The sequence below is a fragment of the Streptomyces sp. NBC_01264 genome, from assembly GCF_026340675.1.
GTDB lineage: Bacteria > Actinomycetota > Actinomycetes > Streptomycetales > Streptomycetaceae > Streptomyces.
On the sequence record NZ_JAPEOX010000006.1, the window covers coordinates 56,017 to 140,948 of the forward strand.

The window sequence follows — 84,932 nt, forward strand, 5'->3', positions numbered from 1 at the left end:
CGCCGAGCCGGTACGAATCCGGCTGCGGGCGATCGCGGTGGACGGCAAGTGCCTGCGCGGCGCGAAGCGCCCGGACGGCAGCCGGATCATCGTCCTGTCCGCCGTCCGTCACGGCGACATTCTCACTCTCGCTTCCCGCGAGATCGGCGCGAAGACCAACGAGATCCCCGAGTTCGCACCTCTCCTCGACGGAATCGACGACGCGGACCTCGCAGGGGTGGTCGTTACCGCCGATGCCCTCCACGCCCAACGCGACCACGCCACATACCTGCGCGAACGCGGCGCTCACTACCTGCTGACCATCAAGAACAACCAGCGCGGCCAGGCCCCGTCAGCTCCATGCCCTGCCCTGGAAGGAGATCCCCATGATCCACCGGGATGACGCCCGGGGCCCTGGCCGTCACGAGCAGCGGCTCGTGCAGGTCGTCACCGTCGACGGCTTGCTCTTCCCGCACGCGGCCCAGTTCTTGCCCATCCAGCGCAGACGCCGTCTCTATGGGGCGAAAAGCGGTCCAGCGAGACCGTCTACGCCATCACCGACCTGCCCGCCGAAGAAGCGAACGCAGCCGAGATCGCATCATGGGCCCGTCGGCACTGGACCGTGGAGAACACCGTCCACTGGTGCCGCGATGTCACCTTCAACGAGGACAAGTCCCAGGTCAGGGCCCACAACGCGCCCGCCGTAATCGCCGCCCTCCGCGACCTGATCCGCAGCACGCTCAAGCTCGCCGGCTACGTCAACACCGCCGTCCGCTTAGAGCTTGTAACACGATCATGAGCAGGCCTTCTTGAGGCGTCGCCAGCAGATCAGACTGCAGGCGAGGGAGACGAAGGCGTCGTGGAGCTCGGTGCGGCGTTCCCAGCGGACGGCGAGTCGTTTGAACTGGTGGAGCAGAGCGAAGGTCTGCTCGACGACGTAACGGAGCTCGCCCATGCCCTTGATGTTCGGGGCGCCCCTGCGGGAGATGACAGGCAGGATCCGCCGCTTGCGGAGCTCTTCGCGGCTCGGATCGGAGCCGTAGCCCTTGTCTCCGAGCAGGGCTTCTGGGCGCCTTCGAGGACGACCGGGGCGGCCGGCGACGGGTGGGACGCTGTCGACCAGGGCGAGGGTCTGGGTGACGTCGTTGACGTTCGACGCGGTCGTGATGACCTTGAGCGGGGTGCCGCGTCCGTCGCAGATCAGGTGGTGTTTGCTGCCTGTCTTGCGCCGGTCGACCGGCGACGGACCGGTGTCGGCACCCCCTTTTTCGCGCGGACATGGGAGCCGTCCACGCAGGCCCGCGACCAGTCGAGTCGGCCGGCCGCGTTCAGCCCGGCGAGCAGGATGCGGTGCAGCCGGTCGAAGACTCCTGCCCGCTGCCACCGCTCCAGGCAGCGCCAGCAGGTCTGTCCGGAGCCGAACCCCAGCTCCAGCGGCAGGAGTTGCCAGGCTATGTCGTTGCACAGGACGTAGAGAATGCCCTGGAGACAGAGCCGGTCCGCCACAGGCCGCGGCCCCGGCGCCCGCTCGGGCCAGGGCGGCAGCAACGGTTCGATCAGCGCCCACAAGTCGTCGTCCACGATCTACGGCCGAGTGCTCACAGCATCACAAACGGCCGAATCGTCAGACCGGTCACGCCCGACCAGCGCACCTCAACAAGATCGTGTTACGAGCTCTTAGGTATGTCTTTTTCGGGACAGTGCGATAAGTACCGGATTGGCCTTTCTCTATAGACGCCCGTTTCCATCGCCCCGTGAGAGCCGTGAAGAATATTTCGATCATCTCGACGGTGAGGGTGACCTGAGAGGTCTGCATCTCGTAGTATTCCACATACTCCTACATCGTCAGGCAGCCGTATCCCGTTTCGGAATATGGAGTCAACACATTCTCGAGCAAACTTTCACGCTCGCAAAACTGTAGACCCCTGGCCCGATTATGTGTGATGCGGCACTTCGTGCAAGCGACTTGTATAGTTCATTTTCGGAACTTTCGAGCACTTCCAAAATGAGGCGCGGGAAACTCATTTCCATTGGTGATTCCGTCCGGCTTCTGTTTTCGATGTCTGTGACGCCAGGCTCATTCTTATATTTTGGTAAACCCTTGTATGGCATGGCTTCCTGTTCGTGCACACATCAGGGAACCACCAACCATCCGAACACCCGAAACGGCCCGCCGAAGAAACCGGCGGACCGTCACGAAAGTGAACCGCCCCGGGTCGAATGGAGACTCGAATCCGTGAAAGGATCGAGTCATGGCACGCCCCTCCTCCTATCCCGCTGAGCTGCGTAGACGAGCGGTCCGCATGGTCGCCGAAGTCCGTAGCGACTACCCGAACGAGTCGGCCGCGATCAAGGCCGTGGCCGAGATGCTCGGCATCGGCTCGACCGAGACGCTGCGCAAGTGGGTCCGTCAGGACCAGATCGACTCTGGTGCCCGCTCCGGCGTGACCAGCGAGGAATCCGCGGGCGATGAAGAAAGAGATCGCCGAGCTGAAGCGGGCGAACGACATCCTGAAGGCCGCGGCGAGTTTCTTCGCGGCCGAACTCGACCGGCCACATCTTCGCTCGTAGCGTTCATCGACGAGCACCGGGACCGCTTCGGCGGCGTCGAGCCGGTCTGCGGGACGCTCACCGAGCACGACTGCAAGATCGCCCCCTCCACCTATTACGCCCACCGCAAACGGCTCGCCGAACCCTCCGCGCGGACCGTGCGCGACGAGGAACTCAAGCCCCTGATCCACCAGGGATTCAAGGACAACTCACCGCCGAGCGGCTCATGCGTGAGCTGGACATCAGCGGCGTCGTCCGCGGCAAGAAGGTGATCACCACGATCCCCGACGAGAAGGCCGAGCGGGCGCCGGACCGCGTCGAGCGCGACTTCGTCGCCGATGCCCCGAACCGCACCTGGGTCGCGGACTTCACGCACGTGGCGACCTGGGCCGGCGTCGTCTACGTCGCCTTCGTCGTGGACACCTTCTCCCGCCGCATCGTCGGCTGGTCCGCCGCCACATCGAAGGAAACCCAGCTCGTCCTGGACGCCTTGGAGATGGCCCTGTGGCAGCGCGACCGCGACCAACACTCCTACGTTCGAGGCGAGTTGATCCACCACACGGATGCCGGGTCGCAAGGCGGATTCAACTGGTCGTCGCAACACCTCGTGATCGTGGAGGTGTGGGGTGGTTCGTCGTCAGCAGGCAGCGGACAGGGCGGTGCGTCCGAAGTTGAGGTCTCCGGGGCATCCGAAGTACCAGCGTCATGTCGAGGCGGCGTTCTGGACGGAGATCGCCAAGGGCCTTCTTGCCGAGGAGGCCGCGGCCGTCGTCGGCGTGGCGCCGGCGGTCGCGACGCGCTGGTACCGCCAGTGTGGCGGCATGCGACCGTTCGATCCGAAGCCGCCTTCGGGCAGATACCTGTCGTTTCGCGAGCGGGAAGAAATCGCGCTTCTCAAAGCCCAGGGCAAAGGAGTGCGCGAGATCGCTCGAGATGTCGGTCGTGATCCTGGAACGATTTCCCGGGAACTGAGGCGCAACGCGGCCACGAGAGCCGGCAGGCGTGACTATCGGGCGTCCGTTGCCCAGTGGAAAGCCGACATGGCTGCACGCCGCCCGAAAGCGGCAAAGCTCGTTGCCAACCCGCGGTTGCACGCCTACGTCCAGGAGCGACTGTCCGGTCAGATCAGCACGCCATGCGGCAGGGCTATCGCAGGTCCTGCAACAGGCAACTGGACGGGACGGAACAAGCCGCATCGCGCGGATCGGGCATGGGTCCAGGCTTGGAGTCCGGAGCAGATCGCGAACCGGATCAAGCTGGAATTCCCGGATGATGAGTCCATGCGCATCAGCCACGAGGCGATCTACCAGGCCCTCTACATTCAGGGCCGCGGAGCGCTGAAACGCGAGCTCATTCTGTGTCTTCGAACCGGTCGCGCTCTGCGTGCGCCGCGGGCGCGTTCACGCCGGAAGACCTGGGCGCACGTGACGCCGGAAGCGTTGATCAGCGAGAGGCCCGCCGAGGTCGAGGACCGTGCTGTTCCCGGCCACTGGGAAGGGGACCTGATCATCGGGCTGGAGCGTTCCGCGATCGGCACCGTAGTCGAGCGGTCGACCCGGTTCACGATGCTGGTCGGGACAATCCCCCGAACGAAGAACGGCCCCGCCCTGGCCGGTTACGGAGCGATCTCCATGAAGAACGCACTCGCCAACACGATGTCGACGCTGCCCGAGCAGCTGAGGCGCTCTGTGACATGGGACCGCGGCAAGGAGATGTCGGCACACACGCAGTTCCGCATCGAGACCGGTATCCCTGTGTTCTTCGCCGATCCACACAGCCCATGGCAGCGAGGCACAAACGAGAACACGAACGGGCTCCCGCGTCAGTACTTCCCGAAAGGCACCGACCTTTCACGCTGGTCCGCCGAGGACATCGAAGCTGTCGCCCACGCACTGAACACCAGACCACGCAAGACACTCGGCTGGAAGACCCCAGCCGAGGCACTCAACGAGCAAGTACTGTTGCTCCAACAGGCCTGTGTTGCAACGACCGGTTGAGTCCAAGCAATACACGAGCTTCCGGCTCGCCGAGCACCTGGACGCCGCCGACCTCGCGGCGAGCATCGGCACGGTCGGCGACGCGCTAGACAACGCCCTGATGGAATCGACCGTCGGCCTCTACAAAACCGAGTTGCTTAAGACCGACCGGCAATAGGCAGCCTCTGTCGAGTGATCGAGCGCGGTGGATGCAGTGCGGGCACGGGTCCACGTGATCATGGAGTTCTCTACGCTCAGTGATCACGAAGGACGGCCGTGCCCGCGCTGCCATCTTGCCTGCTCGAACCCCTCTGGGACCAGTTCTCCGCCCTCCTGCCCGCCCGGCGAGAGTTCGCTGCGGACCACCCGCTGGGCTGCCACCGCCGCCGGATCGCTGACCGGACGGTCTTCGAGCACGTCGTGCTCGCGCTGGTCCACGGCTCAGGCTACGAGCGCATCTCCACCCCCGGATGCTCCGACCGCACCATCAGACGCCGCGTCAAGGAGTGGTCTGAACTGGGGATATCCGAGAAGGTCCACGCACTGGCTCTCGAGGCGCACGACCGGATGATCGGTCTCGGGCTGGGCGAGATCTCGGTGGACGGCTGCATCACCAAGGCCCCGTCCGGCGGTGAGAAGGCGGGACGCTCCCCGGTCGACCGGGGCAAGCAAGGACTGAAACGCTCGGTCGCCTCCGACGCCTGCGGTGTCCCGATCGGAATCGTCTCCGCCGGCGCGAACCGGCACGACTCACCCCTGCTGGGCCCCACCCTGGAGGCGGCGAAGGCACAGGTCGGCGCAATGCCGACGGCGGTCAACGTCAACCTCGACCGCGGCTACGACAGCACCACGTCCCGTGCGCTTATAGCCGAGTTGGGATTCACGGCCGAGATCGCGCGTAAGGGCGTGCCAGCCCCGATCCAAGCCGGCAAGCGCTGGGTGGTCGAGCGCACGCACTCGTGGATGAACGACTACGGCAAGCTGCGGCGCTGCACAGAGAAGAGCGGCAGCATCGTGGACTTCTACCTGTACCTGGCCGCCGCCCTCGTCACGCTCCGCATGCTCATCCGTCGAGCAACGAGCCGCTACCGCTGGGCCGACCGCCCCACCACCCGACGCCTCAAGTGATCCATTTGCCGGTCGGTCTAAGCCGCAGCGGCCCTGGAAGACCCTCGCTCAGGTCGAGCTCGCTACCGCCGAGTGGGTCGACTGGTACTGCCACCGACGCCTGCACGGTGAGATAGGCCACGCCCCGCCCGTCGAGTACGAGAACAACTACTACCTCACGACCACGAAACCCCAGGTCACAACCACTATCTGAGATCTCTACCGAACCCGGAACGGTTCACGCTGACCTGCACCGCGTCGGGCAGGACCCGGCGGATGGCTTCGGCGTAGGTAGTGGAGCCGTCGCGGCATACGACCTCGACGCCCGGATGCTCGCGCAGCCACGCTTCCAGCGTGCCGGCTGTCCGGTCGGGCAGCACGTCAATCCGCTCATGCGTTTCCGCGTCGATCACCATGGTCGCGTATCGGTGCCGCCGGCGCAGGGCGAAGTCGTCGACACCGATCACGCGGGGCACCCGTTCGGTGGGCAGCGCAACACGTAGCAGGGTTCGCAAGGCCGTGTGACGCGACAGGCCCATCGCGAGTATCGCCAGCAGACGCGATCCCGCCCGGCCCGCCAACTCCTTGACCACGGCCTTGACCTGCCTGTTCAGGCGGGCTGTGCGCCGCTGATATCGCTCCAACACCCCCGGCAGCTGCTCGCGGAAGGTGTGACGGCAGCCGCGGGTCGGACACACCAGACGCCGAACCCGGACACGGGGACCACAACCCGCCGGCCGTCGATCGGGAGGTCGGCTACCGTCCGCCAGTGATAGCCGTGGACCCGCCCCGACAACTCTCCGCACATCGGGCAGACCGCGGTCGTTCCCGGAGTCCGTACCCTCACTACAACGCGTTCACCCTCGTCGACCACATTCTCGATGACCAGCGGGGATATCCCCGAAAACACCGTCGCCACCAGCTCGTTGAGACTCTCCACACCGACATCAACGACCTACGCCACTGTGAGACAGGGTCGTTGACCGTACAGACCCCCCACACTGATCGGCTACACCACGAAGAAGGACACCATCAGCAGCTCGGCAACGTGCCGAATGGGGGAGTCTCCGTGCTCGACCTTCGGGGGAGGTGGTCCCGCCCGTGAAGCGGGACGATCTCCCCTCGTGCCGAAGCCTCCTGAATGGACATCAGGAATCAGGTGACGGCAAAAGGCTTCTCGGAAAGTTGAGGCATTCATGAAAACGGCAGCATTACTTGCCGGTGCATCCACTGTGGGTGCACTGCTGTTGTGGGCTCCCGTGGCGGACGCGGAGACGGCTCCGCCGCAGGCTAACACCTCCACTGCCAGGGCTGCTTTCGGCACCGGCGGTCTGGGGGTGGTGCAGGGGAAGAAGTACGTTCTGGAACACCTCGTCGAGACCACTGTTCCCGCCAAGGCCGGCAGCATCAGGGTTCTTGCATTGGACGGCCCCCCGAACGTCTCCAGCCGGCCTGGGGAGGTCTTCTTCCTTTACGATCCGTCCGAACGGAGCGTCACCGGGTCGTTCTGGCTCAGCGGTGACACGGCCGCGACGGAGGTCGACGACTGGCGGCAGGTCAAGTTCTCCTACCCCTCACGGTCTCAGCAGCGCATCGAGGTGCGCTACGGCAGCTTCGCCACCCCTCAGACAGCCGACATCGTGGCATCGGTCACGCGCTCACACGACCAGAAGTCCGCCGAGCCCGTCCTGATAGACGACGCCTTCACCGAGTCGGAACAAGGCTGGAAACAGTTCATCGCCGACGTGCATGCCGACAGTCCCCTGGAGGACTTCGAACTCCACTACGGCCTCGACCAGATCCCCGCGCCACTGGACGCCATGGGCCGCGCGCTTCACATGACCGGACACAACCGCAGCGACGACCTCGCCATGTTCGCGACCAAGGAACTCGGGCCGCGGCACGGCATCAAGCCGAACACGAACTACCGCATCGACTACGACTTCGACATCGCCACCAATGCCTATAGCGGTGTAGGTATCGGTGGTGACCCCGGCGGCTCGGTGTACGTCAAGGCGGGCGCCGTCTCCATCAAGCCCGCAACCGTGCGTGAGGCGGGCCTGCTACGCGCGAACTTCGACCACGGCAACCAGTCGGAGGACGGCAAGGACGCAGTCGTGCTCGGCAACCTGATCAAGCCGTCGGGCCTTGAGGACGACACCTACGAACTCAAGCACTTCAACAATACCGACAAGCCGCTCAGTGCCACCTCCGACGCCCAGGGACGACTCTGGCTGGTCGTGGGCACCGACTCCGGCTACGAAGGCATCACTCACGTCTACTTCCCCCGCATCGGCGCCACCCTCACGCCGGTCCCGTAAGAGGGCGTTTAGTCCAGATCTGCACGGCTTTACGCAGGTCTGGTCTTCGCTTGCTCTGGGGTTGTTGAGGCTGGTGTGAGTGATGATGTGTGAGTGGTGATTCAGTCGCCGTGTTGGCCTGGCTGCTCCTGTTTCATCCCAAGACGCCGTGTTGTGCGCCGTGTGGTTCGGGCGCCGGTATCTGCGCCCGGACCCACCAGGCCGTAGACGGGTAGCTCGGAATCATGCCTGAACGCCGTCGATACCCAAGCGATCTGTCGGATGCCCGGTGGGAGTTGGTCGAGCCGGTCCTGACCGCGTGACGATCCGAGCGCCGCGGCCGCGGCCTGGACATCGGCCGGCCTCCGGATCACGACCTGCGCAGCCTGCTGGACGCGGTCCTCTATGTGAATCGGACCGGGATCCCCTGGCGCTACCTGCCGCACGACTACCCGCACTGGAACACGGTCTACGCGTACTTCGCGCGCTGGCAGGAAGAGGGCGTCTTCGACCAGCTCAACACTCTCCCGTGCCGGCAAGTCCGCAGGCAGGAAGGCCGCGAGGAGGAGCCGACCGCGTGTGTCATCGACTCGCAGAGCATCAAAACCTCCGCCAACGTCCCGGCCGGCGAGCAGGGCGTCGATGCCGGGAAGAAGATCGTGGGCCGCAAGCGGAGCATCGTCATCGACACCGTCGGCCTCCTCCTGACGGTGCTGGTCACCGCCGAGCATCCCACGGTCCGCAAGACCTGGGTCGACGGCGGCTACCGCCAGCACCTCGTCGAGCACGCCGCCACCCTCGGCATCGACATGCACATCGTCCGCCGAGACCTCGCCACCAGGGGATTTACCGTCCTACCGCGCCGTTGGGCCGTCGAGAGAACCCTGGGCTGGCTCATGAACCACCGCCGCCTGGCCCGCGATTACGAAGCCCACTCGCACCGCTCCGAAGCCATGATCCACCTCGCGATGGTCAACCTCATGACCCGCAGACTCACCGCCGAATCCACCCGGGACTGTAAAAGAAACGGTGTAACTCCGATCATGGAGGATTGCACCTGTGACCAGCGAGAACATAGCGACACCGTCCGAGGCGGAGGCCGTGTCGGCGGGCGTGGATGACCGGTTCCTGAACGAGCTCGTGGCCCGGGCTCAGGCCGAGGGTCTGCAGCTGACGGGCGAGGGCGGGCTGCTGCAGCAGCTGACGAAGCGGCTGCTGGAGTCCGCTCTCGAGGGCGAGATGACGGACCATCTCGGTTATGACCGGCACGATCCGGCCGGTAAGAACGGCGGCAACTCAAGGAACGGGAAGCGCTCCAAGACCGTTCTCACGGATGTCGGTCCGGTGGAGATCGAGGTGCCGCGGGACCGCGAGGGAGCGTTCGAGCCGCAGATCGTCAAGAAGCGTCAGCGCCGGCTGACCGGCGTCGACGAGATGGTCCTGTCACTCTCCGCGAAGGGCCTGACCCACGGTGAGATATCAGCCCATCTGGCCGAGGTCTACGGAGCCGAGGTCTCCAAGCAGACCATCTCCACGATCACCGAATCGGTGATGGACGGCATGGCCGAATGGCAGGCCAGTCCCCTCGACCGCGGCGTCTATCCGGTCGTGTTCATCGACTGCATCAACGTGAAGATCCGCGACGGCCAGGTCGCCAACCGCCCCATCTACATGGCCCTCGCGGTCACGGCCGAAGGCCACCGCGACATCCTCGGCCTGTGGGCCGGCGGCGAAGGAGGAGAAGGGGCCAAGCACTGGCTGCGGGTCCTGACCGAGCTGAAGAACCGCGGCGTCGAGGACGTCCTCATGCTGGTCTGCGACGGGCTGAAGGGTCTGCCCGACGCGGTCGGGGAGGTCTGGCCCCAGACCGTCGTCCAGACCTGCGTCGTCCACCTGCTGCGGGCCTCGTTCCGCTATGCAGGCCGCCAGGGCTGGGACAAGATCGCCAAAGCCTTGAAGCCGGTCTACACCGCTCCGACCGAGGACGCGGCCACCAGCAGGTTCCTCGAGTTCTGCGAGGAATGGGGACAGAAGTACCCGGCGATCCTCAGGGCGGTTGCAAGTTCCGGGGTCGTGCGAGCCGGTCGGTGTTGTGGCGGGTTGGGGTGGTTAGAGGAGCAGGCGCGGGCTTCGTGATCATTTGGGTGTCTACGCCCGTTGATCATGAGGTGGCCCGTGCCTGCTGCCATATCTTCTCCCGTCCCGGCTGTGCTTGTGAGGCTGGGTCCGCTGGACGCTGACCGGGTCGCTGATCTGCGCCCCTACTTCGATGCAGTGCCCGATCCGCGCTCACTGCGGGGCCGCTGGTACTCACTGACCGCGGTCCTGCTGGTGTGTGCCTGCGCGGTCGTCTCGGGAGCCAGGAGCATCGACGAGCTCGCCGAGTGGGGCCAGCGCGCCTCGGACACACTCCTGACAGTGATCGGTATCCGCCGTCACCTGCTCGGATGGCGGCGCGCCCCGTCGCCGGCCACGATCGGTCGCGTGCTGGGGGCTGTCGACGGCGATGTGCTGGACCGGGCGGTGGGCGCCTACCTGGCCGACCGGCACCGTGCTGCCACCGAGCCCACCCGGACACCACCCTCGGCGTCGGAGCGGCTGCGTGTGATCGCTGTCGACGGCAAAGCACTCAAGGGATCAGCCCGTCTCACCGCGAAGCGCCGACACCTGCTCTCCGCGGTCACACACGGCACCGTCGTCACCATCGCCCAGGTGGAGGTCGGCGCGAAGACGAACGAGACCACACACTTCCAACCGCTTCTGACACCGCTGGACCTGGCCGGCACCGTCGTCACCTTCGACGCCCTCCACTCGGTCCGAGCGAACATCACCTGGCTGGTCGAGACCAAGAAGGCCCACTACATCGCCGTGATCAAGACCAACCAGCCGACGGCTCACCGCCAGCTCGCATCCCTGCCGTGGCGGGACATCTCCATCCAGCACACCGCCTCCGCCACCGGGCACGGCAGGCGCGAGTCCCGCTCGGTCAAGACCTGCGCCGTCCCCGACCAACTCGGCGGGATCGCTTTTCCCCACGCCCGCCTGGCCATCCGCATCCACCGGCGCCGCAAGCAGACCGGCCAGCGCGAGACCCGGGAGAGCGTCTACGCCGTCACCAGCCTCGACGCCCACCAAGCCACCCCAGCCGACCTGGCCGCCGCAATCCGCGGGCACTGGGGCATCGAGAACTCCTCGCACCACACCAGGGACGTCACTTTCGCCGAGGACCGCCTCCACCGTCCACACCCGAACCGCACCCCGCGCGATGGCAACTCTCCGCAACCTCGCCATCGGCGCCCTGAAAACCCTCGGCGCCGCCAACATCGCCAAGACCACCCGAGCCATCCGCCACGAACCGCAACGAGCACTCGGCATCCTGGGCATCACCCACGATCCGGACACCCACGGAACTTGATCAAGCCCTGGGCGATCCTCAGGTTGTGGGAGAACGCCTGGCCGGAGTTCGTTCCGTTCCTGCAGTTCGACGCCGAGATCCGCCGGATCGTCTGCACGACCAACGCGATCGAGTCCGTCAACGCCAGGATCCGCCGGGCGGTGCGTGCCCGCGGCCACTTCCCCTCGGAGAACTCCGCCATGAAGTGCGTCTACCTCGCGGTGATGTCCCTCGCCCCGACCGGCGCCGGCCGCAAACGCTGGACGACCCGCTGGAAGCGGGCCCTCCAGGCCTTCGACATCGCCTTCGACGGACGCCTCACCAACAACCGAATCTGACCTACAAGCCAACCACGGTTACACCGTTTACTGGACAGACCCATCCACCCCCGCATGGCGTGGTCTATGAACTGCACCTAACCCGGCAATCTGGGATGAAACAACGGGATGAAACGCCCTCTGAGCGAACAGCGGCAGAGACCCGGCGCAGTATCTGGGGGGTTCGGCGTCCCCGTTCTAGGCAGCCGGGGTCAGGCGGGGGGATGGCGTCCCGCCAAGTGGTGTAGGGGATCAAGGGGCGAAGTCGCATCTCACCCCAGTGATCGGCTTCTCGGGGCGCGAGATCGAATGATGATGTGTCAGTCCGAGTCGATCGGTGCTCCCCAAGGCGGCCGGCCGGTGGTCCTGTGCTCGAGGTCAGGCGCACGGGCTCAGTGGCGGTGACCATGGGAAAGCCCACCGATCTGACCAAGTGTCAGCTTCCTCGCGTCGCCGAACGGTGAATGCCGTGCGCGACCTGCGGGTTTCCGCGTTGATCCCCTACATCAATTGGCGGGGCATGACCGGCGGGGGTGGGGAGTGACGTGGCGGCTTTGCAGGTGTGGCAGGGCACGGTGCGGGGCTGGCGCAGTGCGTCGAGGGCCTGGTCGAGGGTGAGTGCGGCGCCTGGGTGGCACCCGATGATGTGGATGAGGTGGGCCCCGGGGTGGCCGGGGCGGTGAGGGAGGTCCTGCAGCGTCCAGGCCTGCCCGTCGGCAGCAGGCATGGTACGGGTGGGATGCGGCTGTAGTCGGCGCCGTCGAGGGGGCGGACGTGGCGGGCGTCCAGCCAGACGCCGTGTTCCGCGGGTTCCGCGCGCCCGCTGCTGTTGCTGGGGGCCCAGAGGGTGATGCCTACCCGGTACTGCCATCCGTCCGCGGCGCGCCGCCGCTCGTACAGCTGGGCCCGCAGCTCCTGGCCGTCGGGTAGCACGACGGCCACCCTGGCCACATCCCCCGACATCCCCAGCCCCCTCCACACGCTGACCGGCATCCTAATCCGGTCACCGGAGTCGTCTCCAGCCCGCCGTGGGCGCTCGCGAGAAGGTCGCCAAGCAGACCGGGCTGGTCATCGAGACCTGCGCCCGCTCCGGCTTTACTGCGGCCCATGGTCGAATCCATGAACGCCCGGCTCCGCAAGGCCACCCGAAACCGTGGCCACTTCCCCTCGGAACAGGCCGCGTTGAAGGCCATCTATCTTGCGGTCCGCGAGCAGATCAACCCGAAAGCGCGCGACGCGAACCACGTCGCCGCACACTGGAAAGAGGCACTGAACCAGTTCTCACTCTTCTTCGAGGACCGGCTCAGCATCCAATGACACCAGACGACTTACACAAGATCGCTGACACGCCCCCGTGGCGAGCGATGGGTCAGGGGAGTTGCAGGGCGGGGGTGGCCAGCATGTGCAGGGCCCGGTGTTCGGCACCGGCCTGCGCGGCTCCCGCGCCGCCCTGACGTGCCATCAACTCTGCGTCGTAACTACGTCGCTTCCCCACCCTCAACTCCTCATCGGGTCACGACTCCACGCTACGAGGGGGAGGCCAGCCGCTTCGTCAGCTGCTGGAGCAGCGGGCACGCACTAGGCGGGTGCCCCGATGTCGGTGACGGCCGGGTTCGGCACGTGGCATCGAGGCTGATCTTTCCCGGCTGGATCTTCGCAGCCGGGCAGCCATCGTCGCACCGCCCCGGTCGACGCGCGCCACCTGAAGGGGACCGCTGCCCGACGGCTCGCCAGCCCGTCCGGCGCGCGTGACTTGCTGTCGGTGGCGTCGAACAATCACGTCACCGACAGCGTTGCGGCGTCCCGGAACGGGGCGTCTGGGCAGCAGCGGTGCGCTGTGGGTCAGCTCACATTCGTGCTGCTGAGCACTGGGTTCGGTGACGGGTAGCAGGCGGTGGGCACGTTGACGGGGAAGCCAAAGATCGGGACGCTGGCGTTGAAGGTCAGGCCCGGGTTCGAGTAGCTGCTCCCGGCGAGTTGGGTACTGACGGTGGTGCCCTTTTCCCCCGCCGTCAAGTCCAGGTGGACGACGGGCAGGGTGAAGGTCTGGCCGCCGCCGATCGGCCCGGGCACTGTCAGGAGCAGGGTGCTGCCGCTGGTCGTGAGACTTGGGACGCCCGATCCCAGTCCGGAACCGCCTGACAAGGACTTCCCGGTCAGCACTGCATTGGCCGGGATCGGCATGCTCAGCTTCAGGTTGCTGATGGACCGTACGGTGTAACCGTTGACCCCTCCCGGCACGGTGATCGGGGCGGTGGCCAGCGACACCGGGAAAGTGCTGCCCGCCGCGGCTGCGTCAGGAGCGGTTGCGGTCACGCCGGCAGGGATGGCAAAGGCCTGCGGTCCGACGATCGGCGGCTTTGCCTGGCAGGCGAAGTCCACGGGCGTCTCGGCAGTGGACGCCGACGTGGCCGACGTGGCCGCGACACTGACTGCCGTAAGGGCGAGGGCGAGGACGATCGGTAATCGTGGGCGCGTGGCGGTTGACCTCATGCTCACCTTCCAGGGGATGGGAGCGGGCGGTGCGGGGCCCGACAAGCGGAATGAATGCCTCTAGGCGTGTACATGCCAGCACGTTCCGCGGTGGAAGTCCAGGCATGCGGCGACCCTGTTACGCCGGTTCCGGGCCGGGGGCGACACCGTTGCCGCCGGCTTCGACCGCCGCGCGACGTAAACCGGACACGGCTCCCGGGGATCGGGTTCCACCGCGCCGGACAAATACTCTACTGACCAGTACTTTCGACGGCGACGCACACCGGATACCCGTTCAATTCACGCCTTTGATTCTTCGCCCGGCATCGCACGAGGGGCATCTGGTTCCGCAACGCACCATCCTTCGGTAGCGTTTCGGCTCCGATGGGCCGTTGCGAATGATCAGCGCCGCAGCGTTGACCCTTCAGTAATTTGCCACTAGCTTCGCCACGTCCACCGAACGCCTGAATTCCTGTTTCGATCCTGCGTAGCCCCATGTCTTCCTTCGGAAATTTCGAATGACGTAAATCCCCCTCGGATAATGCATCGAGCACTCGGAGAATTATGACGTCGGCCGAGCACGTCCTGGACCTGGTCATCGGATTGACTCCTTTCGGCGAGCCCGATGCACGGCTCGCGGCCGCCGTCACGCGCGGCGGGGGGCTCGGTGTGCTCGACCTCGGAGCCGGGGGCCGGAGGGCCCGGGCGGCTTGGGGCGACCTGCGCAGGTGGCTCCCCGGCCGCCATGGAGTCCGGGTCGGGCCGCGGTGTCGATTACCCGTCGACGACCTCATCCGCGACGGCAGGTTCCCGCACACCGTGGTGCTCGGCGCCGGAGCCGCCTGGCGGCCCGGTGAACTGCCCCGCGGCGTGCGCGTCCTGGCCGAGGTGACCTGCGTGGACGAGGCCCGGGCCGCCCTGGACGCAGGTGCCCACGGTCTCATCGCCCGCGGCAGCGAGTGCGGTGGACGGATCGGCGACCTCGGCACGATCACCTTGCTCCAGCAGCTTCTCGATGCGGTCGGCCCCGAAGGTCCGCCGGTTTGGGCCTGTGGGGGCATGGCGCCGGGCACGGCCGCCGCCGCCGTGGTGGGCGGGGCCGCAGGAGTGGTGCTCGACACCCAGCTCGCGCTCCTGGCCGAATCCGGGGTTCCCGCATCCGTCGCGTCCATCCTGCGCGCAATGGACGGCTCCGAGACCACTGTCCTGGCCGGTCACCGGTTCCTGCACCACCGGTCTCCGGGTACGGCGCCCGCGGACGGAGTGCCCGACGACCCGGAGCGGGTGGCGGCCCTGCTCGGCGGCCGGGGCGTGGAGGGGCACCTGCTGCCGGTGGGCCAGGACGGTTTCCTCGCGGCCCGCTTCGCCGACAGCTTCCGCGACGCCGCGGGAGCCGTCCGCGCCGTCACCGACGCGGTGCTGGCCGCCGTCGAGGGTGACGGCGTCGCGGACGTCCTGCTTCCGGGATCGCCCATGAGCCGCGCCCTGGGCACCCACCTGCCGATCGCCCAAGGTCCCATGACCCGCGTCAGCGACGGCACGGACTTCGCCCAGGCCGTGGCCGACGGCGGGGGCCTGCCTTTCCTGGCCCTGGCACTCGCCGGCCGTGAGCAGGCCCATGCCCTGCTGGCCGAGGCAGGAGCCGCGCTGGCCGGGCGTCCCTGGGGCGTCGGCGTGCTCGGGTTCGCGCCGGAAGAGACCCGCGCCGCCCAGCTGGCGGCCGTACGCGCCCACCGGCCCACACACGTGATCATTGCCGGGGGGCGCCCCTCGCAGGCACGGGCACTGGAAGCAGACGGCATCAAGACGTTCCTGCACGTACCCTCGCCGGGACTTCTGCGCCAGTACCTGGAGGCGGGGGCCCTGCGATTCGTCTTCGAGGGTGCCGAATGCGGCGGCCATGTGGGACCGCGCAACAGCTTTCCGCTCTGGGAGGCCCAACTGGCCGTTATCGGCGACTGGATGGACCAGAATCCGAACCCGGGCAGTGCGGCCGGAGTCGAGGTGTTCCTCGCCGGCGGAATCCACGACGCCCGATCCGCGGCCATGGTCGCCGCCCTCGCCGCCCCGCTTGCCGCCCGCGGCTGCGCGGTGGGCGTCCTGATGGGCACGGCCTATCTGTTCACCGAGGAAGCCGTCGCGTGCGGCGCGGTCAGGCCCCTGTTCCAGCGCCAAGTCCTCGCCGCCGAGCGGACCGCGCTGCTGCGCACCGCCCCCGGGCACGCCACCCGCTGCGTCCCCAGCCCGTTCAGTGACGGTTTCCGCGACGTGGAGGAGGGGCTGCGCGCCGAGGGCGTCGCCGGACGTGAGATGTGGGAGCGTCTGGAACGCCTCAACGTCGGCCGACTGCGCATCGCCAGCAAGGGCGTCGAACGCACGGCCGCCGGAGACCTCGCGCCCGTGGACGAGTCCCGCCAGTACGCCGAAGGGATGTTCATGGCGGGAGAAGTGGCGGTACTGCGCACCGCCACCACCACCATCGCCGCACTGCACGCCTCCGTCACCGACGGGGCCGCCGAACACCTCGACCGGCGCACCGCCGCCCTCCGCGGCGGCCTCGCTCCCGGTACGGGCCGGGCCGCGGGCGCCGCGGCCCACGAGCCCCCACCCGCACCACTGGACGTGGCGATCGTGGGCATGGCCTGCATGTTCCCCCAGGCACCGGACCTGTCCGCCTTCTGGGCGCTCGTTCTCGACGGCCACGATGCCGTCACCGAAGTGCCGCCGGAGCGCTGGGACCCCACCGTGCACTACTCCCCGGAGCCGGGCGCCGTCAGCGCCTCGAAGTGGGGCGGCTTCCTGCCCCGGATCCCCTTCGACCCGCTGCGGTACGGAATCCCGCCGACCTCGCTGGGAGGCATCGAGCCCGTACAGCTCCTCGCCCTCGAAGCGGCCCGGCGCGCCCTGGAGGACGCCGGGTACGGGGAGGACGGCCGGGTCTTCGACCGTGCGCGGGCGGGTGTCGTCTTCGGTGCCGAGGCGGGCAGCGACCTGTCCAACGCCACGACCCTTCGAGCGGTGCTCCCGTCCTACTACGGACACGTCCCCGCCGAGCTGGAGGAACAGCTCCCGCGGCTGACCGAGGACACCTTCCCCGGCATGCTCGCCAACGTCATCTCCGGGCGGGTGGCCAACCGCCTCGACCTGCGCGGCCCCAACTTCACCGTCGACGCCGCCTGTGCGTCCTCCCTTGCCGCCGTCGACGTCGCTTGCAAGGAACTGCGGCTCGGCTCCAGCGACGTGATGCTGTGCGGGGGCGTCGACCTGCACAACAGCATCACCGACTACGCCCTGTTCACCTCCGTGCACGCGCTCTCGCCCACCGGTCGGTCCAGGCCCTTCGACGACGCCGCCGACGGGATCGTCCTCGGGGAGGGCGTCGCCTGCGTCGTCCTCAAGCGCCTCGCGGACGCCGAACGCGACGGAGACCGCGTGTACGGCGTCATCAAGGGGGTCGGCAGTTCCAGTGACGGCCGCTCCCTCGGGCTGACCGCGCCGCGACCGGAGGGCCAGCGCGCCGCTCTCGAACGCGCCTATCACAAGGCCGGGGTGTCACCCGCGCAGGTCGCTCTCCTGGAGGCGCACGGTACCGGTACGGTCGTGGGCGACCGTACCGAACTGGGCGTCCTGACCGAGGTGTTCGCCCGGGCGGGCGCCCAGAGCGGCGCGTGCGTCCTGGGCTCGGTGAAGTCGCAGATCGGGCACACCAAGTGCGCCGCGGGGCTGGCCGGACTCATCAAGACCGCACTCGCTCTCCACACCGGCATACGGCCGCCCACGCTGCACCTGCGGCGGCCGCTCTCCGCGTGGAAGGAAGGCGAGAGCCCGTTCGTCTTCCACCGGGAGGCGATGCCGTGGCCGGCCCCGCCCGAACGGCGCTTCGGAGGCGTGAGCGCGTTCGGCTTCGGCGGCACCAACTTCCACGTCGTCCTCGCGGCGCACGGCGGCGACGGGCCGCCGCCGGTCCACGCACGGAACGCCTGGCCGTCGGAGCTGTTCACCGTACGGGGAGCCACTCGCGAGGCGGCCCGCCGAGCCGCCGCCGACCTGTTCGACCTGGCTGCCGCGGCCGAGGCGGGGACCGCCCCGTGGCGGCTGCGCGACCTGGCCGCCACGGCCTCCCACCGCGCGGGCCGGGCGCAGGGCACCGTACGCGCCGCCTTCGTCGCGGACAGTCCGGCCGACCTGTGCCTGCGGCTCAGGCACACGATCGACGCCCTCGGCGCCGTCGACGTCGGCGGCGCCGCCCAGGACCCACCCACGGCCGGCCCCGCTGCGGGGCCGCCAGGTGCCGCGCCACCCGTTGTCCACCTCGCGGAGGGGGGCAGCGGCGACCGCGGCCTCACGGCGTTCCTGTTCCCCGGGCAGGGCAGCCAGCGCCCGGGGATGTCCGCGCACCTGCTCACCGCCTTCCCGGAACTGAGCCGGCTGCTGGACACGGGGGGAGGCGCCCACATTCCCGGCGCCCTCTACCCGCCCGCGGCGTTCGATGATGCCGCACGGGAGCGCGCCCGGCAGGCCCTGACCGACACCAGAGCGGCCCAGCCGGCACTGGGGATCGTCGAACTCGCCGCCTACGACCTCCTCACCCGCGCCGGTGTCCGCCCCGACCTGGCCGCGGGACACAGCTACGGCGAGCTGGTCGCCCTATGCGCCGCGGGCGTCATCGACCCCGACACCCTGCCCGCACTGAGCGCCGCGCGTGCGACGGCCGTCCTCGACGCCGCCGGGCACGATCCGGGCGCGATGGCCGCGGTCGCCGCCACGCCCGAGGAACTCGAGCAGGCCCTCGGCCGGAAGCTGCCGCAGGGCCTGATCATCGCCAACCACAACGCCCCTCGTCAGAGTGTCCTCTCCGGTCCGACCGCCGCCATCGAAGCGGCCCTGCTGCAGCTACGCGACGCCGGTCTCGGGGCGAAGCGGCTCCAGGTCGCCTGCGCCTTCCACAGCCCGCTGCTCGCCGCCGCCGGTCCCGTCTTCCGGCGGACTCTCGAACAGCACACGCTGCACGCACCGGAGTTCCCGGTCTGGGCGAACCGCACTGCTCGCCCCTACGAGCCTGAGCCCGACGCCGTCCGCGATGAACTCGCTGCCCAGATCGGGTCCCCGGTGCGCTTCGTGGCGCAGATCGAGGCGATGTACGAGGCCGGTGCGCGTACTTTCGTCGAAGTGGGACCCGGCCGGGTCCTGACCCGGCTCGTCGCGGACATCCTGTCCGGACGTCCCCACCGTGTCGTCGTCTGCGAGCCGCGGGCCGACAGCGGGCTCCCGGGCTTCCTGGACGCACTTGCCCGGCTCTCCGCCGCCGGACTGCCCGTGGTCACGGACTGGATGTTCCGCGGCCGCGACGCCGTCGACATCGACCGGACACCCGCACCGCGCCCACCCGGCTGGACCGTGGACGGACACCTCGTCCGCGCCGCCTCCGGCGAACCGCTCCCCGGCGCCCTCGCGCCGGCCCGAAGAGTCGTGGAGACCCCCGTGACAGCGCATCCCGATCAGACGTCGGCCGGTGCGGCAGATGCCCTCGTCGCCGAGTTCCTCCGGACCAGCCGGGACATGATCGCCGCGCAGCGCGAGGTTCTCCTCGCCTTCTTCGGCACCGCCCCGGAGAGGACCACCCTGGCGGGAGGGACGACGCCGCTACGGGAACCGGAAAGTCTGCCTAGGCTCCCGGCCGCCACGCCGGCCCAGGACGCGCCCGCAGCAACCGGTCCCTTCCTGCCGCACGGCACCCCGCCGGCGGCCACGGCCGAACCCGACGCGGCCCAACCCGACGGGGCCGGCGCCGGGGCCCTCACCGAGGAGGGGGTGCTGCGCACGGTTCTGGAGCTCATCAGCGAGCGCACCGGCTACCCCCTGGACATGGTCGAACCCGGCCTCGACCTGGAGGCCGACCTCAGCGTCGACTCCATCAAGCGCGCCGAGATCGCCGGTGAGCTGGCACGGCGCCTCGGTGCCTCCGCCGGCTCCGCCCCACTCGCCCTGGACGACGCGGAGCTGGAGGAGCTCACCCGTGCCCGGACCGCCCGGGCGATCGCGCACTGGATGTTCACCCGCGCCGGCGGCCCCTCCGGCGGCCCCGACGACTCCTCCGGCGGCGCAGCAGCCACCCCGGCGCACGAGGCCGCGGCCGCAGCGGCGACCGTACCGGCCCGCGTACCCGACGGGGCTCCGGTGGACGGCCTCCTCGTCGCCGCCCCCCGCCGCCTTCAGATGCTGCACGTGCCCCTCCCCGCGCCGGAGTCCGAGCCCGGACCGGCCGCGCTCTCCGGAGCGCGGTACGCCCTGATCGGCGACGGCACCGGCGCCCTGTGCGGCGTCGCGGCGGAACTCTCCGACCGGCTGACCCGGCTCGGTGCCGAGCCGGTCTTCCTCGGCGCCGAACACGCTCCGCTCGAGGCGGACGGACCTCTGGACGGCATCATCGTCCTCACGGCGCTCGGGGAAGACGGGCCCGCCTTCCTGCCTGCCGGATTCCCGCTCGTACGGGATGCCTTGCGGCGCGGACCTCGACAACTGCTCCTGGCCCGCACAGCAGCCGGAGTCCGGGCCGCCGGCATGGACGGGCTGACGCGGACCGCGGCCCGGGAGTACCCGGCCGTGGACGTACGCTGCGTCGGGCTGGAACTGGGGACGGACATGTCGCCCGCCCGCCTGGCGGACGCGCTGGTGGCCGAACTCATCGAGGGCGACGCCGTGCCCGTCGTCCTGCGCACCCCGGCCGGCAGATTCGCGCCCGAGCTGACCGCAGCGCCGCTCGGGACCCTCGGCACCACGGGAGCGGGGCCGTCGGGCGGGGGCACCGCGGAGGCAGCGGCCCTGGGCCTGGACCGGGATAGCGTCGTGATCGTCGTCGGCGGTGCCCGCGGCATCACCGCGCATTGCGTGGGCGCTCTGGCCGCCGCCTCCCGCTGCCGGATCGAACTCCTCGGGCGCACACCGGCGCCGGACGGGCCCGAGGACCCGGAGACGGCCGACGCCCTTGACCGGACGGCCCTGCGGGCCGTGCTCGCGGCCGCCGGCCGGTACGGCACCCCCGCCGAGATCGACCGCGCCGCGGACCTGGTCCTCGCCCGCCGCGAGGTGACCGCGACCTTGGACGCGCTGCGGGCCGCGGGCAGCCGCGCGCGCTACCGCAGCGTGGACTGCCGGGAGGCGCAGTCCGTGCTCCAGGTGGTCAAGGAAATCCACTCGGAGTACGGCCGCATCGACGGGGCGATCCACGCCGCCGGGATCATCGAGGACCGGCTGATGGAGGAGAAGACCGCGGCGTCGTTCGGGCAGGTCTACGGCACCAAGACCGACAGCGCCGCGGCACTGCTAGCTGCCCTGGAACAACTGCCCCGGCCGCCCTCCTTCACCGTTCTGTTCGGCAGCGTCGCCGCCGTAATGGGCAACCGGGGCCAGGCCGACTACGCGGCGGCCAACGACGCCCTGGATGCGCTCGGTGCCGCTTGGGCCGCACGGACCGGGTGCCGCACGCTGACCATCCACTGGGGCCCGTGGGCACCGTCCCAGGACCACACCGGCATGGTCGGCCCCGAGCTGGCCCGCCACTACAAGCGGCAGGGGATCACGCTCATCGATCCCGAGGAAGGTGCCCAGGCCCTCCTGCGGGAACTCGCCTGGGGCGACGAGACGGTCCGCTCCGTCGTCCACACCGCCTCGGAGTGGTGAGATGACCCTCCCCGCTCACGGGGGGGCGGCCCACGCCCCCGTCGCCATCACGGGCATGGCCGTGCTCCTGCCCGGCGCACCCGACTTGGAGACGTACTGGCACAACCTCAGCACCGGCGTCGACGTGATCAGCGAGGTGCCCCCGGGACGTTGGGACAGCGAGTACTACCACCCCGGCAGCGCTTCGGAACCGGCCGTGGCCGACCGGGTGTACTGCCGGCGCGGCGGCTTCGTCGACGCCGTCGCGGAGGTCGACGTCACCCGGTTCGGCATCATGCCGCACTCGGTGCCCGGCACCGAACCGGACCAGCTGATCGCGCTGCACGTGGCCGCGAGCGCCCTCACGGACGCCGGCGGCACGGAGCGGCTGCCCGACCGCGACCGAGTCGGGATCGTGCTCGGCAGGGGCGGCTATCTCACGCCGGGTCTGGTCCGGCTCGACCAGCGCGTCCGCACGGCACGGCAGCTCGTACGCACCCTCGGCGACCTCGTGCCAGGCCTGAACGCCGAGCAGCTCGAACACGTACGGGCGGCGTTCACCGACCGTCTCGGAGCGAGCCGGCCCGAAGACGCCATCGGCCTGGTACCCAACCTTGCCGCGTCCCGGGTCGCCAATCGGCTCGATCTGCGTGGCCCGGCCTATACAGTCGACGCCGCGTGCGCCTCATCACTGCTCGCCGTGGACCAAGCGGTGGCCGCGCTCGCTTCCGGACGCTGTGACGTGATGCTGGCCGGGGGCGTGCACCACTGCCACGACATCACACTGTGGAGCGTGTTCTCGCAGCTGCGCGCGCTTTCCCCGAGCGAGCGCATCCGGCCCTTCCACCGGAACGCGGACGGCATCCTCATCGGCGAGGGCACCGGCGTGGTCGTCCTCAAGCGCCTGGCCGACGCCGAGCGCGACGGCGACCGCGTCTACGCCGTGATCCGGGGCACTGGTGTCAGCAGCGACGGCCGCACCTCGGGGCTGGTCAATCCCGACCCCGCGGGGCAGACACGGGCGGTCCGGGCGGCCTGGCGGGCCGCTGGCCTCGATCCTGCCGATCCCGGCTCACTCGGCCTGCTGGAGGCCCACGGAACCGGCACTCCGGCCGGTGACGCCGCCGAACTCGCCACACTCCGGGAGGTGTTCGGAGTGCCGCGGCCCAGGGGGACGGCCCCGGACGGCCTGCCGGTGATCGGCTCGGTGAAGTCCATGATCGGACACGCGATGCCGGCGGCGGGCATCGCGGGACTGGTCAAGGCAGCCCTCGCCGTCCACCACGGCACGCTGTTGCCCACCCTGCACTGCGAAGACCCGCACCCGGCGCTGGCCGCCACACGGTTTCGCCCCCTGACGCAAGCCGCCCCATGGGTCACCGGGCCGGGCCGGCCGCGCCGGGCCGCCGTGAACGCCTTCGGATTCGGCGGCATCAACGCGCACGTCGTGCTCGAACAGGCACCCTCCGCCTCGGGCAGCCCCGCAGCCGCATCGGCATCCCCCACCGCCCCGACCACCCACCGGGCCACCGTCAACGAGAGGGAACGGGTGCTGCTGCTGAGCGCGGCGACGCCCGAGGCGCTCGGCGCGCTGTTGGACGCCCCCGATCCACGGACCACGCGTGGCGCTGTTGCCGGCGGGCCCGCGAGGCTGGGCATCGTCGGTCCCACGCCGCAGCGGCTCGCACTGGCCCGGCGCGTCGTCGCCCAGGCCCAGGCGTGGCACGGGCGAAACGATGTCTGGTTCGCCCCCCGCCCGCTCCTCGGCGAGCAAGGGGGCCGTACCGCCTTCCTCTTCCCCGGTCTGGAGGGGGAGTTCGTGCCCCGGATCGACGACGTGGCCGACCACTTCGCGCTGCCCCGACCACCACTCGCGGCGCCCGACGCCGACGGCCGGGTACGGGCGCCCGGCGGCGGCCTCGGCCGGCACGGGCTCGGTGTCGTCGCCGTCGGACGGCTGCTCGACACGGCCCTGCGCCGCGTCGGCGTCGTCCCCGACGCCGTCGCCGGGCACAGCGTCGGCGAATGGACCGCGATGGCCGCCGGCGGGCTGTACGAGGAGGAGGACGTCGACGCCCTCATGACCACTCTGGACCCGGAGACCGTACGGGCGGCGGACCTCGCGTACGCCGCCGTGGGGGCCCACGCGGACCGGGTCACCCGGGCTCTCGCGGGCGGCGGCCGGCCATCCGTCGTGCTGTCCCACGACAACGCCCCGAACCAGTCGATGGTGTGCGGGCCGCCGAAGGCCGTGGAAGCGTTCGCGGCCGAGCTGCGCGCCGAGGGCGTCCTCGTGCGCGTCCTGCCCTTCAGGTCCGGATTCCATACCCCGATGCTCGAACCGTGCCTGGGGCCCTTCAGGGAAGCCTCCGCCAGGATGCGGATCAGGACCCCGCACGTCCCCGTCTGGTCGGGTACCACGGCGGCACCCTTCCCGGCAGACCCGGCCGCGATCCGCGCCCTGTTCGTCCGCCACCTCCTCGAACCGGTCCGCTTCCGCGCCCTGACCGAGGCCCTGTACGAGGCCGGTGTCCGTGCTTTCGTCCAGGCCGGCCCGGGCCAGCTCGGCTCCCTCGTCGGTGACACCCTCGCCGGACGCGACCACCTGGTCGTGGCCGCGAACTCCCCTCACCGCAGCGGCCTGGCACAGCTCCGGCGGGTGACCACCGCCTTGTGGACCGTCGGTGCGGAAACCGATCCCCACGTTCTGGACGCGCCCGAATCGGGCGTCGCTCCCTGCCCATCGTCCGGGCCCGCGCCCTCACCGGCCCCGGACGGCGCCCGACAGCGCGTCCGGCTCGACCTGGGCAGTGCGCTGGTGCACCTGCCGCCGGACCCCGCACTCGTGACCGTGCTGTCCCGCGATCCGGCTGCGGCCCTCGGGACGGCCACGTCCGCGTCACCCGTGGCGGCCGAACTAACGGCCTTGCTGCGCGAGACCGCGGAGACGGCAGCGACCCTGATCGCCGCGGCGGGCACGCCCCGGCGGACCGGCGCGGGACGGCAGGCCGGCGCGGGACAGTCGGCACCGTACCGTGCCGGGTCCGCGGGGCCGGCGAAGGCGCCGAACGGCGACGGCCCCCCCGGCCCCCCCGGCCCCCGGCACGAGAGCGTACGGGTCGACGTGGACCGGATGCCGTACCTGCTCGACCACTGCTTCTTCCCACAGCGCCCCGGATGGCCGGACGTCGCCGACCGGTGGCCCGTGGTGCCCGCCACCACCATCGTGGCGCACCTGATGGCGGCGGCCGAACGTTCAGCACAGGGCCGCGTGGCCGTCGCGGTGCACGACGCGTGCTTCGACCGGTGGCTCACCGCCGCCCACCCCGTAGAAGTAGCCGTCGTCGTGACCCCGCAAGGGCCCGACCGGCTCTCGGTGTCGTTCGGCTCCGACGCCCGCGCGGTGGTGGAGCTCGCGGACCGCTACCCCCAGGCGCCTCCCGCACCGGAGCCCCCCGATTCCGCCTCCGAGCACGTACCCGAGCACACCGCAGAGCAGATCTACCGTGAGCGGTGGATGTTCCACGGCCCCGCGTACCAGGGCATGACCCGGTTGTCCGCGATCGGAGCCAGGCACGTGCGCGCCACGCTGACCACCCCGACCGCGCCGGGCGCCCTGCTGGACAACGTAGGCCAGGTACTCGGCTACTGGATCATGGCCACGCACGACGTCCGCACCGTGGTCTTCCCGGTGCGGATGCGGCACATGCGCTTCTACGGGCCGCACCCGGCCCCCGGCACCCTGGTGGAGTGCACCATCCGGATCGTGTCCCTCACCGACACCGTGCTCGAGGCGGACGCGGTACTCACCGTCTCCGGCCGCGTGTGGGCACAGCTCAGCGGCTGGCAGGACCGTCGCTTCGACAACGACCCCCACACCCGGCCCGTCGAGCGGTTCCCGGACCGCAACACCCTTTCCGCCGCCCGCCCCGGTGGCTGGTCCCTGGTGTACGAGCGCTGGCCCGACCTCGCCTCTCGCGAGCTGATCATGCGCAACGCGCTGGGCGGACCCGAACGCACCGCATACGCCGAACGGCCGCCCCGGGGCCGACGCCAGTGGCTGCTCGGCCGGATCGCGGCCAAGGACGCTGTACGCCGCCTGCTCTGGGAAGGCGGCGAAGGCCCCGTCTACCCGGCCGAGCTCATCATCCGCAACGACGGATCGGGCCGACCCCATGTCACCGGGCGCCACGGCCGGGAGCTTCCGCCCCTGGAAGTGTCGATCGCCCACCGCGCCGAAGCCGCCGTCGCCGTGGCCCGTCACCGGCCGCCTCACGCGAACGGGGCCCCCGGTACCGGTCCGGGCATCGACATCGAGGAGATCAGCGAGCCTGCCGAGGCTACCGTAGCCACCGCGCTCACGGCAGCCGAACGGGAACTGCTGGCCGCCCGGCAGGCATCGGGCGAGGGAACACCCGCGCTCTGGTTCACCCGCTTCTGGGCGGCGAAGGAGGCCGCCGCCAAGGCCGAGGGCACCGGGTTCGCCGGCAGGCCGCGCGATTTCGAAGTGACCCGGGCGTGGGCGGACTGGCTGACCGTAGCCGTGCACCCACCCGGCACATCCGACACGCCCGGCGGCCCGAACACGCCGGCCCGCACGTACCGGGTGCGGTGCGGGCGGGTCGACAACCCGCCCGGACTGCCGCCCCGCGCCTACGTCGTGGCATGGACCACCGGCCCGGAACCGGAAGACCCCGGGGCGGGCCCCAACAGAGACGAAAGGGACCAGACGTGACCACCACCCGGCCCAACGGCCCCACACCCGTTGGCTCCGCGCGCGCCGACGAGGCAGCGATCCTCACCGATCTGACCGCCATGATCGAAGAGGTCATGGGTGAGTACGGGCTCGACGAAACCGAGATCACGAAGGAAACCCGGTTCGGCCGGGACCTCGAACTGGAGAGCATCGACCTGGTGATGCTCGCCGGCCTGCTGGAAGACCGCTACGGCCGCTCGGTGAATTTCGCCGAGTTCGTGGCTTCCATGGAGCTGGAGGAGATCATCGACCTCAGCGTGGGCAGGCTCGTCGAACACGTCAGCGTGTGCCTGAAGGCCGCGGGACGGGACTGAGGCATGACGATCGTAGACACCGGCGAGGTCCGGCTGCACGTCCAGCGTCTGGCCGCCTGCCCCGCTGGCACCGGAGCCTCTCCGGCGCCCGTCGTTGTGCTCCTCCACGGCCTCCTCACCGACAGCCTGGCCAGTTACTACTTCACCGTCGCCCCTGCCTTCGCGGCGGCCGGCCTGGACGTGGTCATGTACGACCACCGGGGCCACGGCCGCAGCGGGCAGCCGCGGCGGGGCTACACGCTCGGAGCGTTCGTCGACGACCTGGACACCCTCTTGGACCGGCTCCACATCCGCACCCCGGTGCACTTGGTGGGCAACTCCTACGGCGGGACCGTGGCATTCGGTCACGCACTGCGCAGGCCGGAGCGGGTGGCCAGCATGGTGGTGATCGAGTCGGAACCGGCGACCGCGGCCTGGGCGGCCAAGCTCTCCGGGCTGCTGGAACGCGTCCGCCACGAGATGAGTGTGAACGAGGACGCCGCACTGGACTGGATCGCCGCCCACCACGGCGGCCATACCGCCCGGCTGGCGAAGTCCGCCGGGAGGCTCGTTCGGGACACCACCCTCGCCCGTGACATCCCGGGGAGCGCGGTACTGGACGACGACGACATCCGTGCGATCCACAGCCCGGTCCTCGCCCTCTACGGCGCCGACTCCGACCTGGCCGCTCAGGCCCCCGCCATGCGCTCACTGCTGCCGCACTGCGTGACCGAACTGCTGCCGGGCCACCGGCACTCGGTCCTGGTGGAGGCTCCCCAGAGGGTGCGCGATCTCGTCCTCGACTGGGTCGGCCGGCACTCCCGGCCGTCCGTGGGTGCCCGGGCGCGTGCCCGGTGAGCCGATTCCTCTTCGTGGTTCCGCCGCTGGTCGGACACATCAACCCGGCCGTGGGGGTCGCCGCCGTGCTCGCCGCCCGGGGTCACCAGGTGGCCTGGGCGGGCGATCCCGCACTCGTACGCCGTCTCGCGGGGCCGGACGCGACCGTCCACCCGTGCCCCCTGCCCGGGGCGGGGCGGAACCCGGGAATGGAGCCGGATGCCGCCCGGCCCGCCGATATTCGCGGGCCGGAGGCTCTGCGGTTCCTGTGGGAACGTTTCCTCGTCCCACTCGCCGAGGCGATGGCACCCGGCGTGAGGCAGGCGGCCGAAGCCGTCCGGCCGGACGTGGTCGTAGCCGATCAACAGGCGCTGGCCGGCGCCCTCGTCGCCGAGGACCTCAGGCTCACGTGGGCCACCTCCGCGACGACCTCGGCCGAGCTCACGGACGCCCTGGCGTCGATGCCCCGGGTCGCCGCCTGGAACGAGACACTGCTGCGTGACCTGCGAGCCCGGATCGGTGATCCGGCGGCAAGCGGCGACCCGCGCTTCTCCCCGCACCTCGTCCTCGCCTTCAGCACGCCGGAGCTCGCGGGCCCGGCCGTGCGGGGCGGCGACCGGGTGCGCTGGGTCGGGCCGTCCCTGACAGCCCGCCCCCTCAGCACCCCCTTCCCCTGGGAGCGGCTCGACCCACGACGCGCGCTGGTTCTGGTCACCCTGGGCACGGCCAACACCGATGTGGGGGCGCGCTTCCTGAACCGGGCCGCCCAGGCGCTGCGGGCCAGGGCCGACCGGGTGCAAGCCGTCATCGTCGACCCTGAGGGCACACTCGGCACGGGGCACGGGGCGGGGGACGTCATCGCCCTGCCGGTGGTACCCCAGCTGGAGCTTCTGGCACGCGCCAAGGCCGTCGTCTGCCACGGAGGGCACAACACCGTGTGCGAGGCACTTTGGCACGGGGTCCCCTTGGTCGTCGCACCCATCCGCGACGACCAGCCGGTCGTCGCCGCGCAGGTGGCCGGCGCCGGGGCAGCCGTACGGATCCGCTTCGGACGGGCCGGCGCGGACACGATCGGCGCGGCCGTCGACACCGTCCTGGACGACCCCCGCCCCCGGGCGGCGGCCCGAACGATCGCGCACGCCTTCCGCCGTTCCGGCGGCGCCCCGGCAGCCGCGACCCACCTGGAACGACTGGCCGACGGCCGGAAGGACGAGACGTGAGCTCCGGATCCCGCAAAGCCCGTACGCTCCGGGTGGCCGCTCTGCGCACCGCCTACCAGGAGGAACTGGCCCACGGCACGGCCGTCTTCTTCGCCCCGCGCGTCCACCGGTGCCCCTGGTGCGGATCGTCCCGGCTCGGCGGGCACCTGCACACCACCGACCTGTTCCAGCACAAGCCCGGCGTCTTCGTCCTCGACCGCTGCCACGACTGCGGGCACCTCTTCCAGAACCCCCGGCTGAACGAGCGCGGGCTCGCCTTCTACTACCGCGACTTCTACGACGGTCTCGGCGAGGAGCGGCTCGGCGGCGTGTTCGGCGGCCGCACGGCTTCCTACCGCTCTCGGGCGCAGTCGGTACGGCCGCACCTCGCGGGAGCCGCCGAGTGGCTGGACGTCGGCACCGGCCACGGCCACTTCTGCGAGAGCGCCCGCGACGTCCTGCCGGCGGTGGCCTTCGACGGCCTGGACCGCTCCGACGGCGCGGAGATCGCCCAACGGGCCGGCCGGGTGCGCCGGGGCCACCGGGGGGCGTTCCCCGATCTGGCCGAGCGGATGCCCGGTTCGTACGACGTGGTGAGCATGTTCCACTACCTGGAGCACTGCACGGCACCCCAGCGCGAACTGGAGGCCGCCCGCACCGTCCTGAGACCGGGTGGACTGCTGGTCATCGACGTACCGGATCCCGAGAGCCGGTACGCGCAGCTCCTGGGCCGCTGGTGGCTGCCCTGGCTCCAGCCACAGCACCTGCACCTCGTGCCGGCGGCCAACCTGCGCCGCAGGCTGACCGAGACCGGCTTCACGGTCCTGGCCGAGGAGCACGCCGAGGCGCACGACGCGGTCGACCTGGTGGCCGCCGCGTGGGTCGCGCTGGACACGGTCGCCCCGCGGGAGGATTCGCCCTGGCTGGCCTCGCCACCCGGGGCCTGGAGCAGGGCGCTGCGTACCGTGGTGCTGCTCGCCGGGGTGCCGCTGCTGCTGGCGGCGACGTTGGTGGACCGGCTGGTCGCGGGGCCGCTCACCGGCCGGCTGCGGCTGGCGAACGCGTACCGCCTGATCGCCAGGCGCGACCCGGAAGACGGCCCGCATGGAGCCCAGAGGGCACGCGAAGGAACGCCCTGCTGCTGATCTTCTGGATGCCACCGGACGTCAGTGAGCAGGACGAGACGTACAAAGCCTTTACAGCGCGGTCCGGCCCGGCCGGATGCACGACCAGACCGCCGTGCGCACCGAAGGCATCGCCGAGCAGTTCCGCCAGCACCCGAAAGTGAAGGCCGAGGTCGAGGAGGGCTACCGCGGACTGTCGAACGAGTTCCTCGACCAGGTCAGCGCCCCGCCGAGGAAGCCGAAGGACGACGCCCCGCTGGGCGAGTATCACGCTTGGCGTGAGCAGGGTGCTGATGCCCCTTTGGATGTCAGGCGGTTGGGGCGGGGGTTGCCGGTTCGGTGGGCTTCGTGGTGGGGATGAGGTGTCGGTAGATCTCTCGTGCGATGAAGCGTTTGAGGCATCGGATGATCTCGCGGCGTGTCTTGCCTTCGGTGAGGCGTCGTTGCAGGGAGTGCTGGGTGCGTGGGTCCCAGCGGAGGCGGGAGAGGGCGGCGCGGTAGAGGGCGGCGTTGGCTTGGCGGTCGCCGCCGCGGTTGAGTCTGCGGCGTTGGGTCTTGCCGGAGGGCTGTTCGACGGGGCTGACTCCGCACAAAGCGGCGAAGGCGGCCTTGCTGGTGAGGCGCTCGGGGTTGTCTCCGGCGGTGATGAGCAGGGCGGCGGCGCTGTCCGGGCCGATTCCACGCACGTCGAGCAGGCCGGGACGGCTGGCCTTCACGGCCCGGGCTATCTGTTTGACCAGGTCGTCTATCTCCTCGGTCAGATGCTGGATCAGGGCTTGATCAAGTTCCGTGGGTGTCCGGATCGTGGGTGATGCCCAGGATGCCGAGTGCTCGTTGCGGTTCGTGGCGGATGGCTCGGGTGGTCTTGGCGATGTTGGCGGCGCCGAGGGTTTTCAGGGCGCCGATGGCGAGGTTGCGGAGAGTTGCCATCGCGCGGGGTGCGGTTCGGGTGTGGACGGTGGAGGCGTCCTCGGCGAAAGTGACGTCCCTGGTGTGGTGCGAGGAGTTCTCGATGCCCCAGTGCCCGCGGATTGCGGCGGCCAGGTCGGCTGGGGTGGCTTGGTGGGCGTCGAGGCTGGTGACGGCGTAGACGCTCTCCCGGGTCTCGCGCTGGCCGGTCTGCTTGCGGCGCCGGTGGATGCGGATGGCCAGGCGGGCGTGGGGAAAAGCGATCCCGCCGAGTTGGTCGGGGACGGCGCAGGTCTTGACCGAGCGGGACTCGCGCCTGCCGTGCCCGGTGGCGGAGGCGGTGTGCTGGATGGAGATGTCCCGCCACGGCAGGGATGCGAGCTGGCGGTGAGCCGTCGGCTGGTTGGTCTTGATCACGGCGATGTAGTGGGCCTTCTTGGTCTCGACCAGCCAGGTGATGTTCGCTCGGACCGAGTGGAGGGCGTCGAAGGTGACGACGGTGCCGGCCAGGTCCAGCGGTGTCAGAAGCGGTTGGAAGTGTGTGGTCTCGTTCGTCTTCGCGCCGACCTCCACCTGGGCGATGGTGACGACGGTGCCGTGTGTGACCGCGGAGAGCAGGTGTCGGCGCTTCGCGGTGAGACGGGCTGATCCCTTGAGTGCTTTGCCGTCGACAGCGATCACACGCAGCCGCTCCGACGCCGAGGGTGGTGTCCGGGTGGGCTCGGTGGCAGCACGGTGCCGGTCGGCCAGGTAGGCGCCCACCGCCCGGTCCAGCACATCGCCGTCGACAGCCCCCAGCACGCGACCGATCGTGGCCGGCGACGGGGCGCGCCGCCATCCGAGCAGGTGACGGCGGATACCGATCACTGTCAGGAGTGTGTCCGAGGCGCGCTGGCCCCACTCGGCGAGCTCGTCGATGCTCCTGGCTCCCGAGACGACCGCGCAGGCACACACCAGCAGGACCGCGGTCAGTGAGTACCAGCGGCCCCGCAGTGAGCGCGGATCGGGCACTGCATCGAAGTAGGGGCGCAGATCAGCGACCCGGTCAGCGTCCAGCGGACCCAGCCTCACAAGCACAGCCGGGACGGGAGAAGATATGGCAGCAGGCACGGGCCACCTCATGATCAACGGGCGTAGACACCCAAATGATCACGAAGCCCGCGCCTGCTCCTCTAACCACCCCAACCCGCCACAACACCGACCGGCTCGCACGACCCCGGAACTTGCAACCGCCCTGATGCTGGATGCGGCGGGCGAGCAGCTGCAGGGTGTGGCGGGCGGCGCCTGGAGGGCCGTCGTCGAGTCGGGCGCAGTGTTTGATCAGGTGGGCCTCGGCATCGACCGCGTGGGTCTTGCCGTGGCGGCGCCGGGCGGCCTTGTCGGGCTGGTTGACCTCGGTCACCGATGTCCTCGGCGTTCAGGTGGCGGGCCAGTGCCTTGCCGTAGGAGCCGGTGCATTCCACCCCGGCCCGTCGAAGCGTGCCGAAGGAGCGTGCCCAGGTGGTGAGTTGGCGGTAGCCCGCGGCTGTGGCGCGGAAGTCGCGGCGGTCCAGCGTGGCGCCGAGGACCGTGACGAGGGCCGCCGCGTGGACGTCCTTGTGCGTGTCCACGCCGAGCAGTACCTGTTCGGCGGGTCGGTCGGGGGTGTGACACGGCGTGGTTGGCTGCGGGATGCTGGGCACGGCTGCTGGTCTCCTGATCGCCTAGGGGAACGGTGGCCGTCGCCGACGAGCCCCGCACGGCCTGACACGCCACCGACAACGTGACAGCGCCGCTCCTCCTCCACCTCGCGGAAGGAGAGCGGGAAACGGAAGTACAGCCACACACAGTGCGAAATGATCTCCACCGGGTAGCGGTGATTCTTGTACGACGGCACCACAGACGACACGAACCCCACCCCACCCCGGAAGACCCCAACCCGAAGATCGTCCCAGACGCCCGGACAACGTGACAGCACCCCACCTTGGTGACGGTCCTCCCGGACGAGCGGACCAGCGCGACCGCGTCCCGCTTGAACTCCTCCGAGTACCGCCTGCTGCCGTTGCTCTTACTTCCCACCTGGCACTACTTCCTCTGGAACCTCACGTCCCAGTCTCCAGGTGTCCAACATCAAGGGGAAGCTTCACACCGGGCCGGAGGAAGTCGTGCGACAGCCTCCTGGTTCACCAGCCGGTGCACCCAAACCCGGCCCCCGGCCGGCCACCCGGATCGAAGAACCGACACCCCGCAGCACGCCACGACGTGGGAAGAGTCCTCGCCACCAGCCAGCCCTACCAACGTCCCGCCCACCACAACGTCGGCACCAAACCCCGCCGAACTGGATAGAACTCAAGCTGAGGCACGCGGTGCCCCGCCGGTCCGGGGCCGGGCCGTCCGCTCAGTCCCGCCACCGCCGCGCACCGGTCCCCTCGGCCGGGGGGCGCCGGTCGGAGGGCCGGTCGGGGGATTGTCGCCGCAGCGTGCACCGCTACGTTGTCGTTGATCATTTCCGGCCGGGGCGGGCCCCAGGCCCGGAGGGGCGGCCCACGGGCCCGCCGACCGCCCGTCCGATGCGGGTGCCGGTTCGGACCGGGTACGCACGACCGTACGGCCGCCCACCCCTGCCCCGACCACGGAAGGCGCCACCGCCATGGGATTCGTCCGATACGACGACCTCGACACTGATTACGGCCCCGACTTCGAGGACGACTTGGCCACGGTCGTCGCCGAGGTCGAGCGGACCGTGCACGGTTCGGTCGAGGCCGAGGGGGAGGGCCGGGCCGTGCGGTTCGCGCACGCGAAGGCCTACGGACTGCTGCGGGCCGAGGTCCAAGTGCTGCCCCCGGCCGACCCCGCCTACGCCCAGGGGTTGTTCGCCTCCCCCGGGCACTACCCCGCCGTGATCCGGTACTCGAACGGGCTGGGGCACGTGCGCCCGGACGCCCGGCTGGGCACCGCGTGCGGCATGGCGATCAAGATGTTCGACATCCCCGGCCCGTCCCTCACGGACGAACCGGCTGCGGGGACCATGGACTACAACCTGATCAACAACCCCGTGTTCTTCGCGAACACCGCCCGTGACTACGTCGTGCTCGCCCGGCTGTTCAGCCAGTTGCCCGACGCGCTGGCAGACCGCTCGCAGCGGGTGGCCTGGCTGCACGCCTTCGTCACCCGGGACGGGGAACTGCCGCCCGAGAAGTGGCTGTGGGACGAACTCCTGGCGATCCTCTCCCAGCAGGCCCGGCCGCTGCCGCACCTGCTCCACACGACATTCTGGTCCATGGGCGCGGTGCGCCACGGCGAGTACGTCGCCAAGGTCCGGGTGGCGCCGGCCACCGGCACCCCGGCCGCGCCCGCCCGACCGGTGGACCCGCTGTCGTCCGCCCACCCCGTCCGGGCGGCACTCCTCGAGGACGTCGCCTCGGCGGACCACGTCTTCGACCTCCAGGTGCAGCTCTGCACGGACCTGACGGCCATGCCGGTGGAGAACACCTCGGTGCCGTGGCCCGAGCACCTCTCGCCGTTCGTGACGGTGGCCCGGATCATCATCCCCGCCCAGGACGTCTCCGCCCCCGACAACCTCGACCGGGCGGATGTCCCGTCCTTCACTCCCTGGCGCACGCCTGAGGAGCACCGGCCGGTCGGGCAGATCCAGGAAGTGCGCCGCCGTGTCTACGAGCGGTCCTCCGTCCTGCGCCACCGGCTCAACGGACAGGTCCGGGTGGAACCCCGCGACCAGGACGACGTGCTCCCGCCGGCCCCCTGACAGGGGGTGCGGGATCATCCGCCCCGGGGGCCGAACGGGGTAGGCACCGGGCCCGGGGCATTGTCACGTTGTCGCCAGCATGATCGTTTGATGGTGGGTCAGCGTGTGGCGGGGCCGGGTCGGGGCTGTGGTTCAGACCGTGGCGGGCATGCCGGTGGCACCGGTGATGTGGTTCCAGATCGTGAAGCGGATGGTCATCTTGAGGCGGTGGCGGGCGGCGGTCATGAGGTGGCGGTGGGGTCGGAAGTGGGGTCAGATTCCGGTGAACGCGGACAGGGGTGCTGTCACGTTGTCCGGGCGTCTGGGATGATCTTCGGGTTGGGGTCTTCCGGGGTGGGGTTCGTGTCGTCTGTGGTGCCGTCGTACGCGAATCATCGCTATCCGGTGGAGATCATTTCGCACTGTGTGTGGCTGTACTTCCGTTTCCCGCTCTCCTTGCGTGAGGTGGAGGAGATGATGCTCGAGCGGGGTGTCGTCGTCTCCTACGAGAGCATCCGGCGTTGGTGTCTGAAGTTTGGTCGGGCCTATGCCAACAGCCTGAGCCGGCGGCGCCCGCAGCCGGGCGACAAGTGGCACTTGGACGAGGTGTTCATCAAGGTCAACGGGGTGCAGAAGTACTTGTGGCGGGCCGTCGATGCCGACGGCAACGTCCTGGACATCCTGGTGCAGAGCCGTCGTGACAAGGCTGCGGCCAGGCGTTTCTTCCGTCGGCTCCTCACCACGACCGGGCAGGTTCCCCGGGTGGTCGTCACCGACGGGCTGAAGTCGTACGGGGCCGCGCACCGTGAGGTGATGACCTCGGTGGAACACCGCTCCCACAAAGGATTGAACAACCGGGCGGAGAACTCCCACCAGCCCACCAGGCAGCGCGAATGCGCGATGAAAGGCTTCCGCAGCGTCGGCGGGGCGCAACGCTTCCTGTCCGCGTTCACCGGGATCTCACCCCACTTCCGCCCCCACCGGCACCTGACGACCGCCGGCCGCCACCGCTTCGAGATGATGATCCGCTTCACCGTCTGGAACCAGATCACCGGCAACACGAGCCTGCTCGCCGCAGCCTGAACCAACCCCGTCCAGGCCCTGGCACACCCTGACGCACCATCAAACCATCATGCCGCCGACAACGTGACAATGGCCCCTTCATCGCCATCGGCGGTCTTCTCGCTTCCTCCGGATCAAGCAGATCCAGTATCGGGCGTGTCACCACTCAGGGGGAGGCCCCGCCCTCCCGCGGACCCACAAGATCCATTGTCAGAGTGTCCGCACGATGGGAGTCACCTCAGGGTGCAGATACCACCCTCGTTGCCGACTCCGCACAGCTTAAAGATCGGGCACGTGTGCGAATGTGACATTGGGGCAGGTCGGTCGATGTAGCCGAAATGAGACCCCTCTGGTTGACCGCCAGGTATCGACTGGAGGTCCTCAAGGAGCAAGCCGCTGACCAGCAGCGATGCGGCCGAGAGTGTCGACTTGAATGAGCCCCGCCCTCGCCGTTCCGGACGGCGTGACAGTGACCCGACAGCGTGACAGCACCGCCTTCGTGCCCGTCGGGCGGCACTTCCGACTCTTCCTCGATTTACCCCATCTGGTGATCCTGAGTATCCGAAGTCGAAAATGAGGAAACAGGCGCATGTCTTATTCAGATCTTATAACCAAATATGGGCCCGGGGTGGCAAGCTTCCTCCCTCGAATCCCGGATCCTGATTCTGCTGCACGCGAGCACCCCGATTGGGTCGCATCGACGGTGGCCGCGGCAATGGCATCGGGAAATTTTCGCATGAACGGGAGCCGTTCATTTTACAGCGAATATCTGCGCGCAGGCACCCAAGGACAGTTCTCTGGGGACTGCGGAACGCTGACGGATGCATTCCTTGAAATAATGGAAGAACTAGGGATCCCATCAAAGCAGCACCGGGTTCAGGACTGCATCGTCTATGCGCCCCTTAACATGCCTGCCCTCGGGGGCGTGATGCCCAACGCGGATAACGGCATGTGGTGCTTTCAGGAACACTACTGGGCTACGGCGGCCGGAAAAACCTACGATCTTCTGTTCGGTGTTGAATCGTCGGCCCTAGCCATGGTCGAGGCTTTTACCGGACAGGATTCGAGCGGCCGAAATTTCTTCACCAGCAGCGACGGAAGCACACTGCTCTACCGCGCGATCGACGGCCACACCCACCCATACACGGCGCAGGCTAATCTGGCTTGGGTCGATCCTGCAACTGGGCCCTTCAATGGCTGCCAGATCCTTTAGCTATGTGATCAGAAACGCTTCGGGTTCTGGTCGTTGGAGGGGCCAGGGCTTGATCAAGTTCCGTGGGTGTCCGGATCAAGGTGTGTCTGATCCAAACGATCCGAGCGGCAGGAATGCCGATGCTACGGAAGATCCACCCCCAGGGCACCGACACGTTGTCGGGGCAGGGTGAGATGATCTTCGGGATGTCCGTCTGGTGAGGGTTCGTGTCGTCTGTGGTGCCGTCGTACAAGAACCACCGGTACCCGGTCGAGGTGATCGCGCACTGCGTGTGGCTGTACTTCCGCTTCCCCCCTCAGCTACCGAGAAGTCGAGGAGCTGATGCTCGAGCGAGGCATCATCGTCTCCTACGAGACGATCCGCCGTTGGTGTCTGAAGTTCGGGCAGGCCTACGCCAACGCGCTGCGCCGGCGCTGCCCGCAGCCCGGCGACAAATGGCACCTCGACGAGGTCTTCATCAAGATCAACGGGGCGTCGAAGTTCTTGTGGCGGGCCGTCGATGCCGACGGCAACGTCCTGGACATCCTGGTGCAGAGCCGGCGTGACAAGGCTGCGGCCAGGCGCTTCTTCCGTCGGCTCCTCACCACGACCGGGCAGGTTTCCCGGGTAGTCGTCGCCGACAAGCTGCGCTCCTACGGGGCCGCGCACCGTGAGGTGATGCCCTCCGTCGAGCACCGCTCACACAAGGGCCTGAACAACCGGGCGGAGAACTCCCACCAGCCCACCAGGCAGCGCGAACGCGCGATGAAAGGCTTCCGCACGGTCGGCGCAGCGCAGCGGTTTCTGTCCGCGTTCACCGGAGTCTCACCCCACTTCCGGCCCCACCACCACCTCATGACCGCCGGCCGCCACCGCTTCGAGATGATAAACCGCTTCACCATCTGGAGCCAGATCACCGGTGCCACCGGCATGCCCGCCACAGCCTGAACCGCAGCCCCTACCAGGCCCCGCCGCACCCTGACGCACCATCAAGCGATCATGACACCGACAACGTGACAGCACCTGTCGATGGACATGATCGGGAACAACTCCGCGAGATCCGGCCCGTTCGACTGCCCGAGGACACCTCACGGCCTGCGCTCCGGAATGCCACCGTGTGACTTCAACAAGCTCGGTTCCGTGGCACGCCGTTTCAAGGGAACCCCAGGGACTATAGAGGACGAGAACAAATGGAAAAAGTATTTATACTGGGGCACGGCGCGCTCCAGCTGGAGGGTGTCGTTAAGATCCCCGAGGGCTGGAGAGTTGTGATGTACGCGGACGCAGGCGAATCGCTGCTTGCCCCGAACGGGCTGGCGGCGCTCTCCTCGGACGGCATGGCCGGCGGCCGGGAAGAGTTCGGTAGGGGCACGGAACTGGATGTGATGCCCAATTACACCCTCAAACCGTTCAGTGACCGTGAAATCGTCCGCGCCTTGGCCTCGAAGGTCACCACGGAAGGTACGTTGTACATCGCCGGGGCGGATATCGATGCCCCCGGATTGGGCCACTTTCCGAGCCTGCGGTCCCCCGTCTCACTCGTCTTCCTGTTCAATGCACTGAACAAGGTCAAGGGGCACATCGGGCCGCTCGACCTCCATCTCGTGATATGCAGGGTCGTAAACCGCGAACAGAAACCAGCCAAGCAGCTGGAATACAGGTCGACCGTGGCCTTCGGTGACGAGAAGAGAAAGTACAGCGATGCCAGCAAGAAGCCTCCTCTGACGGCTGACGACGACAGGCGTTTTGCGCGGCACGCCCGAGAAGTCGACGAAATCTTGAAAATTGCGAAGAGGGATCCGCAGGCCGCGCTGATGCTTCTGAAGAAGGCCCCACAGCACAGGGCCGCAGAGATCGCGTCTTCCGTCTACCCGTCCTTGGAAAAGATCTGGAAGAGGGTCTGCCCTGTCGACGAAGCTGCTTACGCCGACAGCGCCATAGCTTACTTCCCGAACGCGATCGCGGGGGGCAAGTCGCTTCCAGCCGACCTGTTGGACGCCTCGAATGATGAGGAATGGCGTAACGCATTCTACTGTTACCTCAACGGAAACGCGTCAGCCGACCTTAAGAGCATCTCTGCCACCAACCTTTATTACCGCATCGCATCCGCCCTCTGGCGAAATTCCACAACCGATGCGGAGATCGCAGAAATTCAGACATTCGTCGACGATCATGGCGGCGTAATTTCGCTCGCCACATATGAGCTCAATTTTCTGCGGTACAAGCAACTTTATCTGAGTGAAAGAAACTGGGACGGGCTGAAGGACATCGGCTGCGAGATCGGGGAGGATCACCGCACCGAAGCACTTGAGGCGGTGCCGAATGAAATCAAAGCTAGCTACCAGGAAATCCTGTCCCAGCTCTACGAACTCGGCGATCTCGAGCGCCACTGGACGGCTTTCCCCACGTTCTTCACAGAGGTGATTGCGAGTCACCGTCGTCGGTTGGAAAAAGGCATCCGGGACGCGCTCCGGGACGAGGCCCGAGACGGGATCCAGCAGGGCGCGCCGCCCCAGAACATGTGACCCGGACCGTGGCGCTGTGAGCCGTTGACAGCGGCCGAAAGGGCGTTGTCACGTTGTCGGCGGCGTGATCGTTTGATGGCGGGTCAGAGCGTGCCAGGGCCTGGACGGGTGCTGTCACGTCGTCGGTGGTGTGATCGTCTGAGGGCGTGAAGAAGCCGTAGGCGGCTGGCGTGCTCAGGCCTCGGAGGGCATGCCGACGACGCCGGTGATCTGGTCCCAGATCGTGAAGCGGACGGTCATCTCGAGGCGGTGGCGGCGGGCGGTCATCAGGTGGCGTCCGGTTCGGAAGTGGGGTGAGATCCCGGTGAACGCGGACAAGAACCGCTGTGCCCCGCCGACGCTGCGGAAGCCTTTCATCGCCCGTTCACGCCGTCCGCACTACCGTCCTCGGGACTTACTCCACCTGGCCCGCCACCGCCGAGGTCTTCCCCGAGTTCGAGCAGCTCGACCTGATCGCAGCCCACGCCCAGTCCTTGCGCCGCGCCCCCGCCAAACGCCTCGGTCCGCAAGCTGATGGGTGGCTGGCCCGTTCCATCGACCATCCGCCTGCCGACGCACTGCAGTGCGCTGCCGTGATGATCCTCGTTATGCAGATCCTCGACAGCCCGGACGGCCATACCGCCCTTGTCCGGCTGCTGTCCCTGCTGCCGGCAGCCCGGGCCGGGCGCCTGAGAAGCCTCACACCCCACTGCTCACCCTCCATGACCGTCGCGATCGGCGGAGCAGCCCGTCTGCCGCTGGTAGCGGGCGGCCCGCCGGCCCTCTTTCCCCAGCCGCCCACCCACCGCGGCCGCCTCGACCCCCGCACCGTTTCAGACCCCCTCCCCAACGCCTGGACAGCGCCGCTGGACGGACTGGACGGGCCCGCGCGGCATCTGAGGCGCGACGCCGCGATCCGCCTGGTCCAGATGGCCCGCGGTGGGCCACGGACCAGTGCCGGCCGTTACCTCGGTATCCCGCCCGGGGCCCTGCACGCCACCACCCTGACGATCCGCACCTGGCAAAAGCTGCCGGGCAACGCCGAGGCGTACCGGGAAGCGCTCCGACAGGTCGCCGAAATCGCTGTCTCAGAAGGCCGCCGTGGATCTTAGGCTGGCCAGGACCTCACCGCACCGCGGCCGTTGGGGCGAACGCTCCAATACCCACACCCATACCCTCAGCATCTACACGAACGGATCCTGAGCAACAAAGTTGGCCGTCGGAGCCGTCTATGGCGCACCGTCTCAGCGACGGTCGAGGCCTGGACCTGATGGAAAGTCGATCGACGGCCCTGCGTTCGAAGGGCGAGCATGCGTGGCTGCGCCACGCTGAGCGGAGGTTCTGTGGGATCTAGAGACGCCGACATCGACTTCACGTTCACGCAACCGACCACCGCACGCGCGATCGTGGATGCCCTCACCTCGGTGGGCTGGTCGGTGGAGGACCCTGTCGGGGGTGTCACCCACATGATCAACGACGCGGATGACATGTACGAGTGGTACGCCAGCGCCCCCGAAGACATCGATGAGGTGCTGGTACGCCGGGATGCGCCCGGCAACCTGCCGTACACCTTGGCCATCAACGTCTACCACCCGGAAGCCGGGACCGGCGGGATGTTCATGCTGATGCCCGGCAGCAAGGAAGTCTTGTTCTCGCCCAGCATCGACCGCCGGCACATCCCGGCGGCGACTGCGTTCACCGACCTCGCCTGGTACCTGCACGCCCTCGTGCCGGCCCTCGTCACGACGGGGCTCGAAGGGTACGAAGCCAAAGAGATCAAGTACTGAGCAGCGCGACCGGGCCTCGATCATGCCGCCCACGCTGTGCATCGCATGGCACTTGTGCCGGCAACCGAGGATCACTCGATCTCCTTCCGCCAGATCCATACGACGGACGGCGGCCGGGTCCGGTACAGCAAGCGGTGCGAGCTAGACGGGCAGGAGTTGAGCCAGGCGGACATGGGGCGCGCCTACGAGACCGCGACCGGCACGCTCGTGGAGGTCACCGACCAAGACCTCGACGGAATGCCGCTCCCCACGGCCAAGACGATCGAAATCGTCAGCTTCGTCCCGGCCGCCTCGATCGACCCCATCGCGGTCGGTACGCCGTACTACCTGATGGCCAGCGGTCCGGCCTCCGCGAAGCCGTACGTCCTGCTGCGCATGGCCCTGGAGCGCTCCAGCATGGTGGCCGTCGCGAAGGTCGCGCTCCGCGGCCGGGAACGCCTGGCCCTGCTCCGTGTCGTAGGTGAGGCTCTTTGCCTGCACATCATGCTGTGGCCGGATGAGCTGCGGTCCACCGACGGCGTCAGCACCCCGCCGGCCGACGTGAGCCTGCCGGAGGAGGAGGTGCAGGCTGCGGTCGCCCTGACCGAGGCGCTCTCGGGCCGCCCCATGGAGGATCTCCACGACGAGTACCGCGCGGCGCTCGAAGCCGTCATCGCGGCCAAGGCGGAAGGCGTCCGGGCCCAGAGTCCTGAGCTGGCCGAAGAACTCAGCGGACAGGTCCTCGACCTCATGGCCGCCCAGGAGAAGTCGGTGCAGGACGTGAAGGCGGCCTGCGGCGCGCACGGCCAGGAGGACGCGACCGTCCACGAGATGAACACAGTGGGCCTGCACGCACGCAGAACCTCAAGGTGAAAGTGCCGCTGCCCGACGGCGCTAAACTGAGCGAGGGCGTCAGCGGATATGACGAGGAGACCGGTGTATGGACCGTCGGCGCGATGGATCCCGATGATTCCCCTAAGACCTTGACGCTTCCAGTCACGGTTCCCGCTGATGAGAAGAGTATGACCCTCGAGGCGGACGTGGATCAGGACTCGTACGGGGGCGGCCTGGTGGATACCAACCGGGACAACAACTCCTCCAAGACGTCTGTGGACATCGCGCGGAGTGCGAAGCTCACCGTCGGCGTTTCGGTCGTGCCTCCGGAGGCTGATGCGGCGAAGAAGGAGTACGTGCCGGGCGACGACGTAACCTACAGAATCGCTGTCAAGAACGACGGCCCGTCCAAGGCCTCCATGGTGAAGATCGCTCACTCCTTGCCCACGGGCATGAAGCTGGTAGAGCAGGCCGGTCCGGACGGCACAGCGTACAAGGACGGGGTATGGGCCGTCCCCAGCCTCGCGTCAGGGCAGACCGTCGACCTCACGGTCAAGGGCAAGGTCCCTGCCGACGAGGAGAAGACGGTGCACCGGGTGTGTGTCGTAGGGGCCGACATTCCTGACTCGCGTGGTGGCTACAAGACGACGTGCGGTGACGAGAACGCGGTCGAGGGCCACATGGCCGTGAACGAGCTGAAGGTGGTGCAGCGGGCTGCCGCGCTCCTGACGGTGACCCCGGACGGGGATGCGGGCAGCCGCCCGCTGCCTGGTCAGGATGTGTCGTGGACCGTGCAGACGAAGAACCTCGGCGTGTCCAAGGCACGGGGGCTCGAGATCGAGGTTCCGGTGCCCGCAGGTGTGAAGGACCCCGTGGCGACGCCTGGGGAGGGGGGCACGTATGCGAATGGCCTGTGGAAGCCGGCTGACGTGCCGATCGGTGGTCACGCCGTCCTCAAGATGACCGGCAAGGTGAAGCCCGATTACGACGAGCTTGACTATAAGGCGACGGTGAAGCGTTCGCAGACCCCTCTGGACACGGACAAGACCAAGAGCAGCCCGATCGAGGAGACGGTGTCGCGCGCGGTCAAGGTGCAGCAGGTGGCTGGTCTGGACGTGTCGATCGCGGCGCCGGACGGCAAGGACACCGTCAAGGTGGGTGAGCAGGCCAAGGTGAAGGTCACGGTGGCCAACAAGGAGGGCCCCTCGACGGCCCGCAACACGGTCGTGGAGGTTGGCATGCCGACGGTGAGCGGTCTGACCCACGACGGCGGCGCCAACTTCAACGGTGAGCCGGGTGGCGAGGGGTACGGGACCTGGAAGGTCGGAGACCTGAAGGCCGGGGAGGAGAAGTCGCTGACGCTCTCCTTCACTCCGGAGGAGGCGAAGGAGTTCCCCTTCGACGTGCTGGCGGCCCGTTCGGATGCGGCCAACCCCCAGGAATGCCAGGACATCTGCGCCAGCACCCGGGTGAAGGCCACGGCCGACAAGCCGGATGACCCGAGCAAGCCCGATGACCCGAGCAAGCCGGACGACCAGACCCCGCCGCCCGGCGACGGGCAGAGTCCGCCGGCCGACGACGGCGGGAAGTCCCTCGTCGACCAGGTCCTGGCCTCAACGGGAAGCAACGCCCTGTGGTGGGGCGGCGGAGCTTTGGGCGCGGCCGGGATCGGCGCGGCGCTGTTGATCGCGGCCCGCCGTCGCCGCTGACCCGCGGCGCGGCAACGCCCACAGGCCGGGAGACGGTCCCGGACACGGGCCGGCCCCGGAGGGCTGCTCCGCCTCCACCATGGCGGCGGAGCAGCCCTCCGGGGCCTTTGCCTTGCGCGCACCGGCCGCGGCTCAGCCCGTGGCCGAACCGTCACCCCACTGACTCCAGGACCGGCTCAGCCGGCGGGTACGTAGGCCCCCAGCCGATCAGCGCGCTTCCGGTATCGGAGGCATACACGCAGAACCTTGACCTGGCAGCTCTCGATCTGCCCGGTGATCCCCGCGTACTGCCGTGCCACCCCCACCGGCATCCGGGCCTTCTTCAACGGTGCCGTCTCGTCCAGCACCAGCGCGTCCTCCGGCCTGCCCAGATGCCCCGCCACGAGCGCACTCCATCGCGCAGTTGATCGGCGAGCCAGGTGGAGCGGGCCATGAACCACTGGGCCCGGTCCGGCGCCGCGTGCCCCATGTGCTCCGCGATCTGCTAGCCGTTCTTCCGCACCTCGGACTTCGGCTACACGCCCTCGTCGCCCGTCTGGCCAGCACATGCGGCTGGTTGGCTTTGTTGGGACTCGATCCTTTCACGGGTTCGAGTCTCCATTCGACCTGGGGCGGTCCAGAGTGCCCGCCAGTTCGTGAGGTGGGCGATGCCGTGTTCGACTGGGATCCGGGCTGATGAATGGGCGAACCAGGCTGCTTCGTGGCGCACCATGCGCCATGGCTGACGCCGCCGACTACGAGACGCGGAGAAGCCCCTCAGCTGTGATTCCAACTCGCGCCCGTCTCAAAGCAAGTTACATCTGCCCAACTCGGGAGATTCCCGACAGCGTCAAGTACTCAGTAAACGGCACACTGGATCGACGAGCAGACGCTCCTATGAGGGCGTGGCTACGCGTTTGCGGGCGCCGTCGGGCCGGCCGGCAGAAGCCGCCCAGCAGTCGATCATTCGTGCGGCTGTCGCATCCGGCCGCAGGCCTACCGCCGACAACTTGCTCTGAGGGCGCAAGACCTCGACTCTGCTCCCGGCTGCTGGACGCGATCCGGCTGGTGCCCGGGGTCTACCGGACGCGGTCGCAGCCGGTCGGGCCCGCGGCACTGTCGAATGTCGCGCCCAAGCCGAATGCCGATCACGCCGCATCGCGCCGTCGGGTCACCATCCGGTCTGTGGCTCGCCCAGAACCCTGCTGCCGATGTGCGCGGCGAGTTTCTGGGCCCGGGGGAGGTCACCGAACTTGCCGACGTGGAAGAAGACGGTGTGCTGCTCGGTCCAGTGGCCCAGTTGGGCGTTGTCGCCGTGGAACACGATCTGCACACCGTCGTACTTCGCGCTCCCGTAGTGACCCGCCTCTGGTTCGTCCGGCCACAGACCCGGCCAGTCGATGGAGGCCATGCCCTGCCCGAGAGCCGCGACGAAGCGTTCTTCCACGCTCCCGGCCGGAACGTCCAGCATGACGTCGAGCGGTAGGTGCGCCTCCAGCACGGCGTCGGCGGCCGTTGCCACGTCCAGGTCGAACCAGAGCTCCTCATCCGACGGACCGGTACGCATGTCGGCGAAGTCGAACCGTCCGCCAGGCAGGACCGCAGCCATCTGCCGCACGTCTTCGACCGTTCGTAGCTCGGCGAAGAGATCCAGTCTTCTCCTCGCGCTCTGTCATCAGCGAACGTAGCTGCTTGGCCTGCGTGTACGCCTTGGTGGCATCGGTGGTCTGGTAGACGGCATACGCCCTGGAGTCGCCCATGGGCCGAACCATCACACGTCCTCACGGGAACCCGCCACCACGTTTCATGTGACCACCGGGGTCAGGCGACTCAACGCCCGCTCAGCTGCCGAACCCGGAACCGTGGCTCCGGCTTGCAGTCAGACGCCAAGCCGAGAAGCATGAGGAGACAACTCAGGCGTGCCTGATGTCGTCGCCTTACCCGGGACCGGCAGTCGCCGCCGTGTCCCTGGCGAGATCACTCGGCGCATGATGCCGGCGGTAGTCATGGCTTGTCCTGCGGTTGCCGAGCTGCCCCGCCGGGAGCGCCCATCTGCGGGCGACCCGTGGCCCTGGACCGGGACCAGTCCACGAGAAGACCGACGAGCTGACACCGCTCCAGCCGTCCTCCCCGTACGCCCAGCCCGAACCACGCGCGTTCGGGATGCCTTCGGGCTCGATCTCGTGGACTGGGCGGATGACGCGGGGCAGGCCTTCGGCGGAGGACCAGCACCGCGATGGAGTGCTGGGGGAACATCCGGTGACTTGTGGCATGTCCTGGCACCACATGTATTCGCGTTTACGGCGGTCCGCCGCATAGAGAGCGCCGGCCCCCTAAGAGCCTGGTGATCAAGGGTTAGCCAGTGCGAGTGGGGCCGCTCTGGCGGGTGATCGCTCCGTCGGGTGGGTGCGGGCTGGATTCCGGGGAGAGGCATCGAGAGGTTCCGGGAGCGATGCGGGAGGTCTCGATGGTGTCCGTGGTGTCGTTGATGACGGCGAAGGCCGAGCTGGCGCGGGGGAAGGCCATGGAGTGGCAGGCGTTGCTGGCCGAGGCCCAGGAGCAGGTGGACTTCTGGCTGACGGAAGCGAGCGCGGAGGAGGACGCGGTGCGCCGGCTGCGCCTCGCCTTGGAGGAGCGGTTGGAACTGACGGATAAGGCGGCCGTGGTGCGTGGAGCGGTGGCGTCGTGGGAGCCGGGACGGGACGAGAGTGTGCTGCCCGGGGTGTATCGGGCGGCGCTGGCGGTCGTGCGGGAGGTGAAGGGTCCGGTGCTGGCGCGGCAAGTGGCCGAGAAACTGGGCTGGGAGGCGACGCCGGCGCGTCAGCAGCGGGCGCGGGACGTGTGTTCCCGGCTGGCGGCCCGAGGGTGGATCGTGAAGCGAGGCGACGGGAGGTTCACCAGGCTGCCCGGCTGACCCGCCGGGCAGGGGCGTCGGCACGGCCGGCCAGTCGGCGGCTCATCGCGATGCCCACCGCGAGCAGGACGAAGGCGGCGTGGTGGTCCAGGCGGCGTTCGTAGTCGCGCACGCAGCGACGCCGCCGAGTGATCCACGCCAGCGTGCGTTCCACGATCCACCGCTTGGGGATGACCTTGAAACCCTGCGCCTTGCGGCGGCCGGGGTGCACAGGGATCTCCAAGTCCAAACCGAGGTGCCGGCGGGCCCAGGGCACGAGTTCGCCGTCGTAGACGTGGTCCGCCCAGACCTTGGTGACCTGGGAGAACAGCAGCCGCAGACGGTCGAAGAGGGCCATGGCCGCGGTGCGGTCGTTCACGTCGGCGGCGGTGACGGCCACCAGCAGGACCAGGCCGAGGGTGTCGACGACGATGTGCCGCTTGCGCCCGTTGACCTGCTTGCCGCCGTCGAACCCACGGCTCGCGGCACCCACCGTCTCGGCCGCCTTGAGCGACTGCGCGTCGATGATCGCGGCCGTCGGCTGTTCGGCACGGCCCTCGCGGCGGCGGATCTCCTTCACCAGCAAGGAGTGGATCATGGCGAACACGCCCTGGCGTACCCAGCGGCGGAAGAAGTCGAAGACCTTGCGCGGCGGCGGGAACGGCTCGGGCAGCGAACGTCACTTTCCCCCGTTGTCCGCGAGATAGCGCAGCGCGTCCAACATTCGCCGGTGGCAATACTCCTCCGGCCGGCCCCCGCGCCCCTCCAGCCACGGCGGCGGCGGGATGGCCGCGCGCACCTCGTCCTACTCTGCCTCGGTCATGTCCGTCTCGAAGGCCCGCTCGTACACCGGCGCCCCGGACGGCACGTTCCCGAACCGGCACGGCAGACACCTGCACGCGGGGCGGGTGAAGTTGTCGGCGGGCACGGCAAGTTGGTACAACTGCGGCACGGGGGCCTCCGGGGTTGTTTCGTGGCAACGAAAAACTCTCCAGAGGGCCCCTCTCTCCATGCCTCCCAGGCCACAGAAACCCCCACTCGAACCCCTGGCCCCATCATCACCAGGCTCTGAGGGTGTGGCGTGCGCCGGTGCGACGCTGCTCCTGGGTGAAGCTGAGCCGGTAGACGGTTTTCAAGCCCAGGGGGCAGCAGTAAGACGTCATCTCATTTGGTGAGCCGGCGGTAGCAGATGAGAGTGCAGGCGATGCTGGCGAAGGCAAGGAAATGCTCGGCTTTGCGTTCGTAGCGGCGGTGTAGGCGGCGGCAGCCGGAGAGCCAGGCCATGGTGCGCTCGACGGTCCAGCGGTGGCGGCCCAGCCGCTGCGAGGATTCAACGCCTCGGCGGGCAATGCGGTGCCTGATTCCGCGTTCACGTAACCATCGCCGCAGGTGGGCGTAGTCGTAGGCCTTGTCCGCGTGGAGCTTGCCGGGTCGGCGCCGTCGGCGTCCGCGGCGTGAGCGGATGGGCGGTATGCCACGGACAAGGGGCTCAAGGGCCTGGCTATCGTGCAGGTTGGCGCCCGAGATGCCGACGGACAGGGGCAGACCGGTCCGCTCGGTGATCAAGTGGATCTTCGACCCGAACTTGCCCCAGTCGACAGGATTCGGACCTGTCAGGTCCCCTTTTTCAGGGCCCGCATGTTCACGGAGTCGATCGCGCAGCGGGACCAGTCCAACTCGCCGCGGGCGCCCAGTTCGTCGAGGACCAGGCGGTGGAGCTTGGCCCACACCCGCGCTTTGCTCCACTCGGTGAACCGCCGGTGAGCTGTCGCCCCCGACGGCCCGAACGATGCCGAAGGCACCTGCTGCCAGGTACAACCCGACGTCGCCACGAACACGATCGCGGCAAGCACCTCCCGGTCGCCGTGCCGGCGCCGACCACCGCCCTGCGGCCGCGACGGCGCCTGCGGCACCACCCGCTGGAACAGCTCCCACAACTCGTCCGGCACCAGCCGTTCAACGATCCCCACCATGGCCGACAGCCTACCGCGAAGCCCAAATGAGATGGCTTCTTATCGCGGGTCTGTGCCGCCTGCGGCGCAGGCTGTTGGCGTAGACCTGGCCGAACGACACCAGCGGCGGACCGTCTCGTAGGAGACGATCACGCCCCGCTCGAGCATCATCTCCTCCACCTCGCGTAAGGAGAGCGGGAAGCGGAAGTACAGCCACACACAGTGCGAAATGATCTCCACCGGGTAGCGGTGATTCGCGTACGACGGCACCACAGACGACACGACGCACTGCCTCCCCAGACAGACAACCCCAAGATCATCCCAGACCGCCACCGACAACGTGACAATGCCGCCGTGACAGACACCGGAACCTGAGTAAATGTGCCTCCAATAAATGGCCCAATCGCGGTCCAAATTCCAGCAACGGTAATTGCGACCCCCGTCGCCATCCCTCGCTTCTCCTTAGGGAATACGTTGGTAGGCAATGAGAATCCAACCGGACAATTAGAGCAGCGCCGAAACCTTGAAGGACACGCGAGCCGATAAGGGTTCGCGCATCGGATACTGATGCGCACACCAGAGATGTCAATCCGAATAGTGCGACGCCCACTGGCATTGCATTTAACCGACCGAATAGATCGCCTAGGCGACCAGCAGGAATAAGGAAGGCGCCGGCCGAGAGCATGTAGCCACTGACAATCCATTGGAGATTCATCGTGCCTACATGCATATCTACAGCCATACGCGGCACGGCTAGATTCAGGGCAAAGAAGTCCAATTGAACGCAGAACATGGACAAGGTCACTGCCCAGAGCGCGAACCTGCTTTGCTCGACCGCGGAATTAGACATTGGCGCACCCCTGAGGACCCGGCTGGTAGATAACCCCGAATCGGGCGTTTCCGTGGTCACAGCCGGCGACAACTGGAACGATCCATCTTTCAATCGTTGGAGGACTGACCGTCTTCTTTTCGGCGATGGAGCTGGAGCATTTGCGCTCTCACGCGAACAGGGATTTGCGCGTATTCTTTCGATGGTCACGTATACAGACCCAGAGCTAGAAGGAGCGCACAGAGGAAGCCAGCCATTTGGCCCATTTCAATATAGTGCAGATCACCCAATTAATCTGAACCGTCGTCGCCGGGAATTCTTGGAAACTGTCGATGAGGCTGACGTCTGGCACAGGATCGAAAGAGGGCAGCGGCAAGTAGCTCACGAGGCACTCGATGAAGCAGGCTCGAGCGTGAAGGAAATGGACTTCCTTGTGACGCCTCATCTAGGTGCCGCACTTACAGTTAAACAGTGCCTGCGACCCTTGGGTGAATGTGATCTATCGAGAACTGCATGGGATTTTTCGCGCAGAACCGGGCATTTGGGCGCAGCCGATCAACTCGCAGGATTCAATTATCTTGCAGAATCTGGTCGGTTGAATCAGGGAATGCGGATAATGTTGATGGGAGTTGGCGGCGGCTTCAGTTGGACATGTGTCGTAGTCGAAATCGAAGAAACTCCGGGCTACAGCTAGGAGAACGATATGCCAGTCGGCATACTTGCGTTGGGTCGCTACGCACCGGAACGACGCATTGACAATTCGCAGATTAGCCAGTGGACCGGAGCCACTCCGGAGTGGCTAATGGAGCGCACAGGGATAGCGCCGAGGCGGTACGCCGAAGTCAGTGATCATACATCTCAAATCGCTGCCAAAACTGTGGAAGACCTCTTCTCAAATTGTCACAGAAATCGCGCGGATCAGGTCGTTCCGAGTGAAAAGGTAATTGGGTCAGCAATAGCATGGGCGGCCCAGTTCCGACAGGGGCCTGCTCTCGCACTGCGTGCTATCAAACTGGCGGTGACCTCGGAGCGAGTGCAGACCTACAGACGGGTCTGGACTTTGAGCGAACTCTATTCGAGAGCCTATTCGGAACACGTGATCAGGTTGCAGGAATGCAGGTTTCTGTCGAAAAACAGCCAGGTGGAGCCGAGTTCGAAGGCCGCTAACTAGGGCCATTCTGGACATTGGCTGAGGCGCTGGGGCACTCAGGTCCACATCGGCTGCAGCACTTCCTGTCGCGGGCGGCGTGGGATCACGAGGCGGTACGCGAACACCTCGCGGCCTTCGCGGTGGGCTATCTGGCGGAGGAACAGCCGTGCTGGTGAGACCGTGACGAGAAGTCCTCTCGGCCGACGCGGTCGGGGCGGCGAGACAGTACTCCGGTGCTTTGGGCGGGGTCGGTCTGTGCCAGGTCGCGGTGCACCTCTCCTGCGCGAGCAGCGCCGGGAGCGCGTTGGTCGACCGGACCTTGTATCTGTCCCGGGACTGGGCCTTTGATGACGAGCGCCGCGAGCTGGTCGGTGTCCCGGACGAGGTGGCGTTCGCGACCAAACCGCAGCAGGCCGCGGTGATGCTCGCCCGTGCCCGCGCAGGGATTCCGGGCCCGCTGGGTGGCCGCCGACGAGGTCTACGGAGGCCGTGGCCTTCGCAAATCAATACGCGAGCTCGAATACGACTACGCGACTGCGGTGCCCGCCACGCATCGGGCGGCACCCCGGCCGGCCGCTTGGCGACCGCGAGTGTGCTGGCGCAGCTGCCGCGTTGGGCCTGGCAGCGGCTGCGCGGGACACGGCACGAAGGGCGACCGGCACTGCGACTGGGCGATGATCGAGGTCATCGGCGACGACACCCCGTCCGGCCAGGCGGCCGGACACAGCTTCCTGCTCATCCGCCGCCACCGCTACACTCACCAGCTGTCCTTCTACCGCTACCACTCCGCCGGCCCCATCGCACTCGGCGAGCTCATCGAAGTGGTCTGCCGCCGCTGGCGGGTCGAGGAGGACTTTCAGGCGGCGAAGTCTCTGACCGGCCTCGATCAGGGGCAGGTGACCTGCTGGAACTCCTGGCACCGCTGGAGCCTGATCAGCCTCATCGCCGCCGCTCTCCCATCCGTCGGTGCAGCCCTGCACCGCGCCACCGACCTCGCTCACGCCAGCGAGCCCGCCCCGGCAACAGCCGCCATGATCCCCATCAGCCGCCCCGAACTCCTGCGGATCCTGCGGGCCTTCGTACTGCCACAGCCCGTGACCGACGCCGAGCACGTCCTGCACTGGTCCAGATGGCGACGATGTCACCAGATCCAGGCTGCCACCTGTCACCACTGCTGGAACGAGGTCACCGCAGCCGCAAGATCCGAACTACAGCTGCCGTGGCTGTAGGGGCTGTATTTCCGGGGCGCGGGCGGACGGCGGCCGGAGTAGCGTGAGATCTGGTAGTCCCGTACACAGGGTCGCCTACGGGATGGGAAGGCACGGGTGCGGCACATGGCTCTCACCGAACCGATTCACCACATAGGGTTGCTTGTGGCCGACTTGGAAGAGGCAATCGAGCGCTGGTCGCTCGCCACCGGATACAGGTTCAGCGAGGTCGCGCGTTACCAGACTGATTTCTACGTGGACCATAGCGACGCGCACCCCCATCACCATGATGCTCGGATTTCCTTTTCCAAGGAGGGGCCGCCTTTCATCGAACTCATGGAGTTCCATGGCGTGGGGACCCACTCCGCTGCGCAGGGCGAGGGAATTCATCACCTCGGCTTCATGGACCACCCGGATGTGGAAGGGAAGAAGCGGGATCTGTCTGCCTGCGGGATGGGCTGCGATGGAATGGCCCTGGACGAGGACGGGAAGATCCTGCTCTGGTTCACGAAAAAGGAAGACCTCCACGGCATCAGGTTGGAATTCGTGAGCCCCGTCCCCCAGCCCATCGTGATGGACGACGGTCGGCCCGCCTACATCGACGAGCGTGGGTTTCCCGGCCTGTGGCCGCCCGAGCGGGCATGAACGGAACGGCTGCCGCGCGGTCCAGTGGGCCAGAACAGGTGGTGAGGAACAGTGGAGTCGACGGGTGCGCAGGTATGGACGGGTGCGAATCGGCTGGAGTGGATGTCCCTGCCGCTGCCGGAGCCCAGTCCCGGAGGACTGTTGTTGGAGGTGACAGCGAACGGGATCTGCGGCACTGACCTGCACTTCCTGTCGAGTGTCCCCTCCGCCCCGCTAGTCCTCGGCCACGAAATCGTCGGGAGGATTGTTGCTTTCGGGCCTGGGCACGAACATCGTGACGCCGACGGCGAGCAGTTGGTGGAGGGTGACCGCATCGCGTTGTTCCCGTGGCTTCCCTGCCGCCGCTGCTGGGGGTGCCAACGCTTCGGCCCCGGCGCCACAACCTGCACCAACGCCTTCGTTTACGGGATTCCGCCCGAGGCGATCGGGCTGCCGCCGCTGGCCGGGGCAATCGGCGATCGCTGCAGCCCGTCGCTGACGGGCGGGTTCGGTCGCCACGTGGACGTCCGTCCCGGCACATACATGTGGCGGGTGCCGCAGGAGATGGCCGACACCGTGGCATCTCTGTTGGACCCGTTGGCCGTGGCGGTGCGAACCGTGGACGTGACTCGTACTCCTACGGGTGCCTGGGACGAGGTCCTCACCCCGGATTCGACGGCCGTGGTCCTGGGTTTGGGGGCGGTGGGCTTGCTCACCTGCATCGTGCTCCGCCAGGCCGGGGTCGGAACCGTGGTGGCCTCCGGTGCACGCCAGGCCCGGTTGGCGGCCGCCCGTGCCGTGGGTGTCGATCTCGTTCTGGACACCAGCGAAACTGATGCGGCTGTCCGTCGTGATGCGGTGCTGGACGTGACGCAGGGACGTGGCGCGGATCTTTTGGTCGACGCGACGAACAGCGCGGCAGCCCTCAGAGAGGGCTTGGGCATGGTCCGCCGGCTGGGAACGGTCGTAGAGGTCGGCAACATCATCTCCGATGGGACCACCGTGCTGCTGGATCCGGCTCGGGATGTCTGCCAGCGCAACCTGCGTTTGCTGGGAGTGAGTTTCAATCCGCCTAGGTCCTATACCGAGGGCATGGCGCTGTTGGCTCGGGGAGACTTGCCCTTCGAAGCGCTCATCACCCGGAGCCGACCGTTCGAGGAGGCCATGGCGGCGCTCGATGACCTGTCTGGTGATGTCGTGAAGATCGTCCTGACGGGGCCCTGAAGTGGGGCGAGGGCGGCGGCGGGGGCTTTCGCATGGTCCGGGCTGGCAGCGGACGGGCAGGGTAACTGGTCGTCTCTTCATGCTAGCCGCCTCGTGCGGCGTCCTTTTCGGCTTCTCGATCTCGTCGATGAACCAGATCATCGACGAGATCCGACACAAGTGGTTACTAACCGACCTCCACCAAGGGGTCGTGGTGAGCGCCCTCGTGGTGGGCGCACTGACCGGATGCCTGGTGACTGGCGCGCTCACGCAGAGGCTCGGTCGCCGCTCCGCCCTCGTCGTCAGCGGTCTAGTCGCGACCGCCTCCGCCGGGATCTGCTCGGTAGCACCTAACGAGCTGACGCTCGTCGGGGGCCGTTTCCTGATCGGGATGTCCGTCGGCGTCACTTCGGCCGTCGCGCCGGTGCTACTCGCCGAACTGGCGGCTGCACGCCTACGTGGTTTCATGATCACCAGCTACCAGCTCGCCATCACCGTGGGCGTGTTGATCGCGCTGTCCCTGGGAGCAGCCCTGCCCGACTCTGGTCAGTGGCGCCTCGTGGTGGCCGTGAACGCAGTCCCCGCCGTGTTCCAGGCCGTTTCAGCCTTCCTCCTCCCGCGGACACCCGCCGACTTGCTGGCAGGCGGACAGGAGGAGGAGGCACGCCGGGTCCTGCGTTCCACCCGAGGCCGAGAGGAGGCCCTTGCTGAGTACGCGCGTCTGGTCCGTGTCCGGGGTCTTCCCGATGACGGGGTGCTGCGCAGCCTGAGCGACCCCGACCGCAGGCTGGCAACGGCCATCGCGCTCGGAGCTGCCCTCATGAACGCCCTGGTCGGGATCGGAGCGGTGGTCTACTACTCCACACTGGTGTTCTCGACCGCGGGACTCGGAGGAACAAACGGAGCGGAGATCGCAAGTCTGTCGATCGGCGTGATGAACTTCGCCGCCTCCGTGATCGCGCTCGGTCTGATCCGTCGCTATGGCAGGCGGGTGCTGCTCTCCGTAGGCCTGACTGGCATGGCCCTGTCCCTCTGCCTGGCCGGCGGCAGCCTGCTCGGAGCGGGCGGAGCGGTCACAGGTCCGGTCACCGTTGGTGCAATCCTCATCTACACAGCTTGTTTCGCGTTCTCGGCCGGACCGGTCGCGTGGGTGCTACTCGCGGAGGTGCTCCCTCAGCAATCCAGTGTTCGGGTGGCCGCGGCGGCGCTCGGGCTGAACTGGGGTGCCAACCTCGTCGTCGCCCTGCTCTTCCCTATCGTCGTCAAGACGCCGGGGATTCCCGCAAGAGTGGGGCTGGTCTTTGTCTTCTTCGCCGTGCTGAGCCTGCTCTTCCTGTTCCTGGTCCGGCGCTTCGTTCCGGAGACGAAAGACCGGGACCTGTCGGAGATCCAGCGCGCCTTGCGCAGCGGCCCGCGCTCCAGAACGAAGCATGTGTGAGCGGGCCATACGGTGTCCGCGGTACGTGCCACCTCGCCGGGGTTCCCCGGTCGTGTACTCAAGCGATGGTCGGCACCACACCGCCGTCGACACGCAGGGCTGAGCCTGTCGTCGCCGAGGCCTCATCCGATCCGAGGTAGCGGATCATGTTCGCGACCTCGCTCGGCAGCGCGAATCGCTGGATGAGCGACGTGGGCCGGTAGGACTGAAAGTACCGTCGTTCGGCTTCCTCGAAGGAAAGGTCCGGATAGGACTTCGAGATGAACTCCTCGGCCCCGGGGGTACGCGTCGGCCCCGGTAGTACGGTGTTCACCGTGACCCCGCTGCCCGCCACCCAGAGTGCGAACCCCCGTGACACCGACAGCTGCGCCGCCTTGGTCATCCCATAGTGGATCATCTCTTTCGGCGTGAACAGCGCGCACTCACTGCTGATGAAGATGACGCGGCCCCATCCTTGGCGCACCATGGCGGGCGCGTAGTGGCGGGTCAGACGCACACCGCTGAGGACGTTCACCTCGAAGTGGCGCAGCCACTCCTCATCGCTGATCTCGAAGGCGGGTGTCTCGGTGTAGATACCGGCGTTGTTCACCAAGATGTCCAGCTCCGGGACCGCCTCGCACACGCTCCGTACTCCTTCGGCGGTGGCGACGTCGCCCGCCGCGGGCAGCACCTTGCCCCAGCCCTCCTCGGCGGCCTCGGTGATCCGGTTCGCCGCGGCTCGAGTGCGTGCGGGGTCACGGCCATTGACATATACGGTATGCCCGTCCCGGGCAAAAGCCACAGCGGTGGCCTCTCCGATGCCGGACGTTGATCCGGTGATCAGCACACTGCGAATCTGACTGGACATGACGCACCTCATGGTTAGAGGGGATAATTGAGGTTGGGGTTACAACACGAGACGAGGGAATGCCATGAAACTCGGCGTCTACACTGCTTGCCTCCACGACCGGACCCTCACCGAATGCCTCGACGTTCTGCATGAGCTCGGGCTGGGCGGGATAGAACTCAACGCCGGTGGCTTCATGCCGGCACCTCACCTCCACGTCGACGCACTCATGGCCTCGGACCGGGCCCGCCGCCAGTTCCTGGCCACGCTGGCAGACGCGCAGATTGAGCTGACCGCCCTGAACGTCAACTGCAACCCCCTTCACCCCGACCGCAGGGTCGGCGCTACCTACACGGCCGACCTGCACCAAGCCGTGGAACTCGCCGGCCTCTTGGGCGTACGCAACGTCGTGACCATGTCTGGACTGCCCGGCGACCACCCCGGTGGGAGGACGCCTGCCTGGATGGTCCAGCCTTGGCACAGCGCGGCCACCGACGCCCTGCGCTATCAGTGGGAGGAGGTCGGCGTGCCCTTCTGGACCGACATCGAGCACCGCGCAGCCCGGGCGGGAGTCCGAATCTGCATCGAGATGCACCCGCACAACCTCGTATACAACCCGGCCACCCTGGTACGCCTCATCGAGCAGACCAACGCCACGCATATCGGAGCCGAAATGGACCCGAGCCACCTTTTCTGGCAAGGCATGGAACCGCTCGACGCCATTGCATACCTCGGAGACCGAGTCTTCAACGCTGCGGCCAAGGACACTCGGATCAACCCGAAGAGCATGCAGTTGCACGGTGTACTCGACGACCGCTACGTCACCCCGAATCCGGACGACCCTTCCGCCATCAGCCTCGGCGGCGATTACGTGCTGAACAGATTCCCCGACGACCCGCCCTGGCAGTTCGTCGCGGTGGGAAGGGCTCACGACACCGCGTACTGGCAGTCTTTCCTTGCTGCCTTGTCGTCGATCGACCCCGACATGCCCGTCAACATCGAGCACGAAGACGACGAGATCACGGTGAGGGAGGGCCTGCGGATCGCGTCCGAGAACCTCCTCGCCGCCGCCCGGCAGCTCCCGTAGCAGCAGCTGTCCGCACCGGGGCGCGCAGCCCGCCGGTCCCTCTCCTGCCTCACAGGCAACGCCCAGCCTGCCCAACGTCAGTCGCCGCCTTCGCCGCCTACGAGCCGTTCGGATGCCTTCAGAGCAAGAGCCATGCTGGTCAGCGTCGGATTGCAAGCGGTGGCCGTCGGAATGACACCGTTGCCGCCGAGGAAGAGGTTCTCCATGCCCCACACCTTGGAGTTGTGGTCGACGACGCTGGTGTCCGGGTCTTCCCCCATCCGCACCGTCCCTGAGATGTGGAGGGGGAGGCCGGGGGTAGGAAAACGGGGCTCCGATCCCGGCAGGAAGCCGCCGATCGCCAGCGCGGCACGGATCATCTCGCCCATCATCGAGTGGAGCCGGGCTCCGTCCGCAGCGCTGTAGGCGAAGTCGAACGTCGGTTGCGGCATGTCGTGTACGTCGGTGTGGGTGTCCGAGAACGTCACCCGGTTCTCCGGCCGTGGATCGACTAGACCGAACCACCTCAGGTCCACGATCAAGCGCCCGTCCACGTGCGGCGGTATGTCGCCGTAGTGAAATGAGTCGCGATTGATCTGTGCATGCCAAGGTCGTCCCTCCGTGACGGGAATCCAGACATTGGGGTCGGGATCGTCCACCGGGATCGGCAGTTCGTCCTCGGGGAATCGCTCGCGGTGGCCAAGGACTTGCCTGCTGAAGTACTGAGTGGTGCCCGCCAGGTCGACCAACTCCTGCAGCAGTGTCACCTGGCAGAAGGTCGTGGGATGTTCGGTCAGGTACCGGCCCAGGGCTGGCGGGCGGATCCCGGAGGCCCACAACAGCTGCGGCGTCAGCACCGCCCCTGCCGCAACCACGTATTGGTCGGCTTCGACCCTCATCTCGCGACTCCGCGCAAGATCCCGGACCTGCGCGCTCACGATCCTGGACCCACTGGCGTCACGGACCAAACGGGTGCACAGGTGGTGGGGGAGCAGGGTGAACCGAGGCTCCCCACCGTCCGCAAGCCTTCCAAGAACTGTGTCCGTGCCGGCCCAGTGCACCATGCGGGGGTTATCCACGCGGCGGTTGACCGCCAAGGGAAGGCCTTGGACCTGATAGCCATCGGGGAGCTCCGAGAACTCCTCGCGAAGGGCTTCGATGATCAACTGCTGACGCATGGACCCGTCGAACTCGTGCCGACTCACGCCTAGGATCTCCTCGGCCTGGCCGTAGTAGGTCTCCCAGTCACTCTCACTGATGCCCTGATACCGCTCCATCGTCGGGTGATGCCGGGGGCAGGCGCAGGTCCAATGCGTGGCCATCCCGCCGACCGCGTAGCACGCAGCGGCCGCGGGGATGTTGCGGTACGGATCCTGATCAGGGTTTTCAGCATTGCGGGCACTGCTGCGGTTGGTGCCGTACTCGGGCACGGCCGACGGGTCCACGGCGAGCTCCGGCCGTGCACTGGAGGGCACTGACAACAGATGCAGGTGACCGCGGATCACAGGCGCGAACATGTTGGGGTCGCGCTGGTAGATGTAGGCGTTCTTGAGGTTCTCACCCGGACGCGCCGAGAGCTGCTCGCCCGCTTCCACCATGAGGACCCGCTTGCCCGCGTCGATGAGTTTACGGGCAAACGTCGCCCCCAGCGGGCCGGACCCCACGATCAATACATCGGCACGGTGCGTATCCGACATGGCAGTCCCGTTCGTCGTGCCGGCCAGGCCCAGCGGGCAGCCGCTCAGGGCCTATCTGTCGATCTGCGAAACAATGATAGTCCGTGCAGCCATTGCCGCGCTCTGGAGGTTTGAGGGCGCCAACCGCCGTATGCTGTATGGATAGGCCCTAGATCCCAATCCTTGTGGGGTTCAGATGCAGAAGACGACCGTAGCTAGTTGGACCGTGTCGGCTACACGGCACATCGACTATGAAATCCTCGAGTCGCCGAATCTCCTTGATCCGGAAAATCCTGACCTCGCAGCACTGCCGTACGGGTCACAGGGGGGCGGCAGGCGCCTCGTAGTAATCGATGAGGCAGTGCAAGGGATCTTCGGAGACCGGATCCGAGGCTACTTCGCCGCCCGTAACAAGGACATGGACTACCTCACGCTGCCTGGCGGCGACGAACACAAGACTCTTGATCAGGTCGTGCACGTGGCCAGCCGTCTGAACGAAATCGGCACCCGCCGGGCGGGTACTCCGCCGATCGCCATTGGCGGAGGAGTCGTCCAGGACGTCGTCGGAATGGCCGCTGGCCTCTACCGGCGCGGCATTCCCTACGTCAGAGTGCCCACCACGCTGCTCGGGCAAATCGACGGGAGCGTGTCAGCGAAGAACGGCGTCAACTTCGAAGGCCACCGGAACCGGCTCGGCACGTTCGCGCCGCCCCCGCGCACCCTGATCGACAGAACGCTGATAGCGACGCTGCCCCGGCGCCAAATCAGCAGCGGCATGGGCGAAATCATCAAGATGGCTCTGATTAAGGACGCCCGACTGTTCGACCTGCTCGAAGCATACGGCCCAGATCTTCTCACGGAACGTCTACAGGACACTGGGATCAGGACCAGCGCTGAAAAACCCGGCCAGGAGTGCATGCACCGTGCCATCGCCGGAATGGCCGAAGAACTCCAAAAGAACCTCTGGGAAACCGACCTCCGACGTATCGTGGACTACGGGCACACCTTCTCCCCAGCTGTAGAAATGAGGGCGCTCCCGGAGATTCTCCATGGCGAGGCCGTGGCCATGGGCTGCGTCTTCGGTGCCGTGCTGTCCGCACGCCGCGGAATCCTCCGGTATGGGCAACTGGAGCGGATCATCAAGACCGTACGGAGCATCGGTCTGGAACCCTCCCACCCACTCTTCGGTGATCCGGAAATCCTTAACGACGCGCTATCCGAAACGGTGCGGCACCGCGACAACCATCAACACATCACCTTGCTGAGGGACGTAGGCATCACCACGTTCGTCGACGACCTTACAACACAGGAGGTAGCCGGGGCAGCCGCCACAATGGTCTCCATCCTGAACGGAAAATCCCCGCTCCCTGATGTGGAGCTGGAGCTCCCCTCAAATGAGTAGGACACCCGCCCCGCGTCTCGCCCTACACTCTGGTGTCCTTATACCGAGTCTGGGCATGGGGACATGGCAACTATCCGATGACCAGTCAGCGCGCACCGTGTCGCAAGCGGCTAAGCTCGGTTACCGGTTGATCGACACGGCTTCTCAGTACGGAAACGAGCGCGGTGTCGGAGAAGGAATCCGAGCCAGCGGAATATCTCGAGACGAATTCTTCATCATCTCAAAGCTGAACGGCGCGGACCAGGGATACGACCGGGCCCTGCGCGGATTCGACGAAAGCCTCGAGCGCCTGGGCCTCGACCGGCTCGACATGTACCTTATTCACTGGCCGATGCCCCGTCGAGGCCTCTACGTGGACACATGGCGCGCCTTCATCCGACTACTTAATGAGGGTCGGGTCAGCGCCATAGGCGTATCCAACTTCACCTCGGCGCATCTGGACCGACTCGCTGCCGCAACGGGTGTCCTGCCGGCAGTCGACCAAGTACAGCTCAACCCCAGGGTCGCCCAACGCGCGCTGCGTCGTCATGCCACCCACCACAACGTCGTCGTGCAGTCGTGGGGCCCCCTGGGCCAAGGCGGATCGTTGCTCGAGGACCCAGTAGTCCGTCGCCTGGCCGTGCACCACGGCAAGAGTCCCGGCCAGATAGTCCTGCGATGGCACCTCGACGAGAACCTGATCCCTATAGCCAAGTCGGCCAACCTCGGCCGGCTGGCCCAGAACATCGACGTCTTCGACTTTCATCTCACACGTGAGGAGCTTCTGCAAATAGCCGCCCTGGACGGCCGCGAGAACCCCATCGATCCCGACGAGTTCGAACAAGACTAGAAGCGGGTTGAATAGCTTTCCCGGAGAGGTCGTTTTGTGAACCATCCACTGACGAACTGGGCGGGCAACGTCATTTTCTCGGCAACGAACACAAGAACCCCGACCTCTATTCTTGAACTCCAGGAGCTGGTCGCGACCAACCGTCAGGTACGCGCCATCGGCACACGGCATTCTTTCAATAGAATCGCCGACACGAACGGTTGCCTTGTATCGACGGCAGGAATTCCCATAGGAGTCGACATTGATTCGGACAGTATGACCGCTAGGGTTGGCGCAGGAATGACCGTCGGCGATATCGCTGAAATTATAGATTCGAGCGGCTTCGCGTTGCCAAATCTAGGATCCCTGCCGCACATATCCATTGCGGGCGCCTGCGCCACCGGCACACACGGATCCGGGGATTCCAACCGAATCCTCGCCGAATCGGTCAGATCTCTTGACTTCATCACCGCCGACGGCACATGCGCCACCATCTCCCGCGGCGACCCCCATTTCGACGGCGCCATCGTCTCTCTCGGCAGTATCGGTATCGTCACGTCGATGACACTGGAGCTGCGTCCGACGTTCAACGTGCAGCAGACGGTCTATGTGGGGCTGGACTGCGTGGGCATCATCGAGCATCTTGATGAGCTTTTTTCTAGCGCATACAGCGTCAGCATATTCACCGACTGGCTGCGGCACAACCAGATATGGCTGAAGGCGCGGGTGGGCGACCAGGCAGCGAATCCCTCCCCAGAGTCCTTTGGCGCACACCCTGCCGAACGCGACCTGCACCCGGCCCCGGGGGTTTCACCTGCCCATTGCACCCCTCAGATGGGCGCACCTGGAGCGTGGCACGAACTCCTTCCGCATTTTCGCCGAGACCTCAGGCCGAGTGTCGGCGAAGAATTGCAGTCCGAATACTTTGTGGACAGAAAGGTTGCTGCCGATGCCCTGAGGTCCATCGTCGAAATTCAGCCCATACTGGCCGACGTCCTCCAGGTGTCCGAGCTGCGCACGGTTGCTTCTGATGAATTCTGGATCAGCCCCGCGAGTGAGCGTGCAAGCATCGCCATTCATTTCACATGGATTTCTGATCCGCAAGCGGTCGAGCCTGTCGTCAGGATGGTGGAAGAGGTGCTGTCACCATTCAATCCACGTCCTCACTGGGGAAAAGTATTTACCGCTACCCCGGACACGCTCAGAGCCTCATACCCCCATTGGGATGATTTCATCAGGATGTGTGACCACTTCGACTCGGCCCGGAAATTTGGCAATGAATTCACTTCGCGATTCTTCGGGCGGGGGTACTCAGGTTGAACTCGTAGTGTCGGCGTGGCTGCTGACGGGTCTGGAGGCGGAGCTGGCGCGGGGTCCGCTGGCCCACTTTCGGCCCCAGCGCCACCTGATGACCGCCGGCCGATACCGCTTCGAGATGAACGTCCGCTTCACCATCTGGAACCGGATCACCGGCCTCGTCGGCATGCCCGCCACGGGCACTGTCACATTATGAAAAATGACGTGGACATGGCGGAAGATCTGGCCGTCTCGGCCAGCTCTGCGGCGGAAAAATTTGCGCAGGAACGGCGATCGGGACCCTCTCGCCGGAAGATCCACTGGCATGCACACGCCATGCGTCGTTAACGTGACAGTGCCGACCGGTCTGCCCCTGTCCGTCGGCATCTCGGGCGCCAACCTGCACGATAGCCAGGCCCTTGAGCCCCTTGTCCGTGGCCTACCGCCCATCCGCTCACGCCGCGGACGCCGACGGCGCCGACCCGGCAAGCTCCACGCGGACAAGGCCTACGACTACGCCCACCTGCGGCGATGGTTACGTGAACGCGGAATCAGGCACCGCATTGCCCGCCGAGGCGTTGAATCCTCGCAGCGGCTGGGCCGCCACCGCTGGACCGTCGAGCGCACCATGGCCTGGCTCTCCGGCTGCCGCCGCCTACACCGCCGCTACGAACGCAAAGCCGAGCATTTCCTTGCCTTCGCCAGCATCGCCTGCACTCTCATCTGCTACCGCCGGCTCACCAAATGAGATGACGTCTAAATGGCATCTCGACGAGGTCTTCATCAAAATCGGCGGGGAGCGGAAGTAGTTGTGGCGGGCCGTGGACGCCGACGGCAACGTCCTGGGCATCCTGGTGCAGAGCCGTCGTGACAAGGCTGCGGCCAGGCGCTTCTTCCGCCGGCTCCTCACCTCCACCGGGCAGGTGCCCCGGGTGGTCGTCACCGACAAGCTCGCCGCGTACGGGGCAGCGCATCGTGAGAGGACGTTAAGTCCGTTTCTGGTAGCGGCCGCGTTCGGGTTGGGTGGGGAAGCCTTGGCGGGTGAGGCGTCCGAGGCGGCTGCGGGTGATGTTGACGGACGCCTCGTGGGTGGGCAGGCCGAGGAGTTCGTGCAGCTCACGAGCCCTGAATGCCTGGTCGGGGTGCTGGTTGAAGGCAGGGCTTGATCAAGTTCCGTGGGTGTCCGGATCGTGGGTGATGCCCAGGATGCCGAGTGCTCGTTGCGGTTCGTGGCGGATGGCTCGGGTGGTCTTGGCGATGTTGGCGGCGCCGAGGGTTTTCAGGGCGCCGATGGCGAGGTTGCGGAGAGTTGCCATCGCGCGGGGTGCGGTTCGGGTGTGGACGGTGGAGGCGTCCTCGGCGAAAGTGACGTCCCTGGTGTGGTGCGAGGAGTTCTCGATGCCCCAGTGCCCGCGGATTGCGGCGGCCAGGTCGGCTGGGGTGGCTTGGTGGGCGTCGAGGCTGGTGACGGCGTAGACGCTCTCCCGGGTCTCGCGCTGGCCGGTCTGCTTGCGGCGCCGGTGGATGCGGATGGCCAGGCGGGCGTGGGGAAAAGCGATCCCGCCGAGTTGGTCGGGGACGGCGCAGGTCTTGACCGAGCGGGACTCGCGCCTGCCGTGCCCGGTGGCGGAGGCGGTGTGCTGGATGGAGATGTCCCGCCACGGCAGGGATGCGAGCTGGCGGTGAGCCGTCGGCTGGTTGGTCTTGATCACGGCGATGTAGTGGGCCTTCTTGGTCTCGACCAGCCAGGTGATGTTCGCTCGGACCGAGTGGAGGGCGTCGAAGGTGACGACGGTGCCGGCCAGGTCCAGCGGTGTCAGAAGCGGTTGGAAGTGTGTGGTCTCGTTCGTCTTCGCGCCGACCTCCACCTGGGCGATGGTGACGACGGTGCCGTGTGTGACCGCGGAGAGCAGGTGTCGGCGCTTCGCGGTGAGACGGGCTGATCCCTTGAGTGCTTTGCCGTCGACAGCGATCACACGCAGCCGCTCCGACGCCGAGGGTGGTGTCCGGGTGGGCTCGGTGGCAGCACGGTGCCGGTCGGCCAGGTAGGCGCCCACCGCCCGGTCCAGCACATCGCCGTCGACAGCCCCCAGCACGCGACCGATCGTGGCCGGCGACGGGGCGCGCCGCCATCCGAGCAGGTGACGGCGGATACCGATCACTGTCAGGAGTGTGTCCGAGGCGCGCTGGCCCCACTCGGCGAGCTCGTCGATGCTCCTGGCTCCCGAGACGACCGCGCAGGCACACACCAGCAGGACCGCGGTCAGTGAGTACCAGCGGCCCCGCAGTGAGCGCGGATCGGGCACTGCATCGAAGTAGGGGCGCAGATCAGCGACCCGGTCAGCGTCCAGCGGACCCAGCCTCACAAGCACAGCCGGGACGGGAGAAGATATGGCAGCAGGCACGGGCCACCTCATGATCAACGGGCGTAGACACCCAAATGATCACGAAGCCCGCGCCTGCTCCTCTAACCACCCCAACCCGCCACAACACCGACCGGCTCGCACGACCCCGGAACTTGCAACCGCCCTGGGTTGAAGGCGTTCACGATGGTCTGGTAGGCGGTGTTCGTCTCGGTCGGATCGGGCTCGTCTGCGGTCGGCGCGAGTTCCGTGACGACCTTCCGGGTGGTGGTCAGATCCGCAAGTCGCGCTTCGGTCTCGGCCAGGGCGGCGGTGAGGTGCTCGATCTGGCCGCGTAGTTCCCCGACTCGGGCGGTGGCCTCGTCGTGCTGGGTCTGGAGGCCGGCGAGGAGTTCGGCGACGTTCACGCGGCCAGTCCGAGAGTGTCGCGCCAGGCGGGACTCGGTGTCGTGAGGCGGCGGGTCATGTTCGCGGTGGAGGCCCAGTAGACGCGTGAGGCGGAGGTGTCGGGCCGGTGGTCATACTCACGGGTCAGACGCCGGTGCAGCATCAGCGTGCCGTTCGTCTGCTCGACCACCCACCGCTTGGGCTGCGGGACGAACCCTTTGCCCTGGTCAGCGGGGTTGCGGTGGACGACCTCGACGTCGATGTCCAGCAGGGCGCCGTGGATGATGACCTCGTCCTTGAAGCCCTGGTCCACCAGGGCTTTCTCCAGGCGCATCCCGCACCGCTCGGCAGCCTGGTCGAGCAGGATGGTGCCGGCGGCGTTGTCGTGGGCGGAGGCGGCCAGCACGACAACACCGATGACCAGACCCAGGACGTCCACGGCCAGTCCCCGCTTTCGCCCCGACACCTTCTTGTTCGCGTCCAGCCCCGTCGTGGCCTTCGGGACACCGGCGGCCGCGCGGACGGACTGGGTGTCGATGATCACGAGGGACGGGTCCTCTAACCGGCGGGCCTTCTCACGGACCTGGCAGCGCAGGAGTTCCTGGATCCGCTGGTCCAGCCCGTCCTCGCGCCACAGGCGGAAGTAGTAGAACACCGCCGACCAGGCCGGTAGATCGTGCGGCAGCAAGCGCCACTGGCAGCCCGTCCGGTTCTGGTAGAAGATCGCGTTCACGACTTCCCGCAGGTCGCAGGACCCGGGATCTCCGGTCGCCGACCGGGCCACCCGGCCCTGCTTCCAGGCCGTGATCATCGGCTCGATTAACGCCCACTGCTCGTCCGATAAGTCGCTGAGGTACGGCTCTCTCTTCACGCCCCGCATCTCAACATGGACATGCCCACGAGGCGGTCCGGACCGCGATCAGTACCACGATCGGGCGATCACGAACCGAGGAAGATCGGACTTAACGCCCACTGAGGTGATGCCCTCGGTGGAGCACCGCTCCCACAAGGGCCTGAACAACCAGGCGGAGAACTCCCACCAGCCCACCCGGCAACGCGAACGCGCGATGAAAGGACTCCGCAGTGCCGGCTCGGCTCAGCGGTTCCTGGCCGCGTTCACCGGGATCTCACCCCACTTCCGCCCCCACCGGCATCTGATGACCGCCGGACGCCACCGCCTCGAAATGACCATCCGCTTCACCATCTGGAACCACATCACCGGCGTCGCCGCCGTGCCCTCCGCGGCCTGAGCAACCAGCCGCCGACGGCCTCTTCACGCCCTCAGACGATCACACCACCGACAACGTGACAGCACCGTCCCGTACCCGGCGTGCCAGCAGGCAGGCGGGCGGACGGGGTTGGGCTTCAGCGGGCACGGCGTCTCCGGCTCGGTATGGATCAACGGACACCACACCAACGAAGAGCCGCACGGCGGGATGCGGCAGGACCCGGCGCTCCCTGGCGCACTTCCTTCCACGGGGGAGGGACGTGTACGAGCCCGGCGCACTGCCTGGGTGGGCGACTGCCGCCTACTTGGGGGCGGCCTCGCACGCGGACGCCGCCGTCGCGTCGGACACCCTGCTCTCGGTCAGGCCGCTCACACACTTGGCCTGGTCGCCGGTCAGGCCCACGTAGCAGGCCATGCTGACCGAGTCGGGGGCCTCGCCGCCCTGGAGCTCGCTCTCGACTTGGTTGATGCACTGCGTGACGTCCGCCTGGGCGGCCGGGGCCATGAGGGCCGCGCCGCCGCCGAGTGCGAGGGTCAGGCCGGTGAGGACGCCTGCGATACGGGTCGACGTGCGCATGGGACGCACCTGCTCTCCGAGGTCGTCGCCGCCCGCCCCTGGACCACCCTGTGGTCCGGAGCACGCGGGAATTTCGGCGTCGAGCGGGTACTGGAGTCGGCGTGCGGCTGCCGCTCGACCGGGTCCCCTCGTCCGACGCTAGATCAGCTCCTCGCCGTGCGCACCCGCTGGGCCCCGTGGGCACGGGAGTTATCGGCCGTTATCCGCAGTTACCGGCAGGTGTGGACGCGGCTGGAGTGGACGTGCCCGAAGGACGCCGGAAGCCGCGGGATGCCTTGGCCGGGTGCCAGGGTCAGGGCACGCCCCTTGTAGCCGGGGCCGTTGTAGACGGTGACGCACAGCCCGCGAGCGCCGTTCGCCACCGACACCGCGTCGTTGAAGCCCACGTAGGCGGTCGTCTCGGGTTAGCGCGGCATGTCCTGCGCCGCGAGGCTCGCCACACCCGTGTAGGACGGGCCGGTCCAGCCGCAGACCCACCCGGCGGGGCAGCGCTCGGCGGGGGCCGCGTCACCCTCCGGACGCGCGTGGGCTGCGGGAGCGAGGGCCAGGGCGAAGGCCGACAGGAGGGCGAGGGACACGTACGCCGCGGCGTTCCGGCGGCACGAGCCGGTCCTTCGGGCAGCGGCCCCGGTCCGTCGGGCCCGGAACTCGGCGGGGCCCTGCCCGGAGACCATCTACCGCGCCCTCTACCTCGGACTCCTGGACAAGCGCACCGCCCGGCTGAGGACCCGGCGCTCCCGCCGCAAGAAGCAGCGCCGCGGCATACCGTCCAAGAACGCCATCCCGAACATGCGGCCGGTCCACACCCGCCCCCGCGAGGCAGAGGCCAGACAACGAGCAGGGCACTGGGAGGGCGACCTCATCGTCGGAAAGGCACAGGCCTCCGCGATCGGCACCCTGGTCGACCGTGCCACCCGCTACGTCCGGCTCATCCACCTGCCCCAAGGCTGGAAAGCTCCGCAGGTCCGCGACGCGCTCGTCGCCCAGACCGCCGCCTGGCCCGCCTCGCTGCGGCGCACGCTCACCTGGGACCAGGGCCGAGAGCTCCACCACCATGAGGAAATAGAGGACCTCACCGGATTCCGGATCTACTTCTGCGACCCCCACTCGCCCTGGCAGCGAGGCACCCACGAGAACACAAACGGACTGCTCCGCGAGTACTTCCCGAAAGGCACGAACCTCTACCACTACACCGCCCGCGACCTCGCGCAAGTCGAACGTGAGCTCAACGAGCGCCCCCGTCTGGTCCTCGGAGACCGAACACCGGCCGAGGCCATGAGACGCTGGTCAAGAGAACTCGCCTACTGCTGAGTCGCGACCACCGATGGAAACCGCCCGGTCTGGCCGATCATCTACATCGACGCGCTGTGGGTGAAAATCCGCTCTGGCTCGGTGACCTCGAAGCCGGTCTACCTGGCCGTGGGCGTCAACATGGACGGCCGTAAAGACGTCCTGGGCTTGTGGGTCGGCTCCGAGGGCGAGGGCGCCAGCACCTGGATGGCGGTCCTGTCCGAGCTGCGAAACCGGGGTATCGAGGACGTCTGCATCGTGGTCTGTGACGGGTTGAAGGGCCTGCCGGACGCGGTCACCGCGACCTGGCCCCAAACCACCGTCCAGACCTGCGTGATCCACCTGACGAGAGCCTCGCTCAGGCTCTCCTCGTCGCGGGACCACCCGAAGCTGGTCCCGGCCCTGAAGGCCATCTACACGGCCCCGACCGAGGCCGCGGCAGAGCAGGCCCTCGACGCCTTCGAGGACTCTGAGCTGGGCGAACGCTATCCGGCGATCGTCCGGACCTGGCGTTCAGCCTGGCCGGAGTTCACGCCCTACCTGGCGTTCCCGCCGGCCATAAGGACCGTGGTCTACTCAACGAACATGGTCGAATCCATGAACGCCCGGCTCCGCAAGGCCACCCGAAATCGTGGCCATTTCCCCTCGGAACAGGCCGCGTTGAAAGTCCTCTACCTCGCCGTCCGCGAGCAGATCAACCCGAAAGCGCGCGACGCGAACCACGTCGCCGCACACTGGAAAGAGGCACTGAACCAGTTCTCACTCTTCTTCGAGGACCGGCTCAGCATCCAATGACACCAGACGACTTACACAAAATCGCTGACACGCCCCGGGCACCCGCGTGGGCTGGGGTGGGCGACGGCTCGTTCGATGACCCAGTGGTGGGTGCCGAGGCAGGATCCGTGGGGGACGCCGCATCGGGCTACGACGGGGTTGTCGTGGTCAGCGCGATCCTCGGGCACCCACCGTGTCGGAGCGCGGCTGCGGCTATTGTTCGATCTCATTGCCGAACATGGTGGGAAGGAATTCTTCGCTGCGGGACGGCGCAGGGTAGCTGAGGTGGGCGAGGCTGGCCTGTTCCTTGCGCATGAACATGATCGCGCCTAGGACGTAGCCGGCCAAGAGCACGAGGACGGCGACGGTCATGATCGTGGCTGCGAGCACGGCGGTGGGCAGTCGTGGCACGTCACCGGAGCGGGCGAACTCGATGACCACCGGCAACCCCAGGGCCAGCGAAACGATGGCCAGCAGGGAGGCGAGGAGGCCGTGGAACAGCGCGGGACGCTCCCGGCGGGCCAGCCCCGTGATGAGCCGCAGGATGAGCCAGCCGTCGCGGTAGGTCCGTAGTTTGCTCGTACTGCCGGACGGTCGGTCCTTGAAGTCCGTCTCCACCTCGACGGTGGGCAGCCGCAGGTTGAGCGCGTGGACCGTCATCTCGGTCTCGGTCTCGAACTGACGTGACAGCGCAGGGAAGGACTTGACGTATCGCCGTGAAAAGACCCGGTAGCCGCTGAGCATGTCAGTGACCTCGTTACTGAAGAGCAGGCGCACCATTCCCGTGAGCAGCTTGTTGCCTACGGCGTGCCCGGTTCTGTAGGCCGTGCCGGAGATGTCCCTTCTGGTGCCCACGACCTGGTCATAGGGGCCTGTGAAGAGCATGTCCACCAGTTCGGCGGCGCGCGATGCGTCGTACGTGTCGTCGCCATCGATGATCAGAATCGCATCCGCCTCGATGTCGGCGAATGCTCTGCGTATCACGTTGCCTTTGCCCTTGCGGGGTTCGCTGCGGACGATCGCTCCAGCCTTCACCGCTTCGGCAACGGTGCTGTCGGTGGAGGCGTTGTCGTACACATAGATGACGGCCTCAGGGAGGGCCGCCCGCAGGTCTCGGACCACATTGCCGACGGCGGCTTCCTCGTTGTGGCACGGTATGACGCAGGCAATGGCGGAAGTCATCCGGCACTCTCCCCTCATGACGTGGCGCACGGCTCGGCTGCCGGCCTCGTCGCAGATTTTACTGCCGTTTGCCCTGGAATGCCCTGTATGCCTACCTTTCGGTATGCAGCTGGCGACGTGGCGAAACGGAGGACCCGGGAGGGGCCTGGGCGCGTGGCGGGAGGTGGCCGCCTTCGGGGCCGTCGGAGCCCTTGCCTTCGTGACGGAGTTCGCCGTGTTCAACCTTCTGGTCCTCTACTTACGGGCTGAAGGTGGCTTCTGGGGCGCCACTCCCGCGCTCGCATCGGCCCTCGCCACGCTGTGCGCCATGGCGGTGAGCTGGTTCGGTAATCGCCACTGGACCTTCCGGGACCGCCGGGCGCCTGTTGCCCGGCGCGAGGTCGCTTGGTTCCTTGCAGTCAACCTTCTCGGCCTGGTGGTCACCGCCGCACCCATCTACCTCGCTCATGAGGTGCTCGGCCTCAGCACACCACTGGCCTACAACCTCGCCCGCCTGACCGGCTGGGTTGCGGCGTCAGCGCTCCGGTTCATCACGTACAGGAATCTAGTTTTCCGCTCTGCGGTGGGAGGCTCTCAGCGTGCGCCTCATTGAACGGTGGACCAGAACTCCGCGCTCCGTGGTGCGAGGACGGGACCCCTGGCCGTGGTGGCTGGCCGCCTTCGCGGCAGCCGTCGGATGTGTGGTCTCAGCCTCGTTCGCCCCTGGGTCGTTCTCCTCTGACAGCCTGGACCAAATGTCCCAGGCGCTGGGGGAACGCCCCTTCACCGACTGGCACCCTCCCGTCATGGCACTCCTGTGGCGGGGCCTCATCCGTGCCACCGGCGACGTGTCCGCCATGGCCGCCATGCAGGTCGCCGGGCTGTGGCTGGCACTCTGGCTCCTGGCTTTCGCCGTCTGGAAACGGAGCGGTAGCCGCGGCTTGTCTCTGGCGATGCTAGCCGTCGGCCTGACCCCCCAGGCGATCACTTTCACGGGCGTCGTCTGGAAAGACGTCCACATGGCGTACGCCCTGCTGATCGTCCTGGGGGTGGCCCTCGTAGCAGGGGGATGGACTCCGGGGTGGGTCAAGAGCCGCTGGGCGGCACTCATCGTGGGCGTCGTGCTCCTGGCGTATGCGGTCCTGGTCCGCAAGAACGCAGTGCTTGCCGTGGTCCCGATGTTCATCCTGCTGATCGGCTCCCTCTGGCCGCACCCCGGACGGCGCCGTTGGCTAGCCGCCAGCGGCACGCTACTGGTGACCTTGGGTGTCGCCACGATGGCCGTTTCGCGAATGGCCGAGCCGATCAGGACCCGCCAGTACGCGCAGATTCCGCTGGACGACCTAGTGCACGTCCTCGATCCGCAGGAGATCCGCGTCGCGGCCGAGAAGGCGGGCGCGAGCGCCGATTTCCGCGACCGACTGGTGGCCACCACGGAGAAGTGTCAGAAGGATGACATCCCGTGGGACGCCTTCTTCAACTGCTATCCCCGCCCACCGGACTTCGGCCGGCCTTGGAGATTTTCGGCCGCCCAGAAGGACGCACTCGTCAGCATGTGGGTCGAGCAGATGCCCCGGCACTCCGTCCGTTACGTCGAGTACCGGATCCGGACGTTCGCCACGCTGCTCTTCCAGGGAAACCTGCGTTACTTGACGCCCGAAACGGATGATTCCACGCTACGCCCCGCCAACCCTGATCTTGGATTTGCCGTCAAGGAGTACGTGACGGGACTCGAACGCGATACGGCGCCCATCTTCCAGGGCTGGTTCTGGCTGGGAGTGAGCTCAGTGCTGGCGCTGCGCCGCCGTTGGCCGGGGCCGTGGTCCAGGGAGTTGAAACTGCTCGGTGCAAGCAGCGTGCTCTACATCCTCGGCTACATGCCCACCGCCCCCAGCGCGAACTACCGGTACCTCTACTGGCCAGCTCTCGCCGGCACAACGGCACTGGTACTGGTCGCGGTGTCGTACGTGCTTCAGCGGCGCACGAAGCCCGGCCGGCCCACCAGCAGCGAGTGAGCCTCAGAGAGGCCCTTGGGGAGGATCCGAACGGTTTCTGGCGGTAGCCGCGGCCCGCTTCGGCGAGCCGGCTCCGAGGCCGAGACCAGTAGCCTCTGAAATGGCGTCACCCTCTGGACGGCGCATCGTCCGAGCCCGCAGTCACTGATCTGAACATCCAGAGTGTCGACACGCCGGGGCAACTCGCAGACTATGCAGCGGTCCTGTCCGCGAACTGGGACCCGCCGGCAGCCACCGTGCGCCAGTTCTTCCGTGATGCCGCCGAGTGGGCACTGAGCCCGCAATACCCTGCCCGGTACCTCGTCTGGTACGTCGACGGCCGCGCCGTCTGCTCAGCGAAGTCTGCATACGGGAGTGGCCGGGATTTACAACATCGCCACGCTCGCAACCGACCGCCGTCGCGGCTACGGCAGCGCCATCACCCTTACGACCCTGCACACCGCCTACGCTGCCGGATACCGCACAGCAGTCCACCAGGCCTCCCCGGACGGAGAGCCCGTCTACCGTCGCTTGGGATTCACCGCCTGCGGCCAATTCACTGAATACGCCTTCACTCCCTGACTACGGCGTTGTCACGTTGTCGGCGCCATGATCGTTTGATGGTGCGTCAGGGCGTGCCGGGGCCCGGGCGGTCTGTGGTTCACGCTGCGGCGGGCAGGCCGGTACGGCCGGTGATCTGGTTCCAGATGGCGAATCTGATGGTCATTTCGAAGCGGTTGCCGGCGGCTGTCATGAGGTGGTGTGCGGTTCGGAAGTGGGGTGAGATTCCGGTGAACGCGGACAGGAAGCGTTGCGCGCCTCCGACGCTGCGGAAGCCCTTCATCGCGCGTTCGCGTTGCCTCGTGGGCTGGTGGGAGTTCTCCGCCCGGTTGTTCAACCCCTTGTGCGAGCGGTGCTCGACCGAGTGCATCACCTCACGGTGCGCGGCACCGTAGGAGGCGAGCTTGTCGGTGACGATCACCCGGGGCACAGTCCCGGCGCTGGTGAGGAGCCGGCGGAAGAAGCGCCTGGCTGCGGCCTTGTCACGCCGGTTCTGGACGAGGATGTCGAGGACGTTGCCGTCCTGGTCAACTGCCCGCCACAAGTACTTCCACGCCCCGTTGATCTTGATGAACACCTCGTCCAGGTGCCATTTATCGCCCGGCTGCGGGCGCCGCCGGCGCAGCGCGTTGGCGTACGTCTGGCCGAACTTCAGACACCAGCGCCGGACCGTCTCGTACGAGACGACCACGCCCCGCTCGAGCATCAGCTCCTCGACCTCACGGAAGCTGAGCGGGAAGCGGAAGTACAGCCACACACAGTGGGAAATGATCTCCACCGGGTACCGGTGATTCGCGTACGACGGCACCACAGACGACACGATGATCCCTTCCCCCGGGCAGGCAACCCGAAGATCATCCCACCCTCACCCCGACTACGTGACAGCACCCGCCGGATCGTCTGCACGACCAACGCGATCGAGTCCGTCAACGCCAGGATCCGCCGGGCGGTGCGTGCCCGCGGCCACTTCCCCTCGGAGAACTCCGCCATGAAGTGCGTCTACCTCGCGGTGATGTCCCTCGCCCCGACCGGCGCCGGCCGCAAACGCTGGACGACCCGCTGGAAGCGGGCCCTCCAGGCCTTCGACATCGCCTTCGACGGACGCCTCACCAACAACAGAATCTGACCTACAAGCCAACCACGGTTACACCGTTTACTGGACAGACCCGCACGAGTCGTCAGGGGCGTCCGTCTCGGCTGCGGATCGCGATACCGAACGGGCTTTCGCCAATGCCTTCCTCGATGGTCTTGGTGACGCGGTTGGAATCGAGGTCAATCACCGACACACTGCCCGAGACCTGATTGGTGACGTACGCGCTGTGTCCCTCACGCGTGATGGCCACGGCGATGGGCTCGTTGCCGATGCCGTCCGCAATAGTTTCGATGACTCGATTGCTATCAGTGTCGATCACCGACACGCTGTCCGAGTTCCTGTTGGCCACATAGAGGCGGGAGCCGTCCGGAGTGACAGCGGCACCGAGCGGGAGTTCTCCAAGGCCGTCACTGTTCGTGATCTTCGAGACCACGGTGTTCGTTGCGGTGTCGATGACCGCCACGCTGCCGTTCTGCTCTTCCGCGGCGTCAGTGACGTAAGCGCGGGAGCCGTCCGGGGTGATCGCCACGTCGTACGGGAAGTCACCGATGCCGTCGGTGATGACTGAGGCAAGGGAGTTGTCGCGGGTATTGATCACCGTCACGTCATTTGACTCCTGGTTGGTGATGTAGGCGTGGGAGCCGTCGGGGGTGACTGCTACAAGGGAAGGAGCGTCTCCGATGCCGTCGCTGCGCGTGAGAACCCTGACGACGGTGTTCGCCTTGGTGTCGATGACGGAGACACTGTCCGACGCTTGGTTGGCTACGTACACCCGGGCGCCGTCCGGGGTGACTGAGGTTCCCCCGTTGTTCGGGAGTTGCTGATTAGCTGGTCAGGAGGGGTTGACGGGTGTTCAGGTTCGCTGGTTCGGCCGTCGCCTGGTTGGCGTAGTGCTTCTCTTCGTACTCGATCGGGCTGAGGAAGCCGAGCCGTTCCTGGATGCGACGGGAGTTGTAGAAGCCATCGATGTACTCGAAGAGCGCGAGGTTCGCCTCAGCCCGGGTGGTGAAGGTCCGGCCACGGAGGCCCTCGGTTTTGATGAGCATCCAGAGGTTCTCCGCGAGAGCGTTATCGTATGAGTCGCCGATCGAGCCCATGGACGCTTCAACTCCAGCTCTCATTAGCCGGGTTGTGAGCTTGATAGACGTGTATTGACAGCCGTGGTCCGCGTGATGAATCAGCTGGCCGGGCTCGACCTCGCGGGACGCGAGGGCGTACTCCAGGGTGGTCAGCACCAGGTCGGCGTCCGCGCGGGCGGAAGTCTCCCAGGCGACCACCCGGCGGGAGAAGGCGTCGCGGATCGCCGAGAGCCACAGAGGCCCCTCACCGGTGGAGATCATGGTGAGGTCGGTGACCCACAACCGGTTCGGAGCCGGTGCGGTGAAGTCCCTGTTGACCAGGTCCGGGGCCAGGGTGGCCTTCGGGTCCCGGCGCGTGAAGCCCTTGCGCCGTGGGCTGACCCCCGCGATGTCGGCCTCGCGCATCAGGCGCTCGACCCGCTTGCGGCCCACGTGGACACCCTCACGCTTGAGGACGGCGTGTACCCGCGGCGAGCCGTAGTTGCCGCCGGAATCCGCGTGGATCTCTTTGATCCGCTCGGTCAGCTCGACGTCACGGCGCCTTCGCTCGCACGGCTCGGCCTCTGCACGGCGCCAGCGGTAGTAGGTGGAGGAGGGGATGTGCAGTTCCCGAAGTACGCACTCGACTCCCAGGCACGGGTGCTCGTCAACGAGCGCCGTCACCTGGGCCGGGTCGGGTCGAGTTGCGCCGCGAAAAACGCCGAGGCCGTCCGCAGTACGTCGTTGGCCCGCTTGAGCTGGACATTCTCCTTGCGCAGGGCCGCGAGCTCGGCGCGTTCGTCGGTGGTGAGCCGGTCATCGCGTTCGCCGGCATCCGCCTCCGCCTGGCGGATCCACCCGCGCAGGGCCTCGGGATGCACGCCGAAGTCGACAGCCAGCTTCTTGATCTGGGGCTTCGGCTCCGCGGTGCGATACATCCGTACCGCACGCTCACGCAACTCGAGCGAGTATTTCCGGGGTGCAGCCATGGCCACTGGTCCTCTCATGAGTCCCATCTGACCCGATGTCAACACTCTCCGCATCCCGGGGGAACCTCAGACCGCCATGCCATAGGGGTGCTCACCGATCTTGTCGCCGCCTGTGAGGGTCTTCACCACGGTGTTCGTCTTGGTGTCGATGACGGAGACGCTGCCCGCAGTGAAGTTGGTGACGAAGGCACAGGTCCTGTGCGGTGTTACCGTGACATAGACCGGGCCCTTGTCGACAGGGATGGTCGTGGTGACCGTGTTGGTGTTGGTGTCGACCACCGAGACGGTGTCCGAACCGTAGTTGGCCACGTAGGCGAAACCTTCGCCGCGGCCAGGAGGCTGCGCTCTCTTGTCCAGGGCCGCCGAAGAGGAACAGCCATGACCCTCCGGGTGGGATTCACCCGATGCCTGGGCCAACGATTGTGCGGATGACCAGACCAGCAACCCGGCCACAACGGCGAGGACCGCTGTCACCCGTCCGAGAGAGGTTTGCTGGTTCTTCCTGTCATGATCCTTCGGCACTGCCCGTGTCGACATCTCGCTCCCGATCTGTTGAGGGCCTGCCACTCGCCGTTGAAAGGGGCGATGTAGGGATCAGGACCCCTGCCCATCAGAGTTCGTGGCACACCTTATGGGATGACATTTCCACCATCGAGTAGCCACTCCGAGGCGGTGTGGAGGGCACTGATGCCCCTATGGAATAGGGATCCAGATCGAGCACGGGTGCCATGTCGCCCAGTCGGGGAACGGGGTGGGTGCTGTCACGTTGTCCGGGCGTCTGGGATGATCTTCGGGTTGGGGTCTTCCGGGGTGGGGTGGGGCTCGTGTCGTCTGTGGTGCCGTCGTACAAGAATCACCGCTACCCGGCCGAGATCATCACGCACTGCGTGTGGCTGTACTTCCGCTTTCCGCTCTCCTTCCGTGAGGTGGAGGAGATGATGCTCGAGCGGGGCGTCGTCGTCTCCTACGAGACGGTCCGGCGGTGGTGCCTGAAGTTCGGGCAGGCCTACGCTAACGAGCTGCGCCGGCGGCGCCCGAAGCCGGGCGACAAGTGGCCCTTGGACGAGGTGTTCATCAGGTGCTGTCACGTTGTTGGTGGTGTGATCGTTTGAGTGTGCGTCAGGCCGTGCGGGGGCCGTCGGCGGCCCGCTGCTCAGGCTGTGGCGGGCATGCCGGTGGTGCCGGTGATCTGGTTCCAGACGGCGAAGCGGATGGTCATCTCGAAGCGGTGGCGTCTGGCGGTCATGAGGTGGCGGTGGGGGCGGAAGTCGGGTGAGATCCCGGTGAACGCGGAGAGGAAGCGTTGCGCCCCGCCGACGCTGCGGAAGCCTTTCATCGCTCGTTCACGCTGACGGGTGGGCTGGTGGGAGTTCTCCGCCCGGTTGTTCAAGCCCTTGTGCGAACGGTGCTCGACCGAGGGCATCACCTCACGGTGCGCGGCCCCGTAGGAGCGCAGCTTGTCGGTGACGACCACCCGGGGCACCCGCCTGGTCGTGGTCAGGAGCCGGCGGAAGAAACGCCTGGCCGCAGCCTTGTCACGACGGTTCTGGACCAGGATGTCCAGGACGTTCCCGTTCTGGTCGACGGCCCGCCACAAGTACTTCCACGCCCCGTTGATCTTGATGAAGACCTCGTCGAGGTGCCACTTGTCGCCGGGCTGCGGGCGGCGCCGGCGCAGAGCGTTGGCGTAGGCCTGACCGAACTTCAGACACCAGCGGCGGACGGTCTCGTAAGAGACGATCACGCCCCGCTCGAGCATCATCTCCTCCACCTCACGGAAGGAGAGCGGGAAGCGGAAGTACAGCCACACACAGTGCGCGATGATCTCGACCGGGTACCGGTGGTTCTTGTACGACGGCACCACAGACGACACGAACCCCAGCCCCTCACCAGACGGACAACCCGAAGATCATCTCACCCTGCCCCGACAACGTGACAGAGCCTGACAACGCCCTGGCGGTTGCCGACAGCGTGACGGACTACAGCGCGCGCCGGCCCTCCCGTTCAGTAAGGATCTTGAAGGGTGCATCTGCGGCGCTAATCCAGCCCTGCTCGGCAGTGCTGCCCACAGCGAGGTATTTGCTGTCGATCTCGACGACCACGAAGTAGCTCTTCCGTCCCTCGTTTGACCAAGTGCTGAACCGGGTGGCGACTGCCGGATCGGTCGTGAATTCCATCACCGTGCCACCCATGTCGGCCTCGCCCACCTGGCTTCTCGCCTGCTCCGGGGTGGGCCGGGCCGCTCGGACGTTCGCCTTACGACTCTTGGCTCTGGCGATCTGGTCGGCGTTCATTCCCCGAGCGACGATGACCTTGCGCGACTCCGCGTCGCTGACGGCCGCCAGAACCGTGGCGTACGAACTGAGGGCAGGGGGTGCGGATCGTGCGGGCTCCGAAGTCTTCTCATCACGGCTCTTTGATTCCTGCTGGCGCTGAGATGCCACCTTCCGGCGCGCTCCCGCCCTGCTCGCTGATCCCTTGACCTCTGGGCCGGTCTTCACGTCTGCAACGGTGCTGGGCTGCTGCTCGGAGGCCGCGTCCGCGACCGACACGGACGTCATCACTACAGGCTTCTTCCGTAGTGATCCCACCCGGCTGCGCTTATCGGCTTGAGCAGTCGACACGGGCGTGGGCGTGGCTATCGACTTCGGTTCCGCAGAGTCAACCGGCGTCTTCTTCCGCAGGTTCCGCGTATGCCCTGCATTCCTGCGCTCCTGTCCTTCGCTTGCCGTAGCGGTCCCCTTCGAGGGCGTCGAGGCGATCTTGGGGCGGGAAGGCGCAGGATTCTTGGAATCGGCTCCATGGCGAATCCGGGCAAGGGGGCGAGGCGCGGGAGCGCTGGCAGCGTACGTGAAAGGGCTAAGGGCGACGGTCCCGTTCAATGGCTCGAACTGCCAGAAGGTGCCGAGACTGACAAGGGACGAGCCGACGGGTAGTTCCAGTATCGGACCGGAATCCCCCTCTGTCGTTTTGAGAGGCTGGTTGCTCTCTTGCGAGATGAGCAAGCCTATGCTGGTGCAGACCTGGCCATCCTGATCGATGAACAGCGGTTGGGAATTCTCCCCCTCCCCATACGCAACGGGTGAGGAATCGTGCATCAGTGGCCCGTACGGTGCGGGTAGAACGATCGTGGTTTCCATGGTTCCTCGAATCTCTGCAGGACGTCGAGACCTCGAGCGAGAGGTCTCATGGGTTCCGAAGGCTATGGACCCGCCCTCACTAGCGTGAGTGCCTATGGATAGCCCATTGGGCAGAACAGCGAATCCGCTGCGCAATCGATTGTGCGGGTTACGAGCTGTAGAGCACTGAGCCCTTTTCAGGTGCTGTCACGTTGTCCGGGTGTTTGGGATGATCTTCGGGTTGGGGTCTTCCGGGAGGGGTGGGGTTCGTGTCGTCTGTGGTGCCGTCGTCGTACGCGAATCACCGCTACCCGGTGGAGATCATTTCGCACTGTGTGTGGCTGTACTTCCGCTTCCCTCTCTCCTTCCGTGAGGTCGAGGAGATGATGCTCGAGCGGGGTGTGATCGTCTCGTACGAGACCATGCGCCGGTGGTGCCTGAAGTTCGGCCAGGCCTACGCCAACGCCTGCGCCGGCGGTGTCCACAGCCCGGCGATAAATGGCACCTCGACGAGGTCTTCATCAAGATCGGCGGGGTGCAGAAGTACCTGTGGCGGGCCGTGGACGCCGACGGCAACGTCCTCGACATCCTCGTCCAGAATCGCCGTGACAAGGCTGCGGCCAGGCGCTTCTTCCGCCGGCTCCTCACCTCCACCGGGCAGGTGCCCAGGGTGGTGGTCACCGACAAGCTGAAGTCGTACGGGGCCGCGCACCGGGAAGTGATGCCCTCGGTGGAGCACCGCTCCCACAAGGGTTTGAACAACCAGGCGGAGAACTCGCACCAGCCCACCAGGCAGCGGGAACGCGCGATGAAAGGCTTCCGCAGTCCGGGCGGAGCGCAGCGGTTCCTGTCCGCGTTCACCGGGATCTCACCCCACTTCCGAACCGGACGCCACCTCATGACCGCCCGCCGCCACCGCCTCGAAATGACCGTCCGCTTCACCATCTGGAACCAGATCACCGGCGTCGCCGGCATGCCCGCCGCGGCCTGAACAACCAGCCGCCGACGGCTTCCTCACGCCCCCAGACGATCACACCACCCACAACGTGACAACGCCGGTGCGGGTCCTGCTCTTAGACCCCGACGCTCCCGCCGCGGTGCAGCGCGCGGCGGAGATCGGGGAGCCGGCCGAGACGCTCGCGGCCGGGATCCGCCTCGCGGAAGCCCGCCTGCGGGAGCTCACTGCGGTGTGCGATGTGGCGGTGTTCCGGTACGCGATGCTGCCGACCTGGCGCCTGATTCGCGGCGACGACACGATGTTCGTCGGCGCCTTCGACGCCGGCTGGGAAGGCCACGAGTCCGCCACCTACAAGGTGGTGGCCACCGCGCACGGCCCGCTGTTCCGGGGCCACCGCCGGATGTTCGAAGCGATGGTGGCCGGCGCACGGCGCACGGTGTGAGAGGGAGGAAGTACAGGGTGATCGAGGCAGAGCTGAAGGCGCGCGTGAAGGACCGGACCGCGCTGGTCGAGCTACTCGACCAGTGGGCTGTGGGCCGAGCGGAGGTTTACCGGGATACCTACTACGACACGGCGGAGCGGACCCTCGAAGCGCGGGACGCGGAGCTGCGGGTCCGCACGGTGGAGAGCGCGTACGGCGCGGCGCGTACGGTCCGGACGTACAAGAGCGCCGCCGTGGACGAGGAGTCCGGATCGAAGCCCGAGCACGAGACCGCGGTGGCCGACCCGGAGGCGGTGCACGCTGTGGTGCGGGGGCTGGGGTACGAGCCGGTGATCGCGTTCACGAAGCACTGCACGAACTACACCGTCACCGTCCGCGGTCGGCAGATGCTCGCCACCGTGGTGCAGGTCCCGGAGATTGACGGGGTGTTCGTGGAGGTCGAGACGATGACCGGGCCCGAAGGCCTGGCGGGCGCGCTCGCGGACGTCCGCGCCTTCCTGCCGGGCCTGGGCATCGGCGAAGGGGACCTGACCCGCGAGCTGTACACGGACGCGGTACGGGCCCGCCGGGGGTAGCTGCTCGTCCTTCCCCCGGCGGCCCGCAGGCTGAGCCGGTCAGGCCCAGTCGACGCCCAGTTTCGCGAGCGCGCTGAGTTGCTCGGTGGTGAGCTTGTCGCGTCGGCTCTTGGTGTTGCTGGTCCATACGCCGAGTTTCACCCCGGTGGGTTCTGTCTCGCCGTCGGTGGTGATGGTTTCGGTGTGTCCGCGGGGTACCGGTCGGGTGCCTTCCCGCGCGACCCACTGCGCGAGCGCGGCGAGGCCGCGCTGGAACGCCTGCTGCGCCTTGGGCGTCACCTTCGCGCTCGGGGCGGTGAGGGCCGGCGCCGGGGCGGGTTGGACGCCGAGCTTGGACAATCGCTCCTGCTGCTCGGCGGTGAGCTGTGCCCAGACGTCTGGACGCTTGTGCTGGTGGAGCCAGCGGCCGACGTCGTCGCCGTCGATGGTCACTCCGGGGGCGATGTCGGGGAGGGACCCGTCAGCGTCGGCCAGGGCGGCGAGTAGCCGGTAGTTGCGCTGCCAGTCCAGCGGCCACGGGCAGTCCCAATCCTCATCGATCGCAGAAAGCTGCGCGGCCCGGGTCGTCGCGTTCTCTTCGTCCTTCCCGAGGCCGTTCTTGACGCCCGTGCGCCGCAGGTTGGCCATGTGCTGCCCGATGGGCACCATCGTCTCGCTCTCGCCCCACAGGGCGTTCTGCCGGGGTGCCAGGTGTCCGCTTGCCCGGTGGTAGGCGCGCAGCGCGGCAAGCTTGTCCTCCCAGGCCTCTTCACCCGGCTCCCAGACCATGCCGGCCTCGGGTGCGTCCAGGAGCTTTTGACGCCGCACCTCCAACTCTCCGGCCCGCAGGGCCTTGCGCTGCTGGTGAACCCACCGGCCGAGAGGGAAGCTTTTCGTGACGCCCACCGGCGTCTCGGTGTCGTAGGGGACCGCGTGCAGGCCGGTGATTCCGTGCTCGGCGCGCCAGCGCAGGAGTGCCTGGTAGCCCTCCAGCCAGACCAGGGATTCGGGCCGGTAGACGCGGGTGCGCAGGAAGGCCGCGATAGCCGCGGCGTCACGCGGGGTGGAGAAGTGCAGCAACGCGGACTCCGCCGCGACGTCCGCCCCGTCCTCCTGGTCCTGGTCGTCCCCCTTGACCCCGACGCCGGCGCCGATGATCCGGCCCTCTTCGTCACGCTGCACGTGCACAGTGTGCTTCCCGCTTCTCAGAGCGCGCGAAGCGAGTTGCTCGACCAGTCGCTCGTCATGACTGCGCAGGCCCTGGAGGACAGCGACCAGGCCCGCGTACGAAGCGGACGCCACCATGTCCTTGGGGTCCTCCCCGGGCTCCAGGAAGACCGGGACGATGATCCGGGCCACTTTGGTGGAGCCGTCCCGGTTGAGCCGCAGCGCCCGCCCGATGTTCTGGACGATCTCCACCTGCGACCCACGGGTGTCCGCGAAGCAGATCGCTTCGACACCGCGTTCGCCGGTGATGTCGACTCCTTCCCCGAGCACCCGCACGGACGCGAGGAACGCCCGGTGCACGCGGCGCCCGGCCGCGTCGATGCCGTTGGCGAACTGGCGCAGCACCTCGCGCCGCTCGGACACGAGGTGATCTCCACACAGCCACGCCGACCACACCCGGCCGGGGGGCACGTGCCGGCCAGCCTCCAACTCGTAGGGCTCCGCTTCGATCGACGACTCCGGGAGCTCCTCGGCGCGCGCCAGCGCGACAGGGTCACTCTCGCTGACGTACAGCTCGGCTGCTGTCGCGGGAAGCTTTTCAGCGAAGGCCCGGGCCTCTTCGACCTTTTGATGAAAGGTCATCACGGTTTTCAGATTGTGCCGCGCGGCGTGTTCGAGTAGTGCGGTCTGCAAAAGCGCGAGACGCCGTCCCCGCAGTGATTCCTCCGAGAGTACGAATCGCTGCGGTGAGGGGTCACGGATTTCCAAGACGTCGATTTCGAATCCGGCGAGGATCTCCCGCTCGATGGCCTCGGACAGTCCTAGATCGGCGAGCCACGGACCGTAGGTGCCCTCGGGGTCGTCTGCCATCGACGCGATGTCGGGCGCCGGCCCGGCTGCGGCTTTCCGCGGCTGCGCTGCGGCGAGGATCCGGGGGGTGGCGGTGAGGTACAGGCGGAAGTCGGCGGGGATCCGGGTGTTGTCGTGGATCGCGGCCCAGGGCCGGCCCAGGTCCCCAGCCGTCCCGTGGGCTTCGTCCACGATGGCCAGGTCGAAGGGATCCATGCGCTGCCCGTAGAGCCGCTCCCCGCCCGAGAGAGCAGCCTCCAGGGGCCCGCGCACCTTCTGGACGGCCTCAGGGTCGGTGGCGTCCTCACGGTCGACCAGGGAGGCGTACGTAGCGAACACGACCACGGGCCCCCGTGCGGCCCACAGGGCGAGCTGCACGGGGTTGGTCGTGGTGCGCACCACGAGTTCGGTGAGTACCGCGTCGTTCTCCAGCGAGCACACCGCGACCATCGGGGCGCGGTGGCCGACAGTGCGCCAGGCCTGCGCGGTCTGAGCGAGTAGATCCAGGGTCGGGGCGGTCACCAGGATCCGGCCCCCCGGGAAGCACTCCAGCGCACTCGCAGCAGCGGTGATCGTCTTCCCCGAGCCAGTCGCGGACACGATCGTCCCCCGCAGCCCCTGAGGCGGCACGGCCGATTTCACCGGCACCCCAACCCATTTCCGGATCGCCGACCGCTGGTCCACCTGATGTTCCCTGAGCTGAATACCAGACATTCGCATGCCTTCCCCGATACCGGATCCCAGTGACTACGCCTCAGACCAGAGGTAACGGCCCCGACCCTGCCTCGTCTTTCTGCCAACAGTACATGGTGCATCACCATGGTGTATGCATTATGGTTGGTTGGTCTCGACCAGGAGCAAACCAGCCCGCGGGCCCCCTGCGCTACGGCCGCCGGCTGAACCGTCAGCCAGCTGAGAGTGCTGGACAAAACCAACGAGTTTCTGTATCCGGCATACCGGACGTCGGCGCAGCCGTGAAAATGGGGCCGTGTGGCGGCTGCCCGTCCGACGGCCCTCGGTCACGATGTGACCCTCACCGCGAAGGCCGCATAGCCACAACCCTCGCCGCCCTCGGCCCCTCAGCTCAGACAGGCGTCCGAGATCGAGGTGGGTATTTTCGGGTTAGATCACCGGCTTCACCGCCCTGCTCGCCCCGGGGGACCGTCGGGGCAACGACGAGTTCAACCTGATTAATCCTCAAATTCGAAGCTGGGTTTCAGGAGATACTCGGCCAGCTTCTTTCTGTCCGATCGATCGAGCTCTAGATTCTTGATCGCCGCGACGATTTTTTCGTTTTTCGAGTTGAATACAGCAAGGAGAATATTATATTCTTCTCTTTTTATCTTCTTCTTGTATGCTGCACCCCAGGCAAGTGCTTCTTTAGTGGATGATTTTCGATGGAAAAGTGCGTCCTCCAGTTGTCGTGATGCGTGCATTCCAGCAAGGGCAGCCGCCTTAGCCATGGAAAAGGTTGATTCGCTTGCCAGGGTTTTGGCCAGCAGGGGCCGCTGAGCCTCGGAGACTGCTTTCATGCAGTACTGGTACTTGTAGTAGAGATCATCGGTCTCCCTGGCACTACTGAGTGCAGACTCTTTCGCTAGGTAGGCGTCGACAGTCTTTATATGTGTTTGGAACTCGGATAGGAAGAAAATATATACTTTCTGGAATCGGTTCGGATCATCCGCCGTATTGATAATCGATGCGATATCCTGACGGGGGATCGACGACTCGTCGAAAAGAGGCCTGTTGCAGAATTCGTCAATCCATTCGAGGTAGTTCTCTACATAGAGGTGGCAGTAGCGTTTGAATGCCTTCCTGATCTCTCTAAGCGCGGGGTCCGAATGGTTCGCCGGAAAGAATTCAGGAGAACCAAAAGAGAATAGCTGGAGGTAGTTTTCCTTGTTGTATAGGTGGTACCATTCGGGACTCTTCAAATCCTCGGGTAGGGCGATCTGATCCATAATTTTCTCTTTCCATTGTGTAGGAATATTGATCCTACCTAAACCCTCAATGTGAGCGCATTGACCAACAGGGCAGACTTTCATTCAGATCTGGCTTGGAGCAGGGCATGGCAGCTGGCGTAGGCGCAGGCCTGGGGTCCTGGAGGCGGAGCCGGAAGGACCTTGGGGTGGGGGAGTGGACCCGCCTAGCGGGTTACCTCCCGCGCGGAGCGCGGGAGGCCCTGGCCTGCAAAGCAGGCCGCCCCCGGCGAAGCCGGGGGCCTGGTCCGGAGCGAAGCGCAGGACCCCGGCCGGGGCCGGCCATGCCCTGGAGCGCAGCGGAAGGGCCCCCCGCCGAAGGCGGGGCCGCCGAGCGCAGTGAGGCGGTTCCCTTCCCAGGCGCGCAGCGCCTGGG

63 protein-coding genes and 27 pseudogenes (1 of these 90 running past the window's edge) are annotated in these 84,932 nt (G+C 67.3%); 54 read left to right on the forward strand and 36 right to left on the reverse strand.

Translation table 11 applies throughout. The features are described from left to right. A protein-coding gene (locus tag OG435_RS48185) for a transposase family protein (protein ID WP_323188060.1) crosses the window boundary here: on the forward strand, nt 1-382 show its end. 452 nt of this gene lie to the left of the window's left edge; 382 of the gene's 834 nt are visible here — the last part of the coding sequence; its start codon lies off the left edge, out of view; the stop codon is at nt 380-382. A 117-nt stretch (nt 383-499) separates the two neighbouring features. Next, nucleotides 500-778, forward strand: a pseudogene (locus OG435_RS50295) (transposase); the annotation flags it as partial. Here OG435_RS50295 and OG435_RS48190 read toward each other — a convergent pair. Next, a protein-coding gene (locus OG435_RS48190; RefSeq protein WP_266888201.1) for an IS5 family transposase occupies nt 773-1,563 on the reverse strand; the annotation gives its coding sequence in 2 pieces (ribosomal slippage) (nt 773-1,242 and nt 1,242-1,563; 792 coding nt in all). The pseudogene OG435_RS50295 and the gene OG435_RS48190 overlap by 6 nt on opposite strands. A 668-nt stretch (nt 1,564-2,231) precedes the next feature. On the opposite strand from OG435_RS48190, the pseudogene OG435_RS50890 reads away from it, so the two are divergent. The 6 genes and pseudogenes from OG435_RS50890 to OG435_RS48215 all read left to right on the forward strand — a co-directional run. Next, nucleotides 2,232-2,540 (forward strand): annotated as a pseudogene (locus tag OG435_RS50890) (transposase); the annotation flags it as partial. 215 nt (nt 2,541-2,755) lie between these two features. Next, nucleotides 2,756-3,094: pseudogene (locus OG435_RS50895) on the forward strand (DDE-type integrase/transposase/recombinase); the annotation flags it as partial. 61 nt (nt 3,095-3,155) lie between these two features. After that, a complete protein-coding gene (locus OG435_RS48200) occupies nt 3,156-4,526 on the forward strand; it encodes an IS30 family transposase (protein ID WP_430625874.1) in 1,371 nt (456 codons plus the stop codon). A 7-nt stretch (nt 4,527-4,533) separates the two neighbouring features. Further along, nucleotides 4,534-4,668 (forward strand): annotated as a pseudogene (locus tag OG435_RS48205) (IS3 family transposase); the annotation flags it as partial. Between the two features lie 113 nt (nt 4,669-4,781). Next, on the forward strand, nt 4,782-5,633 hold the full coding sequence (locus OG435_RS48210) for an IS5 family transposase (protein WP_266875534.1): 852 nt from the start codon (nt 4,782-4,784) through the stop codon (nt 5,631-5,633). A 34-nt stretch (nt 5,634-5,667) separates the two neighbouring features. Beyond that, nucleotides 5,668-5,826: pseudogene (locus OG435_RS48215) on the forward strand (integrase core domain-containing protein); the annotation flags it as partial. Nucleotides 5,827-5,854: 28 nt separating this feature from the next. On the opposite strand, the pseudogene OG435_RS48220 reads toward OG435_RS48215, so the two are convergent. After that, nucleotides 5,855-6,552, reverse strand: a pseudogene (locus OG435_RS48220) (ISL3 family transposase); the annotation flags it as partial. 292 nt (nt 6,553-6,844) lie between these two features. Here OG435_RS48220 and OG435_RS48225 point away from each other — a divergent pair. The 5 genes and pseudogenes from OG435_RS48225 to OG435_RS48245 form a co-directional block, all read left to right on the forward strand. Next, nucleotides 6,845-7,933, forward strand: a complete 1,089-nt coding sequence (locus OG435_RS48225) for a hypothetical protein (RefSeq protein ID WP_266888100.1) — start codon at nt 6,845-6,847, stop codon at nt 7,931-7,933. A 224-nt stretch (nt 7,934-8,157) separates the two neighbouring features. Continuing rightward, nucleotides 8,158-8,922, forward strand: a pseudogene (locus OG435_RS48230) (IS5 family transposase); the annotation flags it as partial. 91 nt (nt 8,923-9,013) lie between these two features. Further along, a pseudogene (locus OG435_RS48235) lies at nt 9,014-9,964 on the forward strand (IS256 family transposase); the annotation flags it as partial. A 111-nt stretch (nt 9,965-10,075) separates the two neighbouring features. Next, nucleotides 10,076-11,092: pseudogene (locus OG435_RS48240) on the forward strand (ISAs1 family transposase); the annotation flags it as partial. 246 nt (nt 11,093-11,338) lie between these two features. Beyond that, nucleotides 11,339-11,644 (forward strand): annotated as a pseudogene (locus OG435_RS48245) (transposase); the annotation flags it as partial. A gap of 415 nt (nt 11,645-12,059) precedes the next feature. On the opposite strand, the gene OG435_RS50900 reads toward OG435_RS48245, so the two are convergent. Beyond that, entirely contained in the window at nt 12,060-12,494 is a 435-nt protein-coding gene (locus OG435_RS50900) for a DUF6233 domain-containing protein (protein ID WP_430625875.1), read from the reverse strand. A gap of 236 nt (nt 12,495-12,730) precedes the next feature. Between OG435_RS50900 and OG435_RS48250 the strand changes: the two are divergent. Further along, nucleotides 12,731-12,940, forward strand: a pseudogene (locus tag OG435_RS48250) (transposase); the annotation flags it as partial. 52 nt (nt 12,941-12,992) lie between these two features. Here OG435_RS48250 and OG435_RS48255 read toward each other — a convergent pair. Together OG435_RS48255 and OG435_RS48260 are read right to left on the reverse strand one after the other, a co-directional pair. Then, nucleotides 12,993-13,118: a hypothetical protein gene (locus OG435_RS48255; protein WP_266888104.1), complete on the reverse strand. Its 126-nt coding sequence runs from the start codon at nt 13,116-13,118 to the stop codon at nt 12,993-12,995. Nucleotides 13,119-13,465: 347 nt separating this feature from the next. Then, nucleotides 13,466-14,116: a cyclase gene (locus OG435_RS48260; RefSeq protein WP_266888106.1), complete on the reverse strand. Its 651-nt coding sequence runs from the start codon at nt 14,114-14,116 to the stop codon at nt 13,466-13,468. Nucleotides 14,117-14,659: 543 nt separating this feature from the next. Here OG435_RS48260 and OG435_RS48265 point away from each other — a divergent pair. The 6 genes from OG435_RS48265 to OG435_RS48290 are packed head-to-tail and all read left to right on the forward strand — an operon-like array spanning nt 14,660 to nt 29,984. Continuing rightward, the gene (locus tag OG435_RS48265) at nt 14,660-21,775 is read left to right on the forward strand and encodes a type I polyketide synthase (RefSeq protein ID WP_266888108.1); all 7,116 of its coding nucleotides are present in this window, start codon (nt 14,660-14,662) and stop codon (nt 21,773-21,775) included. Nucleotide 21,776: 1 nt separating this feature from the next. Beyond that, nucleotides 21,777-26,489 carry a type I polyketide synthase gene (locus OG435_RS48270; protein WP_266888110.1) on the forward strand — a complete coding sequence of 1,571 codons (4,713 nt, stop codon included), beginning with the start codon at nt 21,777-21,779 and terminating at the stop codon, nt 26,487-26,489. Then, nucleotides 26,486-26,824: an acyl carrier protein gene (locus tag OG435_RS48275; protein ID WP_430625876.1), complete on the forward strand. Its 339-nt coding sequence runs from the start codon at nt 26,486-26,488 to the stop codon at nt 26,822-26,824. Before OG435_RS48270 ends, OG435_RS48275 begins: the two co-directional genes overlap by 4 nt. A gap of 3 nt (nt 26,825-26,827) precedes the next feature. Continuing rightward, nucleotides 26,828-27,661, forward strand: a complete 834-nt coding sequence (locus tag OG435_RS48280; RefSeq protein WP_266888112.1) for an alpha/beta fold hydrolase — start codon at nt 26,828-26,830, stop codon at nt 27,659-27,661. Continuing rightward, nucleotides 27,658-28,860 carry a glycosyltransferase gene (locus OG435_RS48285; protein WP_266888114.1) on the forward strand — a complete coding sequence of 401 codons (1,203 nt, stop codon included), beginning with the start codon at nt 27,658-27,660 and terminating at the stop codon, nt 28,858-28,860. Before OG435_RS48280 ends, OG435_RS48285 begins: the two co-directional genes overlap by 4 nt. Beyond that, entirely contained in the window at nt 28,857-29,984 is a 1,128-nt protein-coding gene (locus OG435_RS48290) for a class I SAM-dependent methyltransferase (RefSeq protein ID WP_266888116.1), read from the forward strand. The genes OG435_RS48285 and OG435_RS48290 overlap by 4 nt, the downstream gene beginning before the upstream one ends. Before the next feature lie 287 nt (nt 29,985-30,271). On the opposite strand, the gene OG435_RS48295 is transcribed toward OG435_RS48290, so the two are convergent. The 4 genes and pseudogenes from OG435_RS48295 to OG435_RS48305 form a co-directional block, all read right to left on the reverse strand. Further along, entirely contained in the window at nt 30,272-30,679 is a 408-nt protein-coding gene (locus OG435_RS48295) for a transposase (RefSeq protein ID WP_430625877.1), read from the reverse strand. A 64-nt stretch (nt 30,680-30,743) separates the two neighbouring features. Continuing rightward, nucleotides 30,744-31,949, reverse strand: coding sequence for an ISAs1 family transposase (locus tag OG435_RS48300; protein WP_266874681.1), 1,206 nt, complete (start codon nt 31,947-31,949; stop codon nt 30,744-30,746). 160 nt (nt 31,950-32,109) lie between these two features. Continuing rightward, nucleotides 32,110-32,554 (reverse strand): annotated as a pseudogene (locus OG435_RS50905) (IS110 family transposase); the annotation flags it as partial. Between the two features lie 95 nt (nt 32,555-32,649). Then, nucleotides 32,650-32,760: pseudogene (locus tag OG435_RS48305) on the reverse strand (IS6 family transposase); the annotation flags it as partial. 741 nt (nt 32,761-33,501) lie between these two features. Here OG435_RS48305 and OG435_RS48310 point away from each other — a divergent pair. Beyond that, nucleotides 33,502-34,617, forward strand: coding sequence for a catalase family protein (locus tag OG435_RS48310; RefSeq protein WP_266888118.1), 1,116 nt, complete (start codon nt 33,502-33,504; stop codon nt 34,615-34,617). Between the two features lie 132 nt (nt 34,618-34,749). On the opposite strand, the pseudogene OG435_RS48315 reads toward OG435_RS48310, so the two are convergent. Next, nucleotides 34,750-34,896, reverse strand: a pseudogene (locus OG435_RS48315) (IS6 family transposase); the annotation flags it as partial. A 27-nt stretch (nt 34,897-34,923) separates the two neighbouring features. On the opposite strand from OG435_RS48315, the gene OG435_RS48320 reads away from it, so the two are divergent. The 4 genes and pseudogenes from OG435_RS48320 to OG435_RS48335 all read left to right on the forward strand — a co-directional run bounded on the left by OG435_RS48320 (nt 34,924) and on the right by OG435_RS48335 (nt 39,375). Beyond that, on the forward strand, nt 34,924-35,679 hold the full coding sequence (locus OG435_RS48320; RefSeq protein ID WP_430625878.1) for an IS6 family transposase: 756 nt from the start codon (nt 34,924-34,926) through the stop codon (nt 35,677-35,679). Between the two features lie 607 nt (nt 35,680-36,286). Next, entirely contained in the window at nt 36,287-36,871 is a 585-nt protein-coding gene (locus OG435_RS48325; protein ID WP_266888122.1) for a hypothetical protein, read from the forward strand. 206 nt (nt 36,872-37,077) lie between these two features. Continuing rightward, nucleotides 37,078-37,798: pseudogene (locus tag OG435_RS48330) on the forward strand (IS6 family transposase). A gap of 242 nt (nt 37,799-38,040) precedes the next feature. Further along, nucleotides 38,041-39,375: a putative adhesin gene (locus OG435_RS48335; RefSeq protein WP_266888124.1), complete on the forward strand. Its 1,335-nt coding sequence runs from the start codon at nt 38,041-38,043 to the stop codon at nt 39,373-39,375. Between the two features lie 174 nt (nt 39,376-39,549). On the opposite strand, the pseudogene OG435_RS48340 reads toward OG435_RS48335, so the two are convergent. After that, nucleotides 39,550-39,747: pseudogene (locus tag OG435_RS48340) on the reverse strand (IS6 family transposase); the annotation flags it as partial. Between OG435_RS48340 and OG435_RS48345 the strand changes: the two are divergent. The 4 genes from OG435_RS48345 (at nt 39,702) to OG435_RS48360 (ending at nt 43,663) form a co-directional block, all read left to right on the forward strand. Continuing rightward, nucleotides 39,702-40,466, forward strand: a complete 765-nt coding sequence (locus tag OG435_RS48345) for a hypothetical protein (protein ID WP_266888126.1) — start codon at nt 39,702-39,704, stop codon at nt 40,464-40,466. The pseudogene OG435_RS48340 and the gene OG435_RS48345 overlap by 46 nt on opposite strands. 198 nt (nt 40,467-40,664) lie before the next feature. After that, nucleotides 40,665-41,141: a hypothetical protein gene (locus OG435_RS48350; RefSeq protein ID WP_266888128.1), complete on the forward strand. Its 477-nt coding sequence runs from the start codon at nt 40,665-40,667 to the stop codon at nt 41,139-41,141. 45 nt (nt 41,142-41,186) lie between these two features. Further along, nucleotides 41,187-41,993: a Ku protein gene (locus tag OG435_RS48355; RefSeq protein WP_266888130.1), complete on the forward strand. Its 807-nt coding sequence runs from the start codon at nt 41,187-41,189 to the stop codon at nt 41,991-41,993. Further along, nucleotides 41,990-43,663, forward strand: coding sequence for a hypothetical protein (locus tag OG435_RS48360; RefSeq protein WP_266888132.1), 1,674 nt, complete (start codon nt 41,990-41,992; stop codon nt 43,661-43,663). Before OG435_RS48355 ends, OG435_RS48360 begins: the two co-directional genes overlap by 4 nt. A 176-nt stretch (nt 43,664-43,839) precedes the next feature. On the opposite strand, the gene OG435_RS50910 is transcribed toward OG435_RS48360, so the two are convergent. Next, the gene (locus OG435_RS50910; protein WP_430625879.1) at nt 43,840-44,046 is read right to left on the reverse strand and encodes a transposase; all 207 of its coding nucleotides are present in this window, start codon (nt 44,044-44,046) and stop codon (nt 43,840-43,842) included. Between the two features lie 767 nt (nt 44,047-44,813). Beyond that, on the reverse strand, nt 44,814-45,260 hold the full coding sequence (locus tag OG435_RS48370) for a hypothetical protein (protein WP_266888136.1): 447 nt from the start codon (nt 45,258-45,260) through the stop codon (nt 44,814-44,816). A gap of 849 nt (nt 45,261-46,109) precedes the next feature. On the opposite strand from OG435_RS48370, the gene OG435_RS48375 reads away from it, so the two are divergent. Then, the gene (locus OG435_RS48375; protein WP_266882630.1) at nt 46,110-46,556 is read left to right on the forward strand and encodes a hypothetical protein; all 447 of its coding nucleotides are present in this window, start codon (nt 46,110-46,112) and stop codon (nt 46,554-46,556) included. On the opposite strand, the gene OG435_RS48380 is transcribed toward OG435_RS48375, so the two are convergent. The 5 genes and pseudogenes from OG435_RS48380 to OG435_RS50520 form a co-directional block, all read right to left on the reverse strand. Further along, nucleotides 46,537-47,208, reverse strand: coding sequence for an IS5 family transposase (locus tag OG435_RS48380; protein WP_266888208.1), 672 nt, complete (start codon nt 47,206-47,208; stop codon nt 46,537-46,539). The two genes, OG435_RS48375 and OG435_RS48380, sit on opposite strands and share 20 nt — an antisense overlap. 132 nt (nt 47,209-47,340) lie before the next feature. After that, nucleotides 47,341-47,487, reverse strand: a complete 147-nt coding sequence (locus OG435_RS48385; protein WP_266888137.1) for a hypothetical protein — start codon at nt 47,485-47,487, stop codon at nt 47,341-47,343. Between the two features lie 212 nt (nt 47,488-47,699). Continuing rightward, nucleotides 47,700-48,508, reverse strand: a protein-coding gene (locus OG435_RS48390) for an IS5 family transposase (protein ID WP_430625872.1) whose coding sequence is annotated in 2 segments (ribosomal slippage) — nt 47,700-48,160 and nt 48,160-48,508 — 810 coding nt in all. Because the reading frame shifts where the segments join, the coding sequence is not laid out codon by codon here. Nucleotides 48,509-48,607: 99 nt separating this feature from the next. Further along, nucleotides 48,608-48,769, reverse strand: a pseudogene (locus OG435_RS48395) (IS6 family transposase); the annotation flags it as partial. Between the two features lie 34 nt (nt 48,770-48,803). Beyond that, the gene (locus OG435_RS50520; RefSeq protein WP_353962814.1) at nt 48,804-49,337 is read right to left on the reverse strand and encodes an MFS transporter; all 534 of its coding nucleotides are present in this window, start codon (nt 49,335-49,337) and stop codon (nt 48,804-48,806) included. Here OG435_RS50520 and OG435_RS48400 point away from each other — a divergent pair. From OG435_RS48400 to OG435_RS48420, 6 genes and pseudogenes are all read left to right on the forward strand, one after another. Next, a complete protein-coding gene (locus OG435_RS48400; protein WP_266888139.1) occupies nt 49,279-50,010 on the forward strand; it encodes a 3-oxoacyl-[acyl-carrier-protein] synthase III C-terminal domain-containing protein in 732 nt (243 codons plus the stop codon). The genes OG435_RS50520 and OG435_RS48400 overlap by 59 nt on opposite strands. Before the next feature lie 694 nt (nt 50,011-50,704). After that, nucleotides 50,705-50,851: pseudogene (locus OG435_RS50525) on the forward strand (transposase); the annotation flags it as partial. 289 nt (nt 50,852-51,140) lie between these two features. After that, nucleotides 51,141-51,695 carry a hypothetical protein gene (locus OG435_RS48405; protein ID WP_266888141.1) on the forward strand — a complete coding sequence of 185 codons (555 nt, stop codon included), beginning with the start codon at nt 51,141-51,143 and terminating at the stop codon, nt 51,693-51,695. Between the two features lie 105 nt (nt 51,696-51,800). Further along, nucleotides 51,801-52,319 carry a VOC family protein gene (locus OG435_RS48410; RefSeq protein ID WP_266888142.1) on the forward strand — a complete coding sequence of 173 codons (519 nt, stop codon included), beginning with the start codon at nt 51,801-51,803 and terminating at the stop codon, nt 52,317-52,319. 102 nt (nt 52,320-52,421) lie between these two features. Further along, the gene (locus OG435_RS48415) at nt 52,422-53,522 is read left to right on the forward strand and encodes a zinc-dependent alcohol dehydrogenase (protein ID WP_266888144.1); all 1,101 of its coding nucleotides are present in this window, start codon (nt 52,422-52,424) and stop codon (nt 53,520-53,522) included. Between the two features lie 79 nt (nt 53,523-53,601). Beyond that, complete coding sequence (locus OG435_RS48420; RefSeq protein WP_266888146.1) at nt 53,602-54,939, forward strand: sugar porter family MFS transporter; 1,338 nt, start codon at nt 53,602-53,604, stop codon at nt 54,937-54,939. Between the two features lie 58 nt (nt 54,940-54,997). Here the strand turns inward: OG435_RS48420 and OG435_RS48425 are convergent, their stop codons facing one another. Further along, complete coding sequence (locus tag OG435_RS48425; RefSeq protein WP_266888148.1) at nt 54,998-55,786, reverse strand: SDR family NAD(P)-dependent oxidoreductase; 789 nt, start codon at nt 55,784-55,786, stop codon at nt 54,998-55,000. Nucleotides 55,787-55,850: 64 nt separating this feature from the next. Between OG435_RS48425 and OG435_RS48430 the strand changes: the two genes are divergently transcribed. Next, entirely contained in the window at nt 55,851-56,852 is a 1,002-nt protein-coding gene (locus OG435_RS48430; protein WP_266888150.1) for a sugar phosphate isomerase/epimerase family protein, read from the forward strand. Nucleotides 56,853-56,929: 77 nt separating this feature from the next. Here OG435_RS48430 and OG435_RS48435 read toward each other — a convergent pair whose 3' ends face one another. Continuing rightward, the gene (locus OG435_RS48435; RefSeq protein ID WP_266888152.1) at nt 56,930-58,528 is read right to left on the reverse strand and encodes a pyranose oxidase; all 1,599 of its coding nucleotides are present in this window, start codon (nt 58,526-58,528) and stop codon (nt 56,930-56,932) included. A gap of 175 nt (nt 58,529-58,703) precedes the next feature. Here OG435_RS48435 and OG435_RS48440 point away from each other — a divergent pair, with 175 nt between their 5' ends. The 6 genes and pseudogenes from OG435_RS48440 to OG435_RS48465 form a co-directional block, all read left to right on the forward strand. Further along, nucleotides 58,704-59,909 carry a sedoheptulose 7-phosphate cyclase gene (locus OG435_RS48440; protein ID WP_266888154.1) on the forward strand — a complete coding sequence of 402 codons (1,206 nt, stop codon included), beginning with the start codon at nt 58,704-58,706 and terminating at the stop codon, nt 59,907-59,909. A 55-nt stretch (nt 59,910-59,964) separates the two neighbouring features. Further along, entirely contained in the window at nt 59,965-60,738 is a 774-nt protein-coding gene (locus OG435_RS48445) for an aldo/keto reductase (RefSeq protein WP_323188063.1), read from the forward strand. A gap of 36 nt (nt 60,739-60,774) precedes the next feature. Then, nucleotides 60,775-62,037 carry an FAD-binding protein gene (locus tag OG435_RS48450; RefSeq protein ID WP_266888158.1) on the forward strand — a complete coding sequence of 421 codons (1,263 nt, stop codon included), beginning with the start codon at nt 60,775-60,777 and terminating at the stop codon, nt 62,035-62,037. Nucleotides 62,038-62,044: 7 nt separating this feature from the next. Beyond that, nucleotides 62,045-62,230 (forward strand): hypothetical protein, encoded by a 186-nt coding sequence (locus OG435_RS48455; RefSeq protein ID WP_266888160.1) that lies wholly within the window; start codon nt 62,045-62,047, stop codon nt 62,228-62,230. A gap of 108 nt (nt 62,231-62,338) precedes the next feature. Further along, complete coding sequence (locus OG435_RS48460) at nt 62,339-62,761, forward strand: IS5 family transposase (protein ID WP_430625880.1); 423 nt, start codon at nt 62,339-62,341, stop codon at nt 62,759-62,761. 7 nt (nt 62,762-62,768) lie between these two features. Beyond that, nucleotides 62,769-62,993: pseudogene (locus OG435_RS48465) on the forward strand (DDE-type integrase/transposase/recombinase); the annotation flags it as partial. Nucleotides 62,994-63,179: 186 nt separating this feature from the next. On the opposite strand, the gene OG435_RS48470 reads toward OG435_RS48465, so the two are convergent. From OG435_RS48470 to OG435_RS48480, 3 genes are all read right to left on the reverse strand, one after another. Further along, entirely contained in the window at nt 63,180-64,385 is a 1,206-nt protein-coding gene (locus OG435_RS48470) for an ISAs1 family transposase (protein WP_266874681.1), read from the reverse strand. A gap of 95 nt (nt 64,386-64,480) precedes the next feature. Then, nucleotides 64,481-64,783: a hypothetical protein gene (locus tag OG435_RS48475; RefSeq protein ID WP_266888164.1), complete on the reverse strand. Its 303-nt coding sequence runs from the start codon at nt 64,781-64,783 to the stop codon at nt 64,481-64,483. Then, on the reverse strand, nt 64,780-65,634 hold the full coding sequence (locus OG435_RS48480; RefSeq protein ID WP_430625881.1) for an IS5 family transposase: 855 nt from the start codon (nt 65,632-65,634) through the stop codon (nt 64,780-64,782). Before OG435_RS48480 ends, OG435_RS48475 begins: the two co-directional genes overlap by 4 nt. A 103-nt stretch (nt 65,635-65,737) precedes the next feature. On the opposite strand from OG435_RS48480, the pseudogene OG435_RS48485 reads away from it, so the two are divergent. Continuing rightward, nucleotides 65,738-66,013: pseudogene (locus OG435_RS48485) on the forward strand (DDE-type integrase/transposase/recombinase); the annotation flags it as partial. A gap of 279 nt (nt 66,014-66,292) precedes the next feature. On the opposite strand, the gene OG435_RS48490 reads toward OG435_RS48485, so the two are convergent. The 3 genes from OG435_RS48490 to OG435_RS48500 form a co-directional block, all read right to left on the reverse strand. Further along, the gene (locus OG435_RS48490; RefSeq protein ID WP_266888168.1) at nt 66,293-66,568 is read right to left on the reverse strand and encodes a hypothetical protein; all 276 of its coding nucleotides are present in this window, start codon (nt 66,566-66,568) and stop codon (nt 66,293-66,295) included. A gap of 209 nt (nt 66,569-66,777) precedes the next feature. After that, complete coding sequence (locus tag OG435_RS48495) at nt 66,778-66,954, reverse strand: hypothetical protein (protein WP_266888170.1); 177 nt, start codon at nt 66,952-66,954, stop codon at nt 66,778-66,780. 18 nt (nt 66,955-66,972) lie between these two features. Next, nucleotides 66,973-67,242, reverse strand: a complete 270-nt coding sequence (locus OG435_RS48500) for a peptidase inhibitor family I36 protein (protein WP_266888172.1) — start codon at nt 67,240-67,242, stop codon at nt 66,973-66,975. Here OG435_RS48500 and OG435_RS48505 point away from each other — a divergent pair. Beyond that, a pseudogene (locus OG435_RS48505) lies at nt 67,229-67,879 on the forward strand (IS30 family transposase); the annotation flags it as partial. The gene OG435_RS48500 and the pseudogene OG435_RS48505 sit on opposite strands and share 14 nt — an antisense overlap. Before the next feature lie 18 nt (nt 67,880-67,897). Then, nucleotides 67,898-68,653, forward strand: a pseudogene (locus OG435_RS48510) (IS256 family transposase); the annotation flags it as partial. Nucleotides 68,654-68,845: 192 nt separating this feature from the next. On the opposite strand, the gene OG435_RS48515 reads toward OG435_RS48510, so the two are convergent. After that, nucleotides 68,846-69,814 carry a glycosyltransferase family 2 protein gene (locus tag OG435_RS48515; RefSeq protein ID WP_266888174.1) on the reverse strand — a complete coding sequence of 323 codons (969 nt, stop codon included), beginning with the start codon at nt 69,812-69,814 and terminating at the stop codon, nt 68,846-68,848. A gap of 103 nt (nt 69,815-69,917) precedes the next feature. On the opposite strand from OG435_RS48515, the gene OG435_RS48520 reads away from it, so the two are divergent. The 3 genes and pseudogenes from OG435_RS48520 to OG435_RS48530 form a co-directional block, all read left to right on the forward strand. Beyond that, nucleotides 69,918-70,406, forward strand: coding sequence for a GtrA family protein (locus OG435_RS48520; protein WP_266888216.1), 489 nt, complete (start codon nt 69,918-69,920; stop codon nt 70,404-70,406). Between the two features lie 142 nt (nt 70,407-70,548). Continuing rightward, complete coding sequence (locus tag OG435_RS48525) at nt 70,549-71,808, forward strand: hypothetical protein (protein ID WP_266888176.1); 1,260 nt, start codon at nt 70,549-70,551, stop codon at nt 71,806-71,808. A 113-nt stretch (nt 71,809-71,921) separates the two neighbouring features. Then, a pseudogene (locus OG435_RS48530) lies at nt 71,922-72,369 on the forward strand (GNAT family N-acetyltransferase); the annotation flags it as partial. Nucleotides 72,370-72,448: 79 nt separating this feature from the next. Here the strand turns inward: OG435_RS48530 and OG435_RS48535 are convergent. Next, entirely contained in the window at nt 72,449-73,168 is a 720-nt protein-coding gene (locus OG435_RS48535; RefSeq protein WP_266888177.1) for an IS6 family transposase, read from the reverse strand. Between the two features lie 69 nt (nt 73,169-73,237). Here OG435_RS48535 and OG435_RS48540 point away from each other — a divergent pair. Further along, nucleotides 73,238-73,474: pseudogene (locus OG435_RS48540) on the forward strand (transposase); the annotation flags it as partial. 52 nt (nt 73,475-73,526) lie between these two features. Here OG435_RS48540 and OG435_RS50300 read toward each other — a convergent pair. The 4 genes and pseudogenes from OG435_RS50300 to OG435_RS48565 form a co-directional block, all read right to left on the reverse strand. Further along, nucleotides 73,527-74,225 (reverse strand): annotated as a pseudogene (locus OG435_RS50300) (beta-propeller fold lactonase family protein); the annotation flags it as partial. A 40-nt stretch (nt 74,226-74,265) separates the two neighbouring features. Next, nucleotides 74,266-75,183, reverse strand: coding sequence for an IS3 family transposase (locus OG435_RS48555; RefSeq protein ID WP_266874687.1), 918 nt, complete (start codon nt 75,181-75,183; stop codon nt 74,266-74,268). Next, nucleotides 75,180-75,488: a transposase gene (locus OG435_RS48560; protein ID WP_266874686.1), complete on the reverse strand. Its 309-nt coding sequence runs from the start codon at nt 75,486-75,488 to the stop codon at nt 75,180-75,182. The genes OG435_RS48555 and OG435_RS48560 overlap by 4 nt, the downstream gene beginning before the upstream one ends. 66 nt (nt 75,489-75,554) lie before the next feature. After that, the gene (locus tag OG435_RS48565) at nt 75,555-75,797 is read right to left on the reverse strand and encodes a YncE family protein (RefSeq protein ID WP_266888178.1); all 243 of its coding nucleotides are present in this window, start codon (nt 75,795-75,797) and stop codon (nt 75,555-75,557) included. A 515-nt stretch (nt 75,798-76,312) separates the two neighbouring features. On the opposite strand from OG435_RS48565, the pseudogene OG435_RS48570 reads away from it, so the two are divergent. Beyond that, nucleotides 76,313-76,564: pseudogene (locus OG435_RS48570) on the forward strand (IS6 family transposase); the annotation flags it as partial. Between the two features lie 77 nt (nt 76,565-76,641). Here OG435_RS48570 and OG435_RS48575 read toward each other — a convergent pair. Both OG435_RS48575 and OG435_RS48580 read right to left on the reverse strand, forming a co-directional pair. Beyond that, entirely contained in the window at nt 76,642-77,361 is a 720-nt protein-coding gene (locus OG435_RS48575) for an IS6 family transposase (RefSeq protein WP_266888180.1), read from the reverse strand. A gap of 106 nt (nt 77,362-77,467) precedes the next feature. Then, the gene (locus OG435_RS48580) at nt 77,468-78,049 is read right to left on the reverse strand and encodes a DUF4765 family protein (protein WP_266888182.1); all 582 of its coding nucleotides are present in this window, start codon (nt 78,047-78,049) and stop codon (nt 77,468-77,470) included. Nucleotides 78,050-78,876: 827 nt separating this feature from the next. On the opposite strand from OG435_RS48580, the pseudogene OG435_RS48585 reads away from it, so the two are divergent. From OG435_RS48585 to OG435_RS48595, 3 genes and pseudogenes are all read left to right on the forward strand, one after another. Then, nucleotides 78,877-79,598: pseudogene (locus tag OG435_RS48585) on the forward strand (IS6 family transposase). A gap of 55 nt (nt 79,599-79,653) precedes the next feature. Then, nucleotides 79,654-80,007 carry a hypothetical protein gene (locus OG435_RS48590; RefSeq protein WP_266888184.1) on the forward strand — a complete coding sequence of 118 codons (354 nt, stop codon included), beginning with the start codon at nt 79,654-79,656 and terminating at the stop codon, nt 80,005-80,007. Between the two features lie 17 nt (nt 80,008-80,024). After that, nucleotides 80,025-80,582: a class IV adenylate cyclase gene (locus OG435_RS48595; RefSeq protein ID WP_266888186.1), complete on the forward strand. Its 558-nt coding sequence runs from the start codon at nt 80,025-80,027 to the stop codon at nt 80,580-80,582. A gap of 39 nt (nt 80,583-80,621) precedes the next feature. Here the strand turns inward: OG435_RS48595 and OG435_RS48600 are convergent, their stop codons facing one another. Together OG435_RS48600 and OG435_RS48605 are read right to left on the reverse strand one after the other, a co-directional pair. Next, entirely contained in the window at nt 80,622-83,291 is a 2,670-nt protein-coding gene (locus OG435_RS48600; RefSeq protein ID WP_266888188.1) for a DEAD/DEAH box helicase, read from the reverse strand. Between the two features lie 476 nt (nt 83,292-83,767). Further along, on the reverse strand, nt 83,768-84,538 hold the full coding sequence (locus OG435_RS48605) for a hypothetical protein (protein WP_266888190.1): 771 nt from the start codon (nt 84,536-84,538) through the stop codon (nt 83,768-83,770). Between the last annotated feature and the right edge of the window lie 394 nt (nt 84,539-84,932).

What these genes read in the sequence shown, in the direction of transcription:
- OG435_RS48420 (WP_266888146.1), top strand. Translation starts at nt 53,602, where the DNA reads ATGCTAGCCGCCTCGTGCGGCGTCCTTTTCGGCTTCTCGATCTCGTCG.
- OG435_RS48335 (WP_266888124.1), top strand. Translation starts at nt 38,041, where the DNA reads ATGGAAAAAGTATTTATACTGGGGCACGGCGCGCTCCAGCTGGAGGGT.
- OG435_RS48375 (WP_266882630.1), top strand. Translation starts at nt 46,110, where the DNA reads ATGGTGTCCGTGGTGTCGTTGATGACGGCGAAGGCCGAGCTGGCGCGG.
- OG435_RS48265 (WP_266888108.1), top strand. Translation starts at nt 14,660, where the DNA reads ATGACGTCGGCCGAGCACGTCCTGGACCTGGTCATCGGATTGACTCCT.
- OG435_RS48605 (WP_266888190.1), bottom strand. Translation starts at nt 84,538, where the DNA reads ATGGATCAGATCGCCCTACCCGAGGATTTGAAGAGTCCCGAATGGTAC.
- OG435_RS48515 (WP_266888174.1), bottom strand. Translation starts at nt 69,814, where the DNA reads ATGACTTCCGCCATTGCCTGCGTCATACCGTGCCACAACGAGGAAGCC.
- OG435_RS48260 (WP_266888106.1), bottom strand. Translation starts at nt 14,116, where the DNA reads ATGAGGTCAACCGCCACGCGCCCACGATTACCGATCGTCCTCGCCCTC.
- OG435_RS48270 (WP_266888110.1), top strand. Translation starts at nt 21,777, where the DNA reads ATGACCCTCCCCGCTCACGGGGGGGCGGCCCACGCCCCCGTCGCCATC.
- OG435_RS48280 (WP_266888112.1), top strand. Translation starts at nt 26,828, where the DNA reads ATGACGATCGTAGACACCGGCGAGGTCCGGCTGCACGTCCAGCGTCTG.
- OG435_RS48405 (WP_266888141.1), top strand. Translation starts at nt 51,141, where the DNA reads ATGATCGAGGTCATCGGCGACGACACCCCGTCCGGCCAGGCGGCCGGA.
- OG435_RS48435 (WP_266888152.1), bottom strand. Translation starts at nt 58,528, where the DNA reads ATGTCGGATACGCACCGTGCCGATGTATTGATCGTGGGGTCCGGCCCG.
- OG435_RS48355 (WP_266888130.1), top strand. Translation starts at nt 41,187, where the DNA reads ATGGCACTTGTGCCGGCAACCGAGGATCACTCGATCTCCTTCCGCCAG.
- OG435_RS48600 (WP_266888188.1), bottom strand. Translation starts at nt 83,291, where the DNA reads ATGTCTGGTATTCAGCTCAGGGAACATCAGGTGGACCAGCGGTCGGCG.
- OG435_RS48430 (WP_266888150.1), top strand. Translation starts at nt 55,851, where the DNA reads ATGAAACTCGGCGTCTACACTGCTTGCCTCCACGACCGGACCCTCACC.
- OG435_RS50520 (WP_353962814.1), bottom strand. Translation starts at nt 49,337, where the DNA reads ATGTCTAATTCCGCGGTCGAGCAAAGCAGGTTCGCGCTCTGGGCAGTG.
- OG435_RS48500 (WP_266888172.1), bottom strand. Translation starts at nt 67,242, where the DNA reads ATGGTCTCCGGGCAGGGCCCCGCCGAGTTCCGGGCCCGACGGACCGGG.
- OG435_RS48525 (WP_266888176.1), top strand. Translation starts at nt 70,549, where the DNA reads ATGTCCCAGGCGCTGGGGGAACGCCCCTTCACCGACTGGCACCCTCCC.
- OG435_RS48580 (WP_266888182.1), bottom strand. Translation starts at nt 78,049, where the DNA reads ATGACGTCCGTGTCGGTCGCGGACGCGGCCTCCGAGCAGCAGCCCAGC.
- OG435_RS48445 (WP_323188063.1), top strand. Translation starts at nt 59,965, where the DNA reads ATGGGGACATGGCAACTATCCGATGACCAGTCAGCGCGCACCGTGTCG.
- OG435_RS50900 (WP_430625875.1), bottom strand. Translation starts at nt 12,494, where the DNA reads ATGGCAGTACCGGGTAGGCATCACCCTCTGGGCCCCCAGCAACAGCAG.
- OG435_RS48460 (WP_430625880.1), top strand. Translation starts at nt 62,339, where the DNA reads ATGCACACGCCATGCGTCGTTAACGTGACAGTGCCGACCGGTCTGCCC.
- OG435_RS48490 (WP_266888168.1), bottom strand. Translation starts at nt 66,568, where the DNA reads ATGCGCACGTCGACCCGTATCGCAGGCGTCCTCACCGGCCTGACCCTC.
- OG435_RS48560 (WP_266874686.1), bottom strand. Translation starts at nt 75,488, where the DNA reads ATGGCTGCACCCCGGAAATACTCGCTCGAGTTGCGTGAGCGTGCGGTA.
- OG435_RS48415 (WP_266888144.1), top strand. Translation starts at nt 52,422, where the DNA reads ATGTCCCTGCCGCTGCCGGAGCCCAGTCCCGGAGGACTGTTGTTGGAG.
- OG435_RS48440 (WP_266888154.1), top strand. Translation starts at nt 58,704, where the DNA reads ATGCAGAAGACGACCGTAGCTAGTTGGACCGTGTCGGCTACACGGCAC.
- OG435_RS48520 (WP_266888216.1), top strand. Translation starts at nt 69,918, where the DNA reads ATGCAGCTGGCGACGTGGCGAAACGGAGGACCCGGGAGGGGCCTGGGC.
- OG435_RS48410 (WP_266888142.1), top strand. Translation starts at nt 51,801, where the DNA reads ATGGCTCTCACCGAACCGATTCACCACATAGGGTTGCTTGTGGCCGAC.
- OG435_RS48310 (WP_266888118.1), top strand. Translation starts at nt 33,502, where the DNA reads ATGGGATTCGTCCGATACGACGACCTCGACACTGATTACGGCCCCGAC.
- OG435_RS48425 (WP_266888148.1), bottom strand. Translation starts at nt 55,786, where the DNA reads ATGTCCAGTCAGATTCGCAGTGTGCTGATCACCGGATCAACGTCCGGC.
- OG435_RS48320 (WP_430625878.1), top strand. Translation starts at nt 34,924, where the DNA reads ATGATCTTCGGGTTGGGGTCTTCCGGGGTGGGGTTCGTGTCGTCTGTG.
- OG435_RS48400 (WP_266888139.1), top strand. Translation starts at nt 49,279, where the DNA reads ATGGACAAGGTCACTGCCCAGAGCGCGAACCTGCTTTGCTCGACCGCG.
- OG435_RS48350 (WP_266888128.1), top strand. Translation starts at nt 40,665, where the DNA reads ATGCGTGGCTGCGCCACGCTGAGCGGAGGTTCTGTGGGATCTAGAGAC.